The following is a 115343-nucleotide window of genomic DNA, read 5'->3' as shown; positions in this document are numbered from 1 at the left end:
TTCTGACGGAGAGTTAAGCTTTGCCCTTTTTCAGGCTCATCTCCATGGCTATTCGCCCGTCTTTAACTAGCGATGCCAACGCGTTCATGCGTATAGAAACCAGAGCTTTTAAGTGAGTTTAGCAGTCTCCATTATGTATTTAAACATTTAAGCGATTCAACAATTGGCTGGTCGGACAAATCGTTATATGATAAGTTTATCTTCATTCATTTTGAGGATTAAAAAGGAGACGAGGAGCATGAATCAAAGGCTGATTAAAACAGAAGGCTTTATGTTTGCCGCCCTGGGTACTATTAGGAAGAGCCGGGCATGGATGCTTTTGCATCACGCCCGGCTCCTTTTTTTATAAATAGAACAGAAACGATCATTAAACTACGTGCCGAAACTCGTTCAAATATTTTTCGAAAACGTCTTTACTCAATTCCTGATGGAAACGGGTGCTTATTAGTGCTGCTTGTCCTTCCGGCACTTCCAGCACATCAAAACGCTCCTTGTTTTTGCCTTCTTTCTCATCGGAGACCAGCACTTCAATCATTGGATTATCGGCATGCTTTTGAAACAGCAGCTCCACCGGCCCTACACCAATCACCGATCCACCCTCTTCATCTCCCGTCATTCGAACGTTGGCACCAACTTTTGTCTGAATTTGCTTTTGCATTCCGCTTACCAGCTCAGCAATAAACGCAGCCCCTTCGTTAACAATCGTTTGTTCATCTGTAGAACCGTATTTTTCCGCTACTTTGTCTGTGAATGTATCTATTTTCATAAATTTTCTCCTTTCGGGCAGCTCCCCCTGCATTTTTCAAAACTGCTTTATTTGTTTTTCAACAAAAGAAGGAAGCTGCCTGTATTAAAGACAGCTTTCTTCCGGTCGTGCTGCTTCTTTTCTTTATTTCTTCTTCTTGATGGCCCGAAAAATAAAGCTTACGAGCAATACGAGAATAACGGCACCAATAAGGGCAGGGATAATGGCAAATCCGCCAAGAGTCGGCCCCCAGCTGCCGAGAAGCGCGGTGCCTAAACTCGCGCCGATAAAACCGGCGATAATGTTACCAATAATACCAAATGGCACGTCGCGGCCGGTAAGTGCGCCTGCAGCCCAGCCAATCAAACCGCCGATAATCAAACTCCAAATAAACGATAGCATGCTATTCATCTCCTTAAGGATGGTTGTATTTTCTTTTAACTTTCATTTTCTTCTGTTTCCTACATCTGGCTTCTTCAAACGTTACTCTCCGCTTTTGCTAACGGCCTTTGTACTTATGTTCGAGTAGTTCGTTCCAAACGAGTTCTTTAGTGCACCGAAACAAGAAGAAACCACCAGGTCACTGTTCTCACTGGTGGTACCCGGTGAATTTACATATCTATTTCTGTTACTGGCTTTTCGTTTTGGTCTTCTGTCCTGGATTCACTACCAAAAGCGCCGCAAACACGCCATACAAAATTACTGCTGCTATTTCCATGTTTATATTTCCTCTCTTTCTTTAAACTCATAATTTTCCTTCACGCTTACTTAACCAGGTTGTATTCCTTACATAAGTCTTCCACCATTTCTTTTCGCGGAACGCCTATTTTCAACTGTGTTTTGATAATAAAAAACCAGAAAAAGGATTTCGCTCCTTTTCCTGGCTCATGTACTGGCTTTTGTATCCATTCATTTCCGCCGATTATTTATTTTTAACGCTATGAAAGCTTTTATGGTTTTAACGTTATAATGCATATTTACCCGCCTAATTTACAGGTAAAACATGCCGATCTTTCCACAACTCATAATTATTTGATCAGCCCGTTAAGTTTTCTTTTTTCTTCCTGCTCAGGAACCAGCGCTAATGGGTCACTCGTTTTCCCGTAATGAAGCAGAATTTCACACAAGGGCAGGTTTAACCCTTCCTTACAAAATATTCATTAACGGCCCTTTGTAGCGTGCCCAGTGTTCTGATACGGGGATTACCCGTTTCCTGAAATAAAGCGGGATCCATCGCCAGTTTTCTGGGCACCCCCGTGAGTACGGCTTCACTTCCCATCAAAGAGACCCCTTCAATGATTCTTATAAAGTCTTTTAATTCCTCTTTCTCCATCCACTCTGCGCCGGACAAATCAATGATTAAAACCTGAATTTTCTGCTCCGCCACCTTCATCAATACATTTTCCTCCAGCAGCTCCAGACGCCGCCTGTCGATAGGCCCAATTAATGGCAGTACACAGATCGAGCGCCCGAGCGGGATGACCGGCGTCGAAAGATAGTCGACTAATTGCTCCTGATTTTTTATAAGGGTTTCTTTGTAGTTTGAATAGCTTTTCAAAAACGTATGTAAAAAAGCGTCGATTTGGTTATTTATTTTTCGTTCCCACTGAAAAAAACCGTTGAATCTTTTTTCCTCGGCACGTGCCTGATAGGCTTCGATTAACAGCCAGATCGTCCGGCGCAGCGCATGTACCCATTCCAGCCTGAAGGATAACTCAATATCCTGCGACGCCCAGACGATGCCCTCCTGTTCAGCGAATGCTTTCAGCTCCTCTTCTTTTTCATCAAACGCCAGGGAAACAAATTGGTGGGCGTTCGCCACCAAATCAATATTGCCCCGCTGCAGTATATCCCGGACTTCTTTTTTTACCGTAGCGGCTTCTTCAATCAGCATTTGTTCGAATAATTGAGCATTTTGGGTGTAGAAATTCTTTAACGTCATTGAATCGTTAAATGAATACGTCATGGTATCCTCCTCCCTGATCCTTCGCCCGCATTATTTATTACTCATTCCACGAGCATGAACAATTTACTATATTTAAACAAAAGTACGAATTATTTGTATTATATATACCTATTTCAAAAAAAGAAATGCTTAATATGATTTGAAAAGAAAAGAATTTGAAGCCTCTGCTTACCCGTAAAAAAAGAGACAAGCATTCAGCTTGTCCCCAGATGCATATTGATTCCACGGTTACACTAATCGGTCTGACGAAACTCCGGGCTGAGCCATAATAGCAATCCGGTCAGCACAATTCCTGTGACGGATGTGTACAGGAGCACCGCCTGAATAGGGATCGAGGCCGCCACCAGAAACGAAATGAGCGCAAAGGCGATAGGCTCAAATCCGCTGGAGGCAAAGTTGACCAGGCTCATCACCCGACCCAGTTTGTTGTTGTCGGTTTTCTCCTGGATCATCGTAATCGTCGGCAGGTACACCAGCATCCCCGCCCCTCCCATCAGCGTGATCACAATAACCAGTACAGGCAGCGCCTCCACCTGGCTGAATACCAGGAGGAGAATAAAGCTTACCCCAAGGGAGATTAACACCCACTGGCCCCGCCGCTGCTTCAGCGACCACGTAACCAGTAATACACTCAATAAAAAGGTACCGGTCGAAAATCCTCCCTCCAGCAGGCTCAGCTGCCACGGGGCGCCTCCAAGCGCGCTGATAAGCATCGGGATGCTTATCAACAGCGGTCCGATCATCAGTAAATTAATCGTAATAATCACCATCGTGCCGGCCCGGTGGATGCCTGACTGAAGCACGTACGCAAGCCCTTCCTTCAAATCCATCCAGGCGGTATGACGCCCGCTTCTCGCTTCCGGGACCGGGTCTTTCAATAACGGCGGGTAAATCAGAACAGTGGATACAGCGATCAGGCAAGCTGCTGCGGAAAACGCAAAGGCAAAGTCTCCAAAGGTTAATAACAGGCCGCCCATCACCGGACCGATAATAAACATCAGCTCCGTGGATCCCTGATACCAGGAGTTGGCCTGCTGTAATTGGTTCACCGGGACAATACTCGGAATCATCGCCGAAGCCGCCGGGAAAAAGAACGCATCGAGAAACCCAAAGACAAACGCCAAAATTATTAATGAAGTTGTCTGCAGGGCGTCCTGCTGCACGAGCACCACAAGCACGATCATAACGACCACCTGCAGTGCGTTCGTCGTAAACATAATACGCGATTTCTGGATTTTGTCCGCAAGCACCCCGCCGTAAATCATCATTGCCACACGCGGAATGGCGATCGTCATCATGACGATTCCGAGAATGGCCGGCTGCTGCATTTCATCGACGACGAACCAGGAAACGGAAAGAAAGAAGATCGAAAAGCCAAGCATCACCGTCATGCCCGACAGCCATACGAGCACAAACGTTTTATTTTTTAGTAACGAAGTCCATGAATCAGCCATCTGTGCCCTCCTGTAAACCTATGCTGCTTCCGTCCTTCATGTATAGTTAGGAAGTAAGGAGCCCCCGCCAGAATACCTGCCATATCCAATCGACGTGGGTCCAGAGTTGTTCTTTAAAATCAAAGCCATACTATCATATTTACGTTTCTTCATCGGCCTGAAGCATATCCTTAGGTATAATCTGTGCCATGCGTCCAGCCAGTGTTTCTGCCGGCTCCCGAAAATCTTCCCGGATCCATTCAATTACCATATTAAACATGCCGCCGGCGACAAATAACACGGACGACCGGTCCAACTTATTGTGAAACAGCGTATTGGCTGCGGAAAATGTTTCAACCGCGTACGTGAAATAATCCAGCAGGATAGATAGAGCATTTGAGTTTACGAGCCGTGCCATAGGAATACGGCGCTCGCTCAATTTATAGGTCATGCGCTGTGTAAACAACTCCAGCGTAAGGTATTCGCGCTGTGCTTCTCCGGATAAATGGCGGATAAAGGCGTTCAGCTCTTGTTCCACCGACGCATTCATCACATCGTAAATCGACGTATAGTACTTATAAAAGGTCACCCGGGCTACTCCTGCTTTTTTACAGATATCGGTGACCGTAATATCCTCAATGTCCTGCTTTTCAATCAGCAGGGTGACCGCTTCCATAATATACTGCTTTGAATTGATGCTGTCCTGCCGTGCTTTTCTCATCACGAACACATCCTCCCCAAGTGTTTGCTTTACAGCCTTTTCCTCCCAAATGAATTGCATTCCGGACGTCAGCATCCTTATACTAACATCTGTAAGTACAAGTGTTTTATTTTTCTTCAGATTAAAGAAGGCCGAAGGAGCTGTCAATCGCCTGATCAGCGGCCCAGCTGTTATTTTCTTTCTTTGTACTTCGTCACTAAACATACTTATTGGAGGGACCGACTATCGCAACGCTTTTATACAAATTAGGAGATTGGGCTGTGCGCCGCAAAAAATCAGTCATCAGCGGGGCTTTTCTAATCCTGCTGGTGTTAGCTTTAAGTACCGTCAAATGGGGCCCATCGTTTGATGATGCCTTAACAATTCCGGGCACTCCGGCCGAGGAGGCCAATGATGTGCTCGAAGAAGCCTTCTCAGGAGCGGCCACTGGCGCCCAGGCTGATATCGTGTTCCAGGCACCCGAGGGCGAAACCCTGACGGAGCCTGAAAATCAGCAGGCAATTAACGATTTACTCAGCACCATCCAGGACAGCGATGATCACGTGGAAACAGTTGCTCCTCCGTCCCAGCTTCAGAATTTCAATGAATCCGAAACCGTCGGCTATGCGACGGTGACGTTTGATGAAGCGGCTGAAGAGGTGCCTGCCTCCTCGATTGAAAATCTGGAGGAAGCTGTCGATCAAACGCGTGACCAGGGCATTCAGACCGAGCTCACCGGCGACGTAGAATTTTCCGGTCATGGCATCGGATCCGGGGAAATTATCGGTATTGTCGTTGCTTTTCTCGTGCTCGCGGTAACATTTGCTTCGTTTTTAGCAGCCGGCATGCCAATTTTTTCAGCGATGCTCGGGCTTGGCATCAGCCTGTTACTGATTGTCATCGGATCAAATTTCGTCAATATTCAGGGCGTATCCCTGAGTCTGGCAGCCATGCTGGGGATTGCGGTCGGCATCGATTACTCCCTGTTCATCATGACGCGTTTTCGTAAGCAGCTGGCCGAGGGACACTCCGTGCGGGAGGCCGCGGCCATTGCCAACGGCACCGCCGGCTCTGCTGTCGTATTCGCAGGGATCACGGTGATGATCGGACTGCTCGGCCTCTCCATTACAGGCATTCCGTTCTTGACCATGATGGGTATCGGGGCTTCCATCAGCATCCTGATGGCGGTGTTCGTGGCGATAATTGTGCTTCCTGCGCTTCTGGGAGCTCTCGGGCACCGCATTACGCCGTTTAAAAGCAACCGGTTTTTAAATGCATTCACCCGGACCTCAAAAGGCGACCGGCCCCAAAACAAATGGGGAGGCTTTGTCACCAGACGCCCCTGGCTGGTAACGATTATAAGCACGGCCCTTCTCGTTATCATCGCCATCCCCTTCACCCATGTGAATCTGGGGCTGCCGACCGACGGCACGGCGAAGCAGGAGGACACTACCGAACACAAGGCCTATGACCTTCAAACGGAGGCCTACGGGGAGGGTGTTCATGCCACGCTGACCGTAGCAATGCAGGTGGACGATTCAATGGATCAGCAGGCCATTCAGCAGATACTCCAGGAAATGAACGCCGACCTCGGGGATTTCGATGCCGTCGATCAGGTAGCCCAGCCGTTTCCAAACGAAGCGGGGGACACGTATATTGTCAGCGTCACCCCAACCTCCGGGCCGAATGATCCGAAGACGAAAAACCTGGTTGAAGATATCCGCTCTCTTTCCTATGAGAACGCCGAACTGTATGTGACAGGCACAACTGCAGTCAATATTGACATTGCAGACAAGCTTCAGGATGCCTTGCCGATTTTTGCTCTGTTTGTTGTCGGCTTTGCGTATGTGCTGCTTGTGCTGGTTTTCCGTTCGATTCTTCTGCCGCTGAAGGCCGTGCTGGGCTTTTTGCTGTCGCTTGCAGCCACGCTTGGTTTTGTGGTTTTTGTTATTCAGGACGGGCACCTGCTCGATTTATTCGGCTTCCCCGGGGAAAGCGCCGTTCTGGCGTTTCTTCCTATTATATCCATCGGGATTTTGTTTGGCCTGGCTATGGATTATGAAGTCTTTCTAGTCAGCCGCATGCGTGAAGTGTATACGCAGACCGGCGATCCGCAGGAAGCCATTCTCGCCGGCATGCGTGATAACGGTAAAGTCGTTGTTGCCGCTGGGCTCATCATGATGGCGGTATTCATCGGATTTATCGCTACGCCGGATGCTATGGTCAAGTCCATTGGGCTCTCTTTAACCTTCGGCGTATTATTCGATGCGTTTGTTGTCCGACTGACTATCGTGCCGGCGGTCATGAAGCTGATGGGCCGGGCCGCCTGGTATATGCCCCGTTGGCTCGACCGCCTTTTGCCGGACATCGACGTGGAAGGAGAAAAACTGAGCCACCGCAAAGACCAGAATAAATAATTTCCATGACAAAGCAGGGTATCCCTCAAAGGGGCCCTGCTTTTGTTTGTTTTCAAGCAGCTTCAACGTGGCAATTCATGAAATAATGCGAAATTTCCTGTAATTATTTTTCTAATTAAAAGCTTTCTATGTTATCATAAAAAGCAAGTCATCTGATGACCATATTACTTATGGCAAACGCTTACACTTTTTTAAGGAGGAAAAACTATGAACCACAGCAATACTACGACAGACGTGATCCTTATTGGCGCCGGCATCGTGAGTGCGACGCTCGCCACGCTCCTGAATAAACTCGAGCCGCAGTGGCGCATTACCCTGTTTGAAAAGCTCGATTCCGCAGGCCAGGAGAGCTCGAATGAATGGAATAACGCCGGCACCGGGCATGCGGCGCTCTGCGAGCTGAACTATACTCCCGAGCAGCCGGACGGCTCCATTGATATCAGCAAGGCCGTCAATATTAATAACCAATTCCAGGTTTCGAGGCAGCTCTGGGCGCATCTGGTGGATCAGGGCGATCTTCAAAACCCGGAGGAATTTATCCGTCCCCTCCCCCACATCAGCTTTGTTTACGGGGAGAATCACGTGAACTTTCTGAAAAAACGGTTTGAGGCTCTCGACGGTCATCCCCAGTTTCAGGGCATAGAGTTTTCCGACGATCCTGATCAAATCAGGCAGTGGATCCCGCTAATGATGGAAGGCCGCGACGCTGACGAGCCGATAGCGGCCACGAAGGTTGACCACGGCACCGACATCAATTTCGGGGAACTGACCCGCCAGATGCTCGCCAACCTGGAGAAGCAGGACAATATCGAGATCCGCTACAACCATTCCGTTGACGATATTTCCCAGCGAAACGACGGCTCGTGGGAAGTAAAGGTACAGAACCACGAAAAGGAAACTTTGGAAGAACATACGGCTTCCTTCGCCTTTATCGGTGCCGGCGGCGGCGCCCTGCCACTGCTGCAGAAAACCGGCATCCCCGAAAGCAAACATATCGGAGGCTTTCCGATCAGCGGCGAATTCCTCGTCTGTGATAATCCGAAGGTCGTCCGCGAGCATCATTCCAAGGTGTACGGCAAAGAGCCTGCCGGCACCCCGCCGATGACGGTTCCCCACCTGGACCGGCGCCATATTGAAGGCAGAGATACACTCCTGTACGGTCCGTTTGCCGGATTTACGCCCAAGTTCCTGAAGCAGGGCTCGCCGCTGGACCTGTTCGGCTCGGTCAAGCCGACGAACGTGCTGACAATGCTTGCAGCAGGCGCGAAGAATACACCGCTGCTCAAATACCTGGCCCAGCAGCTGAGCATGTCGAAGGAAAACCGGATGGAGGAGCTGCGGAACTTCGTGCCGAATGCCTCCAGCGAGGACTGGGAGCTGCTCGTCGCCGGCCAGCGCGTGCAATTAATCGAGGATACAAAAGAAGGCGGCCGCGGCGCCCTGCAGTTTGGCACCAAGCTGATTCATGCGAGCGACCAGTCGATGGCCGCTTTGCTCGGTGAATCCCCGGGCGCTTCCGTGTCGGTGTCAATAATGCTCGAGGTCCTGAACAAATGCTTCCCCGAGCACCTGGAAGCGTGGGAGCCGAAGCTGAAGGAAATCATTCCGTCCTACGGCAAATCCCTCGAGGATAACCCTGAGCTGTTGGACATGGTGCACGATTCCACGTCGCGTACCCTTGGACTGGCGGCATCTAAAGCATAAAAAGCTCTTCATCCGTATAGAATACAGAAAGGAAGCATCCACGTGCCAAACGGCGCCCGGTGCTTCCTTTCCTTTTATCTAAAAAAGCTTTTTCCTAATCCTCCAGCTGACGCCGCTGGTAGGTGATGAAAACGACGCCCCACATGACGGCCGTCCAGCCGACAATCCATAAGAGCGGAGCCGTCACGTCGACCCACGCCGCTCCCTGCTCCACCTGGCGGGCGATCTCCACCAGTTGAACGTTCGGCAGGTATTCAAGCACCCCTGCTGCCTGGTAGCGGCTGGCCATTTCTTCGATAATCTGCGAGAACCCGAAAACAAACATAATCGGCAGCAGAGCGACAGACGCCTGTACGACCGACGTCGCTAAAAGACCCAGCAGCGTACCGAGCGCCAGGTAAAAACCGATCGACAGCACCATCCCCGCTCCGACAATGCCTGCGTGAGAAGGCTCGTAGCCGGCGAGGAGAATACATACGAATAGCGTCAATGCTGTGAATAGAAAGGTTAATACATTTTTGCCGGCCAGAATTTCCCACGGAGATGCCGGAGACAGCATCAGCCCCCGCAGCGTATGCTTTTCTTTTTCCTCGGCAATCAGCGCGGCCTGGACAAATGTCGCCACAAGCACCAGCGCGATGTTGAACGTTAAGTAATGAATTTCTATCGGCAGCTGGTCCTGCTGTCCGTAAAACAGAGCCAGGATAACCGGTGTTATCACAGTGGTCGTCACAAACAGGTTTTTCGATAAATCTTTAACATCCTTCATAAAAATCGCATACATACGCTGTACAGCCATCATCGTTACACCAGCTCCCTTCCCGTTAAACGGACGAAAATGTCTCCCAGTGTCGGTTCCTGGGAATGGATCGCGGCCACCCGTTCGTCAGCCATATATTCATACAGCTGTTTGGCATACGCCGGGGTATTCGCGAGCGTATGCACATCCCCGTTCGTCAGCTCTACTTGGATCATGCCTTCGGAATACCGACGCCGAAGATTTTTGGGGGTATCAACCTGCTGCAGACGCCCGTCATGGATAAAGGCTACCCGGTCGCAGAGCGTCTCCGCTTCCTGCATATCATGGGTCGAAAGAAAAATCGTTGTTCCCCGTTCGTTTAATGCCCGCAAGCCCTGGTGAATATGCTGCATATTCCCCGGATCAAGGGCAGACGTCGGCTCGTCGAGCACAAGCAGCTCCGGTTCATGAAGCAGCGTCCGGGCGAGAACCGTGCGCTGCCTCATGCCTTTGGACAATTTGGCCACAGACCTGCGGCGTGCGTCCTGCAGGTTCACAAGCTCCAGCACGTCCTGAATGCGCTGCCTGGGCACGTCGTACAGTTTGGCATAAAGCGCGAGATTTTCCTCGATGCTCAGCCGCTGATACAGGCCGCTGTTATCCGTCAGCACGCCAAACCGCCGGTAAAAGTCGCTTGTTGCCCGCACCGGCAGAGACCGGCCGAAGACGCGCACCTCGCCATCGGTTGCCTCAAGCTGATTGGTAATCATTTTAATAGTCGTTGTTTTTCCTGAGCCGCTTGGGCCTAAAAAGCCGAAAATTTCGCCCGGCTGCACGTCGATATCCAGGTCGTTGACGGCCACCTGGTTGCCGTACATCTTGGATACACCTTGAAGGTGAAGAATCGGTTCCATTATTGCGCCTCCTCCTATGTGATTGCTTTCAGCATACGAAGAAACGCGGTCTGGCGCATTATATTCCTGGTCAATGGAGCATATCCGGCCCCCAATGATACATATTCTGCTCTCAGTGGAACACTTATTTGATGCCGAGCATCGCCTTCAATGCGGCCATTTTCGTTTTGGACAGCGGAATTTCCGCCTGGGAAGCATCATTTAACACAAGCGTATAGCTGTTGCGGGTCCAGGTCATAATTTCGCGCACATTCTGCAGATTTACAATATACGACCGGTGGCAGCGAAAAAAGCCGAATGGCTGCAGCCGTTCCTCCAGCTCGGCAAGCGTAAAAACTGCCGGGAAGGTTTCTCCCTGGACATGAAGATGCACCTCGCCCTGCACGCTTTCAATAAATTCAATTTCGGTGGGATGAAACAAAATTAATTTCTCGTTTACACGGCTTGGTATTTTATCAAACGGCAGCCCCGGCTCTTTATCCTCCACGGCTGCAGGTGCCTCCTCTTCCTCATTTTCCGTCTGCGTCTCCACCAAATGCAGCCCGGAGGATTCCAGACGGTAAACGTTTTCTGCAAGCAGAACCGCACTTTCCATATTTCCCGTCAGCACGAGCACCGTGCTTCCTTCTTCCTGCAGGCGTTGAAACAAACGGGCGATAATGCGCCTAGTTTCCAGGTCAACGTTCTGATCCGGCTCTTCGAACACACAGAGAGGCGCGCGCTGGGCGCACAGGCGCGCCAGCTTTAACCGCTGCTTTTCCGAATATGTCAGCTGTTTTACTGCTGAATGTGCCCGTTCCTGCAGCTTCACTATTGAAAGCATTTCATTTACCGACCAGGAGGAAGCGTACAGCTGCTGAAATAAGCGAACCTGGTCCCGGACCCGGATACGATCGTACAACCCGTCCTCCAGCCGGCACACGCCAACCTCCCGGGTAAACGACCGGCGTTTTTTTAGCGGATCGCCGTTTACGATCGTCGCCCCTTCTGAAAGAACAGATTTGCCAAGAAATGCTTGAAGCAGCACCTCCCGGATGTGGGTATGTGTATAGACCGCAAGCACCGATGGCTCGGTTACCTCCATGGTAAAAGCGGGAAATAGCGTGATTCCTTCGTTTTGTTTTTCCCATTGCTGAAGTGATAGTGTAGCCAATTCACGTTCTCCTTTCGAATTTTTCCGCCAGCTCTTTTTGTTTAGTATACATAAAAATACCCTGATAATGGTAGAGGTGATACGTTTTGCTTTTCAGACACCCGTTTTTTATTATCCCGGAAATATGTAAATAATTAACTTTTCTTTGATATGCATATTTAGAAAGAACTACTCTTCACTCGCAGAAGAACTACAGCCGGGATCATTATTACTGTCTGGCACCGGCAGCTCGAATCAAATTCTTACCTTCGCCACCGTTTTTACCTCCCTGGTAGTCAAAACGTTCTGACGCTTGGGGCCAGAATTTATTTTCTTTACGGGTAACCGAAAATGTTTTGCTGGCAAGTATTTTATCCCGCCAATGCTGATGGCTGTGGTGCCCGAAGGTTTACTAATAAAAAACTCCATACCAAAAAGCCCCCGCAGCAATTTCTGCCAGGGGCTCAGATTTTCAACTCCACCGTCACCAGATAAAGGATGTCCGGCGTACACCGTTAATACTCACCGGTCGGCTGTCTCCGATGGGCGTCCGTACGTGCATCTCAGTAAAGCCATTATCATACGTCCCTTCCTTCTTTACGGTCAGGCTGATGTCGTTTTCGCCGGGTACCATGGTCCACGTAATCAGCAGATGCTCCGTATTTTTGCGCCTGTCGTCGTCATCATAATACGTAAACGACGTCTCCACCCCGTTTTCCCCGGGATACACGTACAGGTCGATCACGTGCTTTTCGTTTTTTTCGACCGGAATCAGGCTCCCGCCCTTCACCATGACCGGCGTGTAGGTAAGCGGTGCCGGCACTGTTACCATCCAGCCTCCCTCGTACCAGCGCCCGGTATACATGTCGTACCAGCCGGATGCATGCTCCGGAAGGTACACCGTGCGCTCCCGTTCCTCCGGGCGTACCATCGTGCAGACGAGAAGCTCTTCGCCGAGCATGAATTCGTCGTTTTCGGCATACGTATGGTCATCGTCCGCAAAGTCGAAAAATGTCGGCTTGACCACGGGTTCATAGGTTGCAGCCGAGTGATACAGCAGCGAGAATATATAGCCGGCCAGACGATCGTGCCAGCGCATCGCCTCGGTCACCCGGTCGATGATCTGCGGATACATCCACGGCTCGTTTACCGTCCCGTCGTCGTTCCACGAGTGAATCGTAAACCGCGGGTAATACACGCTGCTCTGCACCCAGCGCAGAAACAGCTCCGGCCCCGGGGCATTGCCGGCAAAGCCTCCGGTGTCATGGCCGAAGTTGTATACGCCCGACAGGCTCAGCCCGACCGACATGTTGATGTTGTATTTCAGCGTCCTCCAGCTTGAATAATTGTCCCCGGTCCACGTCTGGGCGTAGCGGCCAAGCCCGGCGCTTCCGGAGCGGCTGAGCACGTACGGCCGGAGTTCATCGTTATACTCCACCTGGGCCTCGAGTGAGCTTTTCGCCATCAGCATTGGAAAAATCGCCCGGTACGGCTGGAATTTTGCGCCCCGGCCGAACAGGTGAATATCGGCCTCCGGATCCCACACCTCAAACTCATTGTTGTCGTTCCATATGGCGTCAATCCCCTTTGCCAGCAGTTGATGCTTCACGTGCTCCTTCCACCACGTGATCGTGCGTTCGTTCGTAAAGTCCAGGTGCACGCCGAGCCCGTCCCAGAACTGCTCAAACAGCGGATCATCATATTTGTTCAGCACAATATAATCGTTGTCGAGCACCTCCTGGAACTGGGGATGATCACTCAGCAGCGTCGGTTTGACGTTGGCAATTACGTGGATGCCGTTTGCATGAAAATCATCGGTGAACTGCTTCGGATCCGGAAACTTGTCATAGTTCCAGTTGAACACATGCCGCCTGGAGCCGATCGAGGTATAGCCGGACGACAGATGAAAGGACCGGCAGTCAATGCGGTGCTTTTTGCAGTCCTCCACGAATTTCATCAGCAGCTCCTGCGAATTTTTTGCCTCGGTGTAGGTCATCGCCGACCCCGAATAGCCGATGCTCCACTTTGGCATGAGCGCCGGCCGCCCGGTCATCCATGAAAACCGCCGCGTCACGTCGGCCACCGCCGGACCGAGAATAAAATAGTAGTCCAGGTATTCGGACCGCGATTCAAAATATCTGTACCGGCCGTGGTAATGGTTTTTCTCCCGTCCCATATCAAACAGGCATTCATTGTAATCGTCGTAGTACAGCCCGTAGGCTACGCCCGTTTCCGGCGAATGCGTGATGTAGTACGGGATATGCTTGTACAAGGGGTCCGTCCCGGAGGCGTCGTAGCCCATGGCATCGATATTGAGCATCCGGAAGCGCTCCCCGTGCTTATTCACCTCTCCCGATTTTTCGCCGAAGCCGAAGTAGCGGTCGCTGTCGCTTCGTTTCAAATAGTGCGCAGTCGGCGCAGCTTCGGCAATTTGAAAGGCGTACGCCTGCGTGTCACGGTCCTCGGCAATCAGCACGTCTTCCTTTCCGGCGCCTGTTTTTATATACCAGCGGCAGTGAAGCCTTGCCGTATTTATTTTCAGCTTCAGCGAAGCGGTTTCGATTTCATATTCCCCGGGATAGGCTGTTAGGTCAAAGTCCGGCAGGGTAAAAAGGCTGGCGATTTTATTCCGGTCGATTCCTTCAAACGGCACTTCGGTGTCCCCGGGAGCTACCGCCCACGTATGAATATTCACGTGCGGATTTTCTCTGGTCAGCGTCACGCGGTACAGGGAGTCCTCGAGCACGTAGACGCATAAATACATGTGCTGCAGCGCATTTTCAAAGATTAAAACATTACTTTTTTGCTCTGATAAAATAAACTGGTCTTTTATCATCACGGGTATGCTCCTCTTTGGGTTATCTTTAATCCTGCGAATTGATTTACTTCATATTACGGCGTTCCCCCGGGATTAGCAAGTTTGAGCGGCCACAAAAAAAGCAGAACCCCATCCGCTGGAGTCCTGCTTTTATTTGGCTATGCTTTTTACTTTCCGATAAGGTCATCCATCTGCTTGATGAGCGCGGTACGCTTCTTCTGGTCCAGGGCGTCCGGATGAGGATCGCCGAAGTCGCCGCTGTCGTTGTCAAAATACTTTCCGGACGCGTCGACAAACGTCTCCGACAGAGCCGCCTGATACAGAATATTCGCCCCGATAGCAATATCGTTACCTTCGACGCCGAACGCGGTCTTTACCATTTTACTACCGAGGAGGGACCCCGGATTCACTGCCACGATGACCGGCTCGACACGGTGCGCCATCTCTACGGTCCACATCGTGAGCGCCAGCTTGCTCTGGGCATATGCCTCTCCGTCCTGAAGATCCGCCTCACCCGAGAGTGCCTTCGGATCGACCGGCTTCTGCGCCGCCGAGGATAAGTTCACAATGCGGCCCGTTTCATCCATAAGCGGCAGCAGCTCGTTGGTCAGGATATACGGAGCCATCGTATTCACCGCAAATCGGATGTCGAGCCCGTCTCCGGTTTTCTCACTCGAGGCTGTGTATACACCCGCGTTATTGATGAGCACGTCCAGATGCCCGTGCTTCTCCTTCACTGCCTCGGCGAAGCTTCTCACATTCGCCATCTGGGACAAATCGGCCACATACTGCTCAGCATTTTCGTTTCCAATCTCTTTGGCCACATCCGCAAGCTTTTCCCCGCTGCGCCCGTGCAGCAGCACCTCGTGGCCCTCTTTAGTCAGCATTCTCGCTGTCTCCATACCGATGCCGTCCGTCGCTCCTGTCAGTAGTATTTTCATATTTATTCCTCCATTAACTATATATTAAGCATCTCGTTACGCTTAGACGTAGTCCCCATTCCCAGACAGTTGTATTCGAAACATCGTTCTATATGTGTCCCAGGCCCGTTTCGGTTACAATTGATGGGATCGGTTATATTTTTAACGTAAAGGGAGTTTTGCCAAATGAATATCCAGCAGATCCGCAACGCTACTCTCATCGTCGAATACGCCGGCAAGAAGTTTCTGGTCGATCCGTATTTAGGAGAAAAAGGCGCCTATCCTCCACTGCCGAACCCACCCGCCAATGCACCGGACGGCGACAAGAATAACCCGGTCGCCGAGCTGCCGGTTTCATTGCAGGAAATCACCGCTGGCATTGACGCAGTAATTGTCACGCATACGCACCAGGACCACTGGGACGTGGCCGCGAAGGAAGCACTGTCCAAGGATCTTCCGCTCTTTACACAGAATGCCGATGAAGCGGAGACTATTCGGAACGAAGGCTTTCAGAACGTCGAGGTGCTTCACGAGGACACTGTCTTTGAAGGAATAGGATTGAGCAAAACAAAGGGCGAGCACGGCCGCGGTGACATTTTAAACGTTGTCGGCTCGGTATGCGGCGTCGTGTTCAGCCATGAATCAGAGCAGGCGCTGTATGTAGCCGGAGATACGGTCTGGTACGAGGGCGTCCAGGAAGCGGTCAACCTCCACCAGCCGGATATCATCGTGGTCAATGCCGGCGACAATCAGTTCGCCGAGGGCGGCTCGCTCGTTATGGGCAAGGAAGATGTGTACGAGCTGCAGCAGGCCGCTCCCGACGCGAAGATTATCGCCGTACACATGGAAGCGGTGAACCACTGGACGTTATCGAAAAATGAATTAAAAAGGTTCGCCAAAGAAAAAGGCATCTCGTCGAATGTGTCGGTGCCTGAGGACGGGGAAATTTATCGTTTTTAAATCGAACTCATAAGTAGATTTCACTACATGAATAAAAAAGCCCGCTCAATATACAACGAAGACTCCGGCCTCCATAGGCGCCGGAGTTTTTCATTATTTATCTGCATTAACATTCTCCAGGGCTGTAAACCAATAATAGTAATGCCGATAATATAGCAAAGCTCACATAAATTACTCTTTCTACCATATATGATAAAAGGATACAAAGACGGTGATGTAGAAATTATTAGGAGTTAGCTGTTTCATCTCTTAATCGGTTCGTCTTACGAGGGGAAAATTAATGAACTACAACAAACAGTTATATAAAAGGAGAGGATTATTTGGCTAGAAAAAAATCCAGCATTAATGATTTCCGCAAGGTTCTGTATACTTTAGCAAAGGTTTTAGGAGACATTAATGCTGTTAAAAAAGGAAAAGTTGGAAAACGGGTTGGCCGTCGAATAGCTGGAAAAGCCACTGGAAGAGGGCTCGGAAAACTATTTAAATAATTTTTAACAGCCGGGCTAACCTTATGGTAAAGCTACCTGCTAAAGAGGCGTTCAGAGCAATTTATATCTGGGTGCCTCTTTGTCGTGGGAATTTCTCCAATTTACGTTATTTCATTTAATATCAATCCTAATTAAAGTCTCTGCCCAATTGGTATTCCGGGGCTTTTGATACAGTCATTTTAGGGTATAGGAGTGATATTACAGGGAAAAGAGCGTTTTCACGTCCCGATGGCTGTATACATATTTCATTTCTACCTTCCGCCAGTCCAGTGGTATGCTTTCTTTTCCTCGTTACAAGTACCGGCAGGAGAATGCCGATGTAAAACAGAATCAGGCAAGAACCGCGAAAGGAGAATGATGCATGAACAAAAAGGTGATATCAGTACAAAAAAAAGCCCCGTCCCCCTCTGTTAATTACTTTCGCCGCTTCGCCCCCAGCGCTGCTATCCTGTCGGCCATCGTCATAAGTGGATGTTCTTCAGAGGAAGAGAGCGATAATGACAGTGCGCCTCCGGAAGAAGAGACCGACACTAACGAAAACGAGGAAACAGCGCAGGAGGAAGAGGAAACCGAGCAGTCAAGCGAGCCCTCCGATTACGGTGTAAGCGCCGGGCATCCGGCAGCGGTTGATGCCGGCATGGAAGTGCTCAATAATGGAGGAAATGCGGTCGATGCCGCTGTCGCAGCCGCCTATGCGGTCTCAGTTGTCGAGCCGTTTGCCTCCGGTATCGGCGGAGGCGGCTCGGTGTTAATTCAGGAGCAGGGTGAAGATCCGCAGGCATATGACTACCGCGAGGTCGTACCCGAGGGAGGCATTCCTGAATCCGACATAGGTGTTCCCGGCTTCACGGCCGGCATGAACGAATTACATTCAGATCATGGCACGGCAGAATGGGAAGAGCTGCTTGATCCTGCGGTGGCTCTTGCTGACAGCTCAGAGGTTTCCGGACTGCTCGCAGACCAGCTCGAATCGGGAGAAAGCAGGCTGCCCGTCAGTGAGCTGAGCCATTTCTACCCTGACGGCGATCCTCTTGAAGCCGGCAGTACCGTGGAGCAGGAGGAGCTCGCGGACACCCTCCGTACCATCCGCGACAACGGAAGCAGTGCCTTGTATGAGGGAGACGCCGGGCAGTCGCTGGCCTCTCAAATCGAAGGCATAGACACCGCGTCGCTTGAAGCCTTTGAGATCAGCCAAAACGACCCGTCCGTCGGGACCTATGCAGGCTATGACATTATCGGCGCCGCCCCGCCGCTTCCCGGCATCAGTGTGATACAGATGCTGCAGATGCTTGAGGAGCGCGGCAGCATGGAAGCCGGACGGGAGAGCACGGACTTTATTCACGATACAGCCATGTCCTGGAGACTGGCCTCCCAGTTTATTGAAACGGACTACGGCGATCCGAATTTTGTGGATGTGCCCGTGGATGAACTGACCGATCCGGAGCAGAACGCGGAGCTCGCAGCGGAAATTTCCAGCGACAGCGTTATTTCCGATGCGGAAGCCTCCTCCTATACCGGAGATCCCAACACGACTCATATTACCGTTGTGGACGAGGATGGCACGTTTGTGTCGATGACCAATACGCTCACCAACTTCTGGGGCTCCGGGGAATATGCTGACGGCTATTTTCTGAATAACCAGATGGACCGGTTCGATATCGGTGAAAACGACGTTAACGAACCCGAGCCGGGACGGCGCTCGGTCACGTGGTCCTCCCCGATGCTTGTCGCAAATGACGACGGCCCGGTGCTTGGTATCGGGAGTCCGGGTGGCGAGCGGATTCCGATTATGCTGACGCAAATCATTTCCGACTGGGCGGAAAATGACGTCAGCCTCGAGGAAGCTGTCGAAGCGCCACGGTTTCACCTGGACGGCGACGACCTGATCATGGAAGAGGCACCTGAGACGGAACAGCGTGAGGAGCTGCTCGCTATTGGGTACGAGGATATCCGCGAACAGCCGACGCCGCTGTACTTTGGCTCGATTCAGGCGTTAGCCCTGGACCAGGAGAGTGGAGAGCTTTCCGGGGCGAGAGACCCACGGCGGGAAGCAGATTGGCAGAGCAGTACTTCAGAGTGAACAAAGCCTGTAGTACGAATAGCTCTTTAGTTTTTCTGTCGTTTTCGTTTATCCTCTATAAGGGTTCTTTCCCGCACCTTAGATCAACATCCGAGAAGAAGTTCCCTTTGTAGAAAGTAGGTTTTTACATGACATCCCCCCAGGAAAACATTCCAGGACAGCGCATCAATATACTCGACCAGATACGGGGCGTGGCTCTTTTTGCGATTTTTATCGTTAATATTTTCGGGCTCGCGTTAGTGAATCCGGCCAATCCGACCTGGCTTGGTACCTTCATTAAAACATCCGTCGCCGTCGTGTTTGAGGACAGCGCCCGGCCATTGTTTGCGATGATGTTTGGCATCAGCCTCGTGCTCATTTTCGACCGGATGAATACGAAAGGGACAAACCCCTATCCGACCCTTATCCGGCGGCTCGTCATTCTGTTTTTTGTGGGCGGCCTGCACGGGTTCTTTATCTGGGCAGGGGACATCTTGCTTATGTACGCCTCCGCGGGAATCCTGCTGCTCACCTGCCTGCGGCTCCCCACCCGGTGGCTGCTCGGACTCGCCTTTTTATTCTGGCTCGGCTATTCCACCGGGTTCGACCTGCTGGACGGCTACACATCCGTGCAGATGAATCCGGAGCAGTGGATGAAGGACGCCCTGCCCCCGGATCAAGCTTATCCGACCGGCGTGGAATACTTATTGATTGAATGGTCGACGATGATCGATCACCTCGGCTATTTCTTTTTTGGGATGTACGCCTACCGGAGCGGGGTCTTTTTAAAAGCCCGGGAGAACCGCGACCGTAAATGGCGGCTCGCCCTCCTCTTTCTTCTTGCCGGACTTCTTGGAAAAGCCGTTCTGTACGCCGGAGTAGGCAGCCCGCTTGTCGCTCATCTCGACGATGTGTACGCGTTTCTGGTGAGCCTGGGGATCGGCCTCGGACTGCTTCTCGCCGGTACCAGCCAAAAAAGCATTTCCATGTTTCTCATACCATTTACCGCCGTTGGGAAACTGACCTTCACCCATTACCTTCTGCAGTCGCTCATTTTCGTGAGCCTGTTCCGCGAGAGCGGCCGCACGTTTTTTAACGGCGTGGGTATCTGGGACCCGCCGGGCTACGTGTTCGCATTTGCCATCGGCATGCTAGTGTTTGCCGCACAGCTGCTAGCTAGCCCGCTGTGGCTGAAGTATTTTTACTACGGCCCACTGGAATGGGTGTGGCGGATTGGGACGCATATGAAATGGGTGCCGATGATTCGGAAGCGATCGTAAATGAACAGAATATCTATCGCCTAAAACCACTCGCAGGCTAATATACTTCCTTTTAAGTAAATCGATGCAATACATCATTTGTTTTACTTGGAAGGGAGTATTTTTCTCGTAAATATGCATAAAAAACTCCTACTTAATACCTTAGAGAAAGGAGTTTCACTATGAATATCTTTCAAGCACTTAGTATGGGCAACGGAAAATTAAATGAAGAAAATATGAGCGCAATGCTTGGCTACCTGCTGTCCCCCAAAGAGCCTCATGGTCTGGGTGATGTGTTTTTGCGAAGCTTCCTCGAAGCTTTAAACGAGACAGAGGCTTTAAACGGGCGGTTTAAGAATATACTGGACCAGCATTCTCTGTCTGGAACAGAAGTTATTTTTGAAAGCCCCTATCAGCTGGACGAACGAAAGTTGTTTATCGATCTGGATCTGCGATTTTATTCCTCCATTCCTTCTTCAGGTTCACAAGCGGAAGCAGCAGAAACACACCGCGTATTGATCGAAAATAAAATCCGCCCGCAGGCGGCAACGAAGGACCAGTTCCGGCGCGAGTATTTCGCCGTTCGCGAGGATCTTGAAGATCAACATGAAACAGCGGTGACAATGATCTACTTAACCCCGGAAGCTTCCCAGGGGCCACTTCAGGAAGCATATGAGGCTTTACGAGAGGAAGATATCGCCCCGCACCGTAAAGCCTGGTGTACCTGGACCGGAAACGACGGCTTCTCGATTGTTTCTCTCATTCGATTAATGCTGGAAAAAGAAGCCAAGGGCGAGATTGATCCTATCTCCGAATACGTCCGTCATACTTTGAAAGCGTTCATTCGTCATATTATGGACAGTCAACAGTCCATTACCAAACGCTCCAGTGCTCCTGCCGATTCTGGAAGCATGCAACAGGAGGTGACGGTTACATTAGCAGGCACTAGATACCAAATTCAACGATACGCCAGCGGCATGGTTATCGTATACAACGCTGACCTGGGAGAAAAGGAGATAGCCAAGCCCCTCCTGCGTCAGATAAATCAAGAGTTCGACCTGGGTGTCGAGCTGTACAGCCCTTCCGGTAAAAAGAAAAAAACACCACAGCTCGGCCGTGATGTTTTAAAGGCGTTAAACGCAGCATCTTATTAACTTCATAAACAAAAGCCCCGACGCCTTCATACGCCGGGGCCACATATTATATTGCTTTAATTAAGCCGCTTTCTCTTCTTCGTTTTTCTTACCCTTGTTCCGGTTCCAGCTGAGCAGGAAGATGCCTGCGAGTACCGCCAGGATAATCAGCGAGTACAACCACTGGGACTGTATGAGCATGATTAAGTTACCGAGCGCAAGGCCGATGACTCCGAAATCGGCGTCGCCGAACGTCGTGTTCTGGAACCCGAGATCGCCGAGCAGCGGCAGAAGCAGCGCTGGCAGGAAGCTGATCATCACACCGTTGGCCACGGCGCCGACAATGGCGCCGACTCTTCCCCCGGTGGCGTTGCCGAATACGCCGGCAGCCGCTCCGGTGAAGAAGTGAGGCACCAGCCCCGGCACGATCACGGCCAGGCCGAGCAGCGGCAGGATAAACATGCTGCCGAGGCCAGCGATAAAGCTGAACAAGAAGCCGATGATTACGGCGTTATTCGCGAACGGGAACACGGCCGGTGCATCGAGCGCCGGTTTGGCGTTCGGTACAATTTTGTCCGCAATTCCCTTGAACGCCGGTACGATTTCACCTAGAAGCATCCGTACCCCGGCGAGAATGATGTAAACGCCGGCTGCGAAGGTAAGCCCTTGCATGAGCGCAAAGATGATAAAGTTCTGGCCTTCACTTACCTCTGATTCAATAAACGCTGGTCCGGTGAACAGTGCGACTACCACAAACAGGATAACCATCGTCAGTGAAACAGAAACGGTAGTGTCGCGCAGAAACCCGAGCGACTTTGGCACCTTGATGTCTTCGGTGCTCTTGCTTTTGTCGCCGATCCGCTTTGCGAGAAAGCCGGAAACAAAGTAACCGAAGGAGCCGAAGTGGCCGACCGCAATGTCGTCCGACTGGGTGATTTCGCGTGTGTACGGCTGCAGCATCGCTGGAAGCAGTACCATGAGCGAACCGAGGATAATGGAGCCGAGTGCTACCATCGGAACACCTGTCATACCGCCGGTCGTTAAAATAACCGCGATCATGCACGCCATGAACATAATATGGTGCCCGGTCAGGAAAATGTAGCGAAACGGTGTAATTCTCGCCAGGATAATATTCACGATCATACCGAACAGCATAATCATCGCCGTTTCCGCCCCGAAGGCATCCTGGGCGACCGCGACGATCGCCTCGTTGTTCGGAATGACCCCGTCGACGTTAAACGCCTGGTTGAACATAGCGCTGAACTGGTCGAGAGACCCGGTAATCACCGCTGCCCCCGCCCCTAAAATCACAAAGCCGAGTATTGTTTTCAGCGTGCCGGATACGACGTCTGAAGCTGCCTTCCGTTGAATCATCAGGCCGATAAAGGCAAACAGTCCGACCAGAATTTCCGGTGTTCCCAATAAATCGTTCATCAATAAATCTACCATCACTCAACCTCCCCTTATAAATCCCTGGTGCTCTACAGATTTTTTTCCAGTGCGTCCCGAAGCTCCTTCTTGTCGAGAAGGTTATTCAAAAGCGCGATGTTGCGCGTGCCGTCGTCAAGATTGCCTAGAATGTCGGCCGAGCCGATGTACAGGTCGGCGCTTTCTGTTTTCGCGGTCGTCAGATCCGTATGGGACACGTCCGCTTCCTCGTTCATTTCCTTCAAAATGCTGTTCACGTTCATTTCCACCATCATCGAGCTTCCCAGTCCGTTGCCGCATACTACTAATATCTTTTTCATCTTTCTCACTCCTCGTTATTATTGGGTCGAATACGTTTTAACCAGCTGCATGATTTCCTGTTTGGATGATGCATTTATAAGCTTCTCTTTTGCTTCCGGCTCCGACAACAGCTCGGTCAGCTGCGACAGCGCTTTTAAGTGCGTTTCATTATCAATCGCCGCCAGCACAATCACGACCGACGCCTGGTGCTTTTCCTCCTCTGAAAAATGGACCGGCTGCTGCAGGTGCAAAAGACTCATGCCGAGCCTGTTGACACCTGACTCGGGGCGAGCGTGCGGAATCGCAATATCCGGCGCGATGACAATATAGGGGCCGAGTTCTTCAATGTTTTGAATCATCGCCTCGATATAGGAGGCGTTCACGCTCTCGTTGTCGGTAAGCGGAGTGGAAGCCTTGCGGATCGAGTCCTGCCAATCCGCCGCGAAATCTTCCATTATGATAGTGTCTTCGTTGAGCAGTTCTTCCAGCATAGGTTTGGTTGTCTCCTTTACCTTTGAAATATCGCCCCTCAGGAAATGCCGGAGCTTGTCGGCCAGCTGTTCGCGCTCATGGATCGTCGCGTGCTGGCTAATGGCGTTCAGCAGCGCCTCTTCTTCAAAAGCGCCGGGGCTGCTGTCGGCAAATACCTCTTTTAATCTGGCGTGCACGGCGTCCCGCTCCTCGTTGGTTAAAAACGGCGGCAGCAGGATCACCGGTGTATCGGTTTCCGGTACGGGAATCGTGCTGAACACAATATCCACCTGCCGATCCATCGCCTCGTATTCCTGCCGGGACAGAATGTCTTCGACCATCAGCTCCGGCATCATCGCCTCGAGCTGGGCCCGCAGCAGCGCAGACGCCGCAATCCCGTTTTCGCAGATGACCACGGCGGTATATTTTTTATTCGTTTGCACCCCGTCCCGGTGCAGCCAGCCCCCGAAGTGCATCGCAATGTAGGCGGCCTCCTCTTCCGGAACGGTTTTGCCGAGGTAGGACTCCAGGTGGGTGATCGACCGCCGGGTCAGGTGCAGCACCTCCGGATAGTTTTTCTTTACTTCCTCCACGTAGTCGTTTGCAATCGGCATGTCGTACTTCATCCGGTAGTAGGCGGGCTTTAAGTGCGCCAGCAGGTTGTCCTCGAGCTGCCTTCGTTCGTCGAACACGAGGCAGCCGACCACCTGAAAGTCGTTGACAATCTTTGTGATGATCATGCGCAGTTGGTGTTCTTCCTCCGTTTTGGACTGCTTCGCAGTTTCCCGCTGAACCCGGGAGCCGAGCAGATGCATCGCAAAGTAATAAACGTCGTCTTCCGCGAGAGCGACCAGCTTTCGCTGCTCCAGGCTGTGCTGAATTTCCTTCGCCGCCTGGTACGCCTTCGTCTGCCGGATGATTTCCTTTTCCTCCGCGTCGATGTCGACGGCCGGGGCGCTTCCAGGCTGCTGGGCGGCCAGGAGTAGCTGCAGCACGAGCGAGCGGATGATTTCATCGCTGTACTGCACTTCAAGCATCGCCTCGACGCGCCGGATTTCATTTTCGATCAGCGTGTACAACTGGTCCTCCTGGGGCAGCGCCGCCGGCGACAGCATCTGCTGCGCCTTTTCCTCCATCCGCTCCGAGAAGCGCTCCGAGAAAATATCTTTGATGATCGTATTTAACAGCTGCTTCTTATCCTCCCGGCTCCCGTCAAGGTAGTAGCCGGTGTGCTTGTCGTTTTTAATGCGGATGCGTTTTGGCTCCAGCCACTCTGCGGCTTTTTTCATGTCCCGGAACAGCGAGCCGCGGCTTACGTTAATCCAGTCAAGCAGCGTGTTCGTCCGAACGTTCGCTTTCGCCACCAGGAGATGCAGAACAATCAGATAGATGCGCTCCCACTGGTCGAACCGGTAATCCCAGTCGCTGTCGATGTGAGTAACATCCTGCAGTTTTCGTTTCGTGTCCGGGTCCAGGTAGATGCCCTTTCCGTAAATCCGCTGGGTGCGTCTCAGCCTGTTTTCCTCGAGCCAGTCGTCAATCTGCTGAAGGTCGTAATAGATGGTGCGCTGCGAGATGCCGAACTGCTTCGTTAACCGATCCATTTCCACGACTGAGTCCGCCTGCAGCACATAATTTAGAATCGCCGTCCGGCGCTGATCCAGGACGATGATGATTCACCTCCCGCCTCTTTGTTTCAAATTGCAAAATGTATTTGCTCATCACTAGTGAATACCGTTACTATAATACAACCCCCGCAACTATGTAAGGGCTTTCCATGTTTCAAATTTGTAGAATCGTAATTTGCAAAATGGTACTCCTGTTTTTTCTTTAAAACGTTAATTTCTTATTTATAAATGAGTAATTTAAAATCGAATATATGTATTGAAATAGATCATGAAGATGTAAAATATTCAATAATAGATAAATAAAAAAAGAGAAACAAAGTTATATGCTTCCCTTTCAATATTTTCATAGCTAAAGCAATTACCGTTTTAAACCCACTTTTCAGGATTGTTGTAAGGATATCCTTCAGTGCATGCTTCCATTCTTATTGAGCGATTTTCTTTTTCACGTCCTCAAGTCTCTTTTTAAATCGTTCCAGCTTTGGTTGCCTATCTGCTCTTTGTTTATTTACCTTTTTCTCGAAAACATTGATTGCTTTTTCCAATACCTCAATCTCCTTTTCATACGCTCTTTCTTTTCTATAAATAATCGCAAGTCGATCATAAGGATGGTTACCTTCAAACTCTTCATTAACATTTTGAATATATAGTTCTTTTGCTTTCTCAATTTTACCTTGGCTTTCAAGTTCTTTACCTTTTAGGTTTCTATCGACTTGAGTATCAAAATTTGAGTTTTTCTTTAGTGAATTTTGATGTGCTTTTTGAGAATTGCTTTTACTTTCCTTCTTTATTCTAAAAAGCTTCTTGAACATGACAGACATCTCCTTGCACTATTTAATTTACACGTGAACGAGGTTTTCGTTCTCATCGGGTACATAGAGTGATTGTCTCTATAAAAAACAGCCTCGCTCTAAAATTAATCTAAAGCAGGCTGCTAGTAAATAAATTATATACTCCTGAATTATCGTTACACTTTTAATATGAGATCAATTTAACAACTAACGAGATCTACCTCTCATTCATTTTTTCAATACTCAATTACGTCCCATGTCGTAATAATACCTAGAAGCTTCTCTGTTTCTTTACCATTTTCAGTGATAAGAAGGGCATCTAAAAATCTCTTATTGTGAAGAGTGTCTTTAAATAAATCTTCAATCTTATATACATTAGTATTTCTACTTATAAATTGATAATTATATGTTTCTTCTTCATTACTTAATACTTCTTTTAAGGTCGTTTCTTTCAATGATAGTATGTCTTTATCCGCAATTTTAGCAAGCCATCTTGCTAAACCATTTTCGGTTATAAGTCCTTCAAAATTATTTTTATCATAAACTGGAAATTGAGTATAATTTTTTTTATCAACAGCATTAAGCATCTCTACTAATGTATCATTCGTTTGAAAAATTTGTACATTTTTTTTAAAGGTTGGTATAACTTTTTTAGGTGCTGTTATTTGTTCTGCAATATTCTCAATTTTTTCTACTGTTTCTATATGTGGATCAGCTATCGTATAGTTTGCTCTAGTTTTTTCATGAACAATTGCATTACGTAAATCTCCATACTTTAAAAGCAAAGAAAGATTTTTGCGAATTACAGGATTTTTGTCTTTTGCTTTCAATAAGGCTTGATGAAAACTATCTTTAGGCCCCTCCTTATCTTTAAAATTAATTTTCTGATCAATGCGATTATAAGCTGATATAAATCTTTCTGCTTGTTCACTCATTTTATCCACCTCTAAAAATTTATTTAAGTATAAAATAATTATTCATCATTAAAATAATCAAAATCTATAGTTTTCAATGTATAAATATTTTTGGTAGAGACTCCGACGTTATAATCAATCATTAGCTCAGCTAATTCTTCTCCATTAATAAGTACTATTTTCTTTTCAATATTTTTCACGTATTCTTTAGCACTTTCTGCAAACCTAGAAGTAGTGATAAAGATTCCTTTTCGCGCTCTTTTTCCTTCTAAGCTTCCCGCAAAAGCTTGAACATCTGGGCGTCCTACCGTGTTTCCCCAACGCTTCGCTTGTATATAAAGAACATCCAGTCCAAGCTTATCTTCTTTAATAATGCCGTCTACACCTTCGTCACCGCTTCTACCTATTACTTGAGCGGCGTCTGCTCGTGAACCACCATATCCCATAGCTACTAATAAATCTACCACTAAACTTTCAAAGAAGTTGGGGCTACATTTTTTAATAGTTTCTAAAATTTCTTCTGCAAGATTCTTTCTTAATGCTGAATAGTTTGCTTCTAATAATTCGTCTGGAGTACGTGAGTCTTGTTCTATAAAACCACTTCTAACTTGTTCAGCATCTCTAGCCGACTCATTTTTCCCAGGCGAATAGAATGAACGAAAAGAAGAAAATTGTTTTAAATATTGAACATTAATATCATTTGGAGCTTTCTTTAATACTAAAAGCCCCTGGTCAGTAATTCGAAACTTTCCTCTGCCAGTACTTTCTATTAAACCTGCTTTAATCAAATAAGTTCTTGCCCATCCAATTCGATTTTTATAAGTGATTTGTTTTCCGCTAGGAAGCAGCTCCTGTTGATCTTCTTGCGTTAATTCGAGTTTTTTGGCCAGAGTTTGATATAGTTCTTGCAATGTATGTTCTCTATAGTCTTTTAGTTCAGATAAAAATGGCAACATAAACGATTGATAGCCTGGAATAGACATAAAACAATCTCCTTTTATTTGTAAATCTTAGCACCTTTGTTTAAAATTTTAACCTGTTATATGTTGATGGCTTTTATCTTCTTGTAATTTTTGATTCTGAGGCATTTCTGTAATAGCATTTGAAACTTTTTCTATTAATTGTTGCACGGACGCTTTTTCATATAATGAATTTAACGCCTTAGCGACGGTATCCTTTGAAGTCCATTCTTTCACAAACATTTTATCAGTATAGATTTTTGTATACTTTCTTCCTTCTTCTTTTGCTTGCGGACGAAAATTAATTCCATATCCCTCCAAAAGGTCTAAAAGTTTTACGCGAATTTCATATGGTAGAGGGCCCAGTTCAATGTTTATTTTTAAATAGTCATCTCTTTTACGCGAAAACCAGATAATAAATCCGTAATTTAACCAATAATTGAATTCTGGGGCCCCTAATTTTTGATTGATAATCTCCCATTCTACTGGTAGAAAATTTGGTGTTTTTTCATGTGTTTTATATAAATGGACAGGTATCTTTTTTTCATAAGCGAATGCAATGAATGCTTCTCGAAGTACATTGTTACCTATTTGAAAGATATAGTCGATTGTTTTTTTCTTTTCGTTGTAAATTTTTTGAATACTTTCTCTTACAGGTAGATCTAAAGTTTGAAAATTGTTCATTAACTCTTCATACCTACGATATTTTGAAATATTATTATTTGAAGAAAAGTAAAGCAAATCTATTGCTGCTTTATGCTCCTCGTAAATTTGAAGGGCTAATTGAGAAGTTTGTTCGTCCTCGACTAGCTCTTCGCGTAAAATATCCAAATAATAATTTAAAAAAGTAACTACTTCTGCAAGCATAGCTTCTTTCTGTAAATCAATTTTTGTCTCAATGATGTTATAGATATCTTCATAATCAACTACAAAATATTTATCATTAGTAGGTTGCTCTCCAGCTAAAGTTAAGAAAATAGGGATAACCTTATAGTTAGGATATAAAGACTCAGCATAGTTTAAGTACTCTTCCAATTGCCCTCTGATTCTTGAGCATAAAATTTATTTTCAATTATGATAACCATTTTTTTACTAGGTACCGTGATCATTATGTCTATAGCTTTTTGGTTATCAGTTTTCTTTTCACGAGCAATTTGAGTATCTTGCCAATGTGTATAACTGTAATGCAAAAACTGTAGTTTTTCTATTTTGTCTTCGTTTTCAGTCTTAGTCGCAAGTCTAGTCAGTATTTTACTAATAAAAAAACTGTTTAATTGATGATTTTCACTTGGATCTAATAACCAAGCCAAAACGTTAGAATGTCTTATTTCATAATGATCTACTCGCAAAACTTTCAACGGATTAAATTGATGAAATTGTTGGTGTAAGTTCATATATTCTCGTGAATGTTCTAAATGAGCAATAGCATCTAAAGATATTGTCATACTCTCACTCCTTTATAATTTTAGAATCGTTTAACGAGCAAAATAAATATTCGTCGAACGTATTTCCTGTTTTTTAATAAGCTCCCAAATAATTTTATACTGTTCAATCTGATTTTGATAAAAATACTCCAGCTTCTCTTTATCTTCTTGGTATATATACAAATCCGTTTTATAGTCTACAATTTTCCATCCCTTTTCGGTTAAATACACCAAGTCAATGAACCCTTTCACTCTTTTTGTTTTTCTCTCTGTCCCGAATAAAGCAGTATAACCTTCATCTTCAGGGCTTAAGTCGAAATAAAATGGCCATTCCGTATAAACAGCTTGAGCATTTTTGACTTCCTGATAGAGTTCAGAGGCTTTAAAACTTTCTACGATCGAGAACGCTTTTTGAATTTGCTTCTCATCGAACTCATACTGGTATGCGAGGTTCGGAATAAATCGGTCTACAGCTTTCCCCTGAACTACCTTTTCTAAGACACTGTGGATAAACGTGCCCCACTCTGTTCCTCCGCCTTCTTCTCTTGCAATAGCTGGCATTGACTGATCTTTATCACCTGTAGGAGACCACTCTTCTATTATCGAATGCTTAATTGCTTCATTTAGTTCACTTTCATAATTTCTGCTGGCCTCAACAAGATTTTTATCTACAATGAGCGGTTCATCTATTTCCTTAGCAGCAACCTCTTGATTTTCAAGCGCTCCTATTTCCATATTCTCTAATAATGGCTGCCAGTAATTAGCATTATCCGTACCTGATGATGAAATGATTACCATATTTTCTGCTCTTGTAGCTGCTACATATAAAAGACGTACTGCTTCCGCCTCCTGGAACTCGTTTTCCTCTGCTTTTGCTTTTTCCCATTGGGGTGGCTGGCCAACAGGACGCTTCTGAAACCCATTAGTTTTTTGAAAAAGAATATAACCCTTAGTTAACTCATTTTCCCTCTCGATATGAACATCGATTCGGTCTTTAGCATTCAATCTACCTTTAGGGTTAGCTAGAAACACTATAAGAGCTTCCAGCCCCTTAGCTTTATGCACATTCATTACACGAACTGCGTTTTCATGCATGTTTTGCTCTAACGTTTTTTGTGTTTTTTCTATCCATACATGGTACCAGAAGGCTCCATCCGTCAATGTAGAAAAAGATTTCTGCATTAGTGTTTCTATCAGTAGATCATATCCCTGCAGCGATTCTTTTCCCCGTCCATTTAAGGCAAGATGTCTGAGCAGATCTATATCCTTAATAATCGCTACCATTGTTTCTGCAGCAGAATAACTTCGAGTATACCGCTGATAATGACGTAGATTCTCTAAAGCAGTATTTATCGTAGTATCCTCACCGAATGGAGACTCGCTGTACGTTCGAAAACCTCCTCCAGCATGATTCCATTCATAAAATTCAGCGTCCGAAGCTGCAAAAAACACGCTTTTCAGCGCAGCCACTACAGTTAATTCATTACTTCCGTCCGCTACAGCTTCAAAAATAGAAGCAAGATCGTCAAATTCAGGAATGTCTTTATACACTATTTCTCCGCTAACGTTTACCGGAATATCATACTCTTCCAAAACTCGTGCGTATTTGGTCAATGATTTATTGTTTCGCTGCAGCACCAGCATATCTTTTGGCTCGTGTCCTTCACTAAGCATTTTTTGTATATGGGCGGCTATTTGTTCAGCATCTCTGTTTTCAATCACTTCACTATTTCCACCAGTTTCCACCTCATTTATGAAAAAGCCTTCCCAACTATTATCAGCATCACTTTTATCTGGAATTAACGGCTGGTATTCGGCTTGATATTTATGAGCTTCCACTGGTAGTTGGGATTCTAGCCAGCTGTTAAATGGATTTGTTACGGCTGGAATCGTTCGAAAATTTGTAGTTAAAGCCAGTATTTCTCCCCCTGTGTTTTCAAGGTGCTGTTTAACAGATAAATACATATCAATATCTGCACGACGAAAACGATAGATGGATTGCTTTGGGTCTCCAACGATAAAGAGCGAGGCCTCCTTTGGCACACACGTTTGCCACTCTGTACATGTTGGGTCTTCCGCAGTCAGCAAAAACATGATTTCCGCCTGAATCGGATCGGTGTCCTGGAATTCGTCTACAAGCAGATAACGGTACTTTTCCTGCAAGTCTTCACGCACATGAGTATGTGACTGGAGCAGCTCTTTAGCTTTTAACAAGAGATCTTGATAGTTCAAGCAACCTTTTTCATATTTAAGCTGCTCATACTCTTTTAATCCCTTTTCCAAAAAAGCTAGGATATGTGAATGGTTATACTCGTACCATTGCGTAAGCAGCGGTTCAATTTCTCTTTCAATGACGGCATCAAAGTTTGATTTGAACGCTTTAGCTTCCTCGTTTGAGATCCAGTTTTTTTGTGTGACTTTGGTTGATTTCTTAAAATATTCTAATGCAGATATTTTATCTGAATCGTTCTCTGCGAATTTACATTCTCGCAAAAACTCTACAATTATTTTTTCCAGGTCATCTGGCTTTCTTTCATCCAAAGTGATTTTGCTTTGCGCTTCTGTACACAAATTAACCACCTGCTGCCAAAGCTCAGCATCTATATTGGGTTTAGTCGTTTGTTCTCGAACCCACTGGACTTCGGGATATCGACTCAATAATTTTAGATTTTGAAAAAGGTCGGGCATTGAAACACCAATATCCTGCAGAATTTTATATTGCTCTGAAGAAGCTGCTTGCTGTTTTTCAATATGGGCCACCCATGATTCATACAAAAGCTCTTCATCTTCATCCTCTTCAATTTCCCGGAAAGCGATCTCCACCCCGGCTTCAATGGGGCGTTCTCTCAATAAACGAGCACAAAATGCGTGAACCGTGCCAATAAAGCACTCATCGATTTTAAATAACGCTTGCTGGCATCTATTTATTTGTTCCGAATCCGTTACTGCCTCTTTCACTTTTCCCTCTAAAGTTTGTCGAAAGCGAAACCGCAGTTCATCAGCTGCTTTTTTGGTGAACGTGATGGCAGTTATTTGTGCTACTTCTGCTTTTCCCGTTATAATCAGAGCCCCCATTCGACTAACCATGCTTGTGGTCTTTCCCGAGCCTGCTCCCGCTTCTACCAGCATGTTCGTGTCCAGATCTTCGATGATTCGCTCCCGTGCTTTTTGATCGGCTATTGTATTACTCAACCTCTCTCGCCTCCCTGTATGCCCGAACCCCTGCGGCATTATCATCCTGATTTTTTTTCTTTAAAATATTTGCATCATAATGATCGCGTTTGCAGACGGTCGCATAATCGCAAAACTTGCAGTCCTTAGGATCATCTGTCATAACAAAATCGCCGTGTTTCACAGTATTGAGCATATGATTGAGCACATTTTCGCCTTGTTCTTCATAGGTGCTGGTCACTTCATGTATTGCTGCTTCTCCGTAACCGCGATCAGTGGGGAAATAGTAGCCACTCTCCACAACTTTTTCGTCGTAATCCCGTAAGTTCTCTAACGCTTTTGCATACAAATAATGCTGTAGCATACGTCCGCCTTTAAACGGCTTTATCAAAGAATATCGCGTTGGTTTTCCTGACTTGTAGTCTATTACGCGCAAACTCTTCTCCGTTGCTTTTTCTATTCGATCGATTTTTCCTCTTAATTGAAAAACTGTCCCATCAGAGAGCGGAATCTTCGCAAATTTATCTTCGTCTATTCCGAAACTGTATTCCACTGCCTGCACTCTAGTACTTACATTCTCCTGCTCATTTTGATAGAAGATGTAACACGCCCGTATTATAGTTTGCTTCGTCCGTTCAAAAACATGCTCACTTGGCGGCTGATTTTCGTTTTTCCATTCTTCAACTTTTTCTTCTGCCAACTGTGAAAATGCTTCCCAGGATAAGTTAGACTTTTTCTCTAACGATTTATTTACAAAGGTCTCGTATAATTCGTGCAGGAGTGTGCCCCGTTCCGCTTCATCTAGCCAAACGGATGGATCAAAATCCCGTACTTCTTTTTTATTCACCTTTAACACACTGTTTAAGAAATACGCGTAAGAACACTTGCCCAGTAGTTCCAGTTTCCCGGCACTCATGGCAATCTCCTCATTTACCCTTGGATCATAAGCCTCTTCTTGAAGAGGTACGTTCCCGTCATGCTCTGTTAGTGTTTCTCTCTCGCGGGCCTCCCGCTGTTCTTGTTTTGCTGCTTCTAACGGATAAAACTCCTGTGCATCTTCACCAATTTGAACATGTTTCTGATTTTTGAGTGCCCTTCTCCAAAGGTTTTCTTCCACAGCAGTATTTCCTGTGGTTTCTGCCAAAATTGGCAGATGCTCTTCCATATCTTTTAGTGAAGCTTTTTTCAATTGATAGATGTTTCGGAAAGCTTGGAGAAAAAAGCTAGATGGAAAGACAGAGCGATTTGCTATGGCATCAAAGGTGGTATAGCTTAACCCTACATGCTTTCCCTCCTGCTGTATGAGGAGCTGCGTGAGCCAAAAGATTTTTTCAGTCATTTTTTCTTTTGAAGTAGTTAGTCTTCCACCTAGGGATTCCCGTTCTTTATCTAACAGTAATGGATCTTCTCTTACCTGCCCCGGCACAGATGATTGGTCCATACCAAAGAAATGCACGTTGTTTCTTTGCACGAACAGTCCTTTGGAAAAAGGGGCTAAATGAAGGTGGCCGGCTTTAGGTCCTGAAGGCAATACTTTTAAGGGAGACAGCCACTCAATGAGTTCGTTTAATAATTTCTTTGAAGTGGCTGCTTCTTCGTTAAATCCACTCGTTTGCTGCAGATATTCGAGGATCTTCTGTTTAGAAACTTCATCAAATGCGCTATATGCTTTACTAAATTTATTGATTAATTGAATAATGCTTTGAGCAAATTCTTGTTGCTCTATTTCGATGACTTCTTCAGGTATAAATTTAAAGAAAGAACGGATAAAACGTTTGGCATCTCTAGCTTCTTTGATTTTTATCTCGTCTTCTAAACTATTTATATAATAGTTTAATTTTTTTTCATACTGTGGTTTTCCCCAACGGATATCGGCTTTTTCTAATACAGCAGCAATTTTGTTTGGCTGTTCAGTACTGATGATACCTTCGCGCAACATAGCACATAACTCACTAGCACTATATTGACTGTGAATCCACTGGCTGACTCCCTGGATCAACTGTCCAGACGTACTTTTTATTGCCGAAAATCCATTAGCTCTTGTATGTGCAATGTTTTTAGCATCTAAGAAATGAGTCAAGTGGTTTTCATAAGCTTCGTTCTCAGGAAAGAGCCATAGCGTTTGCTCAGCAGTAGCAGCATTTTGATGTATTCGCTGAAAGGCTTCCTTTATTTCTACCTCTTTCGTCGCACTTCGATACAATTGCACATTCATAGAGGGAGAGCTACCTCCCCAAAAGTCTTTCCATTCGTTATTATTCTCCCATTCCGCATGCTCGTTTAATGATTTTGGGCGGTCTACAGCAACGGCATCGTATAGAGGTAATTCTTTTACGCTCCCCAGTTTTAGGTGTTTTATAAAACAGGTTTCTAGATAGTTACACGCTTTATTTGGTGAGATGTAGTATGTATGGTTATTATTACCTAACGCATTATTTTCTATAGCTTCGATAGTTTCTGAATACAATCTCGCTTCGTCAAACCAATCGTTTTCTGCTAACTTTTTTTCATAACCTTCGAGAAGAATACGAATATCTTCGCCCTTGTTTACTGGCGCAAAGGCTTTACCTGGTAAATTCTCACTGTTCCAGCCATCCAGTCGTAATTCACTAACCATTTGATGCATTGCTGTGACAAACCCATTAGAAATGCTAATATTTTTAAAATATTGAAATCTATTATTAGTATTTATATCTATTATAAGGGACTCAATCAAAGCAACATTATTTATTTTATTAAGTAAAGAGAAAGGAACATCTCTTGTTTCAAGCACAATATTATAAGCGGTATCCGATATTGTTTTTATCTCAATTGAATTTTCGGTTAGAGGATTTCTTATTAAACTCGATAAAACTTCCTCTGACTCTAAATATGTTGAAACAATTAATATCGAATTATTTGAGTGTAAAGACATAAAAAAGACCGCCTTCCTCTAAATGGGAATTGTTACGGTCTATTCTACTACAAATTTAGAAATTATATTATATTTTTAAGAATTTTAAGTTTAATTTTTTATAATTTTCAGTAAAGACTACTATCGACTGAATTGTTTTACTTAAAGCTCTTAAGAACTAGTTTCCAGCTAACTTTGATAACCCAAGCCACTCCCCATAGTGAAGCTATTTTACAATTTTCTTTTCATTTGAGCCAGTCCCTAATGTGTTGAAGTTCGTAATAAATGATACGCTGTGAGATACCAAGCAGCTTCGTTAACGATCTACTTTCACGACTGCATCCTCCTATAGCAAATGATTTAAAATCGCCTTCTGACGCTGATCCAGGCAGATGATAATTCACCTCCCACCTGTCGTTTCAAATTGTAAAATGTAATTCCTGATCATTAGTGAAGACCGTTACATTAAATGCGCTATCGTGAATATGTAAGAGGTTTTTATGCTTCAAATTTGTAGATTAGGAACTTGCATAATAGTACTTAAATAAATTTTTATTTGTTAATCCCTTCCTAATAACTAGTATCAAACCTGTGTATTCATATGATAGAATAGTCCAATAGATTTATTTTCATACTATTAATTAGTTATATATTCATATAAGAAAAATTTTTATGAATTAATTAGGAGGGCGACAACTATGGACTTATCTAACCTGATAACAAAAAATGATTCAAATTATATTACGTTAAAAGGGTTTAAAGGGAATCAGTTCGGTCACAATGTAGTAACAGTACAATGTAAAGTAAACGATGTAATTAAATTTTTAGAAGTTGATCGTGAAGTACAACGCGAATTAGATGAAGTTAAAGTAGCTAGTATTGCCCAATACATACAATATGGATTAGATGGTAATGATATATATTTTTCACCCTTAATATTTTCCGCGAGAGGAAAAGGGTTTTTCAATGAAAATAACAATGAATTTAATTTAAACATGAATGAAACGATGGCTATATTAGATGGGCAACATAGAATAAAAGCCTTTGAATATATTAAAAATCGTTTGGAGTTAATAGACGACCTAGGAAAGAATTATGACTATATAATGAACTTTCCTATTACAGTGCAAATTTTTCTAGATTTAAGCACCACTCAAGAAAAACAATTGTTCACTGATATAAATACAAAAGCTTCGTTAGTTAATTCTTCTTTGATTATTATGTATAATAAAAATGATTTATACGCACAGTTAATTCGTGAAATAATTGAAAATTTACCTCAAGACCTCATAGAAACAAGGTCTAAAACAACTTCAACTAAACTTATGACAGTTTCTACCTTTTATAAAACCGCTCGTATTTTAAATCATGGTGCATTAAACTTAAGACAAAAAACTTCTTTAAACGAGCAAAATTATTCCATGCATCAGAAAAAATCAGAAGAATTCATAACACTATTAAGAAAATACGCTCCTATTGATGGAGAAAATCGAAATAAATATATAATTATGACACCTAATATCATAATGGGAATTGCTTACTTTATATATGACACCCAATTCAAATATCCAAATACATCTATGGAATATTTGTTTCAAAAAGTTATAAATAAAGTAGATTGGAGTCACAAAAATAGCGAATTCGAAAATTTAAAAAGCGCTAACTACAACAAAAAAACTAAAAAGTATAACTTTAATTCTTCTTTAAAAGCCATAAGAGAAATATCTAGTTTTCTACAGAATAAATTTGAAAAAATAAGAGGTGAATCTTAATGGAAGGTTTAGAAATTCAAGGAACTATAGCTTCACCCGGTAATAATAAAGCTATTATGACAACCCAAATGAAAATAAAAGATATATTAAATTTCTCTCAAATTGATAAATCTGTTAATCGTGACCTCGGTTATCATCGTATGCCTAAATTAGTAAGTTATTTTGACAGTATGGATACTGATTCAGGTATTTTTCTTCCTTCTTTAGTATTTTCATTTCGCGAGGATCCTACTCCTTTTTGGGATGAAGAAAAGAATATATTAACTTTACCCGAAAGTTCGAAATTAATAGTGCTTGATGGGCAGCACAGAATTAAAGGTTTAGAACGTTATTTGCAAGATAAAAAAACTTTAAATGAGAAGAAAGAAAAAATTTCTAATAGCTATCTGACTGCTCAAATTTATTTTGGGTTATCTATAGAAGACGAGAAAAAACTTTTTACAGATATCAATTCTAATGCTAAACGAGTATCAAGATCTTTAATTACTAAATTCGATAATAGAGATATACTGAATTTACTTACTAGAGAATTATATAATTCAAATAAGACTCTTCAAACCAAATTAACCATTGAATTTGAAAAAGCCCGTATCATTCGACCAAATAAAAAAACCTTTACTACAAGTGTTAGGTTTAAAAAGTTTATAAAAGTTCTTTTGTTTGGAGAAACTGGTATAGGTTCACGTTCTCCTGCATTAAACAAAACAGAAGATCAACTAGTTCGAGATAATTACGATAAGCTATTCAGTTTTCTCGATAAGCTATTTCTAGTGTTAGGGGAAGTGCTGCCTTCGGAACCCGGCAACGTTAAAGATTATGTATTAGGTCATGAGCCTATTCAAAATTCTATAGCCCTTTATCTTCATACTTCTATCATAACTAATTGTAAGACTGGTATTGAATGGGTAGAGAATTGGGAAGATGATGTGCAACAACTCCAATATATTAATTGGTCTATAAAAAATAGAGATTGGAAACCTTATATGACAATTAGTAGAAAAGATACTGCTTTTGAATATATGACTTTTAACGATGTTTACTCAAATACAATAGACCTTAAAGAACTTATAGCTCAAAGAATCTATTCTTAATATTAAATAAGGAGCTGGCCTTTTTTTGGCACAGCTCCTTATTTGTGTAAGAACTATTACAACTTCTAAATGCTTGTAAATATTGGTTCACAATGTTTTATTTTCCCATATTAGGCTAACTTTCACTAATCTCTAAAAATAAAATGTAATGTAATTTTGCAAATAAGTTCTATGATACATTTTAAGTAATATTATTTAGGCTAGTTTATTAGACCCATCCTATATTTTATATTGTGATTAACTATAAAATCTGTTTCTTTTTCCGACAAGCCATAATGTTCAGCTAAAATGTAATCAATTTCGTCTACGATTGATTTTGATGCTCTAGGCTGAAAAGATTCAATTCTAAGCTTACCTAATTGCTGATCTGTTCGTACTATTTCTTCTGAATTAATTTTAAAGTCTTGTAAAAGATTTCTACCCTGTTGAATTAATTTAGATATAATAGCATCGTTCATTTTTTCGATATCTAATGGAAAATTATGTATTTCCCTTTGATTAACATTACGACAATCAGAAAAGATAATATAATACCAAAAAAATAAATTACTATTTAAAACACTTAATATTACATCTCTATCTAAAGTATTCTTTACATTCAAAGACTTAAGTTCTGAAGGAAGCCTTTTTTTTCCATTTTCATCGAAAATACTCGGTGGTTCAATGAAAAATTGGATAAAATACTGTAGTTTTCTTGTATAATTTACTTTTATAAATGACTTAGGTTTACAGTATGCTTGAATTTTTTTTCTATTTGTATCCATCTTTTCTAAAATAGTTTTTTCAATATCACTTCCTATTTTAGGAAAACCACTTATATTAAAATAGTCTTTTTCTATACTAGTATACGATATTAGTTCAAACAAATTTTTCCTTTCTGAACTCATCCACCTCTTATAGGACGTATTATTAAAAGAGAATTCATTTTTCCTTTCTGTGGCTGTTAATATAGTTACTCTTTTATCAGCTCCGTTGAAAAGTTTTGATGGTCTTACTCCAAAATTCGCAGCAAAGTAAGTTCGATTTGTTTTTCTATAAATTTCTCTTAAGTTTTTATAACCCTCTGTAGATACGTTAGATATTGGAATAATCATAGAAAAATAACCTTTATTATTTATCAAAGAGCACAATGATCTCTCAACAAATGGAGCATATATATCATTACAGGAATTTGTTTCAAAATCTATTAAACTATAATTCACCTTATTCTTAGCAACATATGGGGGATTGCCTATCAACACATCGAAACCTTTCGCATTTACAATGTCATAAAACTCTATAAACCAATGAAACGGTTTATGTGTTTTTATCCATTCTTCATATTTTAGATTATTTTCTACGTCAATTCCATATCTTCCTTGAGCTAAATACTTGTTCAGTCTTTCAGAGAGGTCTTTCATTTCCTCATTTAAATTTTCTTTTATTTCTTGTATACATTTACTGTTGTAGCTACTTCCTTCTTGAATATTGCGGAATTTGTTATGAAGAGTAGCTACCTTGTTAGCATTGGCTTTAATTATTTCTTTTTCATTATCAATGTCTAATTTAGTATTCATAGCTATTTCAAGTTCTTTTTGAGTAGCAAAACCAACTAAACTGTTACCTGCTCTAATATTAAAATCTATATCAGGCAAGGGCTCTATATAATTAGCGTCTTTTAATTGTGCCACTAGTTTTAAAAATAACCTTAATTTACAAATTTCTGTTGCTTCTTCCATTATATCTACACCATAAAGATTTTTTATAATTATACTACGCAATACGTAGTATTCTTTATTTTCATGTTTATTTAATTCATTTAAAACTTTTTCAAAAAGTGGAATTTTTTCCATTGAATTTTCATTAGAAACCTGCTCATAGTTTATTATTTCCATTTTTTCTATTAAAGCTTCGTACACAGGTTGCAGGGTGTTCATAGCTTCAAATAAAAAAGCCCCTGAACCACAAGCAGGATCCAATATAGTTATTTTTTCTACAGATTTATAAAATGATATAATTAAATCCGTATTATCAGTTTCCTCAACTAAATCTATAGTTAACTGTAAAAGATTTAAATTGTAATAAATAAACGAATCCACTGTATTAACTTTTCCAGTAATGAGCTTATTTTTTATTTCTTCATAATGCGTTCTTCTTTCTACTACTTCTCTCCAAAGTTCATTTGGAAGGCCAAATTTATTGTTAGCAACATAATTCCAATTTTCTCTCTGGTTAATATCGTGAATCCCTTTACTTATGTAATCTGGAAGTTTATTCGAACATCCGTGTTTCAAGGCATTAAAAATATAACGATCAGGATTTATTCTTAAATTAAACTTTAATTCATTATTTTCTTCAAGTAATGAATTTTTTTCCAGAGAATTTTTAAGTAATTTTGGCAATATAGAATTATTACACATATAATTGGTTATATCTTCTTTAGTATAATAAGCACCCATCTCTTTTTGATTAATATATTTTTCGAAGATGTAACCGATAACGTCTGGGTTAATCTCATTACCTTTACTTAATCTTCTTGTATCTAAGTGCCAATCAAATTTGTCAAAGAAATCAAAGATTTTTTCAAAAGCCTTATCTTCTACTTTAATATCGGGAAATTTTTTTTCTATTTCGTGTTCAGCAAACAAACCACCATTTAAAAATGGTATTTTACCTAATACTTTATTAATAATTTCATTTCTATTTTCTTCTTTTTTTGCAAAACCTTCGAAAAATAGAGCTGTTAAAAATTCTTTGTAGAATAAGTCTTCCCCTTGTGCCCTACTTTTATTAAGCTTAGTCCTTAAATAATTATAATCATCATTTAGAAATCCTTTTTTTTGTATGAAATAAATAAACATAATACGATTTAAAATAACTGAAACATACCAACTTTTTAATTCGTTATCTGGTATGCCTTCTATAAACTCTACAAAGGAATCTCTTTCTTTTTTAAATTGTTCATAAAATTTTCTCGTTACTTCTTCTACATCAAAGCTGTTTTCTACTCTGCTACGCACTTCATAACCTTCTACTTCTCCACTCTCATTAAATTCATCTATCCAGAAAGACATAGCGCTTAATTTTTGGATGAGCAACTCTGAATTTTTATTTTGCTCGTACCTAATATGCCTTGAAATTTCACTAACTCCTGATTTTCTTTTCACCCATTGCCAAACTTGTTCAGTTTGAATTTCATTAATGAAAATAATAAAATTTTCATAATAAGATTGAGACACCCTTTTTTCTATTTTTTTCCTTACTTTATTTAAGGGTATATTGCCTTCTTTATCAGGAGAACATTTAAAAACTGTAAATTCGCCCATCCTAGCAATAGGGGTGAGTGTAAAAAATTCTTTTTCAATTTCAAAATTCATAGCTTTATCATTAAAGCTAACCCACCCCATCTCTTCAATAAATAATGTTTCAAAATCAAAATGATCTAATAATTTTTGTGTTCTTTTTTTATTTATCATTACTTCCCCTCATTTCATGAATAATCCCATAGAACAAAGAATTAACGGCTCTTCTTTAATATTTTCTTTTGAGTCAATAATTAAACTTTCTTCATTATAAAGACCAAAAACCAAATTAAATAATTCTTCCTTATCAAATCCTTTTTTTAAATTTTTATTTAAAGTATTTATTGCTTGTTGTTGCAACGGATAATTATATATTGCTTGAATAACAGTATTCACTTGCTTCTTCTCGAAATCAAGGAGTAAACCCTCTTCAAGAAAAATCTTTAAACGTTCATAAGTTTTAAATCTCGCACCAGAAGGTCGCCCTAATTGTCCGCCTGAAGAAGTATTGATATTCACTAATTGCGATACAGCTTTTTCTACATAATCATGATGAAATCGGTCACGGGGTCTTTCTTTTTCATTAAATTCACATTTTGCTGCTTCTAAAATCGTAAATGGAGATTGAGTAATTATTTTATCATTCTCCTTATCAATCCAAGCCAATCCATCATTACCGTCACTATTTTTGAAGTAAACAAGAACCCCTTCTGGCTCTAAAGTGTTAGGTTCATGGTGTTTGGTAGAATAAATTACCGGAGGTAAACTTGGAATTATATCTTCAAGCTCTGGCTTAACCTCTATTATCTCTTTCCAAGCTTCATATGCAAAAGAAGAAAGGTCAACTTTGTAATTGTCTACCTCATCTAAAACTCCCGCTTTTTCGTTATATAAATCAATAATTTTTCCTTGTCCATCTCCTTCAAAGAATTCTTCATCTGTGCCAAGAACCTCCGAATTAATATGTAATCTATCTTTAACCCGACTTCTCAGACTAATTACGCTTTCGATTCCTTCTGCAGGTAAGAACGAATAACATAGTATTTTTTGAGCTTGTTGGCCAATACGATCAACTCGTCCCGCTCTTTGAATTAAGCGAATTATTGCCCATGGTAAGTCAAAATTCACTACGATAGAACAATCTTGAAGGTTTTGTCCTTCACTCAAAACATCAGTAGCTATTAGTACACGGATTTCGTCACCTTGAGCAACGGCTTCGTTATTACTTTTAGGAGAAAATCTTTCTACAATTTCAGTAGAATTTTCAGTATTACCTGTTACGCTCTTTACTTTTTTTATAGCACAGTTTTTTAATGATTGCTCTAAATATTCAGCTGTATCTGTATACTGAGTAAAAACTAATATTTTATCTTCAGCATGCTTTTCTGTTATTAATTTTAATAAAGCATTGAATTTACTATCATTTTTATAATTTAATAAAAAACTTTTTTCGAAAACACTATATAATTTATCATTATCACTCAATAAATTCTTTTTTAATGTCTTTTTAAATAGTTTTGAATTTATCCATGAAAACTTATTATAATAATTATTTTTATATAAATTGTATATCGTAGCTGCTTTTTCTTCAAAATTATCATTTGTTTTACTTGATTCAAATATTTTATTTTCTTCCGTTAAGATATTTCCTATCTCTAACTCTTCTTGTTCATTATCTCCATCTAGTAAACTTGCGCCTTGTGTACCTATAGGAATCGGTAAATTATTATCTAAAGCATGAATGAAAACATAGTTTCTTAAAATATGACGCTCAATAGATTTGTTAAAAGCTTTGCCACTGCTTTCTAATCTTTTTAACAAATTAGTTCTAGAGAAACCAATTAAATGTGGACCAGCATTAGAAAGATCCGCTATTTTTTTTGTTTCTTCTGGTTTTGGATTAACTTTCTTCTGAGAAGAAACATAATTTGCTAATCCGTACCTCGGTAATTTTAAATCATTAATAGTATCTATTACTGCTTCATCGTATAATTGGGCATAAATATCACTTTTATTAACCTTATTCATGGTGAAATTGACTGTCTTAGGAACACGCTCAGGGAAATATGAATTACTACCATCTTGAAATTCTAAATATTTCCTATTTGAATTCTTATCCACTTTTCCATAGTTTTCTTGTATGAATCCTCGCGTACGCCTCACAAGAAATAAACTCATTAATTCGCGCCAATCTTCAGGATAGGGACTCTTTTCAAAAGCGTTAATAGAACGTAAATGACACTGATATCTTCTGATAAATTCTGTTTCGCCAATTTCATTGATAAATTTTTCAGGACTAATCCCTAAATCTTCATTATCATTTACAAATAAACGCAATTGATTAGATAAATCATAATATGATTTATTATAAGGGGTAGCCGATAATAAAATTACGTAGGACTCATGTTTAAAAAGATAATTTTGAATATCTTTATATTTTTTTCCTTCTCTGTTTCTTAGGTTATGGCTCTCATCAATTACTACTAATCTAAATTTCCTTAAATTTTCTAACTTATGAGCCATACTTAAAGATATGACCTTAGCTCTTATTTCGTAATTTTTCACATATTTTTCCCACATAGCTATTAAATTTTTAGGAACAATAATAAGAGCGGAATCAAACTCCTCCTCTAGCATTGCCACTAAAGCAGTCGCCATCATCGTTTTTCCTAAACCAACTACATCCCCAATTATCACACCGCGTCTTTTCAGTAAGTGATTAGCAGAAAGTTTTATTGCTGTGTTTTGGAAACTAAATAGTTTATTTGATATATTTTCTGGAATTTTAAAGCTACTAATTCCTTCTCTAGTTTGTTGAGATAAATGATATGCCATTTTGGCATAGATATAATAAGGTGGAGTAACCTTAGATGTAGCCCAACTATTTTCAATAGTATCAATAATTTCTTCTGATATGTCTATACAAAATTTGTCGTTCCAACGTTCTTCAAACCATTCATTTAATTTATTTGCAGCATCGTTCTCTACAATATCTACATTTAATTCACCTTGTTTATCAAGACCTGAAAAAGTTAAATTGCTGCTTCCTACGTATCCAACAAGTGGTGTGATAAAATCTACTCGATGCATAAGATACAACTTGGCATGAAGCTTAGTTCTCAAATAAACTTTTACTTTTAATTTGTTTTCCTTAATTTGTCTTACTAATGTTTTCAAACTCTGTTCATCTCTACTACTAGGTGCTCCATATATCAGCTGTTCTTTAAATTGCTCAGCTATTTTCTTTTTCTTTTTAATAACTTTCTTGTTATCTATTCTCGATTCATCTTTGACAAAGCTCAGTTCCTCCATCATTTCTTTATGCGGGTCTGATTGCATACCTATTAATAATCGACAACAGTTATCTTCCCCCCCTTTAAAATTATCAACATAAGATTCTAAATCTCGCCAACCTCTTAAATTAAAATAACCAACACAAAAATCTGCCTTATACGACACATCTAAAGTTTCCCTTAAAGCGACTAATAACTTTTGATTAATATTATCAAATATTCTGGGCATCACTGAGCTCCTCAAATTCAATTTTTGACTTTTATCAAACTAAGGGTAAAACATGCTTTAATTTACATAATATTAATAAAAATTGTAATATTTTCATTTCTAAAAAATATAAGGATCTTTCTTGAATTTTATAATCCAAGCCGATAGTATAATTAATTAATTTCTCCAATAATAAGTATTTCTTCAAAGCAAGTATTTAAGAGACTCTCATCTTCGAAATTTAAAATTTTCATATGACATATTTTATTTCGCACTTTTACTAATTTATATAATTTTTTTCTTAAATCATTATTACAGAAATCATCATGTAATAGAGGAATATATTCATGAAAGTAAAGTTCAGTATTATTTTCAAGAGTAACAATATTATCTCTTATTAAATATTCTATAATACATAATTTTCTATAATGCATAGCCATTTTCAATGATTTATTAAAATATTTATCTGTATACATCTTGATTGCTCTTTTCTTAATTTAATCTTAACTGAATTGTCTATCTGATAAAATTTTACAAAAACCGCCGCCCCTGTTTCCACAGGAACAGACGGTTTCGGCAGCTTCCTTTTGAAGGAAGCTCTTTTTTTATTCTTCGCTCTCGCTTTCGGTCTGCAGGGAGACGGTCCGCTGCGGGACGAAGGTGCTGATGGCGTGCTTGTAGACGAGCTGCTGCTTGCCGTCGCTGTCGAGGACGACGGTGAAGTTGTCAAAGGCTTTGATCAGGCCGCGCAGCTGAAAGCCGTTCGTCAGAAAGACGGTCACCTGAATTTTTTCCTTGCGTACCACGTTCAAAAACTGATCCTGAATGTTCACTGATTGTTTCATGCTTGAATCTCCTTCCACAGCCGGGGCTTAGTTGAATGATTTATGTATTAGCGATGCTCGCGCTCGAACTGCCGCAAAATCGAAGCAAACGCTTCGTCGGCAAACGGCCGGGAGCGATCGGTAATATCATACCAGTGGGTGTCCTCTTTGTTGCGGAACCAGGTGAGCTGGCGCTTGGCGTATCTTCTGGAATTGCGCTTCATGCGCTCGGCGACCCATTCGGTGTCCGCGTCCCCACGGAAATACGGGAACCATTCCTTGTAGCCGATCGCCTGGGCGGCCTGGACTTCCTCGCCGAAGCGTTCGTACAGCCAGCGCGCTTCGTGCTCGAGGCCGCCTTCCATCATGCGGTCGATCCGGCGCTCGATCCGCTCATACAAATACGGACGGTTCATTGTTAATCCTATCATGAATGAAGCGTAGGGCGAATGCTTTTTTTGCATTTTTTTGGATAAAGTTGGTCCTTCTTCCGACGTTTCAAGAATTTCGAGCGCCCGCACGACCTTGCGCACGTTGTTCGGGTGAATCGCGGCCGCCCGCTCCGGGTCGCGGCGCTCTAAATTCGCATGCAGCGCAGCGCTTCCGTACTGGCGCGCGTACAGCTCCCATTTCTCGCGCACGCCTTCCTGCTTTTTCGCGTCATAAAACGAATAGTCGTGCAGGAGCGCCCGGATGTACATGCCGGTGCCGCCGACGATAATCGGAAGCTTGCCCTCCCCGTGCAGCCGCTCGATAATCGGCTCGGCCTGGGCTTTAAAGTCCGCCGCAGAATACGGCGTATCCGGCGACAGCATGTCCACGAGATGATGCGGCGCCTGGTTGCGTTCCTCCATTGTCGGCTTGGCGGTGCCGATGGTCAGGCCTTCATACACCTGCATCGAGTCGCCGCTGATGATTTCGCCGTCGTACTTGTGGGCGAGCTGGATTCCGAGCTCTGTTTTTCCGACCGCGGTCGGGCCGACGACGGCGAGTACCGGTTGCTTCACGTGTATGCCTCCTTCCATCCGTACCGGACCGCGGGGCTCCGCCGTCCGGCCGGGGTTAACTGATACTGCTTAAAATGCGGGCTGTCCGCATGGTCTTTGACGACAATCCGGCGCCGGGCCACCCGCAGCGCTTCCTCCATCCACGCTTCTGTCAGCGGGTCGGTGGCTGCTACCGGGCGGAGCCGGTCGATCGCCGGACTTGTGTCCACCGCTTTGGCAAACATCGGATCCAGGTAGACGACGTCCATGGAGCTTTCGGGAAGCAGGCGCAGGAGACGAAGACTGTCGCCACGGACGACCGTGATCCGCTGCATCGCCTCCGTAAACCAGCCGGGGTAGTCCCCCGGAAGCCGGAGTCCTTTACGGACGAGCGACGCCACGACCGGCTGCTTTTCGATGCCGAGCACCGTGCCGCTTTTTCCCGCACCGAGGGCAAGCATAATGCTGTCGGCGCCGAATCCGAGTGTCGCATCAAGCACCGTGTCGCCTTCGCGCATGTCTGCCGCCTCGAGCAGCGGGTCGCTCCCGCCGCGGTGAACGTGCAGGCCGCGCAGCCACGCCATCGACGGGTGAAACGCGAGCGGCTCGGCAGCTTCACCTAGCGGGTAATACGTGTCGCCGCCAGATGCCACAATATAAATATCCTCGTTTGTTTCCCGCTTCCATTGCCGGATCGATCGCTTACCACGTGCTGCGTACGGCACGCACCACGCCCGCGCCTTCGCCTCTGCTTCTGCACAGACAGACGGGGCCGGCTTTTTAGCGGTGGTGATAATCACGGCGCTCTCTCCTTCTGTACAGCTACATGATGCGCTTGAACATTTTTTCCATGTCATAGTCGGAAAAGTGAATGATGATCGGGCGGCCGTGCGGGCACGTGTACGGGCTCTCGCACGTGCGCAGCCGGTCGACGAGCGCCTGGATTTCGTCCTTCGTCAGGTAGCGGTTCGCCTTGATCGCCGCCTTGCACGACATCAGAATGGCCGCTTCCTCACGCAGCTCATGCACGCTGATACGCTTGTTGTTTTTCACTTCTTCGATGCATTCGCGAATAACGCCTTCTTCGTCGCCGGCCGGGAACCAGGTCGGATGCGCGTGCACCCGGAACGTCTGGCCGCCGAACGGCTCGAGGAAAATGCCGATGTTTTCAAAATCGCTCTGGCGTTCGCTGATAAGGATTTCTTCCTCTTTGGTCACCTCAAGCAGAATCGGCACGAGCAGCTGCTGCACATCCTTGTCCACGTCGCCGATTTTCACCCGGAAGTATTCGTAAAAAATACGCTCCTGCGCGGCGTGCTGGTCGATCATGTACAGCGCGTCTTCGTTTTCCGCGAGAATGTACGTGCCGTGAAACTGGCCGATCGGGCGCAGCTCTGGCAGCTCCGGGCCATTGCTCTCCGTTGCCGGGGCTTCGGGCTCCGGCTTAGGCGCCTCCCGCTCTTCAGGCCACGTGTCCGCGTGCTCAAACACCGTTTCCGCTTCCGGCTCCTCGGCGGGGGCAGCATCACTGAACGACGCCTCGTGGGCAGAGGCATGGTCCCCGGGTGCGGGCGCCGGCTCGTCCGGGACGGATGGTTCTTCCCTCCGCGGCGCTGGGGACGGGGACGGCGCAGGTTCGGTAAAGGCCAGGTTCATTTGTTCGGTCGCCGGTGCTGATTTAGCCCGCTTCTGGTCGCCGGCCGGAATGAGACGCTCCTGCTGGAGACGCTCCCGCACCGCCTGTTCGACCAGCTGCAGCAGCTCCTCCTCCTTGCTCACGCGCACGTCGAGCTTGGACGGATGCACGTTCACGTCAATCAGCCCGGGGTTCATCTCGATATGCAGTGCCGCGATTGGGTGCTTGCCGATCGGAAGCAGCGTATGGTAGCCCGACTCGATCGCTTTTGTGAGCGGGTAATGCCGGATGTAGCGGTGGTTCACAAACGTGGACATGTACTGGCGCGAAGCGCGGTACGTCTCGGGCTTCGCGATCCAGCCGCTCACCCGATAGTCGTCCGTCTCCGCCTCGATGTACAGCATGTCGCGCCCCGTCTGGCGGCCATAAATAGCCGCAAGCACCGGCTGCAGGCTACCGCTTCCGTTCGTGAGAAGCAGCTGCTTGTCGTGGTGGTACAGCCGGAAGCTGACCTCCGGGTGCGCGAGCGCCTGCCGGTTCATCACGTCGGCAACGTTTGCCACCTCGGTGTTCATCGTCCGCACGTATTTAAGCCGGGCCGGGGTGTTAAAAAACAGGTCGCGCACCTCCACCTGCGTACCGCGACGGCTTTTGGACGAGGTGCAGGCAATGCGCTTGCCGCCCTGGTAGCGGATGAGCACTCCCGCTTCGCGGCCGTCCCCGGTTTCCATCGTCACGTTCGAGACCGCGGCGATACTCGGCAGCGCTTCACCCCGGAAGCCGAGCGTCTCAATCTGAAACAGATCCTTTTCCCGGGCGAGCTTGCTCGTCGCGTGGCGCTCGAAGGCAAGCTCCGCGTCCTCCTGGTCCATGCCGCGGCCGTTATCGGTCACCCGGAGAAGCGAAAGCCCGCCCTCCTCGACGTCCACGTGAATGGTTGTGGCCCCGGCGTCAATCGCGTTTTCCACGAGTTCCTTCACGACCGAGGCGGGCCGTTCGACGACTTCCCCCGCCGCGATTTTGTTGGCAAGGCCGTCCGGGAGTTTTTTTACATACGTCACCGCTTATTCCTCCTCCTCGTTCGCGTACTGCTGGAGCTGGTACAGCTTTTCGATCGCTTCGATCGGGCTCATGCGGAGCACGTCGGTCCGCTTCAGCTCGCTCATGATTTCTTTCGCACGGGCGCTGCCGTCATCAATGGAAAAGAGCGCCAGCTGCTCGGGCTCGTCCGGTTCCTTGATGGTCTCTGCAGAGGTCGGGGCGGCTTCGTCCGGCGCTGCGTACGCGGCGGTTTTCTGCTCCTCAAAGCTTTTTAATATCGTCTCGGAGCGTTCGATCACCTGCGGCGGCAGCCCGGCGAGCTTGGCCACGTAAATGCCGTAGCTGCGATCGGCCTTGCCCGGCTCCACCCTGTGCAGGAAGATGATTTCGCCGTCCTCCTCCACCGCCCGCACGTGCACGTTCCGAAGCGCCGGCAGGTGGTCCTCCATCACGGTCAGCTCGTGGTAGTGCGTGGAAAAAAGCGTCTTTGCTCCGACCTGCTCGTGAATGTATTCCATAATCGCCTGCGCGAGCGCCATCCCGTCATACGTGGAGGTGCCGCGACCGATTTCGTCGAGCAGAATCAGGCTGTCAGCCGAGGCGTTCAGCAACGCCTGCTGGGTTTCCTTCATTTCCACCATGAACGTGCTCTGGCCGCTCGTTAAGTCGTCGGCCGCCCCGATGCGGGTGAAAATCCGGTCAAACACGGGCAGCTCCGCCTCCTCGGCCGGTACGAAGCAGCCGATCTGCGCCATGATCGCAATCAGCGCCACCTGCCGCATGACTGTGCTTTTACCGGCCATGTTCGGCCCCGTGATCAACAGCATGCCGTGCTCGTCCATGTGGGTGTCGTTTGCCACAAATTCGCCGGCGGTGAGCATTGTCTCCACGACCGGATGACGGCCGCCGCGGACGGAAAGCGTCTTGTCCGTACTGAAGGCCGGCCGGACGTAGCCGAGCCGCTCGCTCACGTGGGCGAAGTTCTGCAGCACATCCATTTCACTCAAAAGATCCGCAAGCTCCTGGAGCGGACGCACGTAGCCCGCGACGCGTTCGCGCAGGTCGAGAAACAGCTCGTACTCGAGCTGGACGGCGCGGTCCGCCGAGCCGAGGATCAGGTCTTCCTTTTCCTTCAGCTCCGGCGTGATGTAGCGCTCGGCGTTCGTGAGCGTCTGCTTGCGCTCGTAGCGCCCGTCCGGAATCAGATGGGTGTTGGCCCGGGTGATTTCAATATAGTAGCCGAAGACCCGGTTGTAGCCGACCTTGAGCGACTTGATGCCCGTTTCGGCACGTTCCTTCTGCTCAAGCTCCGCGATCCACTGCTTGCCGTTCTGGCCCGCCTCTCGGTACTGGTCGAGCTCCTCATGAAAGCCGGAGCGGAACATGCCGCCCTCCTGGACGCCAAACGGCGGATCGTCGACGAGGCTCCGGTCGAGAAGCTCCTCAAGCTCCTGAAAGGCGGAGACGTCCACCAGACGTTCGTTGATGGCCGGATTGTTCATGCCCCCGAGCAGGTCGGCAATCGCCGGCACCGCCTGCAGCGTCCGCCGCAGCTGCACGAGCTCGCGGGCGTTAATGTTGCCGTACACGGCTTTGCCGGCGAGCCGTTCAATGTCGTACACGTCGCGCAGATGCTCCCGCAGGTCCTCCCGGGCAAAGAAATTTTCCGCAAACGAAACCACCATGCCGTAGCGCTCCTCGATCGCCGCACGGGAGAGAAGCGGCTCCTCGATCCAGCGCCGCAGCTTGCGGCAGCCCATCGCGGTGACGGTACGATCGAGCACGCCGAGAAGCGACCCGTCCTTCGTTTTGCCCATCATCGTCTCCGTCAGCTCCAGGTTCCGCCTCGAATGCATGTCCAGCTGCATCGTCCGGTTCGGCTCGTACACCGTAAACGGCTGCAGGTGACCGAGTGACCGCTGCTGGGTGCGCTCCACGTAGCCGAGCAGAAGCGCCGCTCCGTTTTGGAGCGTGTCGCTGTGCAGTTCACCGGTGAGTGCTTCCCATTCGGGCTTCAGCTCCGGCACCGCCCCGGTCGAAATCATGCCGCGGTACATGTCGGCCATGACGCCCTTCTGCTCCTCCGGCACGATGATTTCCTTCGGATGCGCGGTCGTCATTTCGCGCTGCCATTCGCCGACGTCATCGGAGAGAAGCGCCGCGGCAGTTTCTCCGGTCGTGAGATCCGCCTTCACAAACGCCGTTTCCGTTCCGTTCGGCACTATCGCGACGAGAAAGTTGTTTTCCGTTTCGTCAAGGGCGCGCCCTTCCATGATCGTCCCCGGGGTAATCATGCGCACCACCTCGCGCTTCACGACGCCTTTCGCTTTGGCCGGGTCCTCCACCTGCTCGCAGATCGCAATTTTGTACCCTTTTTCGATCAGCGTGGCAATATACCCTTCGGCGGAGTGATACGGCACCCCGCACATCGGGATGTCATTTTCGTTCTTCTGGCCGCGTTTGGTGAGCGTGATCTCGAGCTCACGGGCGGCAAGCTCCGCGTCCTCAAAGAACATTTCGTAAAAGTCGCCGAGCCGGTAAAACAAAAAGGCGTCCGGATAGGCCGCTTTTATGTCCTTATACTGTTTCATCATCGGTGTATCTGTCTCTGGCATCAAAAAGCCTCCGTTATGTTTGTTTCACTGCCTGTTTATTGTACATCGTTCCGTTCGCTTCTCCAACGGGAAGCGTTCTGCGATTTGTCCCTCATATTATATCACTGTTTAAGAAGAAACTAAATTATGGTATGTGAAATTTATAAAAGCCCGACAAGCAGAAAACCGCCTCCCGTGAAACGGAAAGCGGTTCTTTTTATGAGCTGCTGTTGTCGCCGTCTTCGTTTTCCCAGATCGAGGCAGTGATCTGGTCGCTGATCAACTGCAGAATGTAGTTAACCTCGGTCTGGCTCTGGCGGAACTGCCCGACGATCGGAATGTTTTCAATCTCTTCGTGCAGGTCGTTAATCTGCGCTTCCACCTGACGCTTCGCTTCCGTTTTTTCGTAGTGCTGGAAGTTAACCGCCTGCTTCTGCTTGTCCTTGATTTCCTGGATCAGGTTCTGGATCCGTACGTTGTCGTTAATCTGCGTCTCGGCGCGGATGAAAAAGTCCACTTCCTCGGTTTCCTTCAGCCGTTCGGCGAGGCGCCCGGCTTCCTGCATCACTTCTTCTTTCGTGTAGGCCATCTGCTTACACCTCCGCGAATTCCACAACATGGCCGTCGAGCGACCACGTTTTGGCTTCATCAATTTGGACGTAGATGACTTCGCCGATAACGTCCTTCGGCGCCCGGAAGTTCACGAGCTTGTTCGTGCGCGTCCGTCCGGAGAGCACGTCGGCGTTTTTGCGGCTTTCGCCCTCGACGAGCACCTCAAGTACCTGGCCTTCGAGCTCTTTGTTGCGGCGGTTCGAAATGTCGCCCATGAGCGCGTTCAGGCGGGCGAGCCGCTCTTTTTTCACGTCCATCGGCACGTTGTCCTCCATCTTCGCCGCCGGCGTATGCTCGCGCGGGGAGTAGATGTAGGTGAACGCGCTGTCGTAGTCCATCTCACGCATTAGGGACATGGTGTCTTCAAACTGCTCCTCCGTTTCGTTCGGGAAGCCGACGATGATGTCGGTCGTAAACGACGCGTGCGGAATCGCCGTTTTGATTTTGCGGGCGAGCTCGACGTATTCCTCGCGCGTGTATTTGCGCCCCATCAGCTTGAGCATGTCGCTGTTGCCGGACTGCACCGGCAGATGGATATGCTCGACGAGGTTGCCGCCCTGCGCGAGCACCTCGATCAGGTAGTCGTCAAAGTCGCGCGGGTGGCTTGTCGTAAACCGGATGCGAGGAATGTCGATTTTATGCAGCTCGTTCATGAGCTCGCCGAGCCCGTAGTCGAGCCCGAGGTCCTTGCCGTAGGCGTTCACGTTCTGCCCGAGCAGCGTAATTTCCTTGTAGCCCTGGCGCGCGATGTCGCGCACCTCGGCGATAATGTCCTCCGGCAGGCGGCTCCGTTCCTTGCCGCGCGTATACGGCACGATGCAGTACGTGCAGAATTTGTCACAGCCGTACATGATGTTGACCCATGCCTGCGTGCCGCCGGCGCGTTTTTTCGGCATGTTTTCGATGACGTCGCCTTCCTTCGACCAGACCTCGATCACCATCTCCTTGCCCTGGATGGCGTCGCGAAGAAGCTCCGGCAGGCGGTGGATGTTGTGCGTCCCGAAAATCATGTCGATGTGCTGGTGCTTCTGCATGATGCGGTTCACGACGTTTTCCTCCTGCGACATACAGCCGCACACGCCGAGCATCAGCTCCGGCTTTTCACGCTTGAGCGCTTTTAAGTGGCCGATTTCGCCGAACACTTTGTTTTCCGCGTTTTCGCGGATCGCGCACGTGTTCAGAAAGATGAGGTCCGCCTCCTCGGTGTCCTTCGTTTCGGCAAAGCCCATCTCTTCAAGAATGCCAGCCATGTTTTCGGTATCATGGTAGTTCATCTGGCAGCCGTACGTGCGGATCAGGTACTTTTTGCCGTAGCCGATGCCCCGCATATCCTCGGGTATGTCAAAATCGTAGTGAACCGACGCGTCCTGCTTCGTCCGCTTGCGTCCTGCTTTATGGTCGGGCTGGTCGTTGATCACGATCGACCGGCCGCCAATTTTCATGTATTGTTTGCCGTCCTCGTTGCTTTCCACTTCGGCTTTGGAAAAATCAAAGTATTTTTCGTATGCCGGATCGACCGCCGGAGTCGTTTGTTCAGACGTATCCGTTTGCTTTTTATCAGTCACGGTGGTCTCTCCCTTCTCTATAGGTACGGGCGGACGCGCCGCCCGTGATTTTTGTAGTCGTTTCATATTATAAGCCGAAAACCATTAAAACTCAAATCACCGTTCGACGCGGAGCGGACGGTAGCGGTTAATGGCCGACGCGATTTCAAACCGCCGCGGACGCGCCATGTCCCCGGGATGCTGGTTTTTAAACGGTGAGAGCGCGTCGAGTGACTGCCTGTCGATCGTCTGCTCGATGTAGTCGAGCACCTCCGGAAGCGGCGCCGGCTGTTCGAACTGCCGGCTCGCGTGGCGGATGGCTTCGGCAATCGCATTCGTCTGGCTGCCGGTAATCAGTTGCTCGACCGCGCTCAGGTCGATCGTTTCCGCTCCGTACATGACCGTATCGCGGCCCTTGCCGCTCACCTTTTCCTTTTTGCCCTTACGCGCGTCAAAGCGGTTCACCGCAATACGGCGTCCGGTCAGGGCCCCGAATGCCTCACCGGCTTCCTTCGCCCGGTTGGTCGGGTGCTCGCCGGCAATCCGGCGTGCTTCTTCAGTCACATCATACGGCACGTACTCCTCAAGCATGATAACATAATCCGCCACGTCAAAATAATCTCCTGCTCCACCGACGACGAGAATCGTGGAAATGCCTTCATCGTCATAAAGCGCGCGCACTTTATCAATAAACGGCGTGATCGGCTCCTTGCGTTTGGCAACAAGCGCCTGCATGCGGGCGTCACGGATCATAAAGTTGGTCGCGCTCGTATCTTCATCGATTAGAAGTGTCCCGGCTCCTGCCTCGAGGCCCTCCATAATATTCGCCGCCTGCGACGTGCTGCCGCTCGCATTTTCGGTCGTGAAAAACGAGGTGTCCTTGTCGGCCGGCAGGTTTGCGATAAACGGGCTGATGTTCACACCGGTCACCGAGCGGCCGTCCTCGGCACGCACCTTCACGGCGCTCGGATCGGCGATCACAAACTCGCGGCCGTCGCCGGCGCGGTGGTTGTATACCCCGCGCTCAATCGATTCAAGCAGCGTGCTTTTGCCGTGGTAGCCGCCGCCGACAATGATCGTCACGCCCTTTGGCACTGCCATGCCGGTAATCGGCCCGCCGTGCGGAAGCTCAATCGTCACTTCGCGCTCCTTCGGCGACTGAAACGAGATTACCTCCTTGCCGCTCATCGGGCGGTTGCTGACGCCGCTTGCGCGTGGAAGCACCGAGCCGTTGGCCACAAACGCGATGCAGTCGTTGTCCTCCAGATATCGGCGCACGGCCTGCTGCTGGTCGGCGAGCTCGAGCTGGGCAGTCAGCTTCTGCCCGGAGTACTGCTGCACGGCACGCTGGACCGCCTCCGGCAGCTGTTTAGTGAGCCGCTCAATCGCTTCCTGCCCCTGGATCGTACGGCCTCTCGCCGGCAGGTGGATCGACAGCCGGATTTCGAGGTGATCCTTCGACAGCTTCACGGCTGTGCGGTCGATCATTTCCTGGCCGGGGCCGTCGATAATAATGCCGGGCTTGCCCTTCTGTTTGCTCAGCTCCTGCTGCATGACAAGGGCGAAAAAGTCGATGGCCGCCACCCGGCGCGCGTCACTTTCCTCGACCTCCGGGCCGAGGTCGAGCGCTTTGCGTGAAAGCGTCACCCGGGCACGGGAGGGACTGGCGAACGGGTCGGCCTGCACGTGGTCCATATGCAGCTTGAAATCCGAAAACTCGTGGGTCCCTTTAATATCGTTATAGGCTTTGTAGCCCTTGCGGTCGATGCGTTTTAGCGTCTGAATCAGTTGTTTCATTGGTATTCTCCTCTCATGGTCTGCCGGCATACAAAAAGACGCCGCAGGGACGTCTCCAAGTACCACCGGCCGGTGATATGTATAGAATTGCCGGCAGCGCCTGGGCGCCGCCGGATGCGGCGAAAAACGTCTATCTGGGCTCAATAATTAATTTTATCGCCGTTCGTTCTTCGCCGTCAATTTCAATATCGGTAAAAGCGGGAATGCAGACCAGATCGATGCCGCTCGGCGCCACAAACCCCCTGGCAATGGCTATCGCCTTGATGGACTGGTTGATCGCGCCGGCCCCGATCGCCTGGATTTCTGCGGCTCCTTTTTCACGAATAACTCCGGCTAAGGCACCTGCGACAGAATTTGGAGTGGATTTAGCGGATACTTTTAATACTTCCATTTCTAGTACCTCCCTGCGTAGGATCAATGGTAACGCCATTGTATTAGGCATAATTCATGAAAGAAGGGCCAGATTCCTGCTTTTTTCTAAATATTCTTTTTTATTCGAAAAATGGGTGGGATTCGTCAATGCGGATGCGTTCAATCGTCATCGCTTTTCCGGTTTTCGGATCCGCTTTCACAGCGACTCCATTTAACTGTTCCCGCCCTTCGGCCACTTCAAACTTGGTGGGCAGATTCGTCTGAAACTTTCGTATGATCGCTTCGCGCTCCATGCCGAGAATGCCGTCGCTCGGCCCGGTCATGCCGGCGTCGCATAAAAAGGCGGTCCCGCCGTCGAGAATTCGGTCGTCGGCTGTCTGCACATGGGTATGGGTGCCGACAACAGCGCTCACCCGGCCGCTTAAAAACCAGCCCATCGCCTGCTTCTCGCTCGTCGTTTCAGCGTGAAAGTCTACGAAAATAAAGTTGGTGCGCGCGGACGCCTCCGTTACAAGCTCGTCGGCCTTCCGGAACGGATCGTCATTCGGATTGCCCATAAACGTCCGCCCGATCAGGTTAATGACTGCCACCTCCTGGTCGTTAATACGAAGGTATTTAATGCCTTCGCCAGGCACTCCCGCCGGGTAGTTGGCCGGACGGATCATCATTTTGGCATCGTCAATGAACTCGAAAATATCCCGGTTGTCCCACGTATGGTTGCCCATCGTGATCACCTGCGCGCCTGCTTCGAGCAGCTGCTTGTAAATTTTTTCGGTAATGCCTTTGCCGTGCGCCGCGTTTTCGCCGTTCATGATTGTAACGGTCGGCTGGTACCTGCGCTTTAAGCGCGGCAGATACTCCTCCACCATTTTCCGTCCTGGAGCGCCGACGATGTCGCCGATAAATAAAAATTTCATATAAATGTCTTCCTTTCTTCATGCATCTAAGCATAAAAAAATAAAGCGGTGGCACTCACCGCTTTATTTTGCATAATCTACTGCCCGGGTCTCCCGTATCACCGTTACGCGGATATGTCCCGGATAATCCAATTCACTCTCGATCCGTTTCGTGATGTCGCGTGCCAGCTGCGGTGCCAGCTGGTCGTCCACCACGTCCGGCTTCACCATGATCCGCACCTCGCGTCCGGCCTGGATGGCGAAGGTTTTCTCGACTCCTTTAAAGGATTCCGAAATCTCTTCGAGCCGTTCCAGACGGCGGATGTACGTTTCAAGCGTCTCCCTGCGTGCTCCCGGCCGGGCCGCGGACAGCGCGTCTGCGGCCGCGACGAGGGAAGCAATCACAGAGGTCGCTTCGGTATCCCCGTGGTGGGAAGCGATACTGTTGACGACGACCTCGTGCTCTTTGTATTTCTTAGCGAGCTCGACGCCGATTTCCACGTGGCTTCCTTCGACTTCATGGTCGATGGCCTTCCCGAGGTCGTGAAGCAGTCCGGCGCGGCGGGCCAGCTGTTCGTCTTCCCCGAGTTCGGCAGCCATCAGCGCGGTCAAATGCGCCACTTCCATCGAGTGCTTCAGCACATTCTGGCCGTAACTTGTCCGGAAGTGAAGGCGTCCGAGAATCTTCATAAGATCCGGATGCAGCCCGTGGATGCCCATTTCAAACGTTGCTTCTTCGCCGTATTCGCGGATGAACTCATCCACTTCCCGGCGTGCTTTTTCGACCATCTCTTCGATACGTGCCGGATGAATGCGGCCGTCCTGCACGAGGCGTTCAAGCGCAATGCGCGCCACCTCGCGGCGGATCGGATCAAAGCCGGAGAGAATGACAGCTTCCGGGGTATCATCGATAATAAGATCAATACCGGTTAACGTTTCAAGCGCCCGGATGTTGCGTCCTTCGCGGCCGATGATCCGCCCTTTCATTTCATCGTTTGGCAGGTTCACCACAGACACCGTCGTTTCGGCGACATGGTCGGCAGCGCAGCGCTGCAGGGCGAGGGATAAAATATTCTTCGCTTTTTTGTTGGCTTCTTGTTTGGCCTCTTCTGTCCGTTCTTTGATCAGAAGCGCCGTTTCGTGTTCCATCTCCTGTTCGGTCTCGCGGCGGATCAGCTCTCTGGCATCCTCCCGCGACATTCCGGAAACACGTTCAAGTTCCTCCTGTTGTTTGGCGAGAATCTCCTCCACTTTGCTGTTATTTTCCTCAACCTGTTGTTGTTTTTCGTAGAGAGATTCCTCTCTACGCTCCAAGGATTCTTCCTTTTTGTCCAACGTCTCACTTTTTCGGTCAAGGGTCTCTTCCTTCTGCATCAAGCGGTTTTCTTGTTTTTGAACTTCATTTCTTCGTTCATTCAGAGTGCTCTCTGCTTCTGCCCGAATTTGATGTGCTTCGTCTTTAGCTTCCAACCGCGATTCTTTTAAGATTGTCTCTGCCTGCCGCTCAGCTTCTTTCACAATCTGGCCGGCTTCGTGCTCGGCGCTTTTGAATTTCGCTTCGGCAATCGCTTTTCGGACAAAATATCCAATCAAACCAACTATCAATGCACCGATAACAAGCAAAATGGAGATGATTGCAGTGTTCATACATGTCACCTCCTCTTGCTATCTGATTGTTCACTTTCGGTTGTTGCGAAAGTTGCATTGATGATTCTTTTTCGTGTCCGCATTGTTCTGCTTGCGAATTAATACGCTCATCGAAGTGCGGAACAAAACAAACGTTCCACTTCTTTATTGTATCTTTACCGCATGGCGCTGTCAAGAAAGCTCACTGGCAGGAATCCCTGTTTTTATAGGGATTGACACCGTTTTCTTCCCGCCTGTCCTCCTGCTTTCTCTGCCCGCCCGGCAGGAGTTCCGTGCGCTGCTGCTCCCCCCGGACCTTTTTCCGAATGAAAAAAGGCGCCGGAATTCCGGCGCCCTGGCGTTGATTTAACGGTTCGTATCTGCTGTTTCTTCCTCTTCAGCAAGCAGTCCGGATTCCGCCGGAGCTTCCGGTTCTTCTTCCGGCTCTTCCGGTTCGGACTGGATGTCGTCGAGCTTGTAATGGTCGCGGATTTTCCGTTCGATCGCCGCGGCCGTTGCTTCATTTTCCTTCAGGAACTGCTTCGAGTTTTCCCGTCCCTGTCCGAGACGTTCGCCTTCGTAGGAGTACCATGCGCCGCTTTTAAGCACGATGTCGAGCTCAGCACCGATATCGAGAATGGAACCTTCGCGCGAAATGCCTTCGCCGTACATAATATCCACTTCCGCCTGACGGAACGGCGGTGCTACTTTGTTTTTCACCACTTTGATTCTCGTTTTGTTACCGACCATTTCGTTGCCCTGCTTGAGCGTTTCTGCCCGGCGCACTTCAAGACGCACCGAGGAGTAGAATTTCAGCGCACGGCCGCCGGGAGTTGTTTCCGGGCTGCCAAACATGACGCCGACTTTCTCACGGATCTGATTGATAAACATGGCAATCGAGTTCGATTTGCTGATCGCCCCGGACAGCTTCCGCAGCGCCTGGGACATCAGACGTGCCTGCAGGCCGACGTGGCTGTCGCCCATTTCGCCTTCAATCTCTGCTTTCGGCACGAGCGCAGCTACAGAATCAATGACGAGAATGTCGATTGCGCCGCTTCGTACAAGCGCTTCGGCAATTTCAAGTGCCTGTTCGCCCGTGTCCGGCTGGGAAAGAATCAGATCATCAATGTTAACGCCAAGAGCCCGTGCATAGCTTGGATCCAGCGCGTGCTCCGCGTCGATAAAGGCTGCTGTGCCCCCGTCGCGCTGGGCCGCAGCAATGGCGTGCAGAGCCACTGTCGTTTTACCGGAGGATTCCGGGCCGTAAATTTCCACGACACGTCCGCGCGGATAGCCGCCGACCCCGAGGGCAATATCTACGGCCAGGGCGCCGGTGGAAATGGTGGAAATGCGGCGGTCGGTCTGATCGCCGAGCTTCATGATCGACCCTTTGCCAAACTGTTTTTCGATGCGGCTCAGTGCTTGATCCAATGCGGCTTTTCTTTCGTTCATCTTATCTCTCCTTCAAGGATATATACTATTAAACAGATACTCTCTTCCCCACGAAGAACGTATCCATACATGCCTGCTGTTGTTCAGGAAGCGTTCCCGCTGTTTTCCTGCTTTCTACATTATATCTTTTTTTGTCCGGTTTGCCAACAGATATGCGAACATTTATTCGTGTTTTTTCTTTTGCCCGAAACGCCCTGCCGCTGCCAGGCTGACGGTAAAAAAACTCTTCAGCGGCGGCTGCCGCTGAAGAGCGAACGGATTACTGGGACTGGCGCTGCGTGTTCCGGTTCGGACGGGCCGGACGAGGCTTCGCCGGCTCGAGGTTCACGCGCGTGCCGTTAATGCGTGCGTGCCGGAGGGCTTCATACACAAACGGTGCGCTGTCCTGCGGTACTTCCACAAAGGTAAATTTATCAAAAATATCAATTTTGCCGATCGACTTGCCGGGAATACCGACCGCGTTCGAAATTTCTTCAATCAGTATTTTCGGCGTCATGTTCACATTGCGGCCGACATTGATAAAGAATCTTGTCATACCGCGGGCGCCGCCGGTTTCACCGAAGCCGCTGCCTTCTTCGGATTCGCTCACCGTGGAGGCAAAGTTCAGCTTCATCAGCGAGCGGACGACGTCCTTCGGATCATATTCGTTTAGAAGCTCATCTGTAATCTCATTAAAGAGGCTTAGCTCCGACTCCTCCTCCATCTGCGAGGCGATCTGGCGCTTCCACGCTTCCTGCTGCTTTTCCACCACTTCTTCGATGGTCGGCACCCGGTGCGACGGAATGTACATTTTAATTTCCGATTCGATCGAACGCAGGTGCTTCATTTCGCGCGGCGTCACAAGCGTCAGTGCTTCGCCCTTGCGGCCGGCTCTGCCTGTACGGCCGATACGGTGAACGTAGCTTTCCGGATCCTGCGGAATGTCGTAGTTGATCACGTGCGTTACATTCTGAACGTCAATGCCGCGTGCGGCAACGTCTGTGGCGACGAGAAATTCGATCGCCCCATTGCGGAATTTGTTCATAACGGCGTCGCGGTGCTGCTGGGTCAGATCCCCGTGCAGCCCGTCTGCAAGGTAGCCTCTTGCCTGCAGAATTTCCGTCAGATCCGCCACACCTTTTTTCGTGCGGCAGAAAATAATGCCGAGGTCCGGGTCGCGCGCGTCAAGAATCCGGCAGAGCGAATCCTGCTTGTTGCGCTCGAGCACCTTAAAGTACGACTGCTCGATGTTTGGCGCCGTTACTTCACTTTTGTTGATGGATACCGTCACCGGGTCCACCATGTATTTTTTCGACAGCTTGCGGATCGCCGGCGGCATCGTCGCTGAGAACAGCAGCGTCTGCCGGTCGACGTTCACCTGTTTTAAAATCGCTTCAATGTCTTCCACAAAGCCCATGTCGAGCATTTCGTCCGCTTCGTCGAGCACGACAGTATTAACTTTGTCGAGCTGCAGCGTTTTGCGGCGAAGATGATCCTGCACCCGGCCCGGCGTACCGATGACAATCTGCACGCCCTGCTTGAGCGCTTTAATCTGATGGCCGATCGACTGGCCGCCGTAAATTGGCAGCGAACGGATGTTTAAATGCTTGGAGAGCTTCTGGATTTCCGACGATACCTGAATGGCCAGCTCGCGGGTCGGAGTAATGATAATTGACTGCACGTGCGGCTCCTCGGTCACTTTATTTAAAATCGGAATGCCAAACGCTGCCGTTTTACCGGTACCGGTCTGCGCCTGTCCGATCAGATCCTTCTGCTCGAGGGCATCGGGAATCGCTTTTTCCTGCACCGGGGATGGCTCTTCAAAGCCCATCTCACGTACAGCCTGCTTAATTTCGTCCTTCATTTGAAAATCATTGAATGTTGTCATTTTCTACCACCTTTTCTTTCCATAACAATCGGCACCCTTCATATAAAGCCATAAAGCGGACACGATCCCTGGTGCCGGCGATGTGAATTTGTTTTGAGATCGTTCCCTGCGGTCCGGAAATTCCTATCCAGACGAGTCCGGGCTCCTTCCCTTCGTCACGGTCCGGCCCGGCGACACCGGTAAATGAAATACCGACGTCGGTGTTGAATTTTTCCTTCACTTTTTCAGCCATTGCTTCTGCGCAGGCTGCGCTCACGGCGCCCTCCTCGTCGAGCAGCGGCCGGTCAATGCCGAGAATGTGCTGCTTGGCCGCTTTGGAATACGTCGTGACCGAGCCCTGAAATACGCTCGAGGCGCCTGGGATATCCACGATGGATTTCGCAAACCAGCCGCCGGTCAGGCTTTCTGCCGAAGCGATCGTCTGGGAGCGCTCTTTCAGTACATCCACGGTATGGTTAAAGACCGAATCGTCATCATAGCCGTAAAAATGCTCCCCGACACGGCCAAGCACCTGCTTCTCCACGCCGTCAATCATCTTCACGGCTTCGTTTTCCGTCGCGGCAGCAGCCGTCAGCCGGAGCGTAACTTCGCCGTCGCCGGCCAGAGGGGCGATCGTCGGATTCGTCTGGGCTTCGATCAAATCCTGCAGCTCCTCCTCGAGCGAGGATTCCCCGATGCCGTAAAAACGGAGCACCCGGGACGAAACGAGCCTGCCGCTGCCGGCAAGCGCCGCCACGTAAGGCTCAACGTCATACTTGTACATGGATTTCATTTCCCGGGGCGGCCCGGGGATTAAAACGTAATGCGTGCCGTTTTCTTCGACCGCCATCCCGCAGGCCATTCCGTTCTGGTTAAAAAACACCGTGCTGTTCTCTGCGTAGTGTGCCTGGCGCATATTGGACGCAGGCATCTCCCGGCCCGTACGGTCGTAATAGTCCCTGATCTTTTGCGCTGATGCTTCGTGCACGAGCAGCTTCCGGCCGGTAAAGCCGGCCACCACGTCTTTCGTAATGTCGTCCTGCGTCGGTCCGAGACCACCCGTCAGGATGACGATATCCGCCCGTTCGGAGGCTTCCCCGATGGCTTCATGCATCCGGGCTTCATTGTCCCCGACCACCGTATGGCGGAAAACATTCACCCCGAGGGAAGCTAATTCCTTCGATAAATACTGGCCGTTCGTGTTGGCAATCTGGCCCAACAGAAGCTCTGTTCCTACTGCAATAATTTCAGCGTTCATTACACGTTCCTCCGATACAGCTTACATCGTCTTCATAATCACGGCGCGGTTTTTCCAGAAATAATCAACGCCGGATATGATGGTTAAAATAACAGCAATCCACATGAGGACGTCACCCGCCGGGAAGCCGACATAGGAAAATGGAAAGTGATGAAGCAAGAGCACCACGATAGCAACCATTTGGAATGTGGTTTTCCATTTTCCGAGTCCGCTTGCTGCGATAACGTTTCCTTCCCCGGCAGCCACCAGCCGGACGCCGGTAACCGCAAATTCGCGGCTTAAAATAATAATGGCCATCCAGGACGCAAGCATGGAAATGTCAATCAGCACAAGCAGTGCCGCCGTAACGAGCAGCTTGTCCGCGAGAGGGTCCAGAAATTTGCCAAACGAGGTCACCAGGCTGTACTTTCTTGCAATATAGCCGTCGAGCCAGTCGGAGCCGGCCGCGATCGCAAAGATGACCGCGCCGATGAAGTGATGCACCGGCAGATCGGCATTCCCTACCGGCCAGGTGCCAAACGGAAAAGGCACCAGAACGGCGATCACAAATAACGGAATCATCAACACACGGGCAATTGTAATTTTATTAGGTAAGTTCATGGGCGTCCTCCTACTTGCAAATCGTGCTGTTCCGTCCACATTCCAGTCTTTCATATTGTATCACATATCTTTTTTTCTCATGGAACAAAACGCACAATTTGTTTATGGCAAAGCAAAGCCTTCGTTCTGAACATTTCAGAAGCGAAGGCCGGATTTATTCTTCTGACACTGCCGTAAACGTAATAACCTGTTGGGTGCCATCTGAAGGATAGGAAAAGTCCCGGCCGTTGACAGTCAGCTCCATGTTGTTCGTGTTGCCGACATTGACGGTGATTTCTTCTGCCTCGTACGTTTCTTCAAGCTCATCTCCCTCGGCCTGCTCTGCAAACATATCGAGCATCTCGCCGTCTGCATCCGTTATATCCACATAGGAGTTGCCGCTGAAGCTCATCGTAAGCTCAAACGCTTCCGCCCCGATCACGTCGTACGACGAATTGTCTCCGTCCGAGGAGGTCTCCTCCAGCTGCACATCGGTGTCCTGGCTTTCCTCTTCTTCAGCATTTTCGTCTTCTCCCCCGCCGGAGCCCCCGTTGTTTTCCGGAGTGCTTTCTGCACTCTCCTCTGCAGCTCCGCTGTCTTCTTCCGGAGACCCGGACTCAAACTGGACGCCGGTTCCTTCGTTGCTCTGCTGCTGGGTCTCTGTATCGCTGCTTACATTCTGGAATAACACCCAGATCCCTGCCCCGATGATAAGAAGAAAAATAAGCGCAAAAATAGAGGGCAGGAAGGATGTTTTTTTCTGTTTCTGCTGCGGCCGCTTCTGCTGGCTTCTGCTTCGCGTCTGCTGTCTTGACGCCCGCGACGGCATCTCTGTCGGCTGCTGCTTTGGCGCCGGGAGTTCATGGCCATACTGCTGGAAAACCTCCTCGGCGTTCAGGCCGAGCGCTTCGGCGTAGCTGCGGATGAACGCCCGGGCATAAAAAGCCCCCGGCAGCGCCCCGTAATCACCGGTTTCAATCGCCTGCAAATACCTTCGCTGGATTTTCGTGCGCTGCTGCATCAGCTCGAGGCTTGCTCCCTGGCGCTCGCGTTCACCGCGAAGGTACGGTCCTAACTCTGCCATAACGGCTCACCTGCCTCTTTCGCGTTAACTAATATCAAACGACGAAAAGCCGGAATCCACTGTATCGTACGAGATCACCTGGCTTTCATCATTTCTGAGCTCAATCATGCAGTCAAAATCATCCGCCGTATACGACGTTTCGCGGATGAAGATATCCGGATGCTCCACGACTTTGACTGCGGGCAGCCGCATGATCTCCTCCACCAGATCGCGATGTTTCCGCGCCGCACGCATCGTGGTGACAATCCCGTCGATAATAAACACGTGGCTGTTTGTTCGTTCGTCGTCGCCGAGCTGGGTGCGCATCGTCTGGCGCAGAAGCGTCGATGACACAAACGTCCAGCGTTTATTGGCACATACGCTCGCGGCCACCAACGATTCGGTCTTTCCAACCCGTGGCATCCCCCGGATACCGACAAGATAATGACGATCCTTTTTGAACAGCTCGGCCATAAAATCGACGAGGAGTCCGAGATCCGGACGAACGAAACGGAACGTTTTCCGGTCATCGGCATCGCGCTCAATGTAGCGCCCGTGCCTGACAGCGAGCCGTTCGCGAAGCCCCGGCTGTTTGACCTTACGCACGGAAATGATCTGAATCGTATCAAGGATGGCGCGAAGCCGCTGGATGCGGTCAAAGCTGTCGCAGCGCAGAAGCAGCCCCCGGCGGTTGCCCTCCACCCCGTTGATGGTCACGATATTGATTGCAAGCATACCGAGCAGCGAAGAAATATCCCCGAGCAGGCCGGGGCGGTTTTGATGAATTTCGTATTCCACGTACCATTCGTTGCCAGCCATCAGACGTCCCCCTTCTTTGGCTCTACTGCTTTTATTGTACGTCATTTTTTCCCATTTGAACAGCAGACGACGGGGGTTTCAGGACGGAAATAAACCGTCCACGCGGAGCACTTCCCCGTGCACGTAAGCGGCATCCTTCGAGCATAAAAACGCGATCGCGCCGGCCACTTCCTCCGGCGTACCGATCCGCCCAAGCGATACACGCCCGGCGACGTCCTGCTGTTCTTCCTCCGTTAAATGGCCGAGCATCGGAGAGGCGACCGCCCCCGGTGCCACGGCATTTACGCGCACCCCGGACGGGCCGGTTTCTTTGGCGAGCGACCGGGTGAAGGATTCAAGCATGCCCTTCGCCGCTGCATAGGTGGATTCCATTGCTGCCCCTTCCCGGGCCCAGACGGAGCTTATGAAAACGATTGTCCCGCGCCTGGCGGTGAGCATTTCCGGAAGAAGAGCACGGCTGACAGCCATCGCGCTCATCGCATTTGTCTGAATAATGGCATTTCGGTGCTTGTAGGTGGTTTCCTGAAACAGTATGTATTCCTCCATGCCTGCAGCATGAATATAAGTATCAATATTTTTCGGCAGCCGGGCCATAAATGCCTCCTGGCCTGCCTCGGTGGCAAGATCCCCGTAGACTGCTTCTGCCTGCTGTCCGTTCTGGCGGCAGCGCTCCGCTGTCTGTTCTGCGCGTTCACTTCCCCTGCAATAATGAAGCAGAAGCGGGCGGCCGGAGGCAGCGAGCCGTTCGGCTGCTGCTCCTCCAATCGCTCCGCTTGCTCCGGTAACGAGCGTCCAGTCAGGCATCTGCTTCAGCCTTCTGGTCGATAATGGATGTCGTTCGGTTGTCGATGCGGAATTCGCTCTCCAGCAGGTTGGAAATATCGTCAAACGTCACCTGCTGCATGATCTCCACCGCGTCCATAACCGAAGCGCCGTGAAACGCGTAGCGTGTGCCTTCGGTGGCGAGAAACTCGGTGGAATTCAGCTGCTTGACGAGCTGGCCGAGCAGCTTTTTGCGCATCCGTTCAAAGCGGCGTTCGTCCATACCGTCGGTCTGCGCGTGCTCGATAATGTCCAGAATCCGGGCCTCGGTTTCTTCCGGCTTCGGCGTGTTGCCGCCAAACGCCGCGAGTGAAAACGAACGCTCAATCATCGCCTCGCTTGAAAAGCTGTCATCGATCAGCCCTTCAGAGTACAGCGTTTCATACGCCTCTGAGCCTTCCCCGAACAGCGTTTCAAGCAGCAGCTCGAGCCGGGCTTCCTGATAAAGCAGGTTGTCCGTTTCGCTGTGAAGCGACAGCTTGTAGCCGAGAAGCACCTTCGGCAGGCGGATGCTCATCTTTTCGACCGCTTTGGAATGAAGCGCCGTCGCCGGCTCATCCACTTCAATACGCTCCACGTGATCCATCGGTGTAAATTCCTTCTGCGCCTGGTTGCTTCGCACGAGTTCAAAAATCTCCTGCGGCTCCACCGCGCCGGCCACGTATAAAATCATGTTCGCCGGATGGTAAAACGTATGATAGCACGTGTAAAGGTCATCCTTTGTAATCCGGCTGATGGACTCGGCCGTGCCGGCAATATCAATCCGGGCCGGATGGCGGTGATACAGATTGCCGAGCAGCTGGAAAAACAGGCGCCAGTCGGCATCATCGTCATACATGCTGATTTCCTGGCCGATAATGCCCTTTTCTTTTTCCACGCTCTCCTCGGTGAAATACGGATGCTGCACAAAGTCGAGCAGCGTATGCAGATTCACCGCGGTATCATCGGTGCTTGAAAACAAATACGCCGTACGCGTGAAGGACGTGAACGCATTGGCCGAAGCGCCCTGTTTGCCGAACGTGTCGAATACGTCGCCTTTTTCGTCTTCAAACATTTTATGCTCCAGAAAATGAGCGATGCCGTCCGGCACCTGCACGCTCTGCTTCTGCCCGATCGGCACGAAGGCGTTGTCGATGGAGCCGTAGTCGGTCGTAAAGGTGGCAAACGTTTTACTGAATCCCTGCTTCGGAAGCACGTACACCCGGAGGCCGTTTGGCATGACCTCCGAGTAGACGGTTTCCTGCAGCTGATCATACTGTTGTTTCTGCATCTTCATCTTCCTTTCCGTGTAGGAAAAATACGGTATCAAGTACGATTGAATTCGCGCATGCAAGCACGTCCTCTGCGCTCACCTGCTCAATTTCTTCAATCCATGTTTCAATCGGACGGACGCGGCCCGCCATTTTACCCTGAAAATGAAGGGCAGCCAGCCCGCCCGGGGCGTCGGTGGTCTCGCGGATCTGGTTGATAAGCATACCCTTTGTCTGGGCCAGGAGTTCCTCAGAGACGGGCTCCTGCTGCAGCGCCTGCAGCTGTTCACCGATCACTTCTTTCACCTGCTCGTACTGCTCCTTTTCAATGCCGGTCATCACCATGACCAGTCCCTTCTGGCTTTCGTAGCGGGAAGCAGCGTAATAGGCGAGGCTCCGTTTTTCACGCACCTCCTGAAACAGCTTCGAGTGCGGAAAGCCGCCGAACAGGCCGTTCGTTACCTGCATCGCGGCAAACTGCGGATCGTCCTGGGTAATCGTCGTCCGGTAGCCGAGCTGCAGCTTGCCCTGGTGAATGTCATCCGACTCTTCCACGTAGCGCACACGCGGCGGACGTTCTGCGCCGTCTTCGACCGGCGGCAGGCTGCTTCGTTCCGGAAACGGGCCTGTGACTGCCTCAACGTCGTACGACTCCACGTCGCCGACCACGTAGACATCAATCGCGTCTTCCGCGAGAAACTGCTCGTATACGTCGTAGAGCTTCTGTTCATCGAGTGCCTCCATCCGATGGGCATCGCCGAGCGGATGCACCGAATACGCTTCTGCGCTGCACATTTCCTGTACGAGACGCATGTTGGCGTAGCGGTCCTTTTCATCATAAATCGTATTGATTTTCTGCAGCAGCGTCCGTTTTTCCTCCTCGACAATTTTCGGGTTGAACGCGCGGTTCTCTGCGAGCGGTGCATGCACCATCTCCGCTAAAAATGCGGTCGCTTCGGCAAACAGGTCCTCCTGCGCCGGAAGATACTGTTCGTTGACAAATTCCATACGAAAGCTCATCACATGGTAATTGCCGCGTTTGCCGACGTCCACGCTGAACGTGGCGCCGTACAGGTCATCGAGCTTTTCTTTTATATGGGACTGCGACGGGTAGCGCAGGCTCCCTTTTTTCAGCACTCTGGCCAGCAGCGCCCGGCCCGCTGCGGTATGTTCGGACAGCGGGGCGCGGCACTGCATAATGACAGCCGTCGTTTTAAACTGCTTCGTTTGAAATAAATGCACCGGAATATTGGTGTTCGTCGTCACTGGCTGCATCAAAATCCTCCTCAACTATGGTGCGTATCTTCCTTTTCTTCGGCAGGTTCGCCGCTTCCGCCGCGGGTATCGCCGAGCACTTCACGCGGCTTGCTGCCGCCGTACGGCCCGACAATGCCGCGGTCTTCCATTTCATCAATCAGGCGGGCTGCCCGCGTGTAGCCGATGCGGAACCGGCGCTGCAGCATCGATACCGATGCACTCTGCATCTGCAGAATCATATCCACCGCTTCGTCAAACAGCTCGTCGCTCGGCCGTTCGGCCTGCGCCGGCTGCTCGTCGGGAATCATTTCCTCCTGGTACTTGGCTTTCTGCTGGGCAACAACAGCCTCTACCACCTGTTCCACTTCATGGTCGGACACAAACGCCCCCTGCACCCGGGTCGATTTGTTGGAGCCGATCGGGGAAAACAGCATATCGCCTTTGCCGACCAGCTTTTCCGCTCCGCCGCTGTCAAGAATCGTCCGGGAGTCCGTCTGGCTCGATACCCCGAACGCAATCCGCGACGGAATGTTCGCTTTGATAACCCCGGTAATGACGTCCACGGACGGACGCTGGGTCGCGATAATCATATGAATGCCGGCAGCACGTGCCATCTGGGCGAGACGCGTAATCGCATCCTCCACCTCACTCGAGGCCACCATCATCAGGTCGGCAAGTTCGTCGACAATAACGACAATGTACGGAAGCTCGGGCTGCTTGGCCCCGCCTTTATCGTTCTGCTTCCGGATCCATTCGTTGTAGCCTTCAAGGTTTCTCGTACCGGTGTGCGAAAACAGATCGTAGCGGCGTTCCATTTCGGCCACTACTTTTTTCAGCGCCTGGGCTGCCTTCTTCGGTTCAGTAACGACCGGAGCCATCAGATGGGGGATACCATTATACACGTTCAGCTCCACCATTTTTGGGTCAATCATCAACAGCTTCACTTCATGCGGACGCGCGCGCATCAGGATACTCGTAATGATGCCGTTGATGCAGACACTTTTTCCGCTTCCCGTCGCCCCGGCGACAAGCAGGTGCGGCATTTTATGCAGGGAGGCAAGAATCGGTTCGCCGGAAATGTCCCGGCCGAGCGCGACATCAAGCACATGGTCGTCCTTTTTCTCAAGCGACTCGAGCACCTCCCGGAGCGTCACCATCGCCACCTCCTGGTTCGGTACTTCAATGCCGACGGCGGATTTGCCCGGAATCGGCGCTTCAATCCGGATGTCCCGTGCCGCGAGCGCGAGCGCGATATCATCGGAGAGGTTCACAATCTTGCTGACCTTCACCCCAACGGCCGGCTGGATTTCGTATTTGGTTACCGCAGGCCCTAAATGCACCTCCGAGACGTTCGCCTTCACCCCGAAGCTCTGCAGGGTTTCCTCGAGCTTTTTAGCGTTAGCTGAAATCTGCGAACGCTCCTGCTGCTGGTTCTGATTTTTCGGTGCTGAGAGCATCGTAAGGGCCGGCAGCTGATAATTTTTGTTCTCCGTTTCCCCCTCGGTGACGCTCAGCATATCCGAGCGGTCCACGTCGGGTCCGGCTTCGGCCGGAGCCTCGACTGCCTCCGGCGCCGGCGTTTCTTTTTTTCGCGCGGGCTCCTCGGGCTTCGGTGCCTCTTTGGCCGCCGGCGGCTCCTGGTAAGCCTGTTCGGTAAACGAGAAGATTTTCGGCTTTTCTGCGCCTTCCTTCGGCTTTTCCACAGGTGCTTCAGGCGTCTCCTTCTGCTTCGGCGCAGCCTGGGCCGGTGTTTCTTTTTCCCGGGCTTCTTTTTGCTTTTTTCGTTCCGCCCGGCGCTGTTTTCCTTTTTCGACCGCCTGAGCCGCTCCCTGTCTGGAGGTACGGGCCACCCATGCTCCGCCTGTCTGCATTGTATGTTGAAAAGACCACTGCATAAGTAAAAAAAGTCCTGCGATCATGAGAAGCACGGACACAATATAAGCTCCGGCTGTCCCGATCAGAAAATGAACAGCATCGTAGATAAGAGCCCCGATCGTGCCGCCTCCGATAGAGGCTGCTCCGGAGCGGTCGAGCCAGCCGTCACGGCCGAACGTTTCCATAAAAACAGAAATCGCCGGCTCATTGAGACCCGAAGCCCAGCGAACCTCCGTAAAGAGGAGCACCCCAAGGAAAAGAAGGGCGCCGCCTGTCCACCGCACCGGAAATTGCTTCACGATGTTCCGGTTGATCATCCAGACCGTGGAAAAAGCGAGTATAAACAGGTTCAATATCCACCAGAGGTCTCCAGTGAGCCACTGGGAACCGGAGCGCAGCAGCTGGCCGGCCCACCCCCAGCCGCCGAGCGATATGAGGGCGAGCAGTGCTGCCGCAAGCGCCGGCCATGAAAACGCCGGCTGCCTGCTTCTGTTCGACGAGGTTCGTTTTTTCTTCCGCTTCGCCGTTTTTGCCATGGTTTGGCTCCTTTCTCCCCGAAAAAAACTCTATTCAATAAAACACCCCCTGCCCGCCAAACTGGCTAATGCAGGGGTGTGTCATGGCAAGCTTTTCGCGTGCTTTTAAATTTCCATAATAATCGGCAGAATCATCGGGCGCCGTTTGGTTTTTTCAAACAGAAAACGGCTCATGGAATCCCGTATGCTGCTTTTGAGCGTCGACCATTCGCTTACATTTTCGCTGATCGATTTTTCCAGCGTTTCGGATACTTTTTTATGCGCTTTTTCCATCAGTTCTTCGGATTCGCGCACGTAAACGAAGCCGCGGGAAATAATATCAGGACCGCTTACGATGGTGCCGGATTTTTTGCTGAGTGTCACGACGACGACGAGAATGCCGTCTTCGGACAGCAGGCGGCGGTCGCGGAGGACAATGTTGCCCACATCGCCAATGCCGAGGCCGTCAATTAAGACGTTGCCGGCCGGTACTTTGCCGGTTTTTACGGCTTTGCCTTTGCTGAATTCCACGACCTCCCCTTTATCAAGCAGAAAGACGTTGTTTGGATCCATGCCGGTTTCTTCCGCAAGTTCCCCGTGCACAAATTGCATCCGGTACTCGCCGTGCACTGGAATAAAGTACTGCGGCTTCACCAGGTTCAGCATCATTTTGAGCTCTTCCTGACGGGCGTGGCCGGAGGAGTGCACATTTTCGCCCATAACGACCTCTGCTCCGATCTGGTAAAGAAAATCGATCGTCTGCGACACCGTTTTTTCGTTCCCGGCTACCGGGTTGGCGGCGATAATAACCATATCGCCTTCTTCAATGGTTAAATTATCATCCTCGCCCTTCGCCATATTCATCAGTGCAGAGACCGGTTCGCCCTGACTGCCCGTGCATAAAATAGCTACTTTTTTCGGGTCCATGTCCTCGACCTGGTCGGTCGTGATGAAAATGTCGTCTTCGGCATCGAGATAGCCGAGCCGGCGCGAAATTTCAATCGTTTTTTCCATTGCCTGGCCGTTAACGGCAATCCTGCGGCCGCTTTCCTCCGCTGCCTGGATCACCTGCTGAATGCGGTGGATGTTCGTCGCAAAGGTTGTAATGACGATACGTCCTTCGGTTTCTAAAAAGATATCCATGATCCCGTTTCCGGCAATCGCTTCAGACGGACTCACACCCGGCACTTCCGCGTTAATGCTGTCGGAAAGCAGACAGAGAACGCCCTTTTTGCCGATCTCGGTCAATTTATCAAGGCTCGTGTACTGCCCGTCCACCGGCGTCTGGTCAAATTTGAAATCACCGGTATGGACAATAACACCTTCCGGCGTCTGCACGACCATGCCGACCGAATCCGGGATGCTGTGGTTCGTCCGGAAAAAGCTTGTCTTCAGCTGTCCGGTCTGGATCACACTGTTGTCGTGCACCACACGGAAATCCGGTTTCTTCCGGAGACCTTTTTCTTTCACGTATGACTCCACGATGCCGAGCGTAAGCTTGGTGCCGTAGATTGGCACGTGCACCTGGCGGAGAATGTAGGTCAGAGCTCCGATATGGTCTTCGTGTCCGTGGGTTAAAAAGATGCCGCGGAGTTTTTCCTTGTTCTGTGTTAAGTATGAAATATCCGGAATGACGATATCAATTCCGAGCATGTCATCTTCTGGAAACATTAGTCCTGCGTCTATGACAATCATGTCCTGTTCTGATTCTATAACGTACATATTTTTTCCGATTTCCCCGATACCGCCAAGGGAAAAAACACGAACGTTACCATTCGCTTGTGTGGCCAAAGTATATTTCCTCCTAAATTAAAAATGAATTATTGCTGACGTCGATTTACGGCCCCAAAAAGAAACATTTTTCCCTTTGAGTGAATGGTTTCCGCACAAATCACTTATACTCAGTATAACCCAGGCGGTTTTTGAAATACAAGAGAAACTATTGCGCTCAGGCATTTTGAGCAGCCTGGCACCGGCGATTTCTCCAGCATTTTTTATGTATATAAAACAGGACACCGGCAGCGGGGCTGGCGGTGTCCTGATAGAAATAACCGTTAGGAAGCGGCAGTGAACCACTGTTCAAGCTGGCGGATTTCGGCATCCGTCAGCGGCACGAGCGGCAGACGGGTGTAGCGGCCGGTAATGCCCATCTGTTCAAGCATAGCCTTTACCGGAGACGGGTTCGGGGCCATAAAGCAGGCCCGCATCTTCGGAAGGAGCGTCCGGTGCGCTTCCGCTGCCCGCTGCACGTTCCCGGAAAAGAAATCCGTCATCATCTGCTGCAGATCCTCCCCGGCAATGTGCGCCGCTACAGATACCACGCCGTCGCCGCCGACCGAAAGCGTCGGGAGCGTCAGCGAATCATCGCCGCTGAACAGCTGGAACTCCTTCGGCGCGGAAGACAGAAAGTGCGAAATCTGATCAAGGTTCCCGCACGCCTCTTTCACCGACGTAATGTTGGAAATCTCCGCAAGCCGGAGCAGCGTTTCCGGCAGCAGATTAACGATGCAGCGCCCCGGAATATTATATATCATCAAGGGCAGCGTCGTGGCTGCGGCAATCCGCTGAAAGTGCTGATACATGCCTTCCTGGTTCGGTTTGTTGTAATACGGGGTCACTGCCATCAGACCGTCAATGCCGATCTTGGTTGCCTCGTTCGCCAGGTCGGCGGAGTACGCCGTATTGTTCGTACCGACGCCGCCGATCACATCCATCCGGCTGCCGGCAATGTCTTTCACCCGTCGGAACAGCTGCAGCTTCTCTTCACTGCTGAGCGTCGGGGATTCTCCGGTGGTGCCGGCTACAACGACACCGTCGCTTTTTGTCGCAATCAAATGCTCCGTCAGCTGTTCGACTTGCTCCCAGTGAATGTCGCCATTTTCATGAAAAGGTGTAACCATTGCTGTAAGTAACTGTCCAAAAGCCATAGGTCGGCTCCTTTCTCTCATCTGCAGGGAATTGGTGCGGATCGTGATGAGCCTCTGCAGCTTACTAGGAAACAGATGGGGGACGTACACCGGCACGTCCAAGATCAAATACGCGGTGAAGGGCGGACACAGCTTTATCTGTATCCTGCTCCCGCACCAGCGCCCAGATGGTCGTATGCGAATCCGCCGACTGTAAAATCGGTACGCCGGCTTCTGACAGCGCGGTGACAATTTTGGAAGCAACACCCGGCACTCCAGTCATACCGGCTCCGACAACGCTGACTTTAGCGCAGTGAGGCACCGCTGAAATGCTCCAGCCGTCCTCTTCAAGAGCATCAACCGCTATTTTTGCATGCGGGTCGGGGACGGTGAACACGGCGCTTTCGAGCCCTATATTAATAAAATCCACGCTCAAACCGAGACTCTCCATCCGCTGAAACACGCGGGCATGCATATCTTCTGCCTGTGCCGGATCCGCCGCAACACTGATCTGGGTGAGCGACGGAATGTGGGCGATCCCGGTGATCAGGCGCTCAGCCACCTCCCGGCCCGGGGCGCTGCCGAGCATGGAGGTGATCAGCGTACCCGGTTCCTTGGTCGACGTCGACCGGATACGGATCGGGACTTTCCCCTGCATCGCAATCTCAACTGCACGTGGGTGAATAACCTTTGCACCCTGATACGCCATGTTGCAGATTTCCTGATAGGTGACGGTGGAAAGCAGCCTCGCGTCCTCCACGACCCGCGGGTCCGCCGTCATCATGCCTTCAACGTCGGTAAAAATGTCCACCCATTCGGCCTTTAAGGCTGTGCCGAGCGCAGTCGCTGACGTATCACTGCCGCCGCGTCCAAGCGTCGTAACCATCCCGTCCTCGCTGACACCCTGAAAGCCGGTAACAACAACAGCGTCGTGGGTGGCAAGCAGCTGCTCCACTTTTTCTGTGCGCATATCAATGATTTTGGCGTTGCCGTGATTGCTGTCGGTAATAAACCCGGCCTGCGCCCCGTTTAGTGCAGCGGCCTTCAGCTGCTTTGAGCGCAGAAGCTCCGTAAACACAACGGCGGATATGGTTTCACCGCACGATACCAGCAGGTCGCGTTCGGCTCCGCTTTCTCCCGGCGCGCTTTCATCAATCAGGCTGAGAAGGGTGTCGGTGGCGTAAGGATCCCCGCTCCGGCCCATGGCAGAAACGACCACCACCACCTTATAGCCCTCACGCACTGCGTCTTCGATATGGCCGGCGGCCTGCTCGCGCAGCTCCTTCGTTTTTACAGACGTACCGCCAAATTTTTGAACGATTATATTCATCGGTCCGGCTCCCTCACAGGTTATTTGATTAAATTAAGGCGAATCAGGCTTTCGGCAATCTGTACCGAGTTATAAGCGGCGCCTTTCAAGAGATTATCCGATACGACCCAGAAATGATACGCGTTTTCACGGTCAAGGTCACGCCGGATACGGCCGACAAATACATCCGGCAGGCCAACGCTGTTAACAGCCATTGGATACACCTGATTGGCCGGATCATCCTGAAGGGTAATGCCTTCGCCTTCGGACAGTGTCTGCTGCAGCTCTTTAACATCCGGGTTGCCGGTTTCTGTTTCAATATATACCGACTCCGAGTGGCCTGTAGCGACTGGAAGGCGTACACATGTTGCTGCTACCGGGAGATCGTCCATATGAAGGATCTTTTTCGTTTCATTGATCATTTTCATCTCTTCAAACGTATAGCCGTTGTCCTCGAATTTGTCGATCTGCGGGATCGCATTGAAAGCGATCTGGTAGTGCTTTTTGTCACCGCTGACAGGCATAAGGTTTGCTTCTGCTTCTTCACCGTTCAGTACTGCTGTCGACTGGGTGTTCATTTCATCGACCGCGTCAAGCCCTGCACCGGATACAGCCTGATACGTGGAGACAATCACTTTTTTCAGCCCGTATTTCTGACGGATCGGCTCAAGCGCCACCGCCATCTGGATTGTCGAGCAGTTTGGATTAGCGATAATACCATTATGGCTGTGCAGGTCTTCTTCATTCACTTCCGGCACAACAAGCGGCGTATCCGGGTCCATCCGGTAGGCACTCGTGTTGTCGACGACAATCGCACCCCGTTTAACTGCTTCCGGAGCCAGCGCCTTGGATATGGATCCGCCGGCGGAAAATAGGGCGATCTGTACGCCTTCAAACGATTCCGGTGTTGCTTCCTCAATCGTATATTCCTTACCCTTGAACGTCATTTTTTTACCGGCGGAGCGACTCGAGGATAAAAGCTTCAGGTCTCCGACAGGGAAATTTTTATTTTCTAAAGTTTTCAGCATCTGCTGGCCAACGGCGCCGGTTGCGCCTACGACCGCTACAGTATATGTTTCGTTAGACATATTCATTCTCCCTTTCTGGTTCATCCATTTCACATTTATTAAAACAAACTTTGCTTTATTTTACCACACTTGTCAGCACTGAAAAGGGCAATTATGGCTTATTCTTCGATGCTCACACTGAAATTGGAGCTGTTTTTCTTCAATAGCTCCGGCACATGGCCATTTGGCTGGATAAGCGAAGCGCTCGGCGGCGTCCGCATCATCGCAATCCCCTGCTTTTCGACGTGTTCGAGCTGCACACTGCTGAGCCTGTCCAGGGTCTCATCGATTCCGGGGTGCCGGCCAAACAGCATTTCGTTTCTTGCGTTCCGGGCCATGCGGGCCGCTGACGACTCCAGCCCCAGCACAAAAGCCGATTTCAGCTGCGACCGGTGGTTTTCAATTTCCGCTTCTTTAATATTTCCAGCGGATAAACGTTCAAACAGCCCATCAACTGTTTCGAGCAGCTCCTCCACCCGTTCTGGCGCCGCTGCACTGTAAATCGTATGAAAGCCAGTACGTTCAAAGGCTTCAAACGAAGAAAAGATGGAATATGCCAGACCCCGGTCCTCCCGGACTTCCTGGAACAGGCGGCTGCTCATTGAGCCACCGAGCAGGTTATTCCAGAGCACCTCTGCAAAATAATGCTCATGAAAGCGGGAAACGCCGGGAAAGCCCAGACACAGGTGGGCCTGTTCGGTCTCCCTGTTTCTTACTTCTCTTCCCGGAACAAACACGGCTGCTTCCTCCCGGTTTTCCGCCCGGCGGCCGTGTCCCCAGCCGTCAAATAAACGCTCAAGGCAGGCAAGGAGCTCCCCGCTCACATTACCGGCAGCCGAAATAACAAGGCGCTCCGGCGTATAATGGTCATGGAAAAAATCAAGCAGGCGCTCCCGGGTTATCTCACGGAGCACCGGCCGTGTGCCGAGGATCGGGCGGGCCAGCGGATGGCTGCCGTAGGAAGCCTGCCAGAGCATATCGTGAATAATATCATCCGGCGTGTCCTCCACCATGCTGATTTCCTCCAAAATCACATTACGTTCTTTTTCCACGTCCTCCGGATTAAAACGGGAATGAAAAAACATATCGGCAAACACTTCGGCCGTCTGTTCCGCGTGTTCATCGAGTACAGTGGCCTGCAGGCAGGTGGTGTCCTTTGCCGTAAAAGCTTCCATTTCCCCGCCGATGCGGTCAAAGTAGCCGGCAATGTCTGCTGCACTCCGTTCAGATGTCCCTTTAAACAGCATATGTTCAATAAAATGGGCCATCCCGTTTTCCTCCGCCCGTTCCTGCCTCGATCCTGCATCTATCCACAGCCCGAGCGAGGACGAACGTACATGCGGAATGTGCTCTGAGACCAGCCGAACTCCGTTCGGAAGATATTTCGTTTCCACCATCTGCTTGGTCCTCCTTCTTTTATTCTATCGGTATTTATAAAAAAAAGGACCTGGAAATCCAAGTCCCTTCTGATCTATTAGCGGATTACTGAGAAGGTGTGTCGGAGCTTTCTTTTGCAAGCAACGCTTTTCTCGACAGGTTAATCCGTCCCTGATTGTCTATTTCTGTTACTTTGACCATGACTTCGTCCCCGATGGAAACGACGTCTTCCACTTTGTTTACGCGCTCATGGTTCAGCTGGGAAATGTGCACAAGGCCTTCTTTTCCTTTAAACAGCTCCACGAAGGCGCCAAACTTCTCGACGCGTTTGACCTTTCCTAAATACGTCTCGCCGGGCTCTACTTCACGAATTAAATCTTCAATGACTTTTTTCGCTTCCTCGTTTTTATCCTGCTCGGTCGAGGAAATAAAGACCGTGCCGTCCTGCTCGATATCAATTTTTACGCCGGTATCTTCAATAATCTGATTGATCGTTTTCCCGCTCGGGCCGATCACGTCACGGATTTTATCCGGTTTGATGTGCATGGACATAATTTTTGGCGCATACGGGGAAAGCTCTCCGCGCGTTTCGCTGATCGTAGCAAGCATGTTTTCGAGCACTTTCATGCGTGCGATTTTTGCCCGTTTGAGAGCAAATTCAAGCACTTCGCGGTCAATGCCCGCGAGTTTAATATCCATTTGCAGCGCCGTTACACCGTCTGCCGTCCCTGCTACTTTAAAGTCCATGTCGCCGAGGGCGTCTTCCATGCCCTGGATGTCGGTTAACACGGCCAGGTCGTCGCCCTCTTTCACAAGACCCATCGCAATGCCGGCAACCGGCGATTTGATCGGCACACCGGCGTCCATCATAGCAAGCGTACTTGCGCAGATGCTCGCCTGGGAGGTGGAGCCGTTGGATTCAAGCACTTCGGACACCAGGCGGATCGTGTAAGGGAATTCCTCCTCGGAAGGCACAACCTTTTCGAGGGCGCGTTCGCCGAGAGCGCCGTGGCCGATTTCCCGCCGACCCGGCCCGCGGATCGGACCGGTTTCCCCGACACTGAAGTTCGGGAAGTTATAGTGGTGCAAAAACCGCTTCGATGTTTCGGTGCCGAGGCCGTCGATGATCTGCACCTCTCCGAGAGCGCCAAGCGTACAGATGCTGAGCGCCTGCGTCTGACCGCGGGTGAACAGCCCGGAGCCGTGCGTTCGCGGCAGAATGTCCACCTCGGACGTGAGCTGGCGGATGTCATCCGGGCCGCGTCCGTCCGGACGGATATGCTCTTCGGTGATCAGACGGCGGAATTCCGCTTTAACGAGTTTTTCAAAGATATCTTTTACTTCGCTGTGCTGCTCCTCATCTTCATACGGCTCGGAGATCTGTGTTTTCAGCTCCTGGATGGCCACATCGCGTTCTTTTTTGTCGTTAATCATGACCGCTTCTTTCACGGAGTCCTGGAACTGGCTGCGGATCGTTTCTTCGAGATCTTTGTCCGTCTGTTTCAGCTGTACTTCCATTTTCTCCTGGCCGAGCTCGCTGATGATGCCTTCCTGGAACTCCACCAGGCGCTTGATTTCTTCGTGGCCGAACATAATGCCTTCAAGCATTGTTTCCTCCGGCACTTCGTCTGCTCCGGCTTCCACCATGTTGATGGCATCTTTCGTACCGGCAACCGTCAGTTCAATGTCGCTTCTCGCCGCTTCGGATTCCGAAGGATTGACGACAAATTCGCCGTCGACCCGTCCGATAACAGCACCTGAAACCGGGCCGTAAAACGGAATGTCCGATAGGGAGAGGGCAAGTGACGAACCGACCATAGCCGCAATCTCCGGGGAAGCGGACTGGTCCACGCTCATCACCATGTTGATGACCTGCACGTCGTTACGGAAGCCGTCCGGGAAAAGCGGGCGGATCGGCCGGTCAATCAGACGGCTCGTTAAAACCGCTGTTTCGCTTGGCCGTCCTTCGCGTTTAATAAAGCCGCCGGGAATTTTCCCTGCCGCGTACAGCCGCTCTTCGTAATTTACCGTCAGCGGGAAGAACGGAAGATCCTTCGGTTCCTTTGAAGCCGTAACGGTGGAAAGCACCACGGTGTCTCCGTAGCGGATCATGACCGCTCCGTTTGCCTGTTTCGCTATGTGCCCTGTTTCGACGGTCAGCGTCTGCCCCGCCCATTCAATCGAGTAGGTTTTCTTTTCTTGTTCCAAATTTCAGGACCTCCTATACGTTTTTTCACGTATACGTCTGACTGTCCGGGTATAAATGTTCCATCCCGCCGGTACTGCCTGCTGGGAGGAAGCCCTTTCGTGCGCACAAGCTTAGCGCGGAAGCCACGCCTGCTTACGCGCTAAGCTTGTGAGATGTGCGTAAGGGATCATTTCATACCGCACAGCCGCATACGTTATGCACATGGTTGTTTTTAGGTAAGAGAAAAAGCGGGAGATACCTCCCGCTTCCCAGTCATTCTTAACGGCGCAAGCCGAGTTTATTAATGATGTCGCGGTAGCGTGTAATGTCCTGGTTACGAACGTACGTTAACAGGTTACGGCGCTTACCAACCATTTTTAAAAGCCCGCGGCGGGAATGGTGGTCCTTTTTATGCTCACGCAGGTGTTCGTTCAACGAAACGATCTGCTCCGTCAAAATAGCGATCTGCACTTCCGGGGAACCGGTGTCGCCTTCATGTGTTTTGTACTCTTCGATCAACTCTGATTTACGCTCTGGTGTTAAAGCCATTCAGTCGACCTCCTTTTGTTATTTTGTTTCAACCATTTCCTCGCAAGCCGCAGGAGGCGCGTGCAAGCCAAGAAGTGGTTTCCATACATCAACCATCTTACCTTTTGAACAGGAAAAACGCAAGGGAAAACAGGTTTTAGTCCCTGATTTCCTGCTCGAGTACCTGCTCGGCGGACTGTTTGTCTTCATGAAGCTGGGACACAAGTGCATCGAGGGAAGGGAATTTCACTTCCCCGCGCAGCCGGTCCCGCCACTCGATGCGGACCGTTTTACCGTAAATGTCTCCGCTGAACTCAAACAGATGAACTTCAATTTCCGGGGGGCCGTCCTGTTCGTCGTGAAACGTAGGCTTATAGCCGACATTGCACATCCCCCGGTACCAGCGTCCATCAATAAGCGCACGCACGGCGTACACACCGTCGTTTGGAAGCAGGTACGGCTCTTCGGACTGGATGTTGGCCGTTGGAAAGCCAATCGTCCGTCCGCGTTTCTCTCCTTCGACGACAGTGCCTTCAAATGTATACCAGCGCCCGAGCAGGCGGGCGGCTTTGACCATTTCCCCCTCTTCCACCACCCGGCGGATCCAGGTGGAGCTCACCTTTTCTCCGTCTTCGGTATGCGGCGATACGGTGGAAAACGTAAAGGCGTCCCTTGAATGATACGGGAGCGTCTCCATCGTGCCGCGGCCAAATTTCCCGTACGAAAAATCAAACCCGGCTACCGCATGCTTTACGCCGAGATCAATGATGTAGGCATCGACGAAAGCCTGGGGATCGAGAGATGCAAAATCCTGGTCAAACCGCACGATGTACAGCTCTTCCACCCCCAGTGATTCGAGCACGCGCTGTTTTTCCTTAAGCGGGGTCAAATAGAACATATCTTCTTCCGTGTGCTTCGATAGTACCACCTTCGGATGCGGATGGAAGGTCATAACAGCAAGCGGCAGTTCCCTGTCCTCTGCTGTCTGCCGGGCCTTTTCAATCACTTCTGCGTGGCCGCGGTGCACCCCGTCGAAGTAGCCCAGCGCCATCACCTTCGGTTTTGAAAGCGACGGCGTTAACGTATGTGGATGTACAAGATGATGAACTTCCATTATTTTCACCTGCCGATATTCTTTCATTCACGCTATTAAAGAAGCATTGTTTTTGGTTTGAAAATGCCGGGCTTATCCGGGTGCGCCGTATATACAGCCAGCGGCTTTCCGCTCTCTGTCTTTACTGCCATCGTCTGCTCCTGAAACCATTCTGCCGGCAGAACGCGCCCGTGACTGATCTGCTCTGCCGTTTTTTCCGACACCGTAATGGCGGGAAGGTGGGCCACGGCCCAGTCCACCGGGTACACGGCGTCTGCGAGACGGTCTTCGGCAAGGAGGGATTCGAGCTCCTCCCACGTGGAGCTGTGCTCCGGACCAAACCCGCCGGACGCCGTCCGGACAAGCTGCTGCAGGTGCGCCGGATACCCGAGCTTCTCCCCGGCGTCGACGGCCAGGGTGCGTACGTAGGTTCCTTTGCTGCAGATCACTTGCACTTTAAAGGAAAACTTTCCGTCCTGCGGAGCTTCGTCCATATCAAGCAGCCGGAAATCATAAATTTGGGCCTCCCGCACGGGGCGCTCGACCTCTATGCCTTCCCGGGCATACTCATACAGCTTGCGCCCCCGGACTTTGACGGCTGAATACATGGGCGGCACCTGAGTCACCGCACCGGTCAGCGCTTCAAGCGCTGCCTCGATGCTCTGCTTTGCCAGGGCTTTTTCCACTGGAAGAACCGCCACCGTTTCCCCATCGGCGTCTTCGGTCGTCGTCGTTTCCCCGAGAGTGATGATTCCTTCATACGCTTTTGAGGCTTCGTGCAGATAGTCCACCGCCTTGGTGGCCTTCCCGACACAAAGCGGGAGCACCCCGGTCACCGATGGATCAAGCGTGCCGGAATGGCCGACTTTTTTTGTTTTCAGCAGCCGGCGTGCACGCACGACACAGTCATGGGACGTAACCCCTGCTTCTTTCCACAAAGGAATGATTCCATCAATCATAGGGCTGTTTCGCTCACTTCCATTACAGAATTCATACACATAGGAAAAGCTGCTTCAAAGTCAGCAACAGCTTTTCCAACTTTAAAACAGCTTCTTTCTTCTACTTCTCCCGCTCATTTAAATCGCGCAGCAGCGATTCAATACGGTTGCCGTATTCAATCGATTCATCAAAGGAAAAGAAAATTTCCGGCGTTTTGCGAAGCTGGATTCGTTTTCCGATTTCACTGCGGATGAATCCCCGGGCTTTTTCGAGGCCCTGAAACGCTTCCTCTTTGTCTTTTTCTTCTCCGAGAACCGTTACAAAGATCGTTGCCTGCTGCAGGTCTCCGGTCACCTCTACGTCAGTCACCGTCACAAACTGCACCCGCGGATCCTTGATTCCACGCGCAAAAATATCCGATACTTCTTTTTTAATCTGCTCTCCTACACGTTGAGCACGTATATTAGCCATCACTGTTCCTCCTATAACCATTCATAGTGTACGGAGGTTATTTCCCATTCCGTATAACTTTCAATCATATGAATGGCACGCTGCAGCTCTTTTTCCGCCCCGGCCTTTTCGTTATGCACGGTGACGATCGAAAGAGCTGCCCGCTGCCAAAGCTCCTGGTAATCCGTTTCCGCCACGGAGAGATTGCGCTGCTTCAGCTTTGTTTTTACGCTTTGAAGCACCGCCCGTTTCTGCTTTAAATGACTCGCTTCATAAAGCATGCACTCTACATGGACGACGCCGATCATGTGCGTTTAACTTCCTCCATGATATATGGCTCCATAATGTCGCCTTCTTTAAGGTCGTTAAAGTTTTCAAGGGTCACACCGCACTCATAGCCGGCTGCGACTTCCTTGGCGTCGTCTTTATAACGCTTCAGGTCCTTAATGCCGCCGTCGAAAATCACGACGCCGTCGCGCACAACACGCACTTTGGAGTCCCGGGTGATTTTGCCTTCGAGCACATAGCTTCCGGCAATTGTGCCAACGCGGGACACTTTAAACAGCTGACGCACCTCAACCTGTCCGAGCACGCGCTCTTCATAGACTGGGTCGAGCATACCCTTCATGGCTGTTTCAATTTCTTCAATCGCATTGTAGATAACCTGGTGGAGACGAAGATCCACATTTTCTGCATCCGCCGTACGCTTGGCGTTTACGTCCGGACGGACGTTAAAGCCGATAATGATCGCGTTGGAGGCCGAGGCGAGGATGACGTCTGATTCTGCAATTGCGCCGGCACCGGCGTGTACGATATTAATCTTGCAGCCTTCCACTTCTATTTTTTCAAGGGAGCCGCGAAGCGCTTCAACCGAGCCCTGGACGTCCGCTTTTACAATCACGTTGATTTCTTTCATGTCGTTTTCCTGAATCTGGCTGAACAGATCGTCAAGGTTGATCTTCGAGGTTTGGGCACGCTCGGCGTCCTTCGCCCGGCTCTTACGCGCATCGGCAATCTGGCGGGCTTTTTTCTCTTCCTCAAAGACGACAAACGGGTCGCCTGCCTGCGGCACATCGTTCAGGCCGATAATTTCCACCGGCTTGGATGGTCCCGCGCTTTTCACCTGACGGCCAAGATCATCCACCATTGCCCGGATCCGCCCAAAGGCGTTACCGACGACAATCGGCTCGCCAACATGCAGCGTTCCGTTTTGAACGAGCAGAGTGGCAACCGGGCCTCGCCCTTTATCCAGCTCTGCTTCTACGACACTGCCGCGTGCCCGTTTGTCCGGGTTCGCTTTGAAGTCTTCCACTTCAGCGACGAGCAGAATCATTTCGAGCAGTTCATCAATGCCTTCCCCGTGAATCGCAGAAAGGTTTACAAAGATTGTTTCCCCGCCGTATGCTTCCGGCACTAACTGAAATTCCATCAGCTCCTGCATGACCCGGTCCGGGTTCGCGCCTTCCTTGTCCATTTTGTTTACCGCGACAATGATTGGCACATTTGCCGCCTTCGCGTGGTTGATGGCTTCTCTTGTCTGTGGCATGACACCGTCGTCAGCTGCGACAACCAGAACCGTAATATCGGTTACTTCAGCACCGCGCGCACGCATCGTCGTAAACGCTGCGTGTCCAGGCGTATCAAGGAAGGTAATCAGCTTGTTGTTTTCTTCCACCTGATAAGCGCCGATATGCTGGGTAATGCCGCCGGCTTCCCCTGAGGTCACCTTTGTATGGCGGATGGAGTCGAGAAGCGTCGTTTTCCCGTGGTCGACGTGTCCCATAATGGTTACTACCGGCGGGCGCTCCTGCAGCTTTGCAGGGTCGTCCTGCTCGACATAGTTATCGATATCGAGTTCATCCACCACTTCCTCCTGCTCTACCGCTACGCCGTAATCGGTGGCGATCAGTTCAATGGTTTCTGCCTCGAGCGTTTCGTTGATGGTCGCCATTACGCCGAGATTCATCAATTTTTTGATGATTTCAGAGCTTTCCTTATTCAGCTTTTCTGCCAGTTCCCCGACGGAAAGACTGCCGGCAAACGTAATTTTTTCCGGTGTGGCCTGCTGCTCTTTACGGCCGCCGCCCGGGCGTTTCTGGGTGTTCTTCTTCTTGTTTGGGCCTCTGTTCCCCTGCTGGGTGTTTCTTGTTTTATTGCTTCTCACTTTACTCATAGTGACATCACTTTCCTTCCAAAGATATCGTTCCTGAATATTGTTCGTTTTTCCTCCATCTACACGTCCTTCTTAATTTATTTCTTCATCTATTAATTTTATCAGCTTTTTGGCAAAGCCGCGTTCTGTGACGGATAAAATAGTTCTCGATTCTTTTCCGATCGCCGCGCCGAGATCCGCTTTCGTTCCGGCAACCCGAAAAGGGCATGAATAAAAGGCCGTTTTATCCGTGAACTTTTTAATCGTATTGGCAGAAGCGTCCGCAGCGACGATGACCAGCTGTGCTTTTTTGGTCTGCACAGTTTTAAGAACGGTGTCATCGCCGCTTTTCAGTTCTCCCGCCCTCGCGGCAAGGCCAAGAAAGGACAATGCTTTATCGTTCATGACTCGCGCCTCTGCGCTCTTCGAGGAGACGGTCGTAGTCTTCGCTTGAGACTTTCACCTTCAGATGGCGGCTCAGCGAATCCTTTGCCTTCGCCTGTAAAAACACATCATCACTGTCTGTTAAATACGCGCCCCGGCCGTTCTTTTTACCGGAACGGTCAACAAAAACGGTGTTATCCGGGTCCCGAACGACTCGCACCAGCTCTTTTTTGGGCTTTTCTTCTCCAGTAATAATGCATTTTCTCATGGGAATTTTTTTAACCATAGCCGCTCACCCTCATTTTTACAAATCTTCTGTGTCTAAATCAATGCTTGTGCTTGTCACTGGGATTTCTTCCGCATCCTCCGGCGAGAAGATACCGAGATCTTCGGCTTCGGTTTCACTTTTAATGTCGATTTTCCAGCCGGTAAGCTTGGCGGCCAGGCGGGCGTTCTGTCCGCGCTTGCCGATAGCCAGGGAAAGCTGGTAGTCCGGCACCACGACGAGCGTACTTTTTTCCTCTTCATTCACCTGAACATCAAGGGCTTTCGCCGGGCTCAACGAGTTGGCTACATACTCCACCGGATTATCCGACCACTGCACGATATCGATTTTTTCGCCCTTCAGCTCTTTAACGATCGTCTGTACGCGCTGGCCGTTCGGCCCTACGCAGGAGCCGACCGGATCTACTTCCGGATCGTCCGCATACACCGAAATTTTCGAGCGGTCGCCCGCTTCCCGCGCCACTGAAATAATTTCCACCGTGCCGTCATAAATCTCCGGCACCTCCAGCTCAAACAGCCGCTTTAAAAGTCCCGGGTGCGTACGGGAAATAACGATTTGCGGCCCCTTGGTGGTTTTTTCCACTTTGGTGATGTATGCTTTCAGCCGGTCATTATGGTTGTACGTTTCATTCTGCATCTGTTCGCTCTGCGGCAGCAGCGCCTCTACCTTCCCGAGATCCACGTAGATAAAGCGGTGGTCCTGGCGCTGCACGATGCCGGTCATAATATCTTCTTCGCGGTCGATGAAATCGGAATAGATAATGCCGCGCTCGGCTTCGCGCACGCGCTGGGTCACGACCTGCTTCGCCGTCTGGGCAGCGATGCGCCCGAAGTTTTTCGGGGTGACTTCCATTTCCACTACATCGTCGAGCTCATATGACGGGCTGATTTCCTGCGCTTCCTCCTGAGAGATTTCAAGCCGCGGGTCAAATACCTCTTCCACCACTTCTTTCCGGGCAAATACGTGAATCGATCCGGTGTCACGGTTGACGTCCACCCGGACGTTCTGCGCCTGGTTGAAATTTCGCTTATAGGCGGAAATCAATGCGGCCTCGATTGCTTCGAGCACTATTTCTTTATCGATTCCCTTGTCGTTTTCCAGTACGTCCAATGCTTCCATAAAGTCTGCATTCATGGAATTCAGATCCTCCTTTTTCTCGAGGCCCGCCGCACCGTTAAAAAATGATGGCGAGCCTTGCTTTAGCTACTTTACTGTACGGTATATGCACCGTGCGTTCCCTTTGTTTCTGTTTAGTGGAAATCAAAAGCTCTCCATCTTTGAAGTCACTCAGCTTTCCTTCGAACGCTTTTTCTCCTTCAACGGGTTCATACGTAGTCACGTATACGTTTTTCCCGACTGAACGGCGGATATCCGATTCGTTATTCAGCGGACGCTCCGCGCCCGGTGAAGACACTTCCAGATAATAAGCCTCCTGGACCGGATCCAGGGCGTCGAGCTGTTCACTCAGCCGTTCGCTCACCCGTCCGCAGTCTTCCAGATGTACACCGTCGGGGCTGTCCACAAACACCCGAAGGTACCAGTTTTTTCCTTCTTTTTTATACTCTGTATCCACGAGTTCCAGATCCAGTTCTTCAGCAATCGGCCGCGCCAGACGTGCTGCGATGTCTTTAATACTTTCTTTCATTACGTACCTCCCTGCTGCTTTGTCATCATCTTCATTTCTTCCAATGATAGTATATAGTTTATTTTATGCAGAAAGCTTCAACCATAAATGAAAGAGTGGGTATCCACCCACTCTTTCGCCGTCTCGATATACCTCTCACTGCCCATTATCATAGCACGATTTGTGCATTTTCGCAAGCCTCGCTGCCGTTTAGAACAGAGAAAGTTGGTTCGTATCCGGCAGCCCGTCAAGGCATCCGTGCAGGTCGAGGTGCTCGATCACTGTTTTGGTCGCCTTGCTGCGCTGCTGCAGGTCTTCCTTGGATAAAAACTCCCCGTCGGCGCGCGCTTTCACTACGTTGACCGCTGCATTCGTTCCTACGCCTTCAAGCGCATTGAACGGCGGTATCAGCTCGTCGCCGTCGACAACAAATTCGCTTGCCTCCGAGCGGTACAGGTCCACCTTCTGGAAACGGTAGCCGCGCTCGGTCATTTCAAGCGCAAGCTCAAGCACGGTCACAAGGCTTTTCTCCTTCGGAGAGGCGTCAAATCCCTTCGCCTGGATTTCCTCAAGCTTCGCCCGGATCGAGGTGCTGCCGTTGATCATGGTCGGCAGGTCAAAGTCGTCCGCGCGGACCGTAAAGTACGCTGCGTAAAAAAGGATCGGATGGTGCACTTTAAAGTAGGCAATCCGTACTGCCATCAGAACATAGGCGGTGGCGTGCGCTTTCGGGAACATGTATTTAATTTTCAGGCACGACTGGATGTACCATTCCGGTACGCCGTGGTTTTTCATTTCTTCAATCCATTCCGGATCGAGTCCGCGCCCCTTGCGGACAAATTCCATAATTTTAAAGGCGAGCGAGTGCTCGATGCCTTTATAGATCAAATACACCATGATATCGTCCCGGCAGCCGATAACGTCCTTCAGTTCACACGTGCCGTTCTGGATCAGCTCCTGGGCATTTCCAACCCAGACGTCCGCGCCGTGGGAAAGCCCGGAAATCTGAACCAGCTCGGAAAACGTCGACGGCTTCGTATCTTCAAGCATCTGGCGCACAAACCGGGTACCGAACTCCGGAATGCCGTACGTTCCCGTTTTGCAGTTAATCTGCTCCGGCGTCACGCCGAGCACTTCGGGACCGCCGAAGATTTTCATGACTTCCTCGTCATCGGTCGGGATCGTCTGTGGATCAATGCCGCTTAAATCCTGGAGCATGCGTATAACCGTCGGATCATCGTGGCCGAGGATATCAAGCTTCAGCAGGTTGTCGTGAATGGAATGAAAGTCAAAGTGCGTCGTTTTCCATTCCGACGTTTTATCATCTGCCGGAAACTGGATCGGCGAGAAATCGTGAATGTCATACTCATCCGGGACGACAATAATGCCGCCAGGATGCTGGCCGGTCGTCCGCTTGACACCCGTGCATCCGCTCACCAGCCGGTCGATTTCCGCCCCGCGCAGGTGCAGCTCGTGGTCGCTCTGGTAGCCTTTTACAAATCCGTACGCCGTTTTGTCCGCCACGGTACCGATTGTTCCTGCCCGGTATACTTTTTCCTCACCGAACAGTTCCTTCGTGTAATTGTGGGCCCGCGGCTGGTAGTCGCCGGAGAAGTTCAGGTCAATATCGGGCACCTTGTCGCCTTTAAACCCGAGGAACGTTTCAAACGGAATATCGTGGCCGTCTTTAACCATATCCACGCCGCAGCTGTCACACAGCTTGTCCGGGAGGTCGAAGCCGGAGCCGACCGAACCGTCGTCAAAAAACGTCGACTGCTTGCATTCCGGGCAAACGTAATGCGGCGGCAGCGGATTCACTTCGGTAATTTCTGTCATAGTGGCAACAAACGACGAGCCGACCGAGCCCCGGGAGCCGACAAGGTAGCCGTCTTCGAGGGATTTTTTCACGAGCTTCTGCGAAATCAGATAGATAACGTCAAAGCCGTTTCCGATAATGCTGTCGAGCTCTTTATCGAGCCTGGTTTTCACGAGCTCCGGTATGGGCGAGCCGTAGATGCTCTCCGCCCGGCGGTAGCACATTTCCCTTATTTCTTTATCCGACCCTTCGATGTTTGGTGTATACAGGTCGCTTGGTACCGGATGAATCGTTTCCACCTGATCCGCGATCGCCCTGGTATTTTCCACCACAATCTTTTCTGCCGTGCGGTCATCCAGAAAATCGAAGCAGGAGAGCATTTCCCCAGTGGTGCGGAAATGCACCTGCGGAAGCGTCTGGTTGTTCAGCGGGTTCGCCCCGCCCTGAGACGCAATCAGAATCTGCCGGTAGCTGTAGTCGTGTTCATCCATATAGTGGGCGTTACCGGTGGCAACGACCGGAAGATTCAGCTCCTCCCCGGTGCGGATGATTTTCTGAATCACATCCTTGACGTCGTCGTAGCTTTTCAGAAGCTCCTTTTCCACCAGGTGCGCATAGTTTTCCGGCGGCTGCACCTCGAGGTAGTCGTAAAATTCAGCAGCTTTTTTCGCTTCGTCCTCTGACTTCTGCATCATCGTTTCAAACACTTCGCCTTTGTCACACGCCGAGCCGACGAGTATGCCTTCGCGGTACTTCTGCAGCTTCGAACGCGGGATTCTCGGTGTCCGGAAAAAATACTCCAGATGCGAAAGTGTGACGAGATGGTACAGGTTTTTCAGCCCTTCCTGCGTCTGGGCGATCAAAGTACAGTGCGATGGGCGCAGGCGGTGAAAGCCGGACTGGCCCATGTTGTCATTCAGCTGTTTATGGTTCGTGATGCCCTGGGCAAGCGCATCCTTCATCATTTTCCACATCAGGTACCCGGTCGCTTCTGCGTCGTAAATCGCCCGGTGGTGGCTTACGAGTTCAATGTCAAACGTTTTACAGAGCGTATTCAGCCGGTGGTTTTTTAAATTCGGATACAAAAAGCGGCCGAATTCAAGTGTATCGATCACCGGCATGTCTGCCGTTTTACCGATTTTTTTGTATCCCTCCCGGAGAAAGCCCATGTCAAAGCTTGCGTTATGGGCAACCAGCACCGAGTCTTTGGAAAAGGCGTAGAAGTCTTCAAGCACCGGCTCAATTTCCGGCGCATCAACGAGCATGTCGTCCGTGATGCCGGTCAGGTTAATAATCGTGTCCGTCAGCTTTTCATGAGGGTTTGAAAAGCGTTCAAACCGGTCGATAATTTCGCCGTCTTTTACCTTCACTGCTGCGAGCTCAATAATGGAGTCGTACACGACCGACAGGCCGGTCGTTTCCACGTCAAAAACGACATAGGTTCCTGTTTCAAGATCCACGTCCGCCTCGTTATATGCGATCGGGACGCCGTCATCCACGAGGTTCGCCTCCATACCGTACAGTACTTTAATGTCGTGTTTTTTCCCTGCATTGTAGGCCTCCGGAAACGACTGCACGACGCCGTGATCCGTTATGGTAACTGCCGGATGGCCCCATTCGGCTGCCCGGGCTACGTATTCTCCGGCAGAAACAGTCGCATCCATCTGACTCATATTCGTGTGGGCATGCAGCTCGACGCGCTTTTGTTCGGCGTCATCGGTTTTCGACGTTCCCTGCACCTGGATCACATCGTTTGCGATCATAACCAGGTCCCGGACGAACGTATCGTCCTGGACGCCGCCACGGGCCTTTACCCAGATGCCTTTCTGTACGGCTTCAAGCAGCGGCACCTGTTCTTTATCCTTGGAGAACATTTTGATCATAATCGAATCGGTGTAGTCGGTAATTTTAAACGTCAGCAGCGTCCGGCCGCTGCGGAGCTCCTTCGTTTCCGCTTCGAAAATGTAGCCCTCCACCGTGATGCGGCGCTCTTCTTCGCGGATCTCTTTCAGCGGCACGGCTTCGTCCTTGATCGGGTAGCCGATCTGAATTGACTGGGACGCACGCCTGGAATCGGCTTCGGATTCCTTTTTCTTGCGCTCCATCATCGCTTCAATTACTTTAGAGTGCTCTTCCTGCTTTTTCTTTTCTTCGAACTGTTCCTTTTCTTCATCGCTCGTTTTCGCTTCCATCGTAAACGTGGCAGCCGGCAGCCCGAACAACGGCAGAACGTCGTTCATCGCCTGCTGCAGCTTCGGTCCGAGCGAATTCATTTCAATATCGCTTTTACACGGGAAAATCAGCTCGCCTTCCCGCAGAAACGGCGCTCCTCCGTTCAGCCTCATGCGCAGATGGGGATCGTAATTTTCGAGCTTCTGCATAATCAGCGGCCAATAGTCCGGGATGGCGTCCGCCGGCACTGTGGTGCCTTCTTCGTAATGAAGCGTAAAGTCAATGTCAGCAATGCTTTCAAATGCAGCCTGCAGTTTTTCCTTCAGCAGCGCGTAAACCGTAAATGGCAGCGGAGCTGCCAGCGTCAGATGAAAATGCCACTGCTTCTGTTCCTTATGAATAACAAGCTTTTCGAGGCGGCCTTCTGTAAAATAACGGTTGGTTTCTTCTTCCGGCATGCCAATCTGCTCAAGTAGCAACTCAAAACGTTCCTGCTGAATGTGACGGTCGGTCTGCACGTTTCTCGCCTCACTTCTTCGTTCTTTTATAATTCATTTTATCAAAAAAATTCATTTCCGGCAGGTGCATGGAAGAGGGAAACCCCTCCTGGAGACACCAGAAAGGGTTAATGGATTTCAGACCACAGCTTCTCGAGATACTGCGGAAGCTCGCTTACAGCGACTTCCACGTTTTCATCGGCTGTGCGGGATTTTACTTCCACAATCTGCTCCCCTGCTTTTTTTCCGCAGGCGATACGCACAGGAAGCCCGTAAAGGTCCGCATCCTTAAATTTCACTCCCGGCCGCTCCTTCCGGTCATCGAGCAGCACGGACCACCCGCTTTTCTGCAGGCTCTCGTACAGCTCGTCGCCAAGCTGCTGCTGCTCGTCCTGTTTTGGATTGAGCACCAGCAGATGCAGATCAAACGGGGCGGCTGCTTTCGGCCAGCAGATGCCGCTCTCGTCATGGTTCTGCTCAATGACGGCCGCGATCGTCCGGCTCACGCCGACGCCGTAGCTCCCCATAATGATCGGGCGGGCTTTGCCGTTTTCATCCAAAAATGTGGCTCCGAGCGCTTCGCTGTACTTCGTGCCAAGCTTAAACACGTGCCCGACCTCAATGCCCTTGGCGAAGCGGACCGTGCCCTGTCCGTCCGGAGACGGTTCTCCTTCCTGGATGAAACGCAGGTCTGCGTACCGTCCCACCGGGAAGTCTCTTTCCGGCACCGCATACTGGCAGTGTCTGCCGTTTTCGTTGGCACCGCACACGGCACCTGCCATGCCGCGGACCGCGTAATCGGCAAGCACCTCCACGTCTTCAGACAGGCCGGCAGGGCCGATAAAGCCGGGCTCTGCTCCGAATACCTCTTGAATTCTTTCGGCAGACGCTGGTTCAAGCACTTCAGCTCCCACGGCGTTTGCCACTTTCACTTCGTTGACGTCATGATCGCCGCGCATAAGCACGGCTATCAGCCGGCCATCTGCGTCAAACGCGACCGTTTTCAGGCACTCTTCGTGCTTGATTCCGAGGTTTAAAGCCACTTCTTCAATGGTTCGCTCCTGCGGCGTCTCGACAATTATCATTTCCTCTGCTACCGGCTCCGGCTTTGACACGTTGTCCGGAATGGCGGCTATTTCAATATTTGCCGCAAAGTCGCTTTCATCAGAATACACGATGGTATCCTCTCCAACATCGGAAAGCACAGTAAATTCGTGGGTTTCTCCCTGACCGCCCATCGCTCCGGCATCGGCCTGCACCGCCCGGTAGTCCAGTCCCAGTCGGGTAAAAATCCGCTCGTAGGCGCGGTACATTGCCCAGTAGCTTTCGTTCTGCGCTTCGTAGGACGTATCAAACGAATACGCATCCTTCATGATAAATTCGCGGGCGCGAAGCACCCCGAAACGCGGACGCGCTTCATCGCGGTATTTGGTCTGAATCTGGTACAAAATCGCAGGCATGCGCTTGTATGTATTCATTTCATCCTTTACAAGGGCGGCAATGTTTTCTTCATGCGTGGGACCGAGCACAAAATCACGCTGGTGGCGGTCTTTAAAGCGCATCAGCGCCGGTCCGTAATTGTCATAGCGGCCCGACGCCTGCCATACCTCTGCCGGCTGCATGGCGGGAAGCAGTACTTCCTGGCCGCTTGCAGCATCCATTTCCTCGCGGACGATGTTTTCGATTTTACGGAGCACCTTATGGCCGAGCGGAAGATAGGAATAGACTCCGGCTGCACTCTGGCGGATCAGACCGGCCCGGAGCATCAGCTGGTGGCTTGCAATGTCCGCTCCCTGCGGCACATCCCGGAGGGTGGGACTGAATAAAAATTGTTGTCGCATACTATATCAACCTCTTTCTCTTATACATCTGCGTCTGTAAGCTCTTTGGTTATTTTAACATAAGAACGGTGACGGGGCTTTGGCTCCGTCACCGTTTTTTTATTACGTGAATAAGCGGTTAATATCGTTCCACGTCACTGCAATCATTAACAGCAGCAGCAGCGCGAATCCAAGCAGGTGGATCATGCCTTCCTTCTGCGGTTCAATCGGCTTGCCGCGGACTGCTTCAGCAATGATAAACAGCAGCCGCCCTCCGTCAAGCGCCGGCAGTGGAAGAAGGTTGACGATCCCAAGGTTGACGCTGATCATGGCGGACCACGCAATAAGGGTAAGAAGCCCTGTCGCGATTACCTGATCTGTCGCATCATAGATACCTACCGGACCGGCCAGGTCATCCAAAGAAAATTCCCCTGTTACAATCGTGCCGAGTGTCTGGAAAATCAGCGTGGACACTTCATACAGCTGCGTGCCTCCGTACTCCACTGCTTCCGTGAAGGACCGTTCCGTTTCGGCATAGACGCCGATCTGGCCGACTTCCTCACTCGAGCCCTCCTGCACCGGAATCCCGTCAATGGTGACCGTGTCTTCAATTGTCTCCCCGCCGCGTTCAGCGGTGACCGTGACTTCCTCTCCCGGACGCTCCTGGACAACACCGGTCATTTCATTCCACGAATTCACGGACTCGCCGTCCACCGAGGTGATAACATCGCCTTCTTCAAACGCGGATTCGCTCAGCGGCGAACCGCCGGCAATGCCACCGATGGCCGGGGTGTCCTGCGGAAGCCCATTGGCGAGGGCATAAATCATAAAAAGCACGAACGCGAGCACAAAGTTCATAAACGGGCCGGCAAAGATGGCCACTGCTTTTTTCCACGGGCGCTTGGAGCCGAACTGCCGGTCCCACGGCGCAATCTGCTCCCGTTTCTCATCGACGATCAGATCGCACGTACGGTCGATCTCGTAACGCTTTAGTCCGGCTTCTTCATCCTCCACCGCTTCAATATAAAGCTCACGCTCCATATCAATCGATTCCACAGATACAACTTTTGCTTCCGGGTGCTTGGATTTATTGTTTACGATGATTTCTTTTACTTTTCCTGCATCGTTAAACGTCAGGCCGATTTCATAGCCTGGTTTAATATTGACCGGGTCCGGATCGTCCCCGGCCATGCGAACGTATCCGCCAAGCGGCAGGAGCCTGATCGTATAAACTGTTTCATTGCGCTTCGTGGAAAATATTTTCGGCCCGAAGCCAATCGCAAACTCCCGGCACAAAATGCCGACTTTTTTGGCAAAATATAAATGGCCCCACTCGTGTATGGCCACCAATAAGCCGAACATGACAATTACCGCTATCAGCGTATCCAAAGCTTATTCACCTTCTTCTTTTGCTCTTTCTTCCCATTATAGAGTGTTTGTGAAAGAACGTCACGTTAAAAGCGTCTGTACGTGTTCTCTTGTTTCCCGGTCCACACGTAAAATCGTGTCGAGGTCTGGATGTTCGATGCGCTCGTGGCGCAAAAGTGCCTCTTCCACAGCAGTTTCAATTTCAAGAAAAGCACACTGGCTGTTTAAAAACATCGCCACCGCCTGTTCATTGGCTGCGTTCAGCACCGTTCCCATGGAGCCTCCGGCTCTGCCAGCATCGTAGGCCAGCCGGAGGCTGCGGTAGCGTTCAAAATCAGGCGGCTGAAAATGCAGAGTGCCTATTTCCCACAGGTTCAGCGATTCCTTGGCCGGATAGTCAAGCCGCTCCGGGTAGGTCATGGCGTACTGAATCGGCACGCGCATGTCCGGCAGCCCGAGCTGGGCAATTACACTTGTATCCTGATACTCGACGAGCGAGTGAATAATGCTTTCTTTATGAAGCAGCACATCTATACGGTCGTAGGGAATACCGAACAGCCAGTGGGCTTCGATCACTTCAAAGCCTTTGTTCATCATCGTAGCCGAGTCGATCGTAATTTTGGCTCCCATGCTCCAGTTCGGGTGGTTTAAGGCATCCTCCACCGTAACTCCGTCAAGATCGCTGCGTGAATAGTCCCGGAAGCTGCCTCCTGAAGCAGTCAAAATCAGGCGGCTCACTTCCTTTAGCTCGTTTCCTTCCAGGCACTGGGCGATCGCCGAATGCTCGCTGTCAACCGGCAGCAGGCGTACGCCGTGCTCCTTTGCTTTTTCCATTACAAGATGGCCGGCGGTGACGAGCGTCTCTTTATTGGCAATACCGATATCCACCCGGTTTTCGATTGCCCGAAGCGTCGGCTCAAGTCCCATGCTGCCGCTGACCGCGTTCATCAGAAAGTCACAGGAGCTGCCCGCAATTTCCATGAGGCCGTCGTGACCCCAGACGATACGCATGCGCCCGCCGTATTCCGCCTGAAGCGTTTCGGCATCTTCCTTTGTATGAACTGCCGCAATTTCAGGTGAAAATTCTTCAATCTGCTTTCGTACGAGATCCACGTTTCTGCCGGCAGCAATCGCCGTTATCCGGAACCGTTCCGGATGCAGACGGACAACGTCGAGCGTCTGTGTACCGATGGATCCGGTGGACCCAAGCAATGCTATTCGTTTCATGGTTTAAACTCCTTTAGGTTGGCAGCCTGCGTCTGAGGCATTAACCGAAAAAATAGAAAAAATGAAGCAGGGGCATAACAAAAATCAGGCTGTCGAAACGGTCCAAAATGCCGCCGTGACCGGGAAGAATATTTCCGGAATCCTTAACAGCATAGTGGCGTTTCAGCGCCGATTCCACCAGGTCCCCGAGCTGGCCGAAGATGGATGTCACTACGATAAAAGCGCTCATTATCAGGTAAGAGTCGAATACCGGGTATACCGCTTCAAAGATGAAGCCGACAATAAACGCCGCGACAAGCCCCCCGACAAATCCTTCGATCGTTTTTTTCGGACTGATCTCCGGCCAGGGCCGGTGGCGCCCGAAATTCTTTCCAATAAAATATGCCCCGGAATCGGTTGCCCAGATTAAAAATAAAATCAAAATGACAACGGCAAGGCCGATGTCCGGCAGCTGGCGGATCATAATTAAACTGTGAAACCCGTACCCTATGTACACAGAGGATAAAATGACGAAGCCTGCTTCATCAAAGGTAAAGGAGTTTTTAGTAACTACTGTTAATGCAAGCAGGCCCAGAATCATCGTTAAAAAAATCTCTGTTTTCGTTATATGCTGCAAAAACGGAAAGTCCAGCCATTCTGTGGGCACGAGCAGTATCCACATAAAGCCCATGCTGATTAAACCCCGGAAGGACAGCAGCGGGATCCGTTTCATGCGCATTATTTCAAACATGGCGACAGAAGCAAGCAAAGCAATCAAAAGAGTAAACCATTCGCGGCCCACAAATACAATCGCCAAGACGAGTACTGCTCCGATAAGACCGGTCATCGCCCGCAATCCCATACAAGACCTCCCCTTCAGTCGTTAAACGCCTCCGTACCTGCGTTTTCTCTGCTGATATTCTATGACAGCCTCTGCCAGGCCGTCTTCATTAAAATCCGGCCAGAGCGTTTCGGTAAACCAAAATTCCGCATAAGCTAACTGCCACAGCATAAAATTGCTCAGCCGGATTTCGCCGCTTGTGCGAATCAGCAGGTCAGGGTCCGGGATCTGGTTCGTGTACAGCCGGTTGGTGATTAATTCTTCATCGATGGCATCTGCTTTCATCCGCCCCTCTTCCACATCCCGGGCGAGCTCCTGCACGACATGGACAAGCTCGTGCCGCCCGCCGTAGTTAAGGGCAAAGTTTAAAACAATGCCGGTGTTTTCAGCTGTGGCATCCACGGCCTCCTGCACAGCCTGCAGCGTATGGTCCGGCAGCTTGTCCGCATCCCCCATCATCCGCACCTGGACATTGTTTTTCATCAGCTTGGGCAGTTCCTTAGCCAAAAACCGCTCCGGCAGTTGCATAAGAAAATTCACTTCTGATTTCGGCCGCTTCCAGTTTTCGGTGGAAAAAGCGTATAGCGTTAAATACTTTATCCCGAGCTCGTGCGCTTTTTCCACGACCTTCGTGATCGCCTTCATACCTTCGCGGTGGCCGGCTACACGGGGCAGGCCTCTTTTTTTTGCCCACCGGCCGTTACCATCCATAATAATAGCCACATGGTCAGGCGTATTCACTTTCACTGCCGTGGTGTTCGCCTCCGCCCATGGATTTATTTGATTAAATAGTCGATCGTTCATAACGAGGGCACCAGCCTTTTCCCCTTTGTCTATTTTATATGGCGCGTGTTCAATCAATTCCATATAAAAACCGTTCCTGCCTCAGCATTGTTGAAGAACGGAAAGCAGTATATCTGTTTATGTTTTCTCCCCGGCAGTGTACATGACTCCTGCCGGTTTTATTCTTACAAAAAAACCCTCTTGAGTGCAGAGGGTTCCAGTCTGTTCCTATTGTAACTCGATTCGCATCAAACTTCCATAACTTCTTTTTCTTTTTGTTCCGCTGCCTGATCCACCTGGCCGATGTATTTATCGGTTGCTTTTTGCACCTGCTCCTGCTCACGCTTCAAATCATCTTCGGTGATTTCATTATTTTTTTCATCTTTTTTCAGCGTATCGTTGGCATCGCGGCGAATGTTGCGGATAGCCACCCGTGCTTCTTCCGCGTACTTGTTAATCAGCTTCGTCATTTCCTTGCGGCGGTCTTCTGTCATCGCCGGAATTGGAATGCGGATTACTTCGCCGTCGTTACTCGGATTCAGGCCGAGCTCCGCCTTCTGGATCCCTTTTTCCACGTCCTTGATGGAGCTTTTGTCAAACGGCGTCACAACGAGCAGGCGCCCTTCCGGCACTGTAATCGTTGCAAGCTGCTGAAGCGGCACCTCGGCACCGTAGTAATCAACTACGACCCGGTCGAGCATGGAAGCGTTTGCCCTCCCTGTACGCAGTGTGGCAAGCTCGCGGCTTAAAGACTCCACTGATTTTTTCATTTTCTCTTCTGTTGCTTTTATATCATGAGCCATCATTGTTCCTCCTTATAATTGTTCCAATGTCTTCTCCCATTACTGCTTTCTTGATGTTTCCTTCTTCCATAATCGAAAATACGAGAAGCGGGATGTTGTTGTCCATACAAAGCGTCGATGCCGTCGAATCCATCACTTTCAGGTCATGATTTAAAATGTCCAGATAAGTGAGCGACTGGTACTTTTTAGCGTCCGCATTTGCGGATGGGTCTGAGTCATATACCCCGTCCACTTTGTTTTTAGCCATCAAAATGATGTCAGCTTCGATCTCTGCAGCCCGAAGTGCCGCAGTCGTATCGGTTGAAAAGTAAGGATTCCCGGTCCCGGCCGCAAAAATGACTACCCGTTTTTTCTCTAAATGGCGGATGGCTTTGCGGCGGATGTACGGCTCGGCCACCTGTCTCATTTCTATGGATGTCTGCACTCTTGTAGGAATTTCAATGTCTTCAAGGCTGTCCTGGAGCGCAAGCGAATTCATGACTGTGGCGAGCATGCCCATATAGTCAGCAGTAGCCCGGTCCATTCCTTTCGAGCTTCCGGCCATGCCTCTCCATATGTTCCCCCCGCCGACGACAATCACTACCTCTGTTCCCAATTCTACTATCTCACCAATTTGAGAAGCAATAGACTGAATGACTTCCGGATCAATACCGTAGCCCTGCTGGCCTGCTAATGCTTCTCCGCTCAACTTCAACACAACGCGATTGTATCTCTCCATCGTCATGAACCCCGCCTTTATATTATGTATCGCAGAAGCGCTGCGGCTTCTGCCCTGATTTTGCTTTCAGAAAAAAGGAGAGCCTACGGACCCTAGAGGATTCGATATGGACTCTCCCATACTGCCGATTTATTTCTTCACCTGGTTCATTACTTCGTCTGCAAAGTTTTCGTCGCGTTTTTCCATGCCTTCGCCTACTTCATAGCGGACAAATGTGCGAACGGAAGCGCCCTTGCTTTTCAGGTAGTCGCCTACTTTTTGGTCAGTATCCTTTACAAATTCCTGATCGAGCAGGCAGATTTGTTCAAAGTACTTGCCAATACGGCCTTCCACCATTTTTTCAACGATGTTTTCCGGCTTGCCTTCGTTCAGCGCCTGCTGCTTCAACAGTTCACGCTCACTGTCCGCTTCTTCCTTCGGAACATCTTCGCGGGAAACGTATTTCGGGCTGATAGCCGCTACATGCATCGCAACGTCTTTGGCAAGATCGCTGTCTTCTGTGTTTTCAAGAACCGTCAGCACGCCGATGCGTCCGCCCATGTGAAGATAAGCGCCGAATGCGTCACCGTCGTTTTTCTCTGCAAGCAGAAAACGGCGAAGGGAAATTTTCTCCCCGATACGTGCGATCTGGTCGTTAATATAACGCTCAAGCGTTACTCCGCTTTCGATTTCACCTGCGAGTGCCGCCTCAACGTCAGCCGGCTGTTCATTCAGAAGGTACGTGGAAACGTCCGCGACGAGCTGCTTAAACAATTCGTTTTTCGCAACGAAATCTGTTTCAGCGTTCACTTCCACAATCACTGCTTTGTTTCCTTCATACGTTGCGTACGTAAGGCCTTCTGCTGCTACACGGTCAGATTTTTTCGCTGCTTTGGAAATACCTTTTTCCCGCAGGTAGTTGACCGCTTCTTCCATGTTACCGTCTGTTTCGTTGAGTGCTTTTTTGCAGTCCATCATACCTGCACCTGTTTTTTCACGCAGTTCTTTTACCATGCTTGCTGTTACAGCCATTTAAATTCCTCCTTCGATTTTTCCATGCATAAACGCTTAAGCGCTATTTTTCAAGAAAAAGGGTGATAAAGGGTTTTTCCCTTTTACCACCCTTCGCGTCAGGCCTGGGCCCGTTATATTTATGCAGAGAGCTTACTGGTTTGAAACGCTCTCTTCTTCTGTGTTTCCTTCTTCTTCCGCTGCGGCTGCTTCCTGTTCTTTTTCCTGGGCAGCTGCCTGCTCACGGGCTTTTTCTTCTGCGCCCTGGGTTGCTTCGATAACAGCATCGGCCATTTTTCCTGTAAGGAGACGAACGGCACGGATAGCGTCGTCGTTACCCGGGATCAGCTTGTCGATCTCGTCCGGATCACAGTTAGTGTCCACGATCGAGATGATCGGAATGTTCAATTTGTGAGCTTCTGCCACCGCGATGCGCTCTTTGCGCGGATCGATAATAAACAGGGCATCCGGAAGCTTGTTCATATCTTTAATGCCGCCAAGTACTTTTTCGAGACGGTCTTTTTCTTTGTTTAACAGCATAACTTCTTTTTTCGGAAGAATGTCAAAGGTACCGTCTTCTTCCATTTTTTCAAGGTCTTTCAAGCGGGCAATCCGTTTACGGATCGTTGCGAAGTTCGTTAACGTACCGCCTAACCAACGCTGGTTAATGTAGTACATGTTCGAACGGATCGCTTCATCGCGAACAGAGTCCTGCGCCTGTTTTTTCGTTCCGACGAAAAGGATTTTGCCTCCGTCTTCTGCAATGCTGCGTACATATTTGTACGCTTCTTCCACTTTACGTACCGTTTTTTGAAGGTCAATGATATAAATACCATTACGCTCCGTGAAAATATAACGGCTCATTTTAGGGTTCCAGCGACGAGTCTGGTGACCGAAGTGCACCCCTGCTTCAAGCAACTGTTTCATAGAAATAACAGCCATAAAATAATTCCTCCTTAGGTTTTTTCCACCGCAAGCGTCATGTCTGTGCAAAACTTTCCATGCGGAAAGCACCTCTGCACAAATCAGCTGTTGCGTGTGTTTTTAACACCAACACGTAATATACCATACGTGTCTGCAGGACGCAATGTTAAAGCTTATTTTTCCTGCATCTGCAAAAACAGATGAACCTCCCGCTGGCCGATCGACAGCGTCTTTGCGATATCCTTTTCCTTCCATCCATCTTTGTATAACATTATAACACGGTTCATCATCGATTCCTTCGGCGCTGCTTCATCCATCTCCGGTACCGGCTCAGCTGTTTCCATTTCTTCCGCTGGAAGCTCCCCGCCCTCCCACTCGGCGCGGAGACGTTCATTGTCGCGTTTCATTTCGTCGGTGTAATAGATTAAAAGCTGCTCGATTTCCTTCTTATCATTTTTTACCGCCTGCAGCTCACGCACGATGAATTGGTGCTTTATCCATAAAGCGCCGGCGGCCATCAGGGCGAGCAGACTGAATATTAGAGACATGGGCCTTCTCCTTTCTTACGTTCTTTCCTCCGTCTGTTTCAAATACTGGCGCAGCCGGAAGAGTGCTTTGGAATGGATTTGTGAAATTCTTGACGTGGACAGGGACAAAATATGACCGATTTCGGTTAACGTCATTTCCTCCAGGTAAAAAAGAGAAACGACCTTCTGCTCCTTCTCCGGCAGATTCGCTATTGCTTCGCCGAGCTCGTGCAGGGAGGCCTGATCCGTAAGCATTTCCTCCGGGGACGGGGCGTTGTGATCCACGATGGCCCCGCGGTACGTTTCATCACGCTCGCCGTCCGGCGTCGCCTCATCCATGGAAAGCATATGCACGAAATAGTTTTCGGCAATCACCTTCGATACTTCCGAAGACTTCATATCCAGCTCTTCGCCAATCTCCCGGTCCGAGACAAAGCGTCCCTTTTTCTGTTCGAGCCATTCAGCTGTTTCTTCAATTTTCTTCGTTTTTTCCCGTAGAGAACGCGGCATCCAGTCTTCCTGGCGGAGACCGTCAATAATCGCTCCACGGATCCGGAACGAGGCGTATGTATCAAATTTCAAATCCCTGGACAGGTCGAATTTTTTCATCGCATCATACAGGCCCATCAGCCCGTGACTTACAAGATCCTCCCGGTTCACATTTTTCGGAAGCGTCGCTGCGATGCGCTGAACGTGATAATGAACAAGGGGCATATAAATGTCGACTAGTTGGTCGGCCGCCGTGTCGTCATAATTATCCAGCCATTTCTCCCAAATCTCCTGATGAGCATGTGCTGTCGATCTACTCATGTAATTTCCCCCTGTTCATATTATTATTGGTTCTCCTCCGGTCGGCTTGATCCGGAGAACTCCTGTGGCCACGTCAAACTCTATCGTTCTGCCAATGTGACCGCCTGTTTCCTCTGCTTTAAGCGGCACAGACCGTCCGGCAAGCATTTCTTTTGCTGCTTCGACATTTCGTTTTCCAATATGCAGATGATCGGTCTGAAACTGAAACATTCTTGCACCCCCGGCAAGCTTTGCTTCGAGCGAAGCAATTGGAATACGCCGTCCTTCAAAGCCGGCAAATGCTTTTTGTAAAGCCGCATCGGTGTACTTCGCTTCGTTAATATGCTGGCCTTCTCTTGCCATGGAGGATGACGGAAGCATCGCATGGATCAGGCAGGCATACTGGTGGCGGAGCGAGTAAATGACTATACCTACACAGGAACCAAGTCCGCTCGTAGTGAGAGTATCGCCGCCCCCGCCCCACTGCATATCAGCCATTGCCACTTTTATCTTCGCTTGTTTAATTTCCGTATTTTTCATTCCCCGCCCTCCTGTACTCCGAGAGAGGCAAAAATTTTCGGAAGCGAGTGGGCGTCCGGAATCATAAAAAAACGGCCGGCCATCTGCGAGTGATTCTCTCCTTTTGTCATGTTCGTATCGATCATGATCGCTTCGTCCCCTTCAAGGCCTGCTTCGATAAGCCCCTCGCTCAAAAGCGCTCCAATCATATCCACCGCAGACGAAGGGACCGTCGGCATCATATAAAGGCCGGTGAAATCGGAGAGAGCCGATAAATAAGAGCCTGCCAGAATATTTGTTAATTCGCACACTGCCGACTCAAGCAGCTCCTGCTCATTTTCCGGCGTGTACGGCAGATTCCAGCTTTGCACAAGCGACCTTCCCACTGCCTGCATCTCCTCCGGCTCGAGCACAAAAAATATGCTGCCGCTGACGTGGCCCGCGATGCGGAGAAACGTAACCGCCGCTACTTTTTCTTCCCCGCCCGCTGCTTCAAGCAGCTCCGGAAACGGTACCATCTGCACCGAAGGCACGCTGATCTGGACCGGCGTTTTCAGGAGGGAGGACAGTGCCGTAGCAGCATTGCCGCCCCCTATGGTTCCGATTTCCTTTAATATATCGAGCTCTACGTCTCGTGCGCCCATCATTTCACCTCTCCTTCATATGCAGTAGTTTGTACCAGCCGCCCGATCCGCTCTCCAATCGCATAAAGCGGGAGGATTTCATCGATGACGCCAGCCTGCAGCGCTGCCCGGGGCATCCCGTAGACAACAGCTGTTTCTTCTGATTCGGCGACTGCATAAAGTTCCGTCGCCGCTTTTAGCTTTTTTAATCCGTATGTACCATCATTACCCATCCCGGTTAGAATAACAGCGAGTACACGCAGACCTCCTAATTCGGCAAGAGAAGCAAGCAGAATATCCACCGACGGATGATAACGGTCGCCCATTTTGCTTTCACTGACTGCTGTTACCAGCCGGCCTCCTTTTCGCCGGACTTCAAGCTGCCGGCCTCCAGGAGCAATATAAACGGTTCCTTTCTGCAGTGCTCCTCCTTCCCCGGCTTCTTTTACACTCCAGCTGTAGTCGCGGTTCAGCCTGTCGGCAAGCGACCTTGTGAATCCGGGCGGCATATGCTGCACAATCAGAATCGGAAGTTCGACCGTTTCGGGCATCGAACGGAAAAGCTCATGCAAAGCTGCGGGACCGCCTGTGGACGTTCCGATCACCAGCAGATCCCAGCGTCCCGGTTTCCCGGGGGATTGAATGTTCATATACTCAGACTCCGTTCTACGTGCGGGCAGAAGCGAACAACCGCTGCTTCATCCCTGTAATAAAATGCCGAAACGGCGCACCGTCCGTTTTTGCAGACTGTTCCTTCTTCCACAGCCCTGCTGCAATCTGCTTCATGCTCTGGGCCGCACGGCTGTCAGGATACGCTATCACAAGCGGTGTCTGCTCCATGACTGCCCTGCTTACTTTAGGATCATTTGGCACCATGGGCAGCATAACAAGCTGCATGCTGAGAAAACGTTCACACACAGTTATTAATTTCTGTGCGGCTGCCCGGCCGTCTTTTTTCTGCTCCACCCGGTTAATAACAGCCGCAAATGGAAAATCGCTTTTGTGGGAGCGGATGTATTTCATCATGGCGTAACCATCCATGAGCGCCGTCGGCTCAGGGGTTGTTACAAGAATTCCGCGTTCGGTCGTCGTAATCAGGTGCATATGATTTTCGTTCAGCCCTGCCCCCATATCAAAAATAATAAAATCAAATTCGCCTTCAAGCAGCTGCAGCTGTTCGTAAAACCGCTGCTTATGCTCCTCCTCCATATGAAAGACACCGGAAAGGCCCGAACCTCCCGCAATCCATTGCACACCGGAAGGACCGGACTGAATCAATTCAAAAATACTTTTATTTTCCGTGAACATTTCCTGAAACGGCAGAAGGGGCGTATACCCGAGCAGAATATCAAGGTTGGCCATGCCGGTGTCCATATCAATCAACAGCACCTCTGCACCAGCTTCTGCCAGGGAAATGGCCACGTTCAGGGAAACATTAGATTTGCCGACGCCCCCTTTTCCGCTTACTACCGACAACACTCTCGTCTGCCTGCGGCCCCGTTTCTGCATCTGAGCGCGCAGGCTTTCAGCCTGATCATTTTTCACCGAGTGTCCCCCCTGCTATTTTTGCTGCGAGCCATTTGTTGTCCGCGGGCTCAATGTCCTCCGGCACTTCCTGGCCCGTAGTGACAAATGCCACCCGGAGCGAGAATTCATCAATAATATTCAGAAGCGCTCCAAAGGACGTGGTTTCATCTGTTTTCGTGATAATAACTTCGTTTGATATATAGGGAAGAAATTTTTCAGCGACTTCCTTCATGTCTTTATATTTAGCCGTCAGAGACAGCACGAGCACGGTTTTAATCGGCTCTCCCGCCGGCAGCAGCCGCTGCGCGTCTTCCACCGTCTGTTCATGCAGAAAATTTCTTCCTGCTGAATCAATGAGCACATAATCATGCTCTCCGGACTGGGCCACTGCCTCCCTGTAATCTGCCTGGTCGTAAATAACATGCACCGGCGCTTCCATGATGGAGGCGTACGTATTCAGCTGTTCGACTGCTCCCATGCGGAAGGTGTCTGTAGTAAAAAAGGCAATGGACTTTTTTCTGCGGAGCATTTCCCGGGCGCCGAGCTTGGCAAGCGTCGTCGTTTTTCCGACGCCGGTCTGGCCGACCAGCTGAATCATCCGGGACGGCTTTGCTTCAACGCGGGGATGCCGGTCCTCCAGCCACTCTTCTATGCAGGCTTCGAGTACGGCTGATTTTGGCCGGCTGGCCTTTTCTGCGTACCATTTCTCCATAAACCGGTTCATCAGCTCTTCTTCCACCCGTTCGTTTACCTCCTGTGCCTTTAAGGCAGCGGCTACGGACTGAAAAGGAGCCGGCGCTGAAGCAGGAAGCACTCCCGGCGTTTTTTCCGGCGCCTGCACAGCCTTAGCCTCTTTCGGCGCGACCGGCTTTACGGCTTCTGCCGGAGGCGTACGCTCTTTTTTGCGGGGCGGGGCGTCATCGATACCTGCGTAAACTTCGAGCTTGTTCACGGACTTAAGCCCAAACCATCTTCTGACTTTCACCGGTCTTGAATGCAGAATAACCGCTTCATCCCCAAAGTCCTTCCGTACTTTCGCTACCGCTTCCGGCATCGAATCCGCTGTAATTTTTTTCATTCTCATTCATTATTCACCACCCCGACGCTTTGGATTTCTATGGAAGGCTCCAGTTCGTTATAGGATAATACCGGCATCTGGGGAAAAAACCGCTCAATCAGCTGACGTACATGCATGCGCACAGCCGGAGAACAGAGAATAACCGGTGTTTTCCCGATATTCATCAACTGCTCGGCCTCTGCACCGATACGCTGAACCACCCGCTGGGACTCGTTTGGATCCATCGCCAGATAATTACCGCTTTCGGTCTGCTGCAGGGCATCGGCAATTTTCTTTTCAATGCCGCCGCTGAGTGTAACGACCTGCAGCAGTTCTTCTCCGTCCGCATACTGCTTCGATATCTGTCTCGACAGTGCCTGCCGTACATACTCTGTCACAATCTCCATGTCCCTGGTCATCGTGCCGTATTCCGCCAGCGCTTCAAAAATAGTTGGCATATTCCGGATGGATACCCCTTCCCGGAGCAGCTTGGCCAGCACCTTCTGCACATCCCCAATCGTAAGCGTTGAAGGAGTTACTTCTTCGGCCAGCGTCGGATACGTTTCCTTCAGATGATCGATCAGCTGCTTTGTCTCCTCGCGACCGAGCAGCTCATGGGCATGCGTTTTAATGACTTCGGTTAGATGCGTGCTGACGACCGACGGCGGATCCACCACCGTGTACCCAGCGTCTTCAGCAATATCGCGCTCTTCTTCCGGAATCCAGAGGGCAGGAAGCCCGAATGCCGGCTCTGTCGTTTCGATGCCGTCAATCGGCTCTTCAGCCCCGGTGCCCATCGCCATATAATGGTCCATGTACAGCTCGCCCCGGGCGATTTCGCTGCCCCGCATGCGCACGACGTACTCTCCCGGCTGCAGCTGGATGTTGTCACGAATCCGTATCACCGGCACGATCATCCCGAGCTCAAGCGCCAGCTGGCGCCGGATCATCACGACCCGGTCAAGCAGGTCGCCTCCCTGTTTCGCATCCGCAAGAGGAATGAGGTTATAGCCAAATTCAAACTCGATCGGATCTACATCCAGCAGCTGCATCACGCTGTCCTGTGAACGCAGATCCTCCTCCTGCGCTTCTTCGGTTTCATGCACCGCTGCCTGCTCCTCCTGAAGCACTGTCTGCCTGATGGTAAAGCCGATAGCAGCCATCGCACCGGCAATGCAGGTGGTCAAAAAGAAGTTGATTGGCGTGAACACACCAAGTAAAAAGATGGCGCCCGCTGCCACAAACAGCATTGGTGGAAAGGCAAACAGCTGCTTTGTAATATCGTGGCCGAGGTTACCTTCGGACGCCGCCCGTGTCACGACAATACCCGTTGCTGTGGAAATAAGCAGCGCAGGTATCTGACTGACCAGGCCGTCGCCGACGGTAAGAAGCGTAAAGGTATTCGCAGCGGTGCCGATATCCATGCCGTGCTCGGTCATGCCGATCACAAGACCAAAAATAACGTTAATAATGACAATGACAATTCCTGCGATGGCATCCCCTTTTACAAACTTGCTCGCCCCGTCCATCGAACCGTAAAAGTCCGCTTCCTGTTCAATTTTCTCCCGGCGCGCTTTGGCCTGCTGTTCGGAAATAACTCCCGCATTCAGGTCGGCATCGATGCTCATTTGCTTTCCCGGCATCGCGTCGAGGGTAAAGCGGGCTCCAACCTCCGACACCCGTTCTGCCCCTTTAACGATAACGACAAATTGAATGACAACAAGAATCACGAAAACCACCAGGCCGACAAAGGCGCTCCCCTGCACCACAAAGCTTCCGAACGTTTCGATGACGTTGCCTGCTTCGGCATTGCTTAAAATGGAACGGGTTGTTGAAACATTCAGCCCGAGCCGGAACAGCGTCACAAGCAGAAGCAGTGTAGGAAAGATGCTGAATTCGAGCGGCTCCTTCGTATTCATCGCCACGAGAATAACCAGAAGCGCCAGGGAAATATTGGCCATGATTAAGATGTCTAAAATAAATGTCGGCAGCGGGATGATCAGCATAATAACAATCAATATAACGCCGAGCAGCACTGATAGTTCTCTAAATCCCATAACGTTGCTCCTTTTCTAGCCGTTTTTCCTTTTGATGCGGTACACGTAGGCAAGCACCTCAGCCACGGCTTTGAATAAATCTTCAGGTATTTCATCATCAATTTCGGACTGGGCGTACAGCGCACGGGCGAGCGGCTTGTTTTCCACCATCGGGATCGAGTGCTCGCCTGCTTTTTCTTTGATTTTCCGGGCCAGGTGGTCAGCCCCTTTGGCAATCACCTTTGGCGCACCCATCGCGCCTTCTTCGTAGCGGAGCGCCACTGCAAAGTGCGTCGGGTTCGTAATAACAACGTCTGCTTTCGGCACTTCCTCCATCATCCGCCCCATCGCCATTTCCTGCTGCTTCTGCTTTCGTTTACCGCGGATGAGCGGATCGCCCTCCATGTTTTTCATTTCCTGCTTTACGTCATGCTTGGACATGCGGATCTGCTTTTCGTGGTCATGCTTTTGATAAATATAGTCCGGCAGTGAAAGCACTAGCAGCAGCAGGCTCCCAATCAGTCCCATGAGCCCGGTCAGACGGGCAATTTCCATAAAGCCGTCCCCAACGTCCTTTTGCGATAAAAACAATAGCCGGTCGAGCGCCAGCCAGAGAATCGCAAAAACGACACCGCCGACGAGCGTAATTTTCAAAAGTGCCTTGGCGAGCTCCACGAGCGCCCGGGCCGAAAAGATCCGCTTGATGCCGCTGAGCGGGTTAATCTTTTCCAGCTTCATTTTGATCGGCTCGCCTGTAAACAAAAATCCTACCTGCGTGAGCGATGCGGCAACACCCGCCACCATGGCGACGAGCATCACCGGCAGAATAATGATTACGGACTGGATCGTAATTTCCTGAAGCATCGCCGGCACACTGGCTTTTGTAATTTCCCACTGCATGTATTCTATGTATGTATGTGTCATTAACGCCTGTAAGTGATTGAAAATGGTGCCTCCGTACATGTAGAAGAGCGCAAATACTAAAAACAGGATAACTGCCGTATTCACATCGTTGCTTTTCGGAACCTGGCCCTTCTGCCTCGTGTCCCTGCGCTTTTTAGGAGTGGCCTCCTCCGTTTTTTCCTGTGAAAAAAACTGCAGATCAAGTGTCCACTTCATTCCTGTCCCTCCCCTAAAAGCTCAAGCAGTCCGCGCGAGACGTGAAACATATCTTCATACAAGTACTGGATGGCCAGAAACATCCCAGGGATTGCCACCACAAGCAGCGGCAGCCCCGCCACAATTTTCAGCGGCAGCCCGACGACGAACACGTTCATCTGTGGAACCGCCCGCGCCATAATTCCTAAAGCAAGATCAACGAGAAAGAGCGAACCGACGATCGGAAATGCCAGCTGAAAAGCAAGAATAAACATCTGGTTAAACGCTTCTGCCACGTGCGTGACGACCGCTTCATCGCCGAACGCAAGTCCCGTCTGGTCGATGGGCACAAAGCTGTAGCTGTAGTAAATGCCGTCAAGCAGCAGATGATGGCCGTTCACCGCCAGAAGCATTAACAGCGCAAAAGCGTAAAAGTAGCCGCCAAACAGCGGGCTCTGCGCGCCCGTCTGCGGATCTACCACGTTCGCCATCAAAAAGCCGAGGGAAATATCGAGAAACATCCCCGCTGTCTGCACCGCATACAGCATAATCGTTGCGATAAGCCCAATAGCAAGCCCGAGCATAACCTCCTTTAGCAGAAGAAGGATGTACTCGCCGTCCACCGTCATCAGCGGGGCATCCAGTGCCGGGAAAATAGCCAGGGCAAGAAAAAATGCCAAACCTACTTTAAATTGATTCGGAATAGTCCGATAAGAGAAAAGAGGCATCGTCGTAAAGAAAGCGAGCACTCGCACAAGCACCAGGGAAAAAGCCGGGAGCTGCTCTATTATTGCTTCCATCGTCTGTTCATCCGATGAACTGCTGCGCGTGATACCACAGGTTTCTCGTGTACTCCACCAGCTGCGTCAGCATCCACGGGCCGAGCACGAGCATGGCGGCCAAAACGCCAAGAATCTTTGGTATAAACGCGAGCGTCTGCTCCTGGATCTGGGTGGTCGCCTGAAATATGGCGACACCAAAGCCGAGTACGAGCGCAATAACAAGCAGCGGCCCCGCGATTAAAAAAACCATCCATATTCCCTGTTGTGCGATCTGCATTACCTGTTCTGCTGACATACATTTCTTCCTTTCTTCATCCCGGCTAGGTGTAGCTGAGGAGCAGCGACTCTACAATCAGATACCAGCCGTCCACGAGCACAAACAGTAAAATTTTAAACGGCAGACTGATCATGACAGGCGGAAGCATCATCATCCCCATGCTCATCAGTACGCTTGCCACAATCATGTCAATAACAAGAAAAGGCACAAAAATGAGAAACCCCATCTGGAAAGCTGTTTTCAGCTCGCTGATGGCAAACGCCGGAACGAGCGATGTGAGCGGAATGTCTTCGACCGATTCCGGGCGCTCTTCGCCCGCATAATCCATAAACAGCGCCAGATCTTTTTCCCGTGTGTACCGGGACATAAATTCCTTCATCGGGCCGACCGCTTCGGTCAGCGCTTCATTTTGGTCGATTTCTCCTGCCATCAGAGGACTGAACGCCTGCTCGTTTACTTCCGAAAGCGTCGGCGCCATGATGAAGAAGGTTAAAAATAAGGCAAGGCCGATAAGCACCTGATTTGGCGGTGTCTGCTGCGTGGCAAGACCCATCCGCACAAAGCTCAGCACGACCACGATTCTGGTAAAGCAGGTCATCAGCACTAAAATACCGGGAGCGAGAGACAAAACAGTGAGCAGCAGTACAAGCTGTACCGATGTCGCCGCTCCTTCTCCGCCGCCCTCGAGCAGTCCGCTGAAATCAAGCGCAGGAAGAGCACTAATAATCATCACCGTTCCTCCTTCACTTCCGTGCGGTTATCCGGCGCCTCCGGATGCTTTGCCCCACGTGCTGCTTTCAGACGTTCTTCGAGCACCGACTGAAAGGACTGGCTGCTTTTTTCCTCTGTTTTCCCGCGTGTTTTCCATTTATCCAGCAAGGACGGGACACCTGTATATGTATTCTGTTCCTGGGCGGTAATCCGCTCCTGTTCTTCTTTATCCTCAATTTCCTGAAGCAGCGAAATCGTGTCCCCCACTCCGACCACAAGCATTTTATCCCCAATTTTAACGACCTGAATCGATTTATTCTGCCCAAGCCCAATACCGCCAATGCTTTGAAGCGAGCGGGTGGATTGGTATTTGCTTGTTTTTTTGTTGATAAATTTCAGCAGCCAGAACAGCAGTCCGAGAACAACCGCAAGCGCTCCAATCATCTTTACAAAGTTCAGCCACAGGTTGCCATTATCCATTGCTGCCGGCGCCGTCTCATCGTCTGCCGGAGCCTCTTCACTTCCAGCTGCCGGGTCCTCCTGGTTTTCCTGCGGATTCAGGGACTCATTGACAGTAGTGCTGGCAAGCGCTGTATCAGCGCCCGCCAGAATAATTACTGTCATCATTACAACTATGATTACTGCGTATTTCCAGTTCATTTTCTTCCCCCGCGGCAGGCCATCAGCCTAACGTTTTATTAATTGCTTCAAGTACACGGTCTGCCTGAAACGGCTTTACGATGAAATCTTTAGCCCCCGCCTGAATCGCATCGATGACCATCGACTGCTGACCCATGGCTGAACACATGATCACCTTGGCGTTCGGATCCGCCGCCTTGATTTCCTTCAGTGCTTCAATCCCGTCTTTATCAGGCATCGTAATATCAAGCGTCACCAGGTCCGGCGACGTTTCCTGGAACTTTTCCACTGCTTCGTTTCCATCCTTTGCTTCCCCTACTACGTTAAACCCGTTTTTTTCCAGAATATCTTTAATCATCATCCGCATGAACGCGGCGTCGTCTACTACTAAAACTGAATATCCCATGTTTTCCACTCCCTATTTTGTCGTTATTTTAATTGCGCAACCCGTTCTCTCGGACTGAGAATTTCCGTAATGCGTACGCCGAAATTTTCATCGATGACCACGACTTCCCCTTTAGCTACCGGCTTTTGGTTCACCAGTACATCGACAGGTTCGCCGGCAAGCTTATCAAGCTCGACCACTGAGCCCTGGGACAGTGACAAAATATCTTTGATCGGCTGCCGCGATCTGCCAAGCTCCACCGTTACATCAAGCGATATATCCATCAGCATATCGAGATTCCCGCCGCCGTCATTATATCTGTGCGCAGGCTCCTCAAGCTCGGAAAAGGCGGCTCCGCTTACTGTCGGAGCTGCTTTTGGCTCCTGTGCTCGGGCTCTCTGCGGCTCGGCTTCCTGCCGTCCGGAAGGCTCCGGGGCAGGCTGGTGCTTCGGTTCGGGCTGCGGAGCTCCGGTGCTTGCCCCGAGCAGTTCCTCCACCATTTTTTTCGCGAATCCAAGCGGGATGAGCTGCATAATGTAGGAGTCCATCAGCTCCCCTATCTGGATGCGGAACGCGATCTGTACGACCGTATCCTCATCGGGAATGTAGCGGGTCGACTCTTCTTCCTCGAGGTTCATAATATTGACGCCCGGTGGAGAAATATCCACCCGTTTGTTAAAAATGGTGCTCATCGAAGTGGATGCCGATCCCATCATTTGATTCATCGCTTCCTGGACCGCGCTTTGCTGCATTTCATCAATATCAGCTGCCTCATCAACCTGCCCGTCGCCACCCATCATCAGGTTGGCGATAATGCTTGCGTCCGTCATGCTGATCACAAACAGGTTCGTGCCTTCAAACCCTTCGGTGTATTCCACATTTACCGCTACGTGAGGACGTGGAAAGGACTTTTCCACCATTTCGGTCGACACCGCTTTTACGCCTGGTATAGTAATGCTCACTTTTTGATTCAGCAGGCTCGACAGGGCGGTGGCTGCGCTGCTGAAGCTGATATTGCCAATTTCGCCGAGCGTATCCTTTTCTTCGGTGGAAAGCAGATGATCGAGTTCCTCATCTTCCGTGGAAGAAGCAATTTCTTCAGCAGGCGTCTCCCCGGAGGAAGCGCCGCTGTCGTCATCATCGTCTGCTCCGACGTTTTTTAGCAGCTCGTTAATTTCGTCCTGCGAAAGCATATCGTCATTACTCATGCTGTTCTTCTCCCTCCTCTATCTTTTCTAGAATCTGTACAGCCATATGGCTGCGCTTTTTCCCCGGCTGAGCCGTAAATTTCTTTCTGCTGCCTACGTGCACCTCGAGCGGGTCATGGATGTGCTGTTTGAGCGTTAAAACGTCTCCACGCTCCATATGTAAAAGCTCTTCGATGGTGATAGAGGAAGTGCCAAGGATTGCCTGCAGGGAAACATTTCCCTGCAGCAGCCACTCGTTCAGATGCTCCACTTCCTGCTGGTCCCGCTCTTTTACTTTCGTCTGCATCCAGTAGTGGGTAGTAAGCTTGGGCAGTATCTCTTCAAGCACCATATGCGGAAGGCACAGATTAATCATTCCCGACGTTTCTCCAATCGTTGTGGTTAAAGAAATAACCACCACGGTTTCGTTTGGAGAGACCATCTGAAGAAACTGCGGATTCACTTCAATTTCGGATCCGATGGTTTCAATACTCAGCACTGATTCCCAGGCACTCTGGAAGGATTCGAGAATCATCTGCATAAAGGAGCTTAAAAGCTTTGTTTCTATTTCCGTCAGCTTTTCCACCTTGTTCATGCTCTGGCCCTGGCCACCGAGCAGCCGGTCGAGCATGGCGTATCCGACGTGCGGGTTGACCTCCATGAGCATACGTCCTTCAAGCGGCGGCGCTTCAAACACATTCAGCAGCGTCATTTTAGGAATTGAGCGGATGAATTCGTCGTAGGGCACCTGATCCACAGAGGCTACGCTGATATCCACAAAGGATCGCAGCTGTCCTGAAAGCGCCGTGGTAAGAATTCTGGCAAAATTTTCATGAATTCTTGACAGGCCCCGGATCTGTTCTTTGGAAAAGCGCAGGGCGCGTTTAAAATCGTAGGAACGGACCTTGCGTTCATTTTCTTCTTTTTTTAACTGCTCGCCGTCCATTTCTCCGGTGGACAATCCGGACAAAAGGGCATCTATTTCATGCTGGGATAGTACATCTGACAAGAGGTTTTCACCTCCCTTTCTCTTCTCTCGGGCGGATTCTGGGTTACTGAATGACGCGTTCGGTCGTATAGACCCGCTGCACTTCCCCTTCAGTCATAACCTCATTCACTTTTTCCCTGATTCGTCCTTCCATTTCGGTGGTCCCTTCCGAGCCTTCGATGTCTCCGGGTTCGAGCTGGGCCAGTTCATGGATAATGATGTTGTTAATCTGATAGTCGCGCTGCTCCAGTTCTTCCCGGGCTTTTTCGTTATCGGCCTGCAGGC

97 protein-coding genes (2 of these 97 cut by a window edge) are annotated in these 115343 nt (G+C 49.6%); 10 read left to right on the top strand and 87 right to left on the bottom strand.

Translation table 11 applies throughout. The features are described from left to right. Positions 1 to 70 carry the end of an NUDIX hydrolase gene (locus ACTRXI_RS01075; RefSeq protein WP_474260628.1) on the top strand. The gene continues 431 nt to the left of window position 1, outside the view, so 70 of the gene's 501 nt are visible here — the last part of the coding sequence; its start codon lies off the left edge, out of view; it ends in the stop codon at positions 68 to 70. A gap of 297 nt (positions 71 to 367) precedes the next feature. Here ACTRXI_RS01075 and ACTRXI_RS01070 read toward each other — a convergent pair whose 3' ends face one another. From ACTRXI_RS01070 to ACTRXI_RS01050, 5 genes are all read right to left on the bottom strand, one after another. Continuing rightward, positions 368 to 766 (bottom strand): hypothetical protein, encoded by a 399-nt coding sequence (locus ACTRXI_RS01070; RefSeq protein ID WP_474260627.1) that lies wholly within the window; start codon positions 764 to 766, stop codon positions 368 to 370. A 123-nt stretch (positions 767 to 889) separates the two neighbouring features. Then, positions 890 to 1147, bottom strand: coding sequence for a GlsB/YeaQ/YmgE family stress response membrane protein (locus ACTRXI_RS01065; RefSeq protein ID WP_474260626.1), 258 nt, complete (start codon positions 1145 to 1147; stop codon positions 890 to 892). Positions 1148 to 1880: 733 nt separating this feature from the next. Continuing rightward, entirely contained in the window at positions 1881 to 2711 is an 831-nt protein-coding gene (locus ACTRXI_RS01060) for an STAS domain-containing protein (RefSeq protein ID WP_474260625.1), read from the bottom strand. Between the two features lie 233 nt (positions 2712 to 2944). Next, positions 2945 to 4165: an MFS transporter gene (locus ACTRXI_RS01055; protein ID WP_474260624.1), complete on the bottom strand. Its 1221-nt coding sequence runs from the start codon at positions 4163 to 4165 to the stop codon at positions 2945 to 2947. A 139-nt stretch (positions 4166 to 4304) separates the two neighbouring features. After that, complete coding sequence (locus tag ACTRXI_RS01050) at positions 4305 to 4865, bottom strand: TetR/AcrR family transcriptional regulator (protein WP_474260833.1); 561 nt, start codon at positions 4863 to 4865, stop codon at positions 4305 to 4307. 260 nt (positions 4866 to 5125) lie between these two features. On the opposite strand from ACTRXI_RS01050, the gene ACTRXI_RS01045 reads away from it, so the two are divergent. Continuing rightward, positions 5126 to 7261, top strand: coding sequence for an MMPL family transporter (locus ACTRXI_RS01045; protein WP_474260623.1), 2136 nt, complete (start codon positions 5126 to 5128; stop codon positions 7259 to 7261). 207 nt (positions 7262 to 7468) lie between these two features. Beyond that, positions 7469 to 8965: a malate dehydrogenase (quinone) gene (gene mqo, locus ACTRXI_RS01040; RefSeq protein ID WP_474260622.1), complete on the top strand. Its 1497-nt coding sequence runs from the start codon at positions 7469 to 7471 to the stop codon at positions 8963 to 8965. A 94-nt stretch (positions 8966 to 9059) separates the two neighbouring features. On the opposite strand, the gene ACTRXI_RS01035 is transcribed toward mqo, so the two are convergent. The 5 genes from ACTRXI_RS01035 to ACTRXI_RS01015 all read right to left on the bottom strand — a co-directional run bounded on the left by ACTRXI_RS01035 (position 9060) and on the right by ACTRXI_RS01015 (position 15509). Beyond that, positions 9060 to 9767 (bottom strand): ABC transporter permease, encoded by a 708-nt coding sequence (locus tag ACTRXI_RS01035; RefSeq protein ID WP_474260621.1) that lies wholly within the window; start codon positions 9765 to 9767, stop codon positions 9060 to 9062. A 2-nt stretch (positions 9768 to 9769) separates the two neighbouring features. Then, the gene (locus tag ACTRXI_RS01030) at positions 9770 to 10618 is read right to left on the bottom strand and encodes an ABC transporter ATP-binding protein (protein WP_474260620.1); all 849 of its coding nucleotides are present in this window, start codon (positions 10616 to 10618) and stop codon (positions 9770 to 9772) included. Between the two features lie 124 nt (positions 10619 to 10742). Next, positions 10743 to 11771, bottom strand: coding sequence for a LytTR family transcriptional regulator DNA-binding domain-containing protein (locus ACTRXI_RS01025; RefSeq protein WP_474260619.1), 1029 nt, complete (start codon positions 11769 to 11771; stop codon positions 10743 to 10745). A 463-nt stretch (positions 11772 to 12234) separates the two neighbouring features. Beyond that, entirely contained in the window at positions 12235 to 14586 is a 2352-nt protein-coding gene (locus ACTRXI_RS01020) for a glycoside hydrolase family 31 protein (protein ID WP_474260832.1), read from the bottom strand. Between the two features lie 149 nt (positions 14587 to 14735). After that, positions 14736 to 15509 carry an SDR family NAD(P)-dependent oxidoreductase gene (locus tag ACTRXI_RS01015; protein ID WP_474260618.1) on the bottom strand — a complete coding sequence of 258 codons (774 nt, stop codon included), beginning with the start codon at positions 15507 to 15509 and terminating at the stop codon, positions 14736 to 14738. A 165-nt stretch (positions 15510 to 15674) separates the two neighbouring features. Here ACTRXI_RS01015 and ACTRXI_RS01010 point away from each other — a divergent pair, with 165 nt between their 5' ends. The 5 genes from ACTRXI_RS01010 to ACTRXI_RS00990 all read left to right on the top strand — a co-directional run bounded on the left by ACTRXI_RS01010 (position 15675) and on the right by ACTRXI_RS00990 (position 21408). Continuing rightward, positions 15675 to 16448, top strand: a complete 774-nt coding sequence (locus tag ACTRXI_RS01010) for an MBL fold metallo-hydrolase (RefSeq protein WP_474260617.1) — start codon at positions 15675 to 15677, stop codon at positions 16446 to 16448. A 320-nt stretch (positions 16449 to 16768) separates the two neighbouring features. Next, a complete protein-coding gene (locus ACTRXI_RS01005) occupies positions 16769 to 16936 on the top strand; it encodes a hypothetical protein (RefSeq protein WP_474260616.1) in 168 nt (55 codons plus the stop codon). A 361-nt stretch (positions 16937 to 17297) separates the two neighbouring features. Continuing rightward, positions 17298 to 19016: a gamma-glutamyltransferase family protein gene (locus ACTRXI_RS01000; RefSeq protein WP_474260615.1), complete on the top strand. Its 1719-nt coding sequence runs from the start codon at positions 17298 to 17300 to the stop codon at positions 19014 to 19016. Positions 19017 to 19144: 128 nt separating this feature from the next. Continuing rightward, on the top strand, positions 19145 to 20275 hold the full coding sequence (locus ACTRXI_RS00995; protein WP_474260614.1) for a DUF418 domain-containing protein: 1131 nt from the start codon (positions 19145 to 19147) through the stop codon (positions 20273 to 20275). Between the two features lie 161 nt (positions 20276 to 20436). Next, complete coding sequence (locus tag ACTRXI_RS00990) at positions 20437 to 21408, top strand: PD-(D/E)XK nuclease family protein (protein WP_474260613.1); 972 nt, start codon at positions 20437 to 20439, stop codon at positions 21406 to 21408. A gap of 60 nt (positions 21409 to 21468) precedes the next feature. Here the strand turns inward: ACTRXI_RS00990 and ACTRXI_RS00985 are convergent, their stop codons facing one another. The 10 genes from ACTRXI_RS00985 to ACTRXI_RS00940 form a co-directional block, all read right to left on the bottom strand. Continuing rightward, positions 21469 to 22836 (bottom strand): PTS ascorbate transporter subunit IIC, encoded by a 1368-nt coding sequence (locus ACTRXI_RS00985; RefSeq protein WP_474260612.1) that lies wholly within the window; start codon positions 22834 to 22836, stop codon positions 21469 to 21471. Positions 22837 to 22868: 32 nt separating this feature from the next. Continuing rightward, positions 22869 to 23135, bottom strand: a complete 267-nt coding sequence (locus ACTRXI_RS00980; RefSeq protein WP_322524744.1) for a PTS sugar transporter subunit IIB — start codon at positions 23133 to 23135, stop codon at positions 22869 to 22871. 18 nt (positions 23136 to 23153) lie between these two features. Continuing rightward, positions 23154 to 25190, bottom strand: a complete 2037-nt coding sequence (locus ACTRXI_RS00975) for a BglG family transcription antiterminator (RefSeq protein WP_474260831.1) — start codon at positions 25188 to 25190, stop codon at positions 23154 to 23156. A gap of 446 nt (positions 25191 to 25636) precedes the next feature. Further along, complete coding sequence (locus tag ACTRXI_RS00970) at positions 25637 to 26023, bottom strand: hypothetical protein (RefSeq protein ID WP_474260611.1); 387 nt, start codon at positions 26021 to 26023, stop codon at positions 25637 to 25639. A gap of 215 nt (positions 26024 to 26238) precedes the next feature. After that, positions 26239 to 26937: a CBS domain-containing protein gene (locus ACTRXI_RS00965; protein WP_474260610.1), complete on the bottom strand. Its 699-nt coding sequence runs from the start codon at positions 26935 to 26937 to the stop codon at positions 26239 to 26241. A gap of 38 nt (positions 26938 to 26975) precedes the next feature. After that, positions 26976 to 27899: a restriction endonuclease gene (locus tag ACTRXI_RS00960; RefSeq protein WP_474260609.1), complete on the bottom strand. Its 924-nt coding sequence runs from the start codon at positions 27897 to 27899 to the stop codon at positions 26976 to 26978. 48 nt (positions 27900 to 27947) lie between these two features. Then, positions 27948 to 28910 carry a hypothetical protein gene (locus ACTRXI_RS00955; protein WP_474260608.1) on the bottom strand — a complete coding sequence of 321 codons (963 nt, stop codon included), beginning with the start codon at positions 28908 to 28910 and terminating at the stop codon, positions 27948 to 27950. Then, positions 28895 to 29320 carry a PD-(D/E)XK nuclease family protein gene (locus ACTRXI_RS00950; protein ID WP_474260607.1) on the bottom strand — a complete coding sequence of 142 codons (426 nt, stop codon included), beginning with the start codon at positions 29318 to 29320 and terminating at the stop codon, positions 28895 to 28897. Before ACTRXI_RS00950 ends, ACTRXI_RS00955 begins: the two co-directional genes overlap by 16 nt. Before the next feature lie 30 nt (positions 29321 to 29350). Then, positions 29351 to 32491 carry a UvrD-helicase domain-containing protein gene (locus ACTRXI_RS00945; protein ID WP_474260606.1) on the bottom strand — a complete coding sequence of 1047 codons (3141 nt, stop codon included), beginning with the start codon at positions 32489 to 32491 and terminating at the stop codon, positions 29351 to 29353. After that, positions 32484 to 35384 carry a PD-(D/E)XK nuclease family protein gene (locus ACTRXI_RS00940; RefSeq protein ID WP_474260605.1) on the bottom strand — a complete coding sequence of 967 codons (2901 nt, stop codon included), beginning with the start codon at positions 35382 to 35384 and terminating at the stop codon, positions 32484 to 32486. Before ACTRXI_RS00940 ends, ACTRXI_RS00945 begins: the two co-directional genes overlap by 8 nt. 677 nt (positions 35385 to 36061) lie before the next feature. On the opposite strand from ACTRXI_RS00940, the gene ACTRXI_RS00935 reads away from it, so the two are divergent. Continuing rightward, positions 36062 to 37135 carry a DNA sulfur modification protein DndB gene (locus ACTRXI_RS00935; RefSeq protein WP_474260604.1) on the top strand — a complete coding sequence of 358 codons (1074 nt, stop codon included), beginning with the start codon at positions 36062 to 36064 and terminating at the stop codon, positions 37133 to 37135. Continuing rightward, entirely contained in the window at positions 37135 to 38226 is a 1092-nt protein-coding gene (locus ACTRXI_RS00930; RefSeq protein WP_474260603.1) for a DNA sulfur modification protein DndB, read from the top strand. The genes ACTRXI_RS00935 and ACTRXI_RS00930 overlap by 1 nt, the downstream gene beginning before the upstream one ends. Before the next feature lie 200 nt (positions 38227 to 38426). On the opposite strand, the gene ACTRXI_RS00925 is transcribed toward ACTRXI_RS00930, so the two are convergent. From ACTRXI_RS00925 to ACTRXI_RS00595, 67 genes are all read right to left on the bottom strand, one after another. Further along, entirely contained in the window at positions 38427 to 41681 is a 3255-nt protein-coding gene (locus ACTRXI_RS00925; protein WP_474260602.1) for an Eco57I restriction-modification methylase domain-containing protein, read from the bottom strand. Positions 41682 to 41690: 9 nt separating this feature from the next. Further along, the gene (locus ACTRXI_RS00920; RefSeq protein ID WP_474260601.1) at positions 41691 to 45029 is read right to left on the bottom strand and encodes a helicase-related protein; all 3339 of its coding nucleotides are present in this window, start codon (positions 45027 to 45029) and stop codon (positions 41691 to 41693) included. A gap of 152 nt (positions 45030 to 45181) precedes the next feature. Further along, on the bottom strand, positions 45182 to 45484 hold the full coding sequence (locus ACTRXI_RS00915) for a hypothetical protein (protein WP_474260600.1): 303 nt from the start codon (positions 45482 to 45484) through the stop codon (positions 45182 to 45184). A 129-nt stretch (positions 45485 to 45613) separates the two neighbouring features. After that, positions 45614 to 45853, bottom strand: a complete 240-nt coding sequence (hfq, locus tag ACTRXI_RS00910; RefSeq protein WP_022792841.1) for an RNA chaperone Hfq — start codon at positions 45851 to 45853, stop codon at positions 45614 to 45616. A 47-nt stretch (positions 45854 to 45900) separates the two neighbouring features. Next, the gene (miaA, locus tag ACTRXI_RS00905) at positions 45901 to 46839 is read right to left on the bottom strand and encodes a tRNA (adenosine(37)-N6)-dimethylallyltransferase MiaA (protein WP_474260598.1); all 939 of its coding nucleotides are present in this window, start codon (positions 46837 to 46839) and stop codon (positions 45901 to 45903) included. Further along, entirely contained in the window at positions 46836 to 47618 is a 783-nt protein-coding gene (locus ACTRXI_RS00900; protein WP_474260596.1) for a class I SAM-dependent methyltransferase, read from the bottom strand. Before ACTRXI_RS00900 ends, miaA begins: the two co-directional genes overlap by 4 nt. A gap of 22 nt (positions 47619 to 47640) precedes the next feature. Beyond that, complete coding sequence (gene mutL, locus ACTRXI_RS00895; RefSeq protein WP_474260594.1) at positions 47641 to 49515, bottom strand: DNA mismatch repair endonuclease MutL; 1875 nt, start codon at positions 49513 to 49515, stop codon at positions 47641 to 47643. 3 nt (positions 49516 to 49518) lie between these two features. Next, on the bottom strand, positions 49519 to 52110 hold the full coding sequence (gene mutS, locus ACTRXI_RS00890) for a DNA mismatch repair protein MutS (protein ID WP_474260592.1): 2592 nt from the start codon (positions 52108 to 52110) through the stop codon (positions 49519 to 49521). 196 nt (positions 52111 to 52306) lie between these two features. Next, the gene (locus ACTRXI_RS00885) at positions 52307 to 52678 is read right to left on the bottom strand and encodes a YlbF/YmcA family competence regulator (RefSeq protein ID WP_474260590.1); all 372 of its coding nucleotides are present in this window, start codon (positions 52676 to 52678) and stop codon (positions 52307 to 52309) included. 4 nt (positions 52679 to 52682) lie between these two features. Beyond that, a complete protein-coding gene (miaB, locus tag ACTRXI_RS00880; RefSeq protein ID WP_079476224.1) occupies positions 52683 to 54266 on the bottom strand; it encodes a tRNA (N6-isopentenyl adenosine(37)-C2)-methylthiotransferase MiaB in 1584 nt (527 codons plus the stop codon). A 96-nt stretch (positions 54267 to 54362) separates the two neighbouring features. Beyond that, complete coding sequence (locus ACTRXI_RS00875) at positions 54363 to 56072, bottom strand: ABC-ATPase domain-containing protein (RefSeq protein ID WP_474260588.1); 1710 nt, start codon at positions 56070 to 56072, stop codon at positions 54363 to 54365. 100 nt (positions 56073 to 56172) lie between these two features. After that, positions 56173 to 56433 carry a stage V sporulation protein S gene (locus ACTRXI_RS00870; RefSeq protein ID WP_022792833.1) on the bottom strand — a complete coding sequence of 87 codons (261 nt, stop codon included), beginning with the start codon at positions 56431 to 56433 and terminating at the stop codon, positions 56173 to 56175. 100 nt (positions 56434 to 56533) lie between these two features. Then, on the bottom strand, positions 56534 to 57331 hold the full coding sequence (locus tag ACTRXI_RS00865) for a TIGR00282 family metallophosphoesterase (protein ID WP_474260586.1): 798 nt from the start codon (positions 57329 to 57331) through the stop codon (positions 56534 to 56536). Between the two features lie 63 nt (positions 57332 to 57394). Continuing rightward, positions 57395 to 58957, bottom strand: coding sequence for a ribonuclease Y (gene rny, locus ACTRXI_RS00860; RefSeq protein WP_474260584.1), 1563 nt, complete (start codon positions 58955 to 58957; stop codon positions 57395 to 57397). Positions 58958 to 59302: 345 nt separating this feature from the next. After that, positions 59303 to 60388 carry a recombinase RecA gene (gene recA, locus ACTRXI_RS00855; RefSeq protein ID WP_298784446.1) on the bottom strand — a complete coding sequence of 362 codons (1086 nt, stop codon included), beginning with the start codon at positions 60386 to 60388 and terminating at the stop codon, positions 59303 to 59305. Between the two features lie 259 nt (positions 60389 to 60647). Continuing rightward, positions 60648 to 62255, bottom strand: coding sequence for a DEAD/DEAH box helicase (locus ACTRXI_RS00850; protein ID WP_474260582.1), 1608 nt, complete (start codon positions 62253 to 62255; stop codon positions 60648 to 60650). Beyond that, the gene (locus ACTRXI_RS00845; protein WP_474260580.1) at positions 62239 to 63492 is read right to left on the bottom strand and encodes a competence/damage-inducible protein A; all 1254 of its coding nucleotides are present in this window, start codon (positions 63490 to 63492) and stop codon (positions 62239 to 62241) included. Before ACTRXI_RS00845 ends, ACTRXI_RS00850 begins: the two co-directional genes overlap by 17 nt. Before the next feature lie 21 nt (positions 63493 to 63513). Further along, the gene (gene pgsA, locus ACTRXI_RS00840; protein WP_474260578.1) at positions 63514 to 64092 is read right to left on the bottom strand and encodes a CDP-diacylglycerol--glycerol-3-phosphate 3-phosphatidyltransferase; all 579 of its coding nucleotides are present in this window, start codon (positions 64090 to 64092) and stop codon (positions 63514 to 63516) included. Between the two features lie 154 nt (positions 64093 to 64246). Then, positions 64247 to 65155, bottom strand: a complete 909-nt coding sequence (locus tag ACTRXI_RS00835) for a RodZ domain-containing protein (protein WP_474260576.1) — start codon at positions 65153 to 65155, stop codon at positions 64247 to 64249. Positions 65156 to 65179: 24 nt separating this feature from the next. Next, the gene (locus tag ACTRXI_RS00830) at positions 65180 to 65953 is read right to left on the bottom strand and encodes a DUF3388 domain-containing protein (protein WP_322524716.1); all 774 of its coding nucleotides are present in this window, start codon (positions 65951 to 65953) and stop codon (positions 65180 to 65182) included. 78 nt (positions 65954 to 66031) lie between these two features. Next, on the bottom strand, positions 66032 to 66757 hold the full coding sequence (gene ymfI, locus ACTRXI_RS00825) for an elongation factor P 5-aminopentanone reductase (protein ID WP_474260574.1): 726 nt from the start codon (positions 66755 to 66757) through the stop codon (positions 66032 to 66034). Continuing rightward, positions 66750 to 68045 carry an EF-P 5-aminopentanol modification-associated protein YfmH gene (gene yfmH / locus ACTRXI_RS00820; RefSeq protein ID WP_474260572.1) on the bottom strand — a complete coding sequence of 432 codons (1296 nt, stop codon included), beginning with the start codon at positions 68043 to 68045 and terminating at the stop codon, positions 66750 to 66752. The genes ymfI and yfmH overlap by 8 nt, the downstream gene beginning before the upstream one ends. After that, positions 68026 to 69300 (bottom strand): EF-P 5-aminopentanol modification-associated protein YfmF, encoded by a 1275-nt coding sequence (gene yfmF, locus ACTRXI_RS00815; protein WP_474260570.1) that lies wholly within the window; start codon positions 69298 to 69300, stop codon positions 68026 to 68028. The genes yfmH and yfmF overlap by 20 nt, the downstream gene beginning before the upstream one ends. A gap of 11 nt (positions 69301 to 69311) precedes the next feature. Continuing rightward, positions 69312 to 71693: a DNA translocase FtsK gene (locus ACTRXI_RS00810; RefSeq protein WP_474260568.1), complete on the bottom strand. Its 2382-nt coding sequence runs from the start codon at positions 71691 to 71693 to the stop codon at positions 69312 to 69314. Positions 71694 to 71798: 105 nt separating this feature from the next. Continuing rightward, on the bottom strand, positions 71799 to 73463 hold the full coding sequence (locus ACTRXI_RS00805) for a ribonuclease J (protein ID WP_474260567.1): 1665 nt from the start codon (positions 73461 to 73463) through the stop codon (positions 71799 to 71801). A 263-nt stretch (positions 73464 to 73726) separates the two neighbouring features. Next, positions 73727 to 74599 (bottom strand): 4-hydroxy-tetrahydrodipicolinate synthase, encoded by an 873-nt coding sequence (dapA, locus tag ACTRXI_RS00800; protein WP_474260565.1) that lies wholly within the window; start codon positions 74597 to 74599, stop codon positions 73727 to 73729. A 64-nt stretch (positions 74600 to 74663) separates the two neighbouring features. Further along, positions 74664 to 75908 (bottom strand): aspartate kinase, encoded by a 1245-nt coding sequence (dapG, locus tag ACTRXI_RS00795; RefSeq protein WP_474260563.1) that lies wholly within the window; start codon positions 75906 to 75908, stop codon positions 74664 to 74666. A 20-nt stretch (positions 75909 to 75928) separates the two neighbouring features. After that, entirely contained in the window at positions 75929 to 76975 is a 1047-nt protein-coding gene (gene asd, locus ACTRXI_RS00790; protein ID WP_474260561.1) for an aspartate-semialdehyde dehydrogenase, read from the bottom strand. Positions 76976 to 77073: 98 nt separating this feature from the next. Then, on the bottom strand, positions 77074 to 78351 hold the full coding sequence (locus ACTRXI_RS00785) for a M16 family metallopeptidase (protein WP_474260559.1): 1278 nt from the start codon (positions 78349 to 78351) through the stop codon (positions 77074 to 77076). Between the two features lie 85 nt (positions 78352 to 78436). Beyond that, positions 78437 to 80539: a polyribonucleotide nucleotidyltransferase gene (locus ACTRXI_RS00780; RefSeq protein ID WP_474260557.1), complete on the bottom strand. Its 2103-nt coding sequence runs from the start codon at positions 80537 to 80539 to the stop codon at positions 78437 to 78439. Positions 80540 to 80798: 259 nt separating this feature from the next. Continuing rightward, entirely contained in the window at positions 80799 to 81068 is a 270-nt protein-coding gene (rpsO, locus tag ACTRXI_RS00775; RefSeq protein ID WP_022792814.1) for a 30S ribosomal protein S15, read from the bottom strand. A 136-nt stretch (positions 81069 to 81204) separates the two neighbouring features. Continuing rightward, positions 81205 to 82161: a bifunctional riboflavin kinase/FAD synthetase gene (locus tag ACTRXI_RS00770; protein ID WP_474260556.1), complete on the bottom strand. Its 957-nt coding sequence runs from the start codon at positions 82159 to 82161 to the stop codon at positions 81205 to 81207. A gap of 35 nt (positions 82162 to 82196) precedes the next feature. Beyond that, positions 82197 to 83099 (bottom strand): tRNA pseudouridine(55) synthase TruB, encoded by a 903-nt coding sequence (gene truB / locus ACTRXI_RS00765; RefSeq protein ID WP_474260555.1) that lies wholly within the window; start codon positions 83097 to 83099, stop codon positions 82197 to 82199. 100 nt (positions 83100 to 83199) lie between these two features. Continuing rightward, positions 83200 to 83550, bottom strand: coding sequence for a 30S ribosome-binding factor RbfA (gene rbfA / locus ACTRXI_RS00760; protein ID WP_079476203.1), 351 nt, complete (start codon positions 83548 to 83550; stop codon positions 83200 to 83202). 11 nt (positions 83551 to 83561) lie between these two features. Next, a complete protein-coding gene (locus tag ACTRXI_RS00755; RefSeq protein ID WP_022792810.1) occupies positions 83562 to 83837 on the bottom strand; it encodes a DUF503 domain-containing protein in 276 nt (91 codons plus the stop codon). Further along, positions 83834 to 85702: a translation initiation factor IF-2 gene (gene infB / locus ACTRXI_RS00750; RefSeq protein ID WP_474260554.1), complete on the bottom strand. Its 1869-nt coding sequence runs from the start codon at positions 85700 to 85702 to the stop codon at positions 83834 to 83836. Before infB ends, ACTRXI_RS00755 begins: the two co-directional genes overlap by 4 nt. A gap of 72 nt (positions 85703 to 85774) precedes the next feature. Continuing rightward, the gene (locus tag ACTRXI_RS00745; RefSeq protein WP_322524702.1) at positions 85775 to 86086 is read right to left on the bottom strand and encodes a L7Ae/L30e/S12e/Gadd45 family ribosomal protein; all 312 of its coding nucleotides are present in this window, start codon (positions 86084 to 86086) and stop codon (positions 85775 to 85777) included. Continuing rightward, positions 86076 to 86351: an RNase P modulator RnpM gene (gene rnpM, locus ACTRXI_RS00740; protein ID WP_474260553.1), complete on the bottom strand. Its 276-nt coding sequence runs from the start codon at positions 86349 to 86351 to the stop codon at positions 86076 to 86078. Before rnpM ends, ACTRXI_RS00745 begins: the two co-directional genes overlap by 11 nt. An 18-nt stretch (positions 86352 to 86369) precedes the next feature. Continuing rightward, a complete protein-coding gene (gene nusA / locus ACTRXI_RS00735) occupies positions 86370 to 87485 on the bottom strand; it encodes a transcription termination factor NusA (RefSeq protein WP_474260552.1) in 1116 nt (371 codons plus the stop codon). Positions 87486 to 87525: 40 nt separating this feature from the next. Continuing rightward, positions 87526 to 87996, bottom strand: a complete 471-nt coding sequence (gene rimP, locus ACTRXI_RS00730; RefSeq protein WP_474260550.1) for a ribosome maturation factor RimP — start codon at positions 87994 to 87996, stop codon at positions 87526 to 87528. 189 nt (positions 87997 to 88185) lie between these two features. After that, positions 88186 to 92481 (bottom strand): PolC-type DNA polymerase III, encoded by a 4296-nt coding sequence (locus ACTRXI_RS00725; RefSeq protein WP_474260548.1) that lies wholly within the window; start codon positions 92479 to 92481, stop codon positions 88186 to 88188. Between the two features lie 107 nt (positions 92482 to 92588). Further along, the gene (locus ACTRXI_RS00720) at positions 92589 to 94301 is read right to left on the bottom strand and encodes a proline--tRNA ligase (RefSeq protein ID WP_474260546.1); all 1713 of its coding nucleotides are present in this window, start codon (positions 94299 to 94301) and stop codon (positions 92589 to 92591) included. 102 nt (positions 94302 to 94403) lie between these two features. Beyond that, positions 94404 to 95669, bottom strand: coding sequence for an RIP metalloprotease RseP (gene rseP / locus ACTRXI_RS00715; protein WP_474260544.1), 1266 nt, complete (start codon positions 95667 to 95669; stop codon positions 94404 to 94406). Between the two features lie 60 nt (positions 95670 to 95729). Then, the gene (locus ACTRXI_RS00710) at positions 95730 to 96875 is read right to left on the bottom strand and encodes a 1-deoxy-D-xylulose-5-phosphate reductoisomerase (RefSeq protein ID WP_474260542.1); all 1146 of its coding nucleotides are present in this window, start codon (positions 96873 to 96875) and stop codon (positions 95730 to 95732) included. 40 nt (positions 96876 to 96915) lie between these two features. After that, positions 96916 to 97716, bottom strand: coding sequence for a phosphatidate cytidylyltransferase (locus ACTRXI_RS00705; protein WP_474260540.1), 801 nt, complete (start codon positions 97714 to 97716; stop codon positions 96916 to 96918). Positions 97717 to 97737: 21 nt separating this feature from the next. Beyond that, on the bottom strand, positions 97738 to 98499 hold the full coding sequence (locus ACTRXI_RS00700; RefSeq protein ID WP_474260830.1) for an isoprenyl transferase: 762 nt from the start codon (positions 98497 to 98499) through the stop codon (positions 97738 to 97740). 227 nt (positions 98500 to 98726) lie between these two features. After that, positions 98727 to 99284: a ribosome recycling factor gene (frr, locus tag ACTRXI_RS00695; RefSeq protein WP_322524692.1), complete on the bottom strand. Its 558-nt coding sequence runs from the start codon at positions 99282 to 99284 to the stop codon at positions 98727 to 98729. Next, positions 99271 to 100005: a UMP kinase gene (gene pyrH, locus ACTRXI_RS00690; RefSeq protein ID WP_091610312.1), complete on the bottom strand. Its 735-nt coding sequence runs from the start codon at positions 100003 to 100005 to the stop codon at positions 99271 to 99273. Before pyrH ends, frr begins: the two co-directional genes overlap by 14 nt. 123 nt (positions 100006 to 100128) lie before the next feature. Beyond that, complete coding sequence (gene tsf / locus ACTRXI_RS00685; RefSeq protein ID WP_474260537.1) at positions 100129 to 101010, bottom strand: translation elongation factor Ts; 882 nt, start codon at positions 101008 to 101010, stop codon at positions 100129 to 100131. Between the two features lie 132 nt (positions 101011 to 101142). Continuing rightward, entirely contained in the window at positions 101143 to 101931 is a 789-nt protein-coding gene (gene rpsB, locus ACTRXI_RS00680; protein WP_091610308.1) for a 30S ribosomal protein S2, read from the bottom strand. A gap of 155 nt (positions 101932 to 102086) precedes the next feature. Then, complete coding sequence (locus tag ACTRXI_RS00675; RefSeq protein ID WP_474260535.1) at positions 102087 to 102461, bottom strand: DUF6115 domain-containing protein; 375 nt, start codon at positions 102459 to 102461, stop codon at positions 102087 to 102089. A gap of 15 nt (positions 102462 to 102476) precedes the next feature. Beyond that, positions 102477 to 103250 (bottom strand): FliA/WhiG family RNA polymerase sigma factor, encoded by a 774-nt coding sequence (locus tag ACTRXI_RS00670; protein ID WP_474260533.1) that lies wholly within the window; start codon positions 103248 to 103250, stop codon positions 102477 to 102479. A gap of 15 nt (positions 103251 to 103265) precedes the next feature. Further along, a complete protein-coding gene (locus tag ACTRXI_RS00665; RefSeq protein WP_474260531.1) occupies positions 103266 to 103769 on the bottom strand; it encodes a chemotaxis protein CheD in 504 nt (167 codons plus the stop codon). After that, entirely contained in the window at positions 103766 to 104395 is a 630-nt protein-coding gene (locus ACTRXI_RS00660; RefSeq protein ID WP_474260529.1) for a chemotaxis protein CheC, read from the bottom strand. The genes ACTRXI_RS00665 and ACTRXI_RS00660 overlap by 4 nt, the downstream gene beginning before the upstream one ends. Beyond that, positions 104392 to 105021 carry a CheB methylesterase domain-containing protein gene (locus tag ACTRXI_RS00655; protein ID WP_474260527.1) on the bottom strand — a complete coding sequence of 210 codons (630 nt, stop codon included), beginning with the start codon at positions 105019 to 105021 and terminating at the stop codon, positions 104392 to 104394. Before ACTRXI_RS00655 ends, ACTRXI_RS00660 begins: the two co-directional genes overlap by 4 nt. Positions 105022 to 105037: 16 nt before the next feature. Beyond that, positions 105038 to 105916 (bottom strand): MinD/ParA family protein, encoded by an 879-nt coding sequence (locus tag ACTRXI_RS00650; RefSeq protein WP_474260525.1) that lies wholly within the window; start codon positions 105914 to 105916, stop codon positions 105038 to 105040. Further along, positions 105906 to 106982, bottom strand: coding sequence for a flagellar biosynthesis protein FlhF (locus ACTRXI_RS00645; protein ID WP_474260523.1), 1077 nt, complete (start codon positions 106980 to 106982; stop codon positions 105906 to 105908). Before ACTRXI_RS00645 ends, ACTRXI_RS00650 begins: the two co-directional genes overlap by 11 nt. Next, a complete protein-coding gene (gene flhA, locus ACTRXI_RS00640; RefSeq protein ID WP_474260521.1) occupies positions 106979 to 109012 on the bottom strand; it encodes a flagellar biosynthesis protein FlhA in 2034 nt (677 codons plus the stop codon). Before flhA ends, ACTRXI_RS00645 begins: the two co-directional genes overlap by 4 nt. 15 nt (positions 109013 to 109027) lie before the next feature. Beyond that, positions 109028 to 110110: a flagellar biosynthesis protein FlhB gene (gene flhB, locus ACTRXI_RS00635; protein ID WP_474260519.1), complete on the bottom strand. Its 1083-nt coding sequence runs from the start codon at positions 110108 to 110110 to the stop codon at positions 109028 to 109030. Beyond that, positions 110107 to 110889 (bottom strand): flagellar biosynthetic protein FliR, encoded by a 783-nt coding sequence (fliR, locus tag ACTRXI_RS00630; RefSeq protein WP_474260517.1) that lies wholly within the window; start codon positions 110887 to 110889, stop codon positions 110107 to 110109. The genes flhB and fliR overlap by 4 nt, the downstream gene beginning before the upstream one ends. A gap of 7 nt (positions 110890 to 110896) precedes the next feature. Next, positions 110897 to 111166 (bottom strand): flagellar biosynthesis protein FliQ, encoded by a 270-nt coding sequence (fliQ, locus tag ACTRXI_RS00625; RefSeq protein ID WP_022792784.1) that lies wholly within the window; start codon positions 111164 to 111166, stop codon positions 110897 to 110899. A gap of 25 nt (positions 111167 to 111191) precedes the next feature. Further along, on the bottom strand, positions 111192 to 111878 hold the full coding sequence (gene fliP, locus ACTRXI_RS00620) for a flagellar type III secretion system pore protein FliP (protein WP_022792783.1): 687 nt from the start codon (positions 111876 to 111878) through the stop codon (positions 111192 to 111194). Then, on the bottom strand, positions 111878 to 112519 hold the full coding sequence (locus ACTRXI_RS00615) for a flagellar biosynthetic protein FliO (protein ID WP_474260515.1): 642 nt from the start codon (positions 112517 to 112519) through the stop codon (positions 111878 to 111880). The genes fliP and ACTRXI_RS00615 overlap by 1 nt, the downstream gene beginning before the upstream one ends. A gap of 22 nt (positions 112520 to 112541) precedes the next feature. Further along, a complete protein-coding gene (locus ACTRXI_RS00610) occupies positions 112542 to 112904 on the bottom strand; it encodes a response regulator (RefSeq protein ID WP_322524678.1) in 363 nt (120 codons plus the stop codon). Between the two features lie 23 nt (positions 112905 to 112927). After that, positions 112928 to 114091, bottom strand: a complete 1164-nt coding sequence (gene fliY, locus ACTRXI_RS00605) for a flagellar motor switch phosphatase FliY (protein ID WP_474260513.1) — start codon at positions 114089 to 114091, stop codon at positions 112928 to 112930. Continuing rightward, positions 114084 to 115079: a flagellar motor switch protein FliM gene (gene fliM, locus ACTRXI_RS00600; protein ID WP_474260511.1), complete on the bottom strand. Its 996-nt coding sequence runs from the start codon at positions 115077 to 115079 to the stop codon at positions 114084 to 114086. The genes fliY and fliM overlap by 8 nt, the downstream gene beginning before the upstream one ends. A gap of 43 nt (positions 115080 to 115122) precedes the next feature. Next, on the bottom strand, positions 115123 to 115343 hold the 3' portion of the coding sequence (locus ACTRXI_RS00595; RefSeq protein WP_474260509.1) for a flagellar basal body-associated FliL family protein. 208 nt of this gene lie beyond the right edge of the window; 221 of the gene's 429 nt are visible here — the last part of the coding sequence; its start codon lies off the right edge, out of view; the stop codon is at positions 115123 to 115125.

It is taken from the genome of Marinococcus sp. LNHM4E3-1 (assembly GCF_056034405.1).
Note: the sequence above shows the minus strand (reverse complement) of the source record. Positions and strands in the feature narration are given on the sequence as shown.

What these genes read in the sequence shown, in the direction of transcription:
- ACTRXI_RS01070 (WP_474260627.1), bottom strand. Translation starts at nt 766, where the DNA reads ATGAAAATAGATACATTCACAGACAAAGTAGCGGAAAAATACGGTTCT.
- ACTRXI_RS01065 (WP_474260626.1), bottom strand. Translation starts at nt 1,147, where the DNA reads ATGCTATCGTTTATTTGGAGTTTGATTATCGGCGGTTTGATTGGCTGG.
- ACTRXI_RS01060 (WP_474260625.1), bottom strand. Translation starts at nt 2,711, where the DNA reads ATGACGTATTCATTTAACGATTCAATGACGTTAAAGAATTTCTACACC.
- ACTRXI_RS01055 (WP_474260624.1), bottom strand. Translation starts at nt 4,165, where the DNA reads ATGGCTGATTCATGGACTTCGTTACTAAAAAATAAAACGTTTGTGCTC.
- ACTRXI_RS01050 (WP_474260833.1), bottom strand. Translation starts at nt 4,865, where the DNA reads ATGAGAAAAGCACGGCAGGACAGCATCAATTCAAAGCAGTATATTATG.
- mqo (WP_474260622.1), top strand. Translation starts at nt 7,469, where the DNA reads ATGAACCACAGCAATACTACGACAGACGTGATCCTTATTGGCGCCGGC.
- ACTRXI_RS01035 (WP_474260621.1), bottom strand. Translation starts at nt 9,767, where the DNA reads ATGATGGCTGTACAGCGTATGTATGCGATTTTTATGAAGGATGTTAAA.
- ACTRXI_RS01030 (WP_474260620.1), bottom strand. Translation starts at nt 10,618, where the DNA reads ATGGAACCGATTCTTCACCTTCAAGGTGTATCCAAGATGTACGGCAAC.
- ACTRXI_RS01020 (WP_474260832.1), bottom strand. Translation starts at nt 14,586, where the DNA reads ATGATAAAAGACCAGTTTATTTTATCAGAGCAAAAAAGTAATGTTTTA.
- ACTRXI_RS01015 (WP_474260618.1), bottom strand. Translation starts at nt 15,509, where the DNA reads ATGAAAATACTACTGACAGGAGCGACGGACGGCATCGGTATGGAGACA.
- ACTRXI_RS01010 (WP_474260617.1), top strand. Translation starts at nt 15,675, where the DNA reads ATGAATATCCAGCAGATCCGCAACGCTACTCTCATCGTCGAATACGCC.
- ACTRXI_RS01000 (WP_474260615.1), top strand. Translation starts at nt 17,298, where the DNA reads ATGAACAAAAAGGTGATATCAGTACAAAAAAAAGCCCCGTCCCCCTCT.
- ACTRXI_RS00995 (WP_474260614.1), top strand. Translation starts at nt 19,145, where the DNA reads ATGACATCCCCCCAGGAAAACATTCCAGGACAGCGCATCAATATACTC.
- ACTRXI_RS00990 (WP_474260613.1), top strand. Translation starts at nt 20,437, where the DNA reads ATGAATATCTTTCAAGCACTTAGTATGGGCAACGGAAAATTAAATGAA.
- ACTRXI_RS00985 (WP_474260612.1), bottom strand. Translation starts at nt 22,836, where the DNA reads ATGGTAGATTTATTGATGAACGATTTATTGGGAACACCGGAAATTCTG.
- ACTRXI_RS00980 (WP_322524744.1), bottom strand. Translation starts at nt 23,135, where the DNA reads ATGAAAAAGATATTAGTAGTATGCGGCAACGGACTGGGAAGCTCGATG.
- ACTRXI_RS00975 (WP_474260831.1), bottom strand. Translation starts at nt 25,190, where the DNA reads ATGGATCGGTTAACGAAGCAGTTCGGCATCTCGCAGCGCACCATCTAT.
- ACTRXI_RS00970 (WP_474260611.1), bottom strand. Translation starts at nt 26,023, where the DNA reads ATGTTCAAGAAGCTTTTTAGAATAAAGAAGGAAAGTAAAAGCAATTCT.
- ACTRXI_RS00965 (WP_474260610.1), bottom strand. Translation starts at nt 26,937, where the DNA reads ATGAGTGAACAAGCAGAAAGATTTATATCAGCTTATAATCGCATTGAT.
- ACTRXI_RS00960 (WP_474260609.1), bottom strand. Translation starts at nt 27,899, where the DNA reads ATGTCTATTCCAGGCTATCAATCGTTTATGTTGCCATTTTTATCTGAA.
- ACTRXI_RS00950 (WP_474260607.1), bottom strand. Translation starts at nt 29,320, where the DNA reads ATGACAATATCTTTAGATGCTATTGCTCATTTAGAACATTCACGAGAA.
- ACTRXI_RS00940 (WP_474260605.1), bottom strand. Translation starts at nt 35,384, where the DNA reads ATGTCTTTACACTCAAATAATTCGATATTAATTGTTTCAACATATTTA.
- ACTRXI_RS00935 (WP_474260604.1), top strand. Translation starts at nt 36,062, where the DNA reads ATGGACTTATCTAACCTGATAACAAAAAATGATTCAAATTATATTACG.
- ACTRXI_RS00930 (WP_474260603.1), top strand. Translation starts at nt 37,135, where the DNA reads ATGGAAGGTTTAGAAATTCAAGGAACTATAGCTTCACCCGGTAATAAT.
- ACTRXI_RS00925 (WP_474260602.1), bottom strand. Translation starts at nt 41,681, where the DNA reads ATGATAAATAAAAAAAGAACACAAAAATTATTAGATCATTTTGATTTT.
- ACTRXI_RS00920 (WP_474260601.1), bottom strand. Translation starts at nt 45,029, where the DNA reads ATGCCCAGAATATTTGATAATATTAATCAAAAGTTATTAGTCGCTTTA.
- ACTRXI_RS00915 (WP_474260600.1), bottom strand. Translation starts at nt 45,484, where the DNA reads ATGTATACAGATAAATATTTTAATAAATCATTGAAAATGGCTATGCAT.
- hfq (WP_022792841.1), bottom strand. Translation starts at nt 45,853, where the DNA reads ATGAAACAATCAGTGAACATTCAGGATCAGTTTTTGAACGTGGTACGC.
- mutS (WP_474260592.1), bottom strand. Translation starts at nt 52,110, where the DNA reads ATGCCAGAGACAGATACACCGATGATGAAACAGTATAAGGACATAAAA.
- ACTRXI_RS00885 (WP_474260590.1), bottom strand. Translation starts at nt 52,678, where the DNA reads ATGGCCTACACGAAAGAAGAAGTGATGCAGGAAGCCGGGCGCCTCGCC.
- ACTRXI_RS00875 (WP_474260588.1), bottom strand. Translation starts at nt 56,072, where the DNA reads ATGCCGGCAGACCATGAGAGGAGAATACCAATGAAACAACTGATTCAG.
- ACTRXI_RS00870 (WP_022792833.1), bottom strand. Translation starts at nt 56,433, where the DNA reads ATGGAAGTATTAAAAGTATCCGCTAAATCCACTCCAAATTCTGTCGCA.
- ACTRXI_RS00865 (WP_474260586.1), bottom strand. Translation starts at nt 57,331, where the DNA reads ATGAAATTTTTATTTATCGGCGACATCGTCGGCGCTCCAGGACGGAAA.
- rny (WP_474260584.1), bottom strand. Translation starts at nt 58,957, where the DNA reads ATGAACACTGCAATCATCTCCATTTTGCTTGTTATCGGTGCATTGATA.
- recA (WP_298784446.1), bottom strand. Translation starts at nt 60,388, where the DNA reads ATGAACGAAAGAAAAGCCGCATTGGATCAAGCACTGAGCCGCATCGAA.
- ACTRXI_RS00850 (WP_474260582.1), bottom strand. Translation starts at nt 62,255, where the DNA reads ATGACAACATTCAATGATTTTCAAATGAAGGACGAAATTAAGCAGGCT.
- ACTRXI_RS00845 (WP_474260580.1), bottom strand. Translation starts at nt 63,492, where the DNA reads ATGAACGCTGAAATTATTGCAGTAGGAACAGAGCTTCTGTTGGGCCAG.
- pgsA (WP_474260578.1), bottom strand. Translation starts at nt 64,092, where the DNA reads ATGAACTTACCTAATAAAATTACAATTGCCCGTGTGTTGATGATTCCG.
- ACTRXI_RS00835 (WP_474260576.1), bottom strand. Translation starts at nt 65,155, where the DNA reads ATGGCAGAGTTAGGACCGTACCTTCGCGGTGAACGCGAGCGCCAGGGA.
- ACTRXI_RS00830 (WP_322524716.1), bottom strand. Translation starts at nt 65,953, where the DNA reads ATGGCTGGCAACGAATGGTACGTGGAATACGAAATTCATCAAAACCGC.
- ymfI (WP_474260574.1), bottom strand. Translation starts at nt 66,757, where the DNA reads ATGCCTGACTGGACGCTCGTTACCGGAGCAAGCGGAGCGATTGGAGGA.
- yfmH (WP_474260572.1), bottom strand. Translation starts at nt 68,045, where the DNA reads ATGCAGAAACAACAGTATGATCAGCTGCAGGAAACCGTCTACTCGGAG.
- yfmF (WP_474260570.1), bottom strand. Translation starts at nt 69,300, where the DNA reads ATGCAGCCAGTGACGACGAACACCAATATTCCGGTGCATTTATTTCAA.
- ACTRXI_RS00810 (WP_474260568.1), bottom strand. Translation starts at nt 71,693, where the DNA reads ATGGCAAAAACGGCGAAGCGGAAGAAAAAACGAACCTCGTCGAACAGA.
- dapA (WP_474260565.1), bottom strand. Translation starts at nt 74,599, where the DNA reads ATGGCTTTTGGACAGTTACTTACAGCAATGGTTACACCTTTTCATGAA.
- dapG (WP_474260563.1), bottom strand. Translation starts at nt 75,908, where the DNA reads ATGAATATAATCGTTCAAAAATTTGGCGGTACGTCTGTAAAAACGAAG.
- asd (WP_474260561.1), bottom strand. Translation starts at nt 76,975, where the DNA reads ATGTCTAACGAAACATATACTGTAGCGGTCGTAGGCGCAACCGGCGCC.
- ACTRXI_RS00785 (WP_474260559.1), bottom strand. Translation starts at nt 78,351, where the DNA reads ATGGTGGAAACGAAATATCTTCCGAACGGAGTTCGGCTGGTCTCAGAG.
- rpsO (WP_022792814.1), bottom strand. Translation starts at nt 81,068, where the DNA reads ATGGCTTTAACACCAGAGCGTAAATCAGAGTTGATCGAAGAGTACAAA.
- ACTRXI_RS00770 (WP_474260556.1), bottom strand. Translation starts at nt 82,161, where the DNA reads ATGGAAGTTCATCATCTTGTACATCCACATACGTTAACGCCGTCGCTT.
- truB (WP_474260555.1), bottom strand. Translation starts at nt 83,099, where the DNA reads ATGATTGATGGAATCATTCCTTTGTGGAAAGAAGCAGGGGTTACGTCC.
- rbfA (WP_079476203.1), bottom strand. Translation starts at nt 83,550, where the DNA reads ATGGCTAATATACGTGCTCAACGTGTAGGAGAGCAGATTAAAAAAGAA.
- ACTRXI_RS00755 (WP_022792810.1), bottom strand. Translation starts at nt 83,837, where the DNA reads ATGATCGGCGTCGTCCATGTAGAGTGCATGCTTTATGAAGCGAGTCAT.
- infB (WP_474260554.1), bottom strand. Translation starts at nt 85,702, where the DNA reads ATGAGTAAAGTGAGAAGCAATAAAACAAGAAACACCCAGCAGGGGAAC.
- ACTRXI_RS00745 (WP_322524702.1), bottom strand. Translation starts at nt 86,086, where the DNA reads ATGAACGATAAAGCATTGTCCTTTCTTGGCCTTGCCGCGAGGGCGGGA.
- rnpM (WP_474260553.1), bottom strand. Translation starts at nt 86,351, where the DNA reads ATGGTTAAAAAAATTCCCATGAGAAAATGCATTATTACTGGAGAAGAA.
- nusA (WP_474260552.1), bottom strand. Translation starts at nt 87,485, where the DNA reads ATGAATGCAGACTTTATGGAAGCATTGGACGTACTGGAAAACGACAAG.
- rimP (WP_474260550.1), bottom strand. Translation starts at nt 87,996, where the DNA reads ATGAAAGAAAGTATTAAAGACATCGCAGCACGTCTGGCGCGGCCGATT.
- ACTRXI_RS00720 (WP_474260546.1), bottom strand. Translation starts at nt 94,301, where the DNA reads ATGCGACAACAATTTTTATTCAGTCCCACCCTCCGGGATGTGCCGCAG.
- ACTRXI_RS00710 (WP_474260542.1), bottom strand. Translation starts at nt 96,875, where the DNA reads ATGAAACGAATAGCATTGCTTGGGTCCACCGGATCCATCGGTACACAG.
- ACTRXI_RS00705 (WP_474260540.1), bottom strand. Translation starts at nt 97,716, where the DNA reads ATGGGATTGCGGGCGATGACCGGTCTTATCGGAGCAGTACTCGTCTTG.
- ACTRXI_RS00700 (WP_474260830.1), bottom strand. Translation starts at nt 98,499, where the DNA reads ATGAACGATCGACTATTTAATCAAATAAATCCATGGGCGGAGGCGAAC.
- frr (WP_322524692.1), bottom strand. Translation starts at nt 99,284, where the DNA reads ATGATGGCTCATGATATAAAAGCAACAGAAGAGAAAATGAAAAAATCA.
- pyrH (WP_091610312.1), bottom strand. Translation starts at nt 100,005, where the DNA reads ATGACGATGGAGAGATACAATCGCGTTGTGTTGAAGTTGAGCGGAGAA.
- tsf (WP_474260537.1), bottom strand. Translation starts at nt 101,010, where the DNA reads ATGGCTGTAACAGCAAGCATGGTAAAAGAACTGCGTGAAAAAACAGGT.
- rpsB (WP_091610308.1), bottom strand. Translation starts at nt 101,931, where the DNA reads ATGGCTGTTATTTCTATGAAACAGTTGCTTGAAGCAGGGGTGCACTTC.
- ACTRXI_RS00675 (WP_474260535.1), bottom strand. Translation starts at nt 102,461, where the DNA reads ATGTCTCTAATATTCAGTCTGCTCGCCCTGATGGCCGCCGGCGCTTTA.
- ACTRXI_RS00670 (WP_474260533.1), bottom strand. Translation starts at nt 103,250, where the DNA reads ATGAGTAGATCGACAGCACATGCTCATCAGGAGATTTGGGAGAAATGG.
- ACTRXI_RS00665 (WP_474260531.1), bottom strand. Translation starts at nt 103,769, where the DNA reads ATGAAAAATACGGAAATTAAACAAGCGAAGATAAAAGTGGCAATGGCT.
- ACTRXI_RS00660 (WP_474260529.1), bottom strand. Translation starts at nt 104,395, where the DNA reads ATGATGGGCGCACGAGACGTAGAGCTCGATATATTAAAGGAAATCGGA.
- ACTRXI_RS00655 (WP_474260527.1), bottom strand. Translation starts at nt 105,021, where the DNA reads ATGAACATTCAATCCCCCGGGAAACCGGGACGCTGGGATCTGCTGGTG.
- ACTRXI_RS00645 (WP_474260523.1), bottom strand. Translation starts at nt 106,982, where the DNA reads ATGAGAATGAAAAAAATTACAGCGGATTCGATGCCGGAAGCGGTAGCG.
- flhA (WP_474260521.1), bottom strand. Translation starts at nt 109,012, where the DNA reads ATGGGATTTAGAGAACTATCAGTGCTGCTCGGCGTTATATTGATTGTT.
- flhB (WP_474260519.1), bottom strand. Translation starts at nt 110,110, where the DNA reads ATGAAGTGGACACTTGATCTGCAGTTTTTTTCACAGGAAAAAACGGAG.
- fliR (WP_474260517.1), bottom strand. Translation starts at nt 110,889, where the DNA reads ATGGAAGCAATAATAGAGCAGCTCCCGGCTTTTTCCCTGGTGCTTGTG.
- fliQ (WP_022792784.1), bottom strand. Translation starts at nt 111,166, where the DNA reads ATGTCAGCAGAACAGGTAATGCAGATCGCACAACAGGGAATATGGATG.
- fliP (WP_022792783.1), bottom strand. Translation starts at nt 111,878, where the DNA reads ATGATTATTAGTGCTCTTCCTGCGCTTGATTTCAGCGGACTGCTCGAG.
- ACTRXI_RS00615 (WP_474260515.1), bottom strand. Translation starts at nt 112,519, where the DNA reads ATGAACTGGAAATACGCAGTAATCATAGTTGTAATGATGACAGTAATT.
- ACTRXI_RS00610 (WP_322524678.1), bottom strand. Translation starts at nt 112,904, where the DNA reads ATGGGATATTCAGTTTTAGTAGTAGACGACGCCGCGTTCATGCGGATG.
- fliY (WP_474260513.1), bottom strand. Translation starts at nt 114,091, where the DNA reads ATGAGTAATGACGATATGCTTTCGCAGGACGAAATTAACGAGCTGCTA.